Here is a 115,343-nt window from a genome sequence, read left to right as displayed (position 1 = left end):
TGCAGACCGACCGCGCCATCGCGCGCAACGACCTCGTCGGCCGGATCAATGCGTTCGACATGCAGGCGCTGACGCCGGATCTGCCGCGCACGCCGGAGGTGCTGGCCACGCTGTCGCTGCAGATCGACCGGCAGGCGACGCTGATCGCCTGCGATCACCTCTTCGTGGCACTGGTCGCGATCTGCCTTGCCGCCGCCGCGGTGGTGCTGTGCCAGCGTGCGCTGGCGTGAGCCCTGACGGAATCAGCCCTCGATAAAGCGCATCTTGAAGGTACGGCCCTTGATGTTGCCGCGCGACAGGCGCTGGAAGGCCTTGTCGGCGATGCGCCGGTCGAGTGCCACATAGGTCAGGTGATCGAACACATTGATCTTGCCGACGCATTCGCCGTTGATGCCGGCATCGCCGGTCAGCGCGCCGAGCAGGTCACCGGGGCGCAGCTTGTCCTTTTTGCCGCCGGCGATGCACAGCGTCACCATCTGCGGCAGCAGCGGCGCAGCGCTCGTCGGCTCAAGCGTCTCGACGCCGTACCAGCGCACCGGGCCGCCCTGGTAGTCCTCGATCAGCTTGACCCACTTCTTCTCTTGCGGCGACGCCAGACTCAGCGCCAGACCGCGCTCCTTGCCGCGCGCGGTGCGGCCGATCCGGTGGATGTGGATTTCGGTATCGCGCGAGACGTCGACGTTGATCACGTAATCGAGCGTGGTGATGTCCAGCCCGCGTGCCGCGACGTCGGTCGCGACCAGCACAGTGGTGCTGCCATTGGCGAACTGCAGCAGGATTTCGTCGCGATCGCGCTGCTCCAGATCGCCATACAGCGCCAGCGCCGAGAAACCGCGCTCTCGCAGTTCATCGACCAGCTCGCGACAGTGGATCTTGGTATTGCAGAACGCCAGCGCCGACTTGGGCCGGTAATGATCGAGCAGCATCGCCACCGCGGCGTTGCGATCCTCGTGCTCGACCTCGTAGAAGCGCTGCTCGATTTTGCTGGCGTCGTGCAGCGACTCGACCTTGATCTCGACCGGCAGCTTCAAGAGCCGCGCGCAGTCCTTGCGGATGGTGTCCGGGTACGTCGCCGAGAACAGCAAGGTCTGGCGCTTTTTCGGGCAGGCGCTGGCGATGCCCATAATGTCCTCGTAGAAGCCCATGTCGACCATCCGGTCGGCCTCGTCGAGCACCAGCGTGCTGATCGTCGACAGGTCGACCGTGCCGCGGCCGAGGTGATCGCGAATCCGCCCCGGCGTACCGACGACGATGTGCGCGCCGTGTTCGAGCGAGCCGATCTGCGGCCCCATCGGCGTGCCGCCGCACAGCGTGATGATCTTGACGTTGTCGACGTGCCGCGCCAGCCGGCGCAGCTCCTTGGCGACCTGATCGGCCAGTTCGCGCGTCGGGCACAGCACCAGCGCCTGGATGCCGAAAAAGCGCGGGTTCAGCGCATTGAGAATGCCGATGCCGAACGCCGCGGTCTTGCCGCTGCCGGTCTTGGCCTGGGCGATCAGGTCATGGCCGTCGAGGACCACCGGCAGCGCCTGCGCCTGGATCGGCGTCATGTGCTGGTAGCCGAGGCTGTCCAGGTTGGCAAGGAAGGCGTCGGACAGGGCCAAACCCGAAAAAGGTGCTTTATTCACAATGACTTGGCCCCGTATTCAGAAAGGTGCGCAGTGTAGCACCGCCAGCGGCCAGCGTCCCGCCGGCCGCCCCGCTCCCTCCGGCTAGCCGTCGAGCAGGCCGCTGGCGCGCTGGACCCGCCGCGCGATCGCCGCGTCGAACACCTTGCGGTCGCCCACGAGGCTGAACCAGCGGCGCGCGCGGGTGATGCCGGTGTAGACGAGTTCGCGCGTCAGCACCGGGTTCAGCCGGTCGGGCAGCAGCAGCGCCGCATGGGTGAACTCCGACCCCTGCGACTTGTGCACCGTCATCGCGAACACGGTCTCGACCGCCTGCAGCCGGCTCGGCAACACCCAGCGGATGCCGCCGTCGCCGGACGGAAACGCGACCCGGAGCTGCCAGCCGCCGTCATGCGGCAGCGCCAGCGTGATGCCGACGTCGCCGTTCATCAGCTTCAGCCCGTAGTCGTTACTGGTCACCAGCACCGGCCGGCCGAGATACCAGCCCTGATGCGCCGGCAGCAGCCCATCCTCGTGCAGCAGCGCCGCGATGCGCCGGTTCAGCCCCTCGACGCCCCACGGCCCGCGCCGCAGCGCGCACAGAATCTGGAACTGGCCGTGCGCCTTCAGCACCGCGCGCGCCCAGTCGTCGAACACGTCCTGCCCGGCGGTGGCCGGCGGCTGCTCGCGCCTCAGCAGTTCGAGGTAATGCCGGTAGCCGACCGGTTTGTCGTCGCCGGCGAAGCGGGCCAGCGCACCGTCGGCCGCGCCATCGACCACCAGGGGGCGCAGCGCGGTGTTCGCCGGCAAGCGCGCCAGGTCGGCATGGCCTTGCTCCCAGACTCGCCGCACCGTCTTGATGTCGCCATCGTTCACCGCTTCGGCCAACTGGCCGATGCCGCTATCGGCGCTGAAGCGGTGGCTGTGCCTGAGCATCGCCACCGCCTGGTCCAGATCGCCGCCGACCAGATCGAGCAGTTGCGGGTCGATGTCCTCGCCGGTTGCCGCAAACAGCCAGTCGCGCGTTGCCGGCGTGTAGCGGCCCTCGCGCGCGTGCCGGCACAGCTCGCCGAGCACCGCGCCGGCCTCGACCGAGGCGAGCTGGTCCTTGTCGCCGAGCAGGATCAGCCGCGCCGCTGGCGGCAGCGCTGCGAGCACGCTGGCCATCATTTCCAGATCGATCATCGACGCTTCGTCGATCACCAGCACGTCGAGCGCCAGCGGGTTGCCGGCGTGGTGGCGGAAGCGCCGGCTGTCCGGCATCGGCCGCAGGAGCCGGTGCAGCGTCGTCACCTCGGTCGGGATCGCCGCGCGGACGCGCTCGCCATCGGGCAGGCCGGCCAGCGCCAGCTTCTGCACCGCGCCGGCGATCGACTCGTTCAGCCGCGCCGCTGCCTTGCCGGTCGGTGCGGCAAGCCGGATGCGCAAGGCACCGCCGTGTCCGAGCGCCAGATGCTGCAGCAGCGCCAGGAGCTTGACGACCGTCGTCGTCTTGCCGGTGCCGGGGCCGCCGGTGATGATGCTGAATGCGTTGCCGGCCGCCAGCGCGCACGCGAGCTTCTGCCAGTCGCTGCGGTCCCCGGTCTTGGGGAACAGCACGTCGAGCGCGGCGCGCGACGGCGGCAGCGTGGCCCGGAGCCGTTCGCCATCGGCCAGCCGCGCCGTGATCGCATCGCGGACATCGCACTCGTAGCGCCAGTAGCGGCGCAGGTAGAGCCGCGGCCCGGCCAGCACCAGCGGCGTGTTGCCGTCGCCGGCGGCGACCAGCGCCGGGTGCTGCAGCGCCTGCCGCCAGCGCGGCAGGTCGACGCCGGCGAGCACCGCGGCCGGCAGCAGCGCGTCGCTCTCGTCGCCGTCGGGCGGCAAGGACAGCACGAAGCTGCTGTCGGCCAGTGTCGCCTCCAGGTCGAGGCAGACGTGGCCGCGACCGAGCTGGTGGCTGGCGAGCGCCGCGGCGAGGATGGCCAGCGGGTCGGCGTCGGGCGCCTCGCCGGCGAGGAAGGCGGCAAAGGCGTGGTCGAGCGCGCGCAGCCAGCCGCGTTCGGCCCAGGCGGCGAGCAGCGCCAGCATGTCGTTCATCGTCATACGCCCTCCTTTGCGGCGAACAGCAGCTCGAGTTCGTCGATCAGCGCGCGGGACGGCCGCTCGAAGTGCAGCCCCTGCGTCGGCGCCGACGTCCCGCGCAGGAACAGGTAGAGCGCGCCGCCGACGTGGCGGTCGTAGTCGTAATCGGGCAGCCGCGCCTTGAGCAGCCGGTGCAGCGCGAACAGGTAGAGCACGTACTGCAGCTCGTAGCGGTGCGCGAGCACGGCATCGCGCATCGCCGCCGGCGTATAAGCGCCGTCGTCGGGGCCGAGCCAGTTGGATTTGTAATCGGCGACGTAATAGCGCCCGTCGTGCTCGAACACGAGGTCGATATAGCCCTTGAGCATGCCGTTGAGTTTTTTGGGCAGCAGCGCCGGCCGTGGTGCGGCGGCGAGCGTGTGCGCGCGGACCAGCGCATCGAGCCGGCCGCAGTCGGCATCGCTCACCGGGAACCAGAACTCCATTTCCTGCCGGTAGCGGCCGAGCGCAGCCAGCGTGAACGGTGCGGCATCCGGTGGGGCGAAACGCGTGGTCAGCAGCCGTGGCAGCCACTCGGCCAGCGGATCGATCCAGCGGTCCCAGCCGCGCACGGTGCTGCGCCGCGCGATCAGGTCGCGGCGTTCGTCACGGCACTCGTCCGCGCCGGACGCCGCCGACTTGAAGCCGTGCCGCCCCGCCCATTCGAGCAGGCCGTGCAGGAAGCTGCCCGGCCCCGGGCCGCGCGGAAACGCGTGCAGCTCGCCCGTCGGGGTTTGGGCTGCCGGAATGGGCTCGGCATCGTCCGGCGCCGACTCGCGGCCCTGCGCGTAGACGTCCTCGGCCGCCGAGTCGGCCGCTGCGGCGCGCTCGCTCGTCAGCCCCGAATAGCTGGCGATCCACCACGGCGCACGCGGCGCCGGGTCGGGGCGGCGTCGGGGAGCGGGCGCACGCCCGGCGGCGTCGTCGACATAGACCGCCGCGCTCGCCGGCGGCGCCGGCACGACGCCGATCTCGGCGCGGTCGCCCTTGAGCGCCAGCAGCGCCGCCTGCAGGTCGGCCACCGGCTCGCCGCCGGCGAGCAGATAACCGGGCGCACTCTTCTCGAAGTCCTTGAGCGGCGCCAGCCCGATCCAGGTTGCATAGCGCGCGCGCGTCAGCGCAACGTAGAACTTGCGCAAGTCCTCGCCGAGCCGTTCGCGGTCGGCCAGCGCCGCGGCGCCGGCATCGGCACTCAGCGCCAGTTGCAGCTCGCCTTGCGCGTCGTGCCACTTCAGCGGCAGGTCGTCGGACTTGGTCACGCGGAAGGCGCCGGCAAACGGCAGGAAGACCAGCGGATATTCGAGCCCCTTGGACTTGTGGACGGTGACGACCTTGACCAGATCGGCATCGCTATCGAGCCGCAGCTTGCGCGCGTCGCCACCGCCCTGCTCGTCGGCACGCTGTTCGGCCATATGGCGGATCAGCGCGTGCTCGCCATCGAGCTGGACGCTCGCCTGTTGCAGCAGCTCGGCCAGATGGAGCAGGTCGGTCAGCGCGCGCTCGTTGCCGGCAAGCCGCCGCGGCACGCCGAAATCGTGCAGCAGCCGGCGCAGCATCGGCAGCACGCCCTGACGGCGCCAGCACTGCCGGTAGTCGCGGAACTGCAGCACGCGCGCCTCCCACAGCGCCTCGTTCTGGCCCAGCGCGTCGAGGTCGGCCCACGACAGCGCCAGCGACGGCGTCGCCAGCGCCGCGCGCAGCAGCCTGTCGTTCTCGGGTTCGGCGCACGCGGCGAGCCAGCGCTGCAGCTCGTCGGCCTGCGGGCTCTGGAACACCGACTCCTTGTCGGAGAGATAAACGCTGCGCACACGCCGCGCCGCCAGCGCCTGCCGCAGCGCCTGTGCCTCCTTGCCGGTGTTGACGAGCACGGCGATATCGCCGGCCCTCAGCGGCCGGCGCGCCGTCTCCGCCGCATCCGCCGGATCGAAACCGGCGCGCCCCGCCTGCGCCAGAGCCAGCAGCCGGACGATTTCGCTTGCGCACGTCGCCGCCATCGCCTGCGTATAGTCGCCGCGCGACTCGTGCTCGGCGAACCAGCACGTCAGCGCGGCGACGTCTTCGCCGTCGACGACGAAGGCATCGTCGCGCCCCTTGGCGGCGACCTCGGTGAACGGCAGCGTGTCGCGGAACAGGAAGGCACCGGCTTCGTACGGCTCGGCCGCGCCGAAGACGCGGTTGACGGCGGCCACCATCGCCCGCGTCGAGCGGTAGTTGGTCGCCAGCGTGTAGTGCCGGCCGCCGGTCGCACGGCGGGCGCGCAGATAGGTATGGATGTCGGCGCCGCGGAACGCGTAGATCGCCTGCTTCGGGTCGCCGATCAGCACCAGCGCGCGCGACGGGTCGGTGTCGGCAACGCGGTAGATCGTGTCGAATATCCGGTACTGCAGCGGGTCGGTGTCCTGGAACTCGTCGATCAGCGCGACCGGAAACTGGCTGCGGATCAGCTCGGCCAGCCGCGTGCCGTTGGGGCCGGCGAGCGCTGCATCGAGCCGGGTCAGCAGGTCGTTGAAACCCATCTGCGCGCGCTTGCGCTGCGCATCCGCGAAACGGCCGGCGACCCAGTGCGCAGCGTGGCGCAGCAGCTCGGCGCGCGATGCGACCAGCCGGTCGCGCAATGCGATCAATTGTTCGATCGCCTCCAAGGCAGGATGTGCAGGCGGCTCCCCTGCTTTCCACACCTCGGCCAGACGAGACGGAGCAAGCCGGCGCCATTGGCCTTCGCTCTTTTTTTCGTCTACCGGAAAAATCAGAGCCGCCGTATCCCGCCATTCTCGCAACAAGTTCAGCCCTTTGTTGCACGTAGCCTGCCGGCATTTCTGGCCATTGATTTTTTTGGCGGCGTAAGCATCGTCGAAAAACGCCTGCAGCTCGTCGACCCATGCCGCCCACGGTGCCTTGATCTCGGCTAGCCGCTCCGCGGGCAGCGCAATCGCCACCTGTGGCGGTGCGCCGTCGCCGATCGCGGCGACGTGTTCGAGCACGTTGGCCAGATCCTGCTGCAGCGCATCGGGCGTGCGCCAGAAGCCCTGCACGGTCGCCGCCTCGGGCAGCGAGAGCGGGTAGTACCACGTCCGCCAGTAGTCGCGCACGACTTCGGCAAGCAGCTCGCTCTGGTCGGTTTCGAGCGTCTGCGTGAACAGGTTGCCGCTGTCGAACGCATGCTCGGCCAGCATCCGGTGACACCAGCCGTGGATTGTCGACACGGCCGCCTCGTCCATCCATTCGGCCGCGAGCTGCAGCTTGCGCGCGCAGCCGGCCCAGCTGTCCGGCGGATAATCGTCGCGCAGCGCGCGCAGGAAACCGTCGCCGTCGCCGTCGCCGAGAAAGTACGCGGCGGCCTCGGCGAGCCGCGCGCGGATCCGGTCGCGCAGCTCCTTGGTCGCCGCGTCGGTAAAGGTCACGACGAGGATGTCGGGCGGGTTCAGCGCACGGCCGAACGCCGCGTCACCGCCATGCCCGAGCACCAGCCGCACGTAGAGCGCCGCGATCGTGAACGTCTTGCCGGTGCCGGCGCTGGCCTCGATCAGCCGGCTGCCGTGCAGCGGAAAGGTCAGCGCGTCGAGCGCGGTCGGGCTCATGCCTTGTCTCCATCGTCGTCGAGCGCGTCGGACAGCGGCCGCAGCAGCCGGTCCGCCCACAGCGCGAACTCACCGTCGGCCCACAGCGCGTCGAAGCCCGGCCACGCGCGCATCAGGTAGGGGCTGTCGTTCAGTTCGGCGTGGCGGCCGAAACGGGGGTCGTGAAGTTCGTAGCACTCGCGCGCGGCCTTGCCGGCAGCGCCGTCGGTGCCCGTACCGGTGCTGCCGCCGTGGCCGAGCCAGGCAAAGCCGGTCTGCACCGCCAGCGGCAAGGGCCGGGTCATGCCTTCGTTCCATGCGCCAAGCAGCGCCAGCCAGTGCGCGGCGGCTTCGTCCGGGGCCAGCGGCGGCAGCGTGACGGTGGCGTCCTTGGCGACGATGACGCTGGTCATCTCGCCTTCCAGGTGCCCGGCCAGATGCGCGATCCAGAACGGGATCAGCTTGTCGCGGCGGTAATGCCGCTCCTTGATCAGCTTGCCGCTGTCGAGCAGTACCCTGCCGCGCTCGCCCGCCGTATTGCGCCGCAGGCCGGTCAGCCAGTCGGCAACGGCCGGCGTGCCCCGGTCGCGCCCGGCCTCAAAGCCGATCTCTTCGTCGGCAACCTCGTCGGGCCACGCCGCCGACGCTTCGGCGTAGCGTGCGAACAGCCCGTCCATCGGCTCGGCCAGCCTGGCCCGCTCGGTGTCGGCGAAAACCGGCAGCTCGCCGCGCCGGGCGATCCGGTCGAGCCGGTTTGCCAGCGCCGCCTCGCGCGATTCGCCGCGGCGCAGCGCCACAAGCTGCGCCTGGATCAGCTCGTGCTGCAACTGCCAGTTCTGCAACGCGTCGAGCGCGAACGGCTCGTGCTCTTCGCCGGCGCGGTCGGCCTGCTCGAAGTACACGCCAAGGCGCTGGCGGAAAAACGCCTCGACCGGCGCCCTGACGAAGTCGGCCAGCTGTTTCAGTGTCAGCGGTGCCTCTGGCGTCCACGGTGCCAGCGGTGCCTCGGGCTTCCATGCCGGCAGCGCCGCGTGTGCGTCGTCATCCGCCACGCCGCCCTGCCACTCGTACGCATAGCTGAACAGCCGGCCTTCGCCGCTGAAATAGGCGCGGTCGAACGGCTGCAAGCGGTGCTCGACGGTCAGCGCGTCGAGCAGCTCGCCGCCCTCCGTGCGCCAGCCGGCGGCCAGGTGGTCGCGCAACTGGGCGACGAGCACCGACGGCGGCCGTTCGCTGTCGTCGTGGATGCTGCGGCCGACCCAGCCGATGTGCAGCGCATCGCGCGCCGACAGCAGCGCCTCGAGGAACAGGTAGCGGTCGTCCTCGCGACGCGAGCGGTCGCCGGGCCGGTAGTCGCGGGCCATCAGGTCGAAATCCATCGGCACGCGCGTGCGCGGGTAGTCGCCGTCGTTCATCCCGAGCAGGCAGACGTGGCGGAACGGGATCGCGCGCATCGGCATCAGCGTCGCGAACGTCACCGCGCCGGCAAGAAAAGGCTGGTTCAGCCCCGGCTGGTCGAGTTGTGCCAGCCAGTGTTCGCGCACGACCGACGGCGGCAGCGGATCGGCCAGCTTCGCGGCAGCGCATGCGGCCAGCCAGTCCTGCAGCGCCTGGTCGAGCGTCAGCAGCGTAAAGCCGTCGTCGTCGCTCCCGGCGTCGAAGAAGTCGTCGAGCAGTTGCCGCAGCCGTACGCCCCACTCGCTCGGCGTCGCCGGTTCGCGCAAGGTGCGCCAGCCGGCTTCGAGCCGCTCGACCACGCGGACCAGCGGGCCGAGCAGCGCGGCGTCGAGTCCGCCGATTTCGTCCATCGGCTCGATGCCGTCCCAGGCATCGCCGGCGCCGACCGCGTAACCGAACAGCATCCGCCGCAGCCCGAAGTCCCAGCTGTTCTGCGCCAGCCCCGGCGGCAGCTCGAGCTTTTCGCGCTGCTCGGCATGCAGGCCCCAGCGGATGTTCGCGTCGGCGATCCAGCGGTGCAACAGCGGCAACTGGTCCTCGTCGATGCCGAAGCGCCGCCGCACCGCCGGCACGTCGAGCAGGTCGAGCACGTCGCCGACGGCAATCCGCGACTCCGGCAGGTTCAGCAACTGCTCGAGCGCACCGAGCAGCGGGTCGTTCTGCCGCCGGCCGACGTCGGCGAGGCTGAACGGGATATGGCGCGGATCGCCGTGGCCGGGCAGGCCGAACACCGCGCGGATATGCGGCGCATAGCTGTTGATGTCCGGCACCATGACGATGACGTCGCGCGGATTCAGCGTCGGATCGGCAGCGAGTGCGGCAAGCAGCTGATCGTGCAGCACCTCGACCTCGCGCTGCGGGCTGTGCACTACATGGAAGCGGATCGACGCATCGCTGGCGGCGACCACCGGCCAGCGCGCACGGCTTTCCGCCAGCGGGCGCAGGTCGCGGATGTCGTCCTGCAACTGCCTGAGCAAGGTGTCGCCGCCGTGGGGCTCGAACAGGTCGATGCGCTGCTGGATATCGAGAAAGCGCTGCTCGTAACGCTCGCGTTCATCGTGCACGTCGAGCAGGCCGATGTAGTCGCGCCCCTGCTTGCCCCAGGCGGCGAGCAGCGGGTGGGCGTGCAGATGCAGCGCCGCATCGTCGATCTGCCCGGGCATGCCCGCCTTGCGCGCCTGGCGTGCGTGAGTCGCGCGCAACAGGTCCTTGTCGGCGACGATGTCCGCCCAGTAGTGCTCGCACGGGTTGTGGACGCACATCAGCACCTGGGTCCAGCGCGACAGCGTCGACAACACCTCGAGCGACTGCTGCGGCAGCGATGAAATCCCGAACACCAGGAGCCGCTGCGGCAGGCCGGCAGGCCGGCCTGTCGTCGTCTCGGCCTGCGCCAGAAAACGCCGGTGGATGTCGGCCCGGCTCGGTTGCGCCTCGCCGATGTCGGCCAGCAGCGCCCGCCACAGACGCGGCTGCCAGCGCTGCGTTTCGGGCAGGGGCTGCCGCCCCTGGCGGCTGGTTGCCAGCACATCGTCGCCATCGGCCCAGTCCGCCAGCCAGTCGGCGCGGTAAACCTGGTACTGGTCGAACAGATCGGCCAGCCGCTCGGCCAACTGGTGGCGCTTGCGCAGATCGGCATCGCCCGCAAGAAAGCGCGCCAGCGGCACGAACGCGGGCTCGGCGAGCATGGCCGGCAGCAGCCGCATCAGCCGCCAGACGAGCAGCGGCTTGTCGAACGGCGACGTCGGCGGCAGATCGCCGAGCACCGCCCGGTAGGCCTGCCAGAGAAAGCGCGACGGCAGCTGCAGATCGAGCGCAGCGGCGATGCCGCAGCCGCCGTCGCCGGTATCGCGCGCCAGCGCCAGCTTCAGCCACTGGGCAATGCCGTTGCTCTGCACCAGCATGACCTCGTTGTCGAGCGGTGCGAGCGGATAGCGCCGCATCCACGTGACCAGCAGGTCGCGCAGCGCCTCCGGCCGATTGCCGTGAATCACCATCAGGCCAGCGGGCATCACCATCTCGTTCATCTGCGTCATCCCAGGAAGCAAGCACGGCCGCGGAGAGCCGGCCGCCATCCCGGAGTATGCCGCGTAACGCGACCGCTGCGCCCGCCCGGCGCACCAATGCAAAACGCCCGCTCAGGCGGGCGTACAAACGAACAAGGGGCTAGCCTGAGCTAGCCCCTTGATTTTACTGGTCGGAATGGCGGGATTCGAACTCGCGACCCCTTGCACCCCATTCAGACGGGCTGTTACTACTCAGGGGCGCGATTCTACTCGGTTTGGCCTGCCGTACTTCTAATATTTTTCACAGGTCGCCCTCGGCCGGAAGCCGCGCAGATACTGGACCATTTTTTGGATTTTAGAAGCCGATCTCGGGCCTGCTGACGCCGATCACGGCCCCCGATCCAGCAGGCTGAACTTACCCCGCAACCATGAGGCAGGAGGCGTCAGGGCGTACTGTCTAGATGTGAAGGTTCAATAGGTTGTTTCGGGTGTTCACCCGGAGAAGTTCTGCGAGACTGGAAATCGCCAACCCCCCAGTCACAGAACAAGACACCGGATGAACACACATAAGAATGCCCGACTGACGTATCTGCGTCGCCTGGAAATGGTTCAGGACATCACCGAGCATGGTTTGTCGACCGCGGCGGCGGCGGCACGCCATGGCGTAAGCGCGGTCACCACCCGCAAGTGGCTGGGCCGCTATCTGGTCGGCGGCGCGGCTGCCTTGCTCGACAAATCCTCGCGTCCCGAGCGCTCGCCACGTGCCATTGCGCCCAGCGTTGCCCTGACGATCATCGAATTGCGTCGCAAGCTGTTCCTGCAGGCTCGCATCGCAAGCTATATCGGCGTGTCCAAAGCAACCGTCAGTCGCGTGCTGCGACACGCAGGGCTATCGCGGTTAAGCGACCTGCAGCCCGCAGAGCCTGTGCAGCGCTACGAGCGCGAAACGCCCGGCGAACTGCTGCACGTTGACATCAAGAAGCTCGCCCGCTTCGAGCAGGTCGGCCATCGCATCACCGGCGATCGTCGCCAGAACAGCCGAAACAGCGGCTGGGAATATCTGTTCGTGGCGATCGACGACCATAGTCGCATCGCCTTCACCCGACTCTACCCCGACGAGCGCCGCGCCAGCGCCATCGACTTCCTGCGTGCGGCCAACGACTACTTCAAAACGCTGGGCGTACCGCTCCAGCGCCTGATCACCGATAACGGGCCCGCCTTCCGCTCCCATGACTTCGGCCGCGTTTGCGTTGAACTGGGCATTAAGCAGAGGTTCACCCGCGCCTACCGACCGCAAACCAACGGCAAGGCCGAGCGCTTCATCCAGTCCGCGCTGCGCGAATGGGCCTACGGCCAAACCTATCAACACTCGGATGAGCGCGGCGCAGTCCTGAGGTATTGGAATCATTATTACAACTGGCACCGTCCGCATCACGGCATCGGCTGCCACGTGCCCATGTCCCGTCTCTCAGCAACGAAAAACAACGTCTTGACTCTTCACATCTAGCTCATACCCCCGCCCCGACGCCATGCGATTTTTCTTACTAAATAATAGGCTGTGTCTTTCTCGAAATTACAGTTTAATTGACTGATAGTCATGAAGTTTTGATAATCGCGAGCTTCCCCCTACCCGCGATCCGTCCCGATGGACCTCTCCAGCCTGCTCGCGTCATTCGCCGCCGCGTTCAACCAGGACCAGCGCTTGCTGTCGCTGCACTTCGCCGAGGGACGCGGCCCGGTGCCGGAGACGCTGCTGCCGCATGTGCTCGAGGGCGAAGCGGCACTGAGCAAGCCCTACCTTTACACGCTGGAATGTCTGTCGGCCGATGCCGGGCTGGAGCTGAAGTCGCTGCTCGGGTTGGCCGTCGAGGTCGACATCCACACCGCCGACGACAGCGAGCAGGTACTGACCGGCGTCGTGACCAAGGTGAAGTCGCTGGGTTCGGACGGTGGTTTTGCCCGTTATGGCCTGACGATCGAACCGCCACTGGCGTTGCTGCGGCATCGCAGGACCAGCCGGGTGTTCCAGTCGCTTTCGGTTCCCGACATCGTCAAGGCCGTCGTTGCCGAGCACCAGGAACGCAATCCGCTGCTGGCAGCTAGCTTTGCGCTGCAGTTCGACCTGAGCAAGGCCTATCCGCCCCGGTCATATTGCCTGCAGTATCGAGAATCCGATCTCGACTTCGTTCAGCGGCTGCTGGCCGAGGAAGGCATTGCCTATCGCTTTGCCTTTGCCGGCGGTGAAGTTCCGGTCACGACGCTGATCGGCTTCGACGATCCGTACCAGCTCGATGCGGCAGCCCAAGCCAAAGTGCGTTTCCACCGCGCCGATGCGACCGAGGAAGCCGATACAATCACCGGCTGGGATTCGAAGCGCCAGCTCGGCACCAGCAAGGTCAGTCTGGCCAGCTTCGACTACAAGCCGGTCAGCACCTCGACGGCCGACGACGACAGCGCGGTCGACCACGGCGATGGTGGCCGGCAGGCCAGCCAGAGTCTCGAAGACTACGATCCGCAGACGCTGTATTACGGTAGTGACGGTGAGGATTTGGGCCGCTATGCCCAGTTGCGCCAGCAGGCCAACGACAGGCTCAGCAAGCAGTTCAGCGGCGAAGGCACGGTCCGGCAGTTCAACGTCGGCGAATGGTTCCAGCTCGACAACCACCCGGCGCACGACTTCGACGCCCCGGAAGACCGGCAATTCACCATCACCCGCCAACGGGTGCAGGCGCGCAACAACCTGCCGGGCGATCTGGTCAGCCAGCTGTCCAAAGCCGTGCTGGGCAGCCCGGCAGAAACGACCAACCCGGCCAACGACGCGCCGTTCCGCACCGACTTCGACGCCCAGCGCCGCGGCATCCCGCTGACGCCGGACTACCAGCCATACAGCAAACCGACCAGCCGCGGCGTGCAGACTGCCACCGTCGTCGGCCCCCAAGGCGGTTCCGCCGACTCAAACTCGGCCGGCGAAGTCCACACCGACGAGCTCGGCCGCATCAAGGTGCAGTTCCACTGGCAACGGACTCAGGAACACCCCGAGTACGGCGCCAGCCTCGACGACAAGTCCTCCTGCTGGCTGCGCGTTGCCATGCCCTCGGCCGGTGCCGGCTGGGGTCACCAGTTCATTCCCCGGGTCGGTCAGGAAGTACTGGTCGACTTCCTCGAAGGCGACATCGACCGGCCGCTGGTCACCGGCGTCGTCTACAACGGCAGCCACCCGGTGCCGGCCTTCAGCGGTGCCGGCAGCCTGCCGGCCAACAAGACCCTCTCCGGCATCAAGACCAAGGAGCACGGTGGCGGGTCATACGGCGAACTGCTGTTCGACGACACGCAGGGCGAAGTCCGCACCAAGCTCTCCAGCGAGCACGGCAAGACCCAGCTCAACCAGGGCTTCCTGATCCACCCGCGCAGCGACGGCAAGGGCACACCGCGCGGCGAAGGCTTCGAACTCCGCACCGACCGGCACGGCGCGATCCGCGCTGGCCAAGGCCTGCTGATCAGCACCGAAGCCGCCAACGGTGCCGGCGGCAACCAGCTCGATCGCAATCAAGCGCAATCCCAGCTCGACGCCGCGTTCGAACTCGCCAGCAGCCTCGGCGACGTCGCCACCCACCAGCTCGCCGACACCGTCGAAACCGGCCCCGAAACCATCAAGGACAACGCCAAGGCCGGCAAGACCCGGCAAGGCCACCTGCACCACCTGAAGGAAGCCTTGAAGAGCTGGGCCGACGGTACGAACACCGCAAAAGACGGTAAAGGCGACCAAGCCGGCCAGCAGCCGCTGATCGTCGTCAGCGCCCCTGCCGGCCTCGCCCAGACCACCCCGCAAAGCCAGGCCATCACCGCCGGCAGCAACCTCGACCTGATCGCCCAGCGCGATACCCAGCAAACCTCGGGAAGACGCTGGATTCACAACGTCGGCGAGCACATCAGCCTGTTCGTTGCCGGGGCGAAGGATCAGATTGCGCTGAAGCTGATTGCGGCCAAGGGCAAGGTGCAGGTCCAGGCGCAGAGCGACAGCATCGATATCAACGCGGCGAAAGACCTGGCCAAAACCGCCAATCAGAAAATTGTCGTCAACGCCGGTCAGGAAATCCTGCTAACGGCGGGCGGTGCTTATATCCGGCTGAAGGGTGGGAATATCGAGATTCATGCACCGGGCAAGATCGATGTGAAGGGCGCAAGTCACAGCTTTGACGGCCCCACGAATATGAATCTTCCTTTACCTAAGTTCCAGCAGACCTACAGTGCGCGCTATCACCTCTCTGACCAGGTCAGTGGGCTGCCGCTGGTCAATACCGCATACGTGTTGCAGCAAGGCGCTGGCCGAACCATCAGCGGCTTTACCGACAAGGACGGCTGGACCTTACCTGCCATCAGCACGCAACCAGAATCGACTCGGCTTGACGTCTTTGAAGCTAAACCAGTGCCAGCGGAAACGCTGCATCTGGCGGGCGGCGGCACGCTGGACTTGACGCTGGAAATGCGTGACGACAACAGCGAACAGCAAGGATAAGGACCATGGGAACACTAACCCAGAAGCCGGTTGGCAACGGCATGACTCGGCTGGAGGAAGACAAGCAGTACGCGAAGCTGCCTGCACCGAGCAACAAGCTGTACCTCACCCCCAAGGCGGATACCGCAGTCAAGACGCCAAGTGTTCGCACCGGCGTCACCAAAACCGGCAAGCGCATCACGATCAATGCGCGGCAGGCAGTGATGAGCGGGCTGATCATTGCCGACGAATGGCTGCATGAGTTCCTGTGGTACTACAAGGCCGAGGTCAGTTTTGATATGCCTTTTGATGATAAAGGCACACCAAGGCCATTTCTCAGTAGCAGCAGCGGGAAAGACTCCAACCGCCGCCATTCACTGACGCCGTTTCCCAAGGGAATGCGAAAGAACTACCTGCGCCGCCCCGATCTCATCATCGTCAAAAGTAAGGCAGTCCGCTGGCCGGGGCGGGCGACTACCGACCACAATGGTGTCGCCCACGGCGACAATCTGCGTCGAGTGGTCGAGGTCAAGTTTCCGGGGGATAGTTTGCAGAGAGACCAGGAAACTGCGTACAAGCAAATCGCCGGTGGCGCGGACCGCTTTACGGTTTTGCACGTCATCCCGCCGAACGAGAAGCAGCGGCAGCCGCGGACAGTACCCAAATCCGTGCCGGTCCTGGCTCCCAGAGGTGATGGCATTCCTCGCGGCGAGAACCGCCGTGTGCCTATATACGGCCCCACACCTTTGCCTTCTCCTGTGTTTTACGAACCATGGCTTGATGATGCATGGAACATCGCGCACAGCCTCGCGCAGCAAGCAGAAGCGTTGGGAGACAAGGTACGTCAAGGCGCCCACCATCTCTCTCAGCAAGTACATGCACAGTTGCTGCAGCACGCGCCCTGGCTGTTCAGCGCCGGGCATTGGATTCAGAGCAAGTCCGGCCAAGCCTGGCATTTTGTCAACGAACAGGGCCAACGCCTTGCCACCTGGACCGCTGCGCAGCTGAAGGCCGCATGGGCGGAAATCCAGCGCCTTACCGATCTGACGCTGAAGACGTTGCGGCAGATCGACTGGACGCAGGTGCTGATGGATATCGGCAAGGGATTACTTGTGATCGCTGCAGTGATCGCCGGCGTCGTCGTGGTTTTTGTACTAGGCGGTTGGCTAGTAGCCGCGCTGGCTGCTTTGGTGGAAATGGGCGCTGCCGCATGGGCTGCAGTCGCCGTCATGCTGGGTGGCGGCACGCTAGCTGCCGCCTGAATCACGCAACAAGGAATGATGTTTGATGGATGCTCAAGAACAAAAACGCATGATGGCCTACGCCGCGATCGCCAACCGGGCCAACTTTATCGACGGCATCCTGCCGGATGGCCAGACCGTGGCAAGGTTGGGGCTGATTTGTACCGTTTATTTCCGCAACGGTGGTCAGCCCGCCACCGGGCAGAAGGTGCTGGCCTGCTTTGATCAGTTCAATGCCGAGTTTGGCCAACACTTGACGGGGCAATTGCATAGCTATTCAAGCCGCTTTTCGAGTCTGCGCAAAGACAGCATTGCCATTGCACGCAAAAAACTGGAAGCCAACACAGCCGAAGGCATGACGATCGAATGGACGCTGCAAAGCCATAAAAATGGTGAAATCGCGCCGGAATACTGCATCAGCACGCTAACGGCCAATGCAGAAAGTGATCCCTACGGCGTGCTGTCTTACCTCAAAATCAAGCTGCCATGGCAAATGCTGCAGGAAGAGGCCGGCGAACAGCAGTTTTTGGACTGGGTGCGCTATTTGTGCGAAGAGCTGGATATTGAGCACGGCTACGCCGGCTTGGCGTGCGAGCTGCCTTTCGATCGGCACCAATATCAGCCGTATGAATTCCAGATTGCACAGCGTTTCAGCGGACTGATGGTCGATTCTGCCCCGCATCTGGATAAAAGCGAACTGAAAGACGGCATCAAAGGCGTCAACTGGCTGACTCTTCTAGGGCCGAGTTTCATTGAACAAGCGGACGGGGAAACTGAATTGTGCCGGCAATTGGCGCTACCGGATGTCCGCGTGGAAAAAACCGCTAACGGCCGCCTGATTATTCAAGCCGGCCTACTCCCTGACGTCGGTGGACCGGAGCGCGGTCATCCGCCAGCGTATGTCGCGGTCAATCGCGTGCTCAAGCCGATTCGAGTGGTCAATCCAGATCAATTGCATACCTGCATGGACGATGCCGAAGGCTTTACCAAACGGAATACCCTAGAATGGTACGCTCGCTTTGACGACCTGGAAGCTGAGCCGGCAGTCTTGGCTGAGCTAACCGATGCGGAACAGCGTTGCGAGTCCGAGCGGCCATGTCCTCGGTCTGGCTATTGGGCAACACCCGCCAAGGAGGATTCCCGTCGCGCTTTCGAGCGAGGCGAGATCATGCCCGACTTCCCCGGCTCGACCTACGGCGCAACGATCTGGTATTGGGATGAGAATCAGGACTAGCGCCGGTTCTGCTACGTGACAGGCCACCGCACCGCCCATGCAACTCGCCCCATTATTTCTCATCGCTGCGCTTGAACGAGACGGCAAACCGTTTTGGCGCGTGCTACTGAAACGGCAAGGCAAGACCCGCCAGAAGCGCTTCTATCACCACCTGCACGGCGGCGAGGCACCGGCCCTCGCCGCCGCGCAGCAGTGGCGGGCTCAGGTCCTGGCCGAGCACCCGCCGTACAGCAAGCTCGACCAAGTCCGGAAGCATCGGCGCAATAACAGCTCGGGTCGCACCGGCGTGTACCTGCAGACGAGCAAGCGCGTGCGCAATGGCCGGCTGGCCAAGCATCAGGTCTGGCAGGCGCGCACCCCGGAGGGCATCACGCCAATACGCACGCGCAGCTTCGCCGTGCGTAAGTATGGCGATGAACAGGCGTTCCGCTTGGCGGTGGCGGCGCGGGAGAATTTCGAGCAGGAGCTCGCCCTTCCCCGCGACCTAGAACAGCCCGCCGTTTGAACCGGCATCCCAGTTGGCGATCACCAGCTCGCCAAATGCGGCCCGCTCGACACCGTCCTGAGCCCGGCCGACCGAATACTTGAGGTTGAGCCGTTCCATCCAGAAGCCGCAGTAGAACAGCGTGTGCGCCCGGTCGTAGCGGCTCATGACGTCATACCACGAGCCGTGTTCGATGTAGACGCCGGAGAGCCGCAGGTGCGCGGCGCTGAGGTTCTCTTCGATCCGGCACAGGTTGATCGGTGGTGCGGTGGTCGCGGTGCCGAAGCTCTGCCCCTGCACCCGGCCGCCGAAGGCATACTGCTGCAGGTAGTAGAAGCGTGCGGCGCGCTGGATGTCGGTCAGCGTGCGGGTGTCGGTGAGCTGTTGCCATTCGAACACCTTGCGGCTGGTCAGCGCCCATTTGAACTGGCGGACGAACTCTTCGAGGTGGTGCTGCACCACCCGGTACAGGTTCACCAGTTCACCGTTCACGTCGTTGAGCACTTCGGTTCTGGCCGGTACCGGCCGCAGGAAGAACAGCGCGGCACCGCCGGCAAACGGCTCGACATAGCAGTCGTGCGGCGGGAACAGCGCCAAGAGGCGGTCGGCCAGGCGGCGTTTGCCGCCGAGCCAGGGAATGATCGGTCGGGATTGCATTCAAGCTCCATCGGTGGCGCTCGCCGGCGCTCTGGCAATGGGGCTCGCGGCCCTCAAATCGTTGATCGCCCCGCATCGGGGGCATTTGATCTGCAGGTGCAGGTAGTGTCCGCGTGCCAATAATTTACGGCAGTGACCGCAGCGAATTTCGTCCATGGGAGTGAGCCTCTGTTGTAAGCTCCGGCCCGCCACTAGCTAGGCGGCAGATGGCCTCGGCTTGGCTCACGGGTTAGGTGTCGGGTTCCGCCTGTTTGTAGACTTTTTTCTTGAACAATTCCGGCCGCTCTTGCTGCCACATTTTCAGCGATTCAACCGGTGACCGGAAGCCCAGCGCTTTTTGCGGGGTGTGATGGTTGTAGGCGATCCGGTAGTCATTCAACGTGACGGCCAATTCCGCTGCACTGGCAAAGCGGGTCTGTTTCACCAGCTCGCTGATCCGGCCGTTAAAACGCTCGACCATACCGTTCATTTGCGGCGTGCGCGGCGGGATCAGCCGGTGCTCGATCCCCAAGGCTGCACAACGGCGATCAAACACGTGCCGTCCGCTCGGGGTCTTGGCTTTGCTGGTGAAGCGGTCGGTGAACTGGCTGCCATTATCGGTCAGCAGTCTCTCGATCTTTATCGGCGCCGCCTTGTACAGGCGCTGCAGGAAGTCGACGCTGCTGGCTTCGGACTGATCCGGGTAGATGTGCAGGAACACCCAGCGGGTGGCCCGGTCGATCGCGACGAACAGGTAGCTGCGCGAGGTTTCGTCGGGCATCTGCGGCAAGTACTTGATGTCCAAATGGAAGTAGCCCGGTGCGTAGTCCTTGAACCCTTTGGAGGGCGCGGCGGGTTCTTCCGGCTGCAGTTGGGCCTGTAGTGCCTTGAGGTTGCCGACGCCTTCGCGCACCAGCAGCCGGTTGATGCCGGATCGGGTGGCGTTCGGATTGAGGAAGCGCTGGGCCACCGCGACCAGGTCGTCGAGCGGCAGCAGCAAGGTGGTGCGCAGGATCAGCACCAGCGCTTCCTGCGCTGGCGACAGTGTGGTGTGCAGGGTATGCGGCCGGTGCGAACGATCGGTGAATTCGTCGCGCGTTTGCCATTTGCGGATGGTGCCCTTGCCGACGCTGTAGCGCAGCATCAGCTCGCTTTGCGAGAGGCTGGAGTGGCGGATTTCCTCGCGGGTGAGCGGTGTGGTGCGGGCATTGCTGTGCAGGCGGTGGCTCATGACTGGCTCGCATTGACGGACTGGGTGATCAAGGTACGCAAAAGGTCACGCGCTTGGAACAGCGGCCAGCTGCGTTTTGGAAGCCAATCAGACGAAACCCAACACTTAACGCAGTGTCCGGAATGAGTTGACCACTACAGGTGACTTATCGGGCGACGCTAAGATAGAGCTTGTGGAAAGACGTCACCCCTCCTTCACCCCCCATGAATTCCACCGCGAAGCGGTCAGCAACAAAAAAGCCCGCTGATGCGGGCTTATCGATGAGCTACTTTGATGAGCAAAATTAGAAGTTCTTCTAATACGAGCCGGAACGACAAAGGGGTTAGCCGAAGCTAACCCCTTGTCTTTTTTGGTCGGAATGGCGGGATTCGAACTCGCGACCCCTTGCACCCCATGCAAGTGCGCTACCAGGCTGCGCTACATTCCGAGAGCTGGGCAGTATAACGGCTTCGCTCCGACTGCGCTAGATGTGAAGAGTCAAGACGTTGTTTTTCGTTGCTGAGAGACGGGACATGGGCACGTGGCAGCCGATGCCGTGATGCGGACGGTGCCAGTTGTAATAATGATTCCAATACCTCAGGACTGCGCCGCGCTCATCCGAGTGTTGATAGGTTTGGCCGTAGGCCCATTCGCGCAGCGCGGACTGGATGAAGCGCTCGGCCTTGCCGTTGGTTTGCGGTCGGTAGGCGCGGGTGAACCTCTGCTTAATGCCCAGTTCAACGCAAACGCGGCCGAAGTCATGGGAGCGGAAGGCGGGCCCGTTATCGGTGATCAGGCGCTGGAGCGGTACGCCCAGCGTTTTGAAGTAGTCGTTGGCCGCACGCAGGAAGTCGATGGCGCTGGCGCGGCGCTCGTCGGGGTAGAGTCGGGTGAAGGCGATGCGACTATGGTCGTCGATCGCCACGAACAGATATTCCCAGCCGCTGTTTCGGCTGTTCTGGCGACGATCGCCGGTGATGCGATGGCCGACCTGCTCGAAGCGGGCGAGCTTCTTGATGTCGACGTGCAGCAGTTCGCCGGGCGTTTCGCGCTCGTAGCGCTGCACAGGCTCTGCGGGCTGCAGGTCGCTTAACCGCGATAGCCCTGCGTGTCGCAGCACGCGACTGACGGTTGCTTTGGACACGCCGATATAGCTTGCGATGCGAGCCTGCAGGAACAGCTTGCGACGCAATTCGATGATCGTCAGGGCAACGCTGGGCGCAATGGCACGTGGCGAGCGCTCGGGACGCGAGGATTTGTCGAGCAAGGCAGCCGCGCCGCCGACCAGATAGCGGCCCAGCCACTTGCGGGTGGTGACCGCGCTTACGCCATGGCGTGCCGCCGCCGCCGCGGTCGACAAACCATGCTCGGTGATGTCCTGAACCATTTCCAGGCGACGCAGATACGTCAGTCGGGCATTCTTATGTGTGTTCATCCGGTGTCTTGTTCTGTGACTGGGGGGTTGGCGATTTCCAGTCTCGCAGAACTTCTCCGGGTGAACACCCGAAACAACCTATTGAACCTTCACAGCTAGAGCCTGAGCCAATCAAGCAGGTCCTGCAGTTCCTGGCGCACCGATGCCGTGACCTCGCTGCTGCCGGCCGCGCCCTCGCCCAGGTGCGCGAGCTGGTTGCGCGCGCCGCTGATGGTGAAGCCCTGCTCGTACAGGAGCGAGCGGATCCGCCTCACCAGCAGCACTTCGTGATGCTGGTAGTAGCGCCGGTTGCCACGCCGCTTTACCGGCTTGAGCTGGGTGAACTCCTGCTCCCAATAGCGCAGCACGTGCGGCTTGACGCCGCACAGCTCGCTGACTTCGCCGATGGTGAAGTAGCGCTTGGCCGGGATCGGCGGCAACTCATTGGTCGGAACGACGTTGCTGGTGCTTTGCATAGTGGAGTTCGACTAAGCCCTTGAGCTTCTGGCTGGCGTGAAAGGTCACCACCCGGCGGGCGGAAATCGGGATCTCTTCCCCGGTCTTGGGGTTGCGCCCGGGGCGCTGCGGCTTGTCGCGCAGCTGGAAGTTGCCGAAGCCGGACAGCTTCACGACGTCGCCATCGGCCAGAGAAAGGCGGATCTCTTCGAAAAACGCCTCGACCATGTCTTTTGCTTCGCGCTTGTTGAGGCCCACCTTGTCGAACAGCAAGTCGGCAAGGTCGGCCTTGGTCAGCGTCATTGTGGTGGTTCCGTACTGCATTACGCCCTCAACATCGCGCCGCACGTTTCTGCCTTGCGCAGCAGCTGATTCACGGCGGCATCGACCTCTTCATCGGTCAAAGTTTTCCGAGTATCTTGGATCAACACCTTGAAAGCAAGGCTCTTTTTCCCTTCGTCGACGCCCTTGCCACGGTAGACGTCGAACAGCGCAACGTCGGTCACCAGCGGGTTTTTCACGGTCGCGAACGCCGCCTGCAACTGGGCAACCGACACCGCTTCGTCGACGACGAGTGCGAGATCGCGGCGGACCGGCTGGAACTTCGATACCGGCTCGGCCTTGATCCGGCTCACCGACAGCAGCGCGGCAACGTCGAGCTCGAACAGCACCGGTGCCTGGCCGAGTTCGTACGCCTGCACCCACTGCGGGTGCAGCTCGCCGACGACGCCGATCACCACGCCGTCGAGCACCACCTCGGCCGCGCGGCCCGGATGCAGCGCCGGATGGCTGGCGCGGCGGAATTCGGCGATGCGCGGCGCGATCAGCGCCTCGACATCGGCCTTGATGTCGAAGAAATCGACCTTATCCTTGCCGGCGCCCCACTGTTCGGGCGCACGCGCACCCCACGCCAGCGCGGCGATGCGCTCAGGCTGGACGTCGGCGGCAACGCCGTTGAACACCCGCGCGACTTCGAACAGGCGCACGCGCTCCTGCTTGCGGTTCAGGTTGTGCTTCAGGCCGGCGACCAGGCCGCCGATCAGCGTCGAGCGCATCACGCTCATCTGGCTGGCGATCGGGTTGATCAGCTTCACCGGGCTGGTGTTGCCGGCGAAGTCGGCTTCCCACTTTGCCTCGACGAAGGCGTAGTTGATCGCTTCGCGGTAGTCGCGGGCAACCAGCAACTGCTTCAGCGCCATCCTGCCGCGCGCATCGCCCGGCAGCGGCAGCATCGCGAGCTTGGCGTTCGATGCGGCAACCGGCACGTTTTCATAACCGTAAACGCGGGCCACTTCCTCGATCAGGTCTTCCTCGATTTCGATATCGAAGCGGAAGCTCGGCGGCGTCACGGTGATCGCGTCGCCGGACAGCGCGGCCGCCAGGCCGATCCGGCCCAGGATGGCGACGATCTCGTCCGCGCTCAGGCAAACGCCGAGCACCTTGGCGACGCGCGAGACGCGCAGCGTGACCGGCGGGCGGGCCGGCAGTGCGGCGACAGCCTCGGTCGCCGGGCCGGCCTGGCCACCGCAGATGTCCAGAATGAGCTGTGTCGCACGCTCGAGTGCCTCGCGGCAGGCGCCGAAGTCGACGCCGCGCTCGAAGCGGTGCGAGCTGTCCGAGCCGAAACCGAGCCGCCGCGCCTTGCCGGCGATGACCGCTGGGGCGAAGTAAGCCGACTCGAGGAACAGGTCGCGCGTCCCGTCGCCCACCGACGACTCGAGCCCGCCCATGATGCCGGCCAGCGCCAGCGCTTTGCTGTCGTCGGCGATGACGAGCATGTCGGCGTCGAGCGCGATTTCCTTCTCGTTCAGCAGCGTGAGCTTTTCGCCCGGCTTGGCAAAGCGCGCCTGCACGCCGCCGGCGATCTTCGCCAGATCGAAGGCATGCATCGGCTGGCCCAGTTCGAGCAGCACGTAATTGGTCACGTCGACCACGGCCGAGATCGAACGCAGCCCCGAGCGAGCCAGCCGCTGCTTCATCCAGTCCGGCGTCGCGGCCTCGGTGTCGACGTTGCGCAGCACGCGGCCGATGTAGCGCGGGCAGGCATCGGCGGCGTTCAGCGACACGGTGCGTGCGTCGTCGATCGCCGGAGCGACCGCCTGCGGCGCGACCGGCTTCGCTTCGGCGCCGGTCAGCGCGGCGACTTCGCGGGCGATGCCCTTGATCGACAGGCAGTCGGCACGGTTCGGCGTGAGCTTGAGCGTCAGCAGCCGGTCGTCGAGCTGCAGGTAGTCGCGGATCGGCATGCCGACCGGCGCATCGGCCGGCAACAGCAGCAGGCCGTCGACACCATCGGGAATGCCGAGTTCGTCGCCCGAGCACAGCATGCCGGACGATTCGACACCACGGACCTTGGCGCGCTTGATCTTGAAGTCACCGGGCAGGTTCGCACCGATGCGCGCGCACGGCACTTTCTGGCCTGCGGCGACGTTCGGTGCGCCGCAGACGATGGTGATCGGCTCGGCTTCGCCGACGTTGACGCTGCAGACGTTCAGGCGGTCGGCGTCCGGGTGCTTGGCAATCGACAGCACCTCGGCAACGAAAACGTTGTCGAAGGCCGGCGCCGCGGCTTCGTTTTCTTCGACCTCGAGGCCGGCCATCGTCAGCAGGTGGGCCAGCTGCTCGGAATTGAGCCGGGGGTCGACCCAGCTGCGCAGCCATTGTTCGGAAAATTTCATCGCTTGGCTCCAAGGTGCAGCCGTCGCAGCGCGACGACCGCATTCAGGCATGGGAAAGGGAATTCGGGGGTAAGGCGGCTTAGTCGAACTGGCCGAGGAACGACAGGTCGTTCTCGAAGAACAGGCGCAGGTCGTTGACGCCGTAATACAGCATCGCAAAGCGGTCGAGACCGATGCCGAAGGCGAAACCGGTGTACTTTTCCGGGTCGATGCCGACATTCTTCAGCACGTTCGGGTGGACCATGCCGCAACCGCCGACCTCGAGCCAGCCGCGCTCGCCCAGCACGTCGATCTCGGCCGACGGTTCGGTGAACGGAAAGAACGACGGGCGGAAACGCACCTGCAGGTCGTCGCGCTCGAAGAAGCGGCGCAGGAAATCGACGATCACGCTCTTAAGGTCGGCAAACGACACGCCCTCGTCAACCCACAGTCCTTCCATCTGGTGGAACATCGGCGAGTGCGTCGCGTCGGAATCGACCCGGTACACGCGGCCCGGCGCGACGATCTTGATCGGCGGCTGGTTGTTCAGCATGTAGCGGACCTGGATCGGACTGGTGTGCGTGCGCAGCACCAGCGGCTCGCCACCGGCATCGCTCTCGATGTAGAACGTGTCGGCCATCGCCCGTGCCGGATGGTCCTTCGGAATGTTCAGCGCTTCGAAATTGTGGAAATCGTTCTCGATCTCCGGGCCGTCGGCGACGTCGAAGCCGATCGAGCGGAACAGCGCCTCGATGCGCTGCTGGACCAGCGTCACCGGGTGCAGGCCGCCGGACGGCAGGCCGCGACCCGGCAAGCTGACGTCGAGCGCTTCGGCGGCAAGCTGGCGCGCGAGCTTGTCCGCGGCAAGCGCATCGCGACGCGCCTGCAGTGCGGCCTCGAAAGCCTGCTTGGCCTGGTTGACGGTCGCGCCGAAGGTTTTCTTTTCTTCCGGTGGCAAGGCACCGAGCTGGCGCAGCAGCGCGGTGATCGCACCTTCCTTGCCGATGTAACGCGCCTTGGCGTTTTCGAGCTCTTGCGCATCGCTCGTCGCGGCCAGTGCGGCCAGACCTTCCTCGAGAAGGGTTTGTACGTTCGCAACCATGGTCGGGTCCCGGATGGGTCAGGAAAAACGATTCACGAAGGATCGGCGGCAATCACTCGGGAATCGGGTCTCGTTACTGGAAAACCCGCAATGCCGGTCGGCAGCGGGAATAAAAAAGGGAGGCCGGAAAGCCTCCCTTTTCAAGCACTTGCCGATCAGGCAGCGAGGCCAGCCTTGGCTTGCTCGACAAACTTGGCAAAAGCCGGCTTGTCGAACACGGCGAGGTCAGCCAGCACCTTGCGGTCCACTTCGATGCCGGCCTTCTTCAGACCGTTCATGAAGCGGCTGTAGGCCAGACCGCATTCGCGTGCTGCTGCATTGATACGGGTGATCCACAGCTGACGGAACTGACGCTTCCTTTGACGACGGTCACGGTAAGCGTATTGGCCAGCCTTCATAACCGCTTGCTTGGCAATGCGGTATACGTTCTTGCGACGGCCGCGATAGCCCTTCGCCAGATTCAGGATCTTCTTGTGACGAGCGCGGGCGGTTACACCACGTTTAACGCGAGGCATGTTTCTTCTCCTTTAGTTACGCGTAGGGCAACATCGCACGTACGTGGCCCATGTTGGTCGCATCGACCATCGAGGTGCCGCGCAGCTGGCGCTTGTTTTTGGTGGTTTTCTTGGTAAGGATGTGGCGCTTGAACGCGTGGCTGCGCTTGACGCCGCCACCGCCAAGAACCTTGAAGCGCTTCTTGGCGCTGCTCTTGGTCTTCATCTTGGGCATGGGTATGCACTCCAAGTTGTGTTGGATCAGGCAACAGGCGCTCTTTCGAGACTTAAAGCCCGCCACCCCGCTTTTGTTGCGACAGCGATTCCGTTTCCGGAACTCGACGGCGGCTGTCGCCACGCCGTTATTCTGTGTTGCTGGCGCTTACTTCTTCTTCGGCGCGAGCATCATCACCATCTGCCGGCCTTCGAGTCGCGGAAACTGCTCGACGACGGCCAGTTCGCCCAGATCGGCCTCGACGCGCTTGAGCTGCGCCAGACCGATTTCCTGGTGGGCCATTTCACGACCGCGGAAACGCAGCGTGATCTTGGCCTTGTCACCTTCCTCGAGGAAGCGGACCAGATTGCGCAGCTTGACCTGATAATCGTTCTCGTCGGTCCCCGGGCGGAACTTGACTTCCTTGACCTGGATCTGCTTCTGCTTCGCCTTGGCGGCAGCCTTCTTTTTCGACTCTTGGAACTTGAACTTGCCGTAGTCCATCAGGCGGCAAACCGGCGGCTGCGCATTCGGGGCGATTTCGACCAGATCGAGCTCGGCCTCCTCGGCCATAGACATCGCCTGGAACAGGCTCACGATGCCGAGCTGTTCGCCCTCGGCCCCTTGCAGTCGCACTTCGCGGCCGGTGATTTCACCGTTGATCCGCGGTTCTTTGTCTTGCGCAGCTATTGCAGTTCTCCAAATCCGGAAAAAGAAAAACCGTGCGTCTCGGAGGAATCAGCTCAGAGCAGTTCGCCGTTGAAGCGCTCAACCAGCGCTTCCAGCGTCACTTGCCCGAGATCCTCGCCACTGCGGCTGCGCACGGCCACCAAGCCTGCTTCCTTCTCCTTGTCGCCCACGATGAGCTGGTAGGGAAGGCGCTGCAAGCTATGTTCGCGGATTTTATAGGTTATTTTCTCGTTTCTCAAGTCGGCTTCACCGCGGAAGCCGCGCTGAGCCAGCGCCCTGGCGACCGATTCGGCATATTCGCGCTGCGATTCGGAAATATTCATCACGACGAACTGCGTCGGCGCCAGCCAGAACGGGAACGCGCCGGCGTGGTTTTCAATCAGGATACCGATGAAGCGCTCGAGCGAACCGAGTACCGCGCGGTGCAGCATGATCGGCCGGTGCTTGGCGTTGTCCTCGCCGACATACTCGGCGCCGAGGCGCTCCGGCAGGTTCGGATCGATCTGCAGCGTACCGCACTGCCACAGCCGGCCCAGGCAGTCCTTGAGCGTGAATTCGATCTTCGGGCCGTAGAACGCGCCCTCGCCCGGCAGGTAGTCGAATGACAGCCCCTTGGATTCGAGCGCAGCGGCCAGTGCCGCCTCGGCGCGATCCCAGGCCTCTTCGGTGCCGATGCGCTTTTCCGGACGGGTCGACAGCTTGACGAGAATCTCGTCGAAGCCAAAGTCGGCGTAAACCTCCTTCAGGAGGTCGATGAACTTGGCCGCCTCGACCTGCACCTGTTCTTCAGTACAGAAGATGTGCGCATCGTCCTGGACGAAGCCGCGCACACGCATGATGCCGTGCAGCGAACCCGAGGGCTCGTTGCGGTGGCAGGAGCCGAACTCGGCGTAGCGCAGCGGCAGGTCGCGATAGGAACGCAAGCCCTGGTTGAACACCTGGATATGCCCCGGGCAGTTCATCGGCTTGACCGCATAGTCGCGCTTTTCCGACTCGGTCGTGAACATATTGTCGCGGTAGTTGCCCCAATGGCCGGATTTCTCCCACAGCGTCCGGTCCATCACCATCGGCGTGCGGATTTCCTGATAGCCGTGCTGGTTCAGCTTGCGGCGCATGTACTGCTCGATCGACTGCCACAGCGACCAGCCTTTCGGATGCCAGAACACCATGCCCGGCGCCTCGTCCTGCAGGTGGAACAGGTCCAGTGCCTTGCCGATCTTGCGGTGGTCGCGCTTTTCGGCCTCTTCGAGCCGGTGCAGGTAGGCCTCGAGATCTTCCTTCTTGCTCCAGGCGGTGCCGTAGACGCGGGTCAGCATCTCGTTCTTCGAGTCGCCACGCCAGTAGGCGCCGGCGACCTTCATCAGCTTGAACACCTTGAGCTTGCCCGTCGACGGCACGTGCGGGCCACGGCACAGGTCGGTGAACTCGCCTTCGCGATACAGGCTCAGCACCTGGTCGGCTGGAATGCTCTCGATGATCTCGGCCTTGTACGCCTCGCCAATGCTCTTGAAGTAGGCGACCGCCTCGTCACGGCTCAACTCGTAGCGCTCGACCGGCAAATCCTTCTTCGCGAGCTCGGTCATCTTCTTCTCGATCAGCGCCAGATCCTCGGGCGTGAACGGCCGCTTGTAGCTGAAGTCGTAGTAGAAACCGTCGTCGATCACCGGTCCGATCGTCACCTGCGCATCGGGGAAGAGCGCCTTCACCGCATACGCCAGCAAGTGGGCGGTCGAGTGGCGGATGATGTCCAAGCCATCGGCATCGCGATCGGTGACGATGGCCAGCTGCACGTCGCGGTCGATCAGATAGCTGGTGTCGACCAACTGGCCGTCGACCTTGCCGGCCAGCGCTGCACGGGCCAGACCGGCACCGATGCTGGCAGCGACATCGTGCACGCGCAGCGGCGCATCGAACTGGCGTTGGGAACCATCAGGAAGCGTGACGACGGGCATGGTGAGCGCCTTTGAACTGGACCGGAACGGGTCGTTAACGAAAAATGAGGACAAAAAAAAAGTGCGGCCAGGCCGCACTTTTTTCATTCGATCAAATCATTCTGCCAGCACGGCTATCCGCTCAATATTGGATAGTAGTGCGAGTTCGCGACATGATTCAATCTCCAAATTCGTTGGTAGGCACGATTGGACTCGAACCAACGACCCCCACCATGTCAAGGTGGTGCTCTAACCAGCTGAGCTACGTGCCTAACGAAGGACTGCATATTAGCGTTGTGATTGGGGTTCCGCAAGTCTTTCCTGCAGAAATTTCATGACCAAGTCGATAAATCGTTGATTCGGCAAGGTCTTTGCCCCATCCGCTTACAGGCCGGGCTTGCGCCAGAAGAAGCGCCAGACGAAGCCCGGCCAGGCGAGGACCGCGAACATCGCCAGCGTCGTGACGTAGAACGGCCAGTTCTGCGTATGCGGCGTCGCCAGACGCGACTCGAGCAGCCAGGCCACGCCGCCGACCACGAGGTAATACACGGCCCACTCGAGCAGTTGCCAGCCGAAATGCTTGTCGGCCACACGCAGCACGCCGAACAGGCGCCCGGAAACAAAAGGCACATTGGCGGCCAGCGCCGCCAATGTGCCCAGAAGGATCACTTCCAGCATTTACAGGCCGGCGTGCAGCGAGAACTGGATTGCGGCACCCAGCGCCGAGAGCAGGCGCTCGGGCATCAGGCCCAGCACCAGCAGCAGCAGGCAGTTGAGCGACAGCACCAGCTTGGCATCGGTACCGGCGGCCACCGGCGCGGTATCGGTCGGGTCTTCGAAGTACATGACCTTGACGACACGCAGGTAGTAGAACGCGCCGATCACCGACATCAGCACCGCAATCACCGCAAGCCAGACGAGGCCGAGACTGACCAGCGCCTGGATGATCGCGAGCTTGGCGAAGAAGCCGACGAACACCGGGATGCCGGCCATCGAGAACATCACGATCAGCGTCATCGCGGCGAACCACGGGCTGCGCTTGTTCAGGCCGCGGAAGTCGGCGATCTGGTCGGCTTCGAAGCCTTCGCGCGACAGCAGCATGATGATGCCGAAGCCTGCGGCGGCGGTGAGCATGTAGGTCATCGCGTAAAAGAACGCGGCCGCGTAGCCACCGGGCGTCGCCGCCATGATGCCCAGCAGCAGAAAGCCCATGTGCGAGATCGTCGAGTAGGCGAGCATCCGCTTGATGTTGACCTGCGCGATCGCGGTGACGTTGCCGATCACCAGCGACAGCACGGCCAGCACCATCAGCATCGAGCGCCAGTCGAAGGCAAAACCTTCGAGCGCCTGCGCGAGGATGCGCATGATGAAGGCGAAGGCGGCGAGCTTCGGCGCCGAGCCGATCAGTTGCGAGATCAGCGTCGGCGCACCGTCGTAGACGTCCGGCGCCCACATGTGGAACGGTACGGCGCCGAGCTTGAAGCCGATGCCGGTGACGATGAAGACGATACCGAACACGGTCAGCAGGCGGTTTGCTTCGTCGCTGGCGATCTTCTGCGCGATGACGAAGACGTCAAGGCTCTGCGTCGCGCCATAGACCATCGACATGCCGTACAGCAGCAGGCCAGAGGCGAGCGCGCCGAGGATGAAGTACTTCATCGCGGCTTCGGTCGCCCGGCTCGATTCGCGCTGCATGGCCACCAGCGCATACAGCGACAGCGACAGCAGTTCGAGGCCGACATAGAGCACGAGGAAGTTGACGGCCGAGGCCATCACCATCATCCCGAGCAGCGCACACAGCGTCAGCGTGAACAGCTCGCCGCGGAACAGGCCGCGCACCGCCGCGTAACCACGGCCGTAAACGAGCACCAGGATCACGCCGATGACCATGCCGAGCTTGGCGAGCGAGGCCAGCGGGTCGGCAACGAACATGTCGTTGAAGGCAAGTTGCGGCAGGTTCGAATAGCCGGTCACCAGCAGGCAGCCGGTTGCGACCAGCGCGGCCAGCGTCAGCATGTAGCTGATGTGGCGCTTGGCGTCGCTGAGGAAAACATCGATCAGCAGGATGGCGCAGGTCGCACAGAGCAGGAAGATCTCCGGGGTCGCTACGCCAGCGTTGAGACTGGACCAGGTCATGGTATTCATCGGTGACTCTTTATTGGAGCTTGGACTGCGAGACGTGCCAGATCAGGTCGTTGACCGACACATGCATCACGTCGACGAAAGGCTTCGGATACAGGCCCATGCCGAGCACGGCAATGGCGAGCACCGCCAGAACGAGGAATTCGCGCTTGTTCACGTCCTGCAGCTCGGCCACATGATCGTTGGCGACATCGCCGAAGATCACGCGCTTGTACATCCACAGCGTGTAGCCGGCGCCGAAAATCAGCGTCGTCGCGGCCGCGAATGCGTACCAGAAGTTCACCTGCACGGCGCCGAGGATGACCATGAACTCGCCGACGAAGCCCGACGTACCCGGCAGGCCCGAGTTGGCCATCGCGAACAGCATCATGAACGACGCGAAGATCGGCATCTTGTTGGCGACGCCGCCGTAGTCGGCGATCTTGCGGCTGTGCACGCGGTCGTACATCACGCCGATGCAGAAGAACATCGCAGCCGAAACGAAGCCGTGGCTGACCATCTGGACGATGGCACCCTCGACCGCGTACGGGTTCAGTTGCGTGCCGCCGGCGAACATGAAGAAGCCGAGCGTGACGAAACCCATGTGCGAGATCGACGAGTACGCGACCAGCTTCTTCATGTCGGTCTGGACCAGCGCAACGAGGCCGATGTAGACCACCGCGATCAGCGAGAACACGATGAAGACCCAGGCGTATTCGCGCGAGGCATCCGGTGCGATCGGCAATGCGAACCGCAGGAAGCCGTAGGCACCGAGTTTCAGCGTAATCGCGGCCAGCACCATCGAGCCGCCGGTCGGCGCCTCGACGTGGGCATCCGGCAACCAGGTGTGCACAGGCCACATCGGCACCTTGACCGCGAAGGCGAAGAAGAACGCGATCAGCAGCAGCAGTTGCGCGCCCATGCCCAGCGGCAGGCGCTGGTAGTCGGCGATGACGAAGCTGCCGCCGGACTGGTTGTACAGGTAGACGAAGGCAACCAGTGTCAGCAGCGAACCGAGCAGCGTGTACAGGAAGAACTTGACCGAGGCGTAGATCCGGTTCGGGCCGCCCCAGACGCCGATCACCAGGTACATCGGAATCAGCATCGCTTCGAAGAACACGTAGAACAGGATCGCATCGGTCGCCGCGAAGGCGCCGTTGATCAGGCCCGACATGATCAGGAACGCGGCCATGTACTGCCCGACGCGGCTCTGGATCACCTGCCAGCCAGCGATCACGACCATCAGGGTCGTGAAGCTGTTGAGGATGACGAACAGCACCGACAGCCCGTCGACACCGAGCGCGTAGTTGATGTTGAACGTCGAGATCCACGGCGTCGATTCGACGAACTGCATGCCGCCGTTCAGCGTGTCGAAACCGGTGTAGAGCGGCACCGACACCAGGAAGCCGGCCAGTGCACCGAGGACGGCAAGCCAGCGCGCGGCGTTGGCATTGCGGTCTCCCCCGGTAGCGAGCACGACGAGGCCGGCGACGATCGGCACCCAGATCGTCAGGCTCAGAAGATTACCCGTCATAGTTTACCTACTTGTTATCAATTCAAACCGAGCTTACTGGCTGACCAGCACGCCACCGAGCCACCAGGTCATCAGCACCAGCGCGCCGAGAATCATCGCGAACGCATAGTGGTAGATGTAACCGGTCTGCAGACGGCGAGTGACCCTGGAGAAGAAGCCGACCACCTTGGCCGTACCGTTGACCATCAGGCCGTCGATCAGCAGCACGTCGCCGACCTTCCAGAACACCGTACCGAGCACGCGGCCGAAGGCGGCGAAGCCGTTGATGTACAGGTGGTCCATGTAGTACTTCTCTTCGAGCAGCTTGCGCACGCCGATCGCGGTGAAGAAGCGGTCGATCGCGGCCGGAATCGCCGGCACCATCATGTAGAACACGTACGGCAGCACCACGCCGGCAATCGCCAGCCACAGCACCGGCGTCTGCAGCGCGTGCAGCGCCATGGCGATCGGGCCGTGGAACGCTTCCTTGAGCCCTGCCATCGCCGGGTGCGCTTCGTGGTCGACGAAGATCACGCCGTCGAAGAAGTTGCCGTACAGCATCGGCTCGATCGCGAAGTAGCCGATCAGCACCGACGGAATCGCCAGCAGCACCAGCGGCAGCGTCACGACCCACGGCGACTCGTGCGGCTTGTCGTGCGGACCCAGACCGTGGTGATGGTCGGCGGTTGCTTCTTCGTCATCGTGGTCGTCATGGTGCTGGTGCGCGTCGTGGTTCTGCATCCAGCGCTCCTTGCCGTGGAACACGAGGAAGTACATCCGGAACGAGTAGAACGCGGTGATGAACACGCCGGCGAGGACGGCGAAATAGGCGAAGCCAGCCCCTGGCAGGTGCGACTCGGCAACGGCCTCGATGATCGAGTCCTTCGAGTAGAAGCCCGAGAACAGCGGCGTACCGATCAGCGCCAGCGAGCCCAGCAGCGAGGTGATCCAGGTGATCGGCATGTACTTGCGCAGGCCGCCCATGTTGCGGATGTCCTGGTCGTGGTGCATGCCCATGATCACCGAACCCGCGCCGAGGAACAGCAGCGCCTTGAAGAAGGCGTGCGTCATCAGGTGGAACACGGCAACCGAGTACGCCGATGCGCCGAGCGCCACGGTCATGTAGCCGAGCTGCGACAGCGTCGAGTACGCGACGACGCGCTTGATGTCGTTCTGGATGATGCCGAGGAAACCCATGAACAGCGCGGTGATCGCACCGATCACGAGGATGAAGCTCAGGGCGGTATCGGACAGCTCGAACATCGGCGACATGCGCGCGACCATGAAGATGCCCGCGGTGACCATCGTCGCCGCGTGGATCAGCGCCGAAATCGGCGTCGGGCCTTCCATCGAATCGGGCAGCCACACGTGCAGCGGGAACTGCGCCGACTTGCCCATCGCACCGACGAACAGCAGGATGCAGGTCACCGTCAGCAGCGACCACGTCGCCCCCGGGAACAGCGTCACGGTGGCGTCCTTCAGTGCCGGCGCTTGCGCGAACACCGCGGCGTAGTCGAGCGTGCCGAAGTAGGCGAGCACGAGGCCGATGCCGAGCAGGAAGCCGAAGTCGCCGACGCGGTTGACCAGGAAGGCCTTGAGGTTGGCGAAGGTCGCGGTCGGGCGCTTGAACCAGAAGCCGATCAGCAGGTACGACACCAGGCCCACCGCTTCCCAGCCGAAGAACAGCTGGACGAAGTTGTTGGCCATCACCAGCATCAGCATCGAGAAGGTGAACAGCGAGATATAGCTGAAGAAGCGGTTGTAGCCCGGGTCTTCCTGCATGTAGCCGATGGTATAGAGGTGCACCATCAGCGATACGAAGGTCACCACGCACATCATCATCGCGGTCAGGCTGTCGACGAGGAAGCCGACGTTGAACTCAACGCCGTTGACCGTCAGCCAGGTGTAGACCGTCCCGTTGAACGGCTGCACGCCGTCCAGCACGATGCCTTTCAGCACGAAGGCCGAGAGCAGGAACGACACCGCAACCCCGCCGATCGTCACGCAGTGTGCGGCGCGGCGACTGATCGCCCAGCCGAAGAGACCTGCCACCAGCGCGCCGAACAGCGGCGCGAGCGGAATCAGCAGGTAGATCGTTTTCATGTCCATTGGCAATACCTGTTATGTCGATCTTGTTATCGGGTCAGCCCTTGAGGCTATCGAGGTCTTCGACGTCGATCGAGCGCAGGCTGCGGAACAGCACGACGAGGATCGCGAGGCCGATGGCCGATTCGGCCGCCGCCACGGTCAGGATGAAGAAGACGAAGACCTGGCCCGCGGCGTCACCGAGGAACTGCGAGAAGGCGATGAAGTTCATGTTCACCGCCAGCAGCATCAGCTCGATCGCCATCAGCAATACGATCAGGTTCTTGCGGTTCATGAAGATGCCGAATACGGAAATCGCAAACAGGATTGCCGCCAGCACAAGGTAATGGGTGAGTGTGATCACGTTTGAATCCTCTCCTGCCGCTCAGGCCTGACCGTCGTCGGCCTTGGGGGCCTCGACGCTCGGACGTTCTTCGGCCGGCATCGAAACGATCTTCAGGCGATCGTCGCGCTTGACCTGCACCTGCTTGGCCGGGTTCTGGTACTTGGTCGACTTGCGCTTTCTGAGCGTCAGCGCGATCGCGGCGATCATGCCGACGAGCAGCAGCACCGCGGCAAGCTGGAACGGCAGGAAGTACTCGGTGTAGATCAACTGGCCGAGCACCTTGGCGTTGTTGTAGCCGGCAGGCTGGTCGACGAGCGCAGCGCCTTCGATCTGCGCGGCGCGGTGCGTCAGGATCAGCACCATCTCGACGGCCATCACCACCGCAACGGTGCCGGCGACCGGCACGTACTTCCAGAAGCCGCGGCGCAGCTCCTCGAAGTTGATGTCGAGCATCATCACGACGAACAGGAACAGCACCATCACCGCGCCGACGTAGACGACGATCAGCGACACCGCGAGGAACTCGGCGCGCATCAGCATCCACAGCACGGCGCCGTTGAAGAACGACAGCACCAGATACAGCGCCGCGTGCACCGGGTTCTTGGCGGTGATCACCCGCAAGCCTGCAAACAGCAGGATCGCGGCGAACACATAGAAAATCACTTCGGTCATAGCGTATCGGCCCTGTTAACGGTATTTGGCGTCTGCCGCCTTGTTGGCGGCAATCTGCGCTTCGTACTTGTCACCGACCGCCAGCAGCATCGGCTTGGTGTAGTACAGGTCGCCGCGCTTCTCGCCGTGATACTCGAGGATGTGCGTTTCGACGATCGCATCGACCGGACAGGCTTCCTCGCAGAAACCGCAGAAGATGCACTTGGTCAGGTCGATGTCGTAACGCGTGGTGCGACGGGTCTTGTCGTCCTCGCGCGCCTCCGATTCGATCGTGATCGCCATCGCCGGGCAGACCGCTTCGCACAGCTTGCAGGCGATGCAGCGCTCTTCGCCGTTGGCATAGCGACGCTGGGCGTGCAGACCGCGGAAACGCGGACTCATCGGCGTCTTTTCCTCGGGGAACTGCACGGTGATCTTGCGCTGGAAGAAGTGCCGGCCGGTGAGCATCAGCCCCTTGACCAGTTCGACCAGCAGGAAGGTCTTGAAGAAATGAGCAATTTTTTCCATGTCTATCCCCTGCTTACTGCCACAGCGACAGCGGGGTTTGCATCCACGCGCCGACCACTACGATCCAGACCAGCGTCACCGGGATGAACACCTTCCAGCCCAGGCGCATCAACTGGTCGTAGCGATAGCGCGGGAACGTGGCACGGAACCACAGGAAGAGGAACATCATGAAGAAGACCTTGAGCACCCACCACAGGAAGGACGGCGCGCCGAGGATCGGCCAGCTTTCCGGGAACGGCGACAGCCAGCCGCCGAGGAACATCACCGACGCCATCGCGGCGATCAGCCACATGTTCGCGTACTCGGCAAGGAAGAACAGCGCGAAGCTCATGCCCGAGTACTCGACCATGTGACCGGCAACGATTTCCGATTCGCCTTCGACCACGTCGAACGGCGCGCGGTTGGTTTCGGCGACACCCGAGATGAAGTAGACGACGAACAGCGGCAACAGCGGGATCAGGTTCCACGACAGGATCGAGCCACCGCCGATACCGTGCCCCTGCTGGTTGACGATCTCGGTGAGGTTGAGCGAACCCGACACCATGATCACGCCGATCAGCGCGAAGCCCATCGCCAGTTCGTACGACACCACCTGCGCGGCGGCACGCAGGCCGCCGAGGAAGGCGTACTTCGAGTTCGACGCCCAGCCGGCGATGATCACGCCGTAGATGCCCATCGAGGTGATCGCCATCACGTACAGCAGGCCGACGTTGACGTCGGCGACGACGAAGCCCGGGTAAAACGGCACGACCGCCCAGGCGGCCAGCGCCGGCACCAGCACCATGACCGGCGCCAGGAAGTACAGCCCCTTGCTGGCGGCCGACGGCGTGATGATTTCCTTCAGCAGCAGCTTCACGCCGTCGGCGATCGGTTGCAGCAGACCGAGGGGACCGACCCGGTTCGGACCGATCCGGATCTGCATGTAGCCGATGACCTTGCGCTCGGCGTACGTGGCGTAGGCGACCGCGCCCATCAGCGGCGCGACGATGCAGAGGATCTTTGCCAGCGTCCAGAGGAAAAATGCGAGGCTTTCGTTGAGGCCCAGCGTGGTTTGCAGAAATTCCATGCCCGTCCCCTTATGCCTTGGCCACTTCGATTGCACCCGAACCGAGCGCCAGCGTCACGCGGCCGAACGGCACGCGCACGACCTGGTCAAGCAGGCCCGTATCCTCGGTCACGGCCAGCGTCACCACCGCCCCGCCCTGCTGGATGCGGGCGTTGCCGCCGGCGACCAGGCCGAGCACGGCCAGCGTAGCCGCATTGGCACGCAGCTGTACGGCCGATTCGGCATCGACGGTCGCCTGCAGGCTTTCGGCACGACGGACCAGCGCATCGGTTTCATACAGCGGCACTTCGGCCAGACGGACCAGACCGGCAGCAGCCTGCGCCTTGACCGCGACGGACTTGGCCGGCGCGTTGTCGAGCACCTTGGCGATATCGCCGTTCAGCACGTCGGCACGCACGGCTTCCGAGCTGTCGTAGTCGAAACCGTTCAGGCCGAGGATGTTGCCGAGCACGCGCAGCACCTTCCACGCCGGACGGGTTTCGCCGAGCGGACGGACGACGCCGTTGAAGCTCTGCGGCTTGCCTTCCATGTTGACGAAGGTGCCCGAGGTTTCCGAGAACGGCGACACCGGCAGCATCACGTCGGCGTAGTCGCGCGCTTCGTCGGCGAACGACGTCATCGCAACGACAAACTCGGCGCCGGCGAACGCCGCCTTGGCGCCGCTCCTCAGGTCGGCCAGCTCGCTGTGCAGCAGCACGTAGGCCTTCTTGCCTGCGGCGATCAGATCCTTGTTCGTCGCAAAACCGACGATGTCGGCACCGACGCTGTTGGCACCGTCACGCAGCAGGCCCAGCGTCGCACCGGCGACATCGGCCAGCGCGGCGGCGGCGGCGTGCAGTTCGGCAGCGCGTTCGTGCTGCAGCGCGATGTTGCCGAGCACCAGCGACTTCTTCTCGCCGGCGACGATCAGCTCGGCCAGCGCACGCGCTTCGCCCGAAACCTCGACGCCAGCCAGATCGATGTCGGCCGGCACGGTCTTGCCGGTGATTTCGGCCGCAGCCTTCAGCACCGCCAGCACGCCTTCGACCAGCTGGTCCGGGCGCACGACCAGCTTGCCGGCCACCTTGGTCAGCAGTTCGTCGTCATGCGGGTTGATCAGCGCGAGCTTCAGGCCCTTCTTCACCGACTGGCGCAGACGTTGTGCCAGCAGCGGCTGTTCCTTGCGCAGCGTCGAGCCGATCAGCAGCAGCGATTCGCTCGCGGCGAGGTCGACAATGCTCTGGCCGAGCCAGCCGGCCGCCCTGGTCTCGAAGCGCGCGTCGCCGAGGCGGGTGCGGGCTTCGAGGTTGCGGATGTCCAGACCGGCCAGCGATTTGCGCAGCAGGTAGAGCTCTTCGAGCGTGCTGTTCGGCGAGGCGATCGCGGCGACGCTGTCGGCGCCGTGGCTGGCGGTGATGCCCTTGAGCTTGGTCGCAACCAGCTCGAGCGCTTCCTGCCAGCCGACGACCTTCCACTCACCGCCGTCCTTGACCATTGGCTGGGTCAGGCGCGCACCGCTGTTCAGCGCTTCGTAGCTGAAACGGTCGCGGTCCGACAGCCAGCATTCGTTGATCGCTTCGTTCTCGAGCGGCAGAACGCGCATCACCTTGTTGTTCTTCACCTGAACCACGAGGTTGGCGCCAAGGCCGTCATGCGCGCCGACACTCTTGCGACGCGACAGCTCCCACGTCCGGGCGCTGTAGCGGAACGGCTTGCTGGTGAGCGCGCCGACCGGGCACAGGTCGATGACGTTGCCGGAGATTTCCGAGTTCACGGTCTTGCCGATGAAGCTCATCACCTCGGTGTGCTCGCCACGACCCGGCATGCCAAGTTCCTGGTAGCCGGCGATCTCTTCGGTAAAACGCACGCAGCGGCTGCAGTGGATGCAGCGCGTCATGTCGGTCGAGATCAGCGGACCGAGGTTCTTGTTGGCAACGACGCGCTTTTCTTCCTCGTAGCGCGAACCCGACTGACCGTAACCCACGGCCAGATCCTGCAACTGGCATTCGCCGCCCTGATCGCAGATCGGGCAGTCGAGCGGGTGGTTGATCAGCAGGAATTCCATCACCCCTTTCTGGGCCTTCACGGCCATATCGGAGTGGGTATAGACCTTCATCCCGTCGGTAACGGGGGTAGCACAGGCGGGCAGCGGTTTCGGCGCTTTCTCGACCTGGACCAGGCACATCCGGCAGTTCGCGGCAATCGACAGCTTCTTGTGGTAGCAGAAGTGCGGGATATGCACGCCAATCGAATTGGCGGCGTCCATCACGGTGCTTCCAGTGGGGACTGTCAGTTTCTTACCGTCGATTTCAATTTCCAGCATGATCGACTCGATTCAATGGCAAATTTTTAACCAAACCCAATCAGAAGCCTGGAACCAGGCACTGCTTGTGTTCGATGTGGTGTTCGAATTCGCTGCGGAAATGCTTGAGCATCCCCTGCACCGGCATCACCGCTGCGTCGCCGAGCGCGCAGATCGTCCGGCCGGCGATGTTGCCGCCGACCGAGAGCAGCAGATCGAGGTCTTCGGGACGACCGAGACCCTGTTCGATCCGGTGCACGACGCGGTACAGCCAGCCGGTGCCTTCACGGCACGGCGTGCACTGGCCGCACGACTCTTCGAAATAGAAGTACGACAGCCGCTCGAGCGCCTTGACCATGCAGGTGCTCTCGTCCATGACGATGACCGCACCCGAACCGAGCATCGATCCCGCCTTGGAGATCGAATCGTAATCCATCGTGCACTGCATCATGATGTCGGCCGGCAGCACCGGCGACGACGAGCCGCCCGGAATCACCGCCTTGAGCTTCTTGCCGTCGCGCATGCCGCCGCACATTTCCAGCAGTTCGCTGAACGGCGTGCCGAGCGGAATCTCGTAGTTGCCCGGGCGGTTCACGTGGCCCGACACCGAGAACAGCTTGGTGCCGCCGTTGTTCGGCTTGCCGAGTTCAAGGAACTTCTGCCCGCCTTCACGGATGATGTACGGCACCGACGCGAAGGTTTCGGTGTTGTTGATCGTCGTCGGCTTGCCATAGAGGCCGAAGCTCGCCGGGAACGGCGGCTTGAAGCGCGGCTGACCCTTCTTGCCTTCGAGCGATTCGAGCAGCGCGGTTTCTTCGCCACAGATGTAGGCGCCGTAACCGTGGTGGCCGTGCAGCTGGAAGCAGAAACCGGTGCCGAGGATGTTGTCGCCGAGGAAGCCGGCGGCGCGCGCCTCTTCCAGTGCGGCTTCGAAACGCTCGTACGCTTCGAACACTTCACCGTGGATGTAGTTGTAACCGACGGTGATGCCCATCGCGAAACCGCCGATGATCATGCCTTCGATCAGCGCATGCGGATTGTCGACGATGATGTCGAGGTCCTTGAAGGTACCCGGCTCGCCTTCGTCGGTGTTGCAGACGAGGTATTTCTGGCCCGGGAAGCTGCGCGGCATGAACGACCACTTCAGCCCGGTCGGGAAGCCCGCACCGCCGCGGCCACGCAGGCCCGACGTCTTCATTTCGGCGATGATCTCGTCCTGCGTCATGCCGGTCGAGAGGATCTTCTTCAGTGCGGCGTAACCGCCGCGCGCCATGTAGGCTTCGATGCCCCAGTGCTTCGGATCGTCGAAATCGACGCCCTCGAACACGACGCCTTTCACATAAACGGTCATCTTATTCGAGCTCCGCCAGTTTCTTGTCGATCGCGTCCGGCGTCATGTGGTTGCACATGCTGTGGTTGTTCACCAGCAGGACCGGTGCGTAGCCGCAAGCGCCCATGCACTCGCCTTCCTTGAGCGTGAACTTGCCGTCGGCGGTGGTTTCGTTGAAACCGATGCCGAGCTTCTGCTTCAGGTAGTCGGCCGCCTGGTAGCCGCCCGACAAGGCACAGGGCAGGTTGGTACAGACGGTGATCTTGTGACGGCCGACCGGCTTCATGTCGAACATGTTGTAGAACGTCGCGACTTCCATCGCGGCGATCGGCGGCACGCCGACATAGTCGGCGACGACGGCGATCAGCTCGTTCGACAGCCAGCGGTGCTCGACCTGGGCGATGCGCAGCGCGCTCATCAGCGCCGAGCGGCGCTGGTCGGCCGGATACTTGGCCAGCTCGCGATCGATCTGCGCCTGCGACTGTGCACTCAGCGTAGGTGTGCTGGTAACCATTAGCGGTCAATCTCCCCGAATACGATGTCCTGCGTACCGATGATGGCGACGACGTCGGACAGCATGTGGCCGCGCGCCATTTCGTCGAGCGCGGCCAGATGGGCAAAGCCCGGCGCGCGGATTTTCAGCCGGTACGGCTTGTTGGCGCCGTCGGACACCATGTAGATGCCGAACTCGCCCTTCGGGTGCTCGATGGCGGCGTACGCCTCGCCTTCGGGCACGTGCATGCCTTCGGTGAACAGCTTGAAGTGGTGGATCAGATCCTCCATGTTCGTCTTCATGCTGTCACGCGACGGCGGTGCAACCTTGTTGTTGTCGGTGATGACCGGGCCCGGATTCTCCCGCAGCCACTTCACGCACTGCTTGATGATGCGGTTCGACTGGCGCATTTCTTCGATGCGGACCAGATAGCGGTCGTAACAGTCGCCGTTGACGCCGACCGGGATATCGAAGTCGAGCTTGTCGTAGACCTCGTACGGCTGCTTCTTGCGCAGGTCCCAGGCCACGCCCGAGCCACGCAGCATCGGGCCGGTCAGGCCCAGCGCCATCGCGCGTTCCGGCGACAGCACGCCGATGCCGACGGTCCGCTGTTTCCAGATCCGGTTGTCGGTCAGCAGGGTCTCGTACTCGTCGACATAGGTCGGGAACCGGTTGGTGAAGTCCTCGATGAAATCGAGCATCGAACCCTGACGGTTCTCGTTGAGCTTCTTGATCGCCGCGGCGTTGCGCACCTTCGACGCCTGGTATTGCGGCATCGAATCCGGCAGATCGCGATACACGCCACCCGGACGGTAGTAGGCCGCGTGCATCCGCGCACCCGACACCGCCTCGTAGACGTCCATCAGGTCTTCGCGCTCGCGGAACGCGTAGAGGAAGATCGTCATCGCGCCGCAGTCGAGGCCGTGCGCACCGATCCACATCAGGTGGTTCAGGATGCGGGTGATCTCGTCGAACATCACGCGGATGTACTGCGCGCGCACCGGCACGTCGAGCTGCAGCAGCTTCTCGATCGCCATGCAGTAGGCGTGCTCGTTGGACATCATCGACACGTAATCGAGACGGTCCATGTACGGCAGCGACTGGATGTAGGTCTTGGACTCGGCCAGTTTCTCGGTCGCGCGGTGCAGCAGGCCGATATGCGGGTCGGCACGCTCGACGACTTCGCCGTCGAGTTCGAGCACGAGGCGCAGCACGCCGTGCGCGGCCGGATGTTGCGGGCCGAAGTTGAGGGTGTAGTTACGGATTTCAGACGCCACCGTAGTTCTCCTCGCGAATGATGCGCGGGGTGATTTCGCGCGGATCGATGGTGACGGGCTGGTAGATCACGCGACCTTGTTCCGGGTCGTAACGCATTTCGACGTAGCCCGAGGTCGGGAAGTCCTTGCGGAACGGGTGACCGACAAAACCGTAGTCGGTCAGGATGCGGCGCAGGTCCGGGTGGCCTTCGAAAACGATGCCGTACAGGTCGAACGCTTCGCGCTCGAACCAGTTGTTGCCCGGCCAGATCTCGACCGAGGTCGGCACGATCGGGAAATCGTCATCCAGCGCGAACATGCGCAAGCGCAGGCGCTGGTTGTTGGCATAGGAATTGAGGTGGTAGACCGCGGCAAAGCGCGAGCCCTCCCACACGCCGTCTTTGTAGGTGCTGTAGTCGACGCCGCAGACGTCGACACAGGCTTCGAAACGCAGCTCGTCGTGATCGCGCAGCAGCGTGGCGGCGGCGACGAAGTCGGCCGGCTTGATCTCGATCGTCACTTCGTCGAGCACGCACTTGATGCCGGTGAGCTTGTCGCCGAGCACGCGCTCGAGGCTTTCCATCAGGGTATTCAGCTTGGCCATGTCAGCTCCGCGCGATCGTGTTGGTGCGCTTGATCTTGTTCTGCAGCTGGATCAGGCCGTACAGCAGCGCCTCGGCGGTCGGCGGACAGCCCGGCACGTAGACGTCGACCGGCACGATGCGGTCACAACCGCGAACGACCGAGTACGAATAGTGGTAGTAACCGCCACCGTTGGCACACGAGCCCATCGACAGCACCCAGCGCGGCTCGGGCATCTGGTCGTAGACGCGGCGCAGCGCCGGCGCCATCTTGTTGCACAGCGTGCCGGCGACGATCATCAGGTCGGACTGGCGCGGCGACGGACGGAACACGATGCCGAAACGGTCGAGGTCATAGCGCGCCGCACCGGCGTGCATCATCTCGACCGCACAACAGGCGAGCCCGAAGGTCATCGGCCACAGCGAGCCGGTACGGGTCCAGTTGACGACGGTATCGACCGTGGTCGTCAGGAACCCTTTTTCCAGATTTTGCGCTTCCATCAAATCACTCCCACTCCAGCGCACCCTTCATCCACTCGTAGACGAAGCCGACGACGAGGATGGCCAGGAAAATCATCATCGAGAAGAAGCCGAAGCTGCCGATGTCCTTGAGCACCAGCGCCCAGGGAACCAGGAAGGCCACTTCCAGATCGAAAAGGATGAACAGGATCGCGACGAGGTAGTAGCGGACGTCGAACTGCATGCGGGCGTCTTCGAACGCATCGAAGCCGCACTCGTAAGGCAGGAGCTTCTCGGCATCGGGTTTGTTGGTCCCCAGCACTTTGCCGACCCCCCACCCCAGACACAGCGGGGCGACACCGACCAGCAGGCCGACGATCAGGAACAGCAAAATGGGGAAGTAATTCTCTAGCATGCGAATCCCCGCTTTTTTCTGAAACGATTTTGATGAAAGACAACCCGGGCACGATGACACCGGGTTTACTGTTACCACGCTCGAAAAAAAACCGGGTTGCCCCGGTTTCTTCAAAAAATGATGGTGCCGACAGTGAGACTCGAACTCACACAGCCGCAGCCACTACCCCCTCAAGATAGCGTGTCTACCAATTTCACCATGTCGGCCAATCACAAGGAACAAGCTGTCGCGGGCGCGGACGCTTATTCCGGAATCTTGTTCTGCGTGGATTGAGCAGGCTGGCTGGCCACCGGCTTGACGCCGCTCATCACGCCAAGCGAATCCTTGTTGGCGGACGGGGTCATGACCAGCACCAGCGCGAGGCAGGAAGCAAAGAAGACAGTGGCGCACACGGCCGTGCTGCGGCTGAGGAAGTTGGCGGAGCCCGACGAGCCGAACAGGCTGCCTGCCGAACCGCTACCGAAGGCCGCACCCATGTCGGCCCCCTTGCCATGCTGCATCAGCACGAGAACGATCACCGCAATCGCGGAGAGCGCGTTCACGATCAGCACCAGAGTCTTGATAAGTTCCATATTTGCTCTATTAACGCGGCGAAAATTGTAGCGCCGCAGTGTGAATTTTGCAATCAGCCAGCGATACGACAGATCTCGAGAAACTCGCTCGCCGACAGCGCCGCCCCACCTACGAGCACGCCGTCGACCCCGTCGACTGCCAGCACCTGCGCCGTATTCGACGCCTTGACACTTCCCCCGTACAACACCCGGGTACGCACATCGAGCGTCTGCTTGATGAACGCGTGCATTTCTGCGATCTGCTCCGGCGTGGCAATCACGCCGGTCCCGACCGCCCACGACGGCTCGTAAGCCACCGCATAGAGGCTGGTCGGCACGCCGGCCAGCACCTGCAATTCCTCGGCAATCACCTGATGGGCAATGCCGCTTTCGCGCTGCTCGGCAGTTTCGCCGACGCAGTATACCGGCAACAGGCCGGCATCGAGCGTCGCCCTGACCTTGCGCGCGGCGGTTTCACTCGTCTCGCCGAAATAACGGCGCCGCTCCGAATGCCCGACGATCACCAGCTCGCAACCGACATCGGCCAGCATCGCCGCCGACACCTCGCCGGTATAGGCGCCAATGTGGAACTCGCACACATCCTGCGCGCCGACCTGCACGGCGGTGTCCTTCAGCAAGGTCTTGGCCAGCCCGAGATACGGGTAAGCGACACAGACCGAAACGTTGGCCCCGAGCTCGGCCCGCGACACCTCGGACAGAACCGAGCGGATCTGCCCGATGCTGCCGTGCATCTTCCAGTTGCCGATGACTTGCTTCCTGGCCATACGCGTCGCAGCACCCGCCGGAAAAGCCCTCGATTCTAAGCTCATGCCCTACCCCCGTCAAACCACCTCAGTTGCCGAAAAATGCCGCCTGTCGCGGCGCATGCGACCTGCCGGCACCGATGCGACCGACTTGTAATATTTCGGAAACATGGGCGCTCTACGATGCATCCCGTCAACCGATCCACCCAACCAAAAATCTTCAGGAGATTCGATCATGACGTTTGGGCGCAAATTGCTCGTCGGCTTCGGCATCGCAGCAGGTCTGTTCACGGCGTATGCTAGCGCCGCCGACATCACCGGCGCCGGTGCGACTTTCCCGTACCCGCTGTACGCGAAATGGGCCGAACAGTACAAGAGCAAGACCGGCGTCGGTATGAACTACCAGTCGATCGGTTCGGGCGGCGGCATCAAACAGATTCAGGCCAAGACCGTCGACTTCGGCGCCTCGGACAAACCGCTGAAGGCCGAAGAGCTCGACAAGGCCGGCCTGGTGCAGTTTCCGACCGTGATGGGCGGCGTCGTGCCGGTCGTCAACATCGAAGGCGTCAAGGGCGGCGAACTCAAGCTGTCCCCGGCCGTACTCGCCGACCTGTTTCTCGGCAAGATCAAGAAGTGGAACGACCCGGCAATCGCCAAGCTGAACCCGGGCGTGAAGCTGCCGGATCAGGGCGTGACCATCGTTCACCGCGCTGACGGCTCCGGCACCACCTGGATCTTCACCAACTACCTGAGCAAGGTTTCGGCCGAGTGGAAGGACAAGGTCGGCAACGACGCGTCGGTCCAGTGGCCGGCCGGTGTCGGCGGCAAGGGCAACGAAGGCGTCGCCCAGTACGTCCAGCGCATCAAGGGCGCGATCGGCTATGTCGAGTACGCGTATGCCAAGCAGAACAAGATGGGCTACACCCAGCTGCAGAACAAGGCCGGTGCCTTCGTTCAGCCGGACGACGTGACCTTCAAGGCCGCCGCTGCCAGCGCCGACTGGAAGGGTACGCCGGGCTTCGGCGTGGTGCTGACCGACCAGGCCGGCAAGGATTCGTGGCCGATCACCGGCGCGACCTTCATCCTGATGCAGAAGAAGCAGGACAAGCCGGTCAACGGCGTCGAAGTGCTGAAGTTCTTCGACTGGGCATACAAGGACGGCGACAAGATGTCGGCCGACATGGACTACGTGCCGATGCCGGCTTCGGTCAAGGACGTGATCCGCGGCTCGTGGAAGCAGATCTCCGACGCCGGCAACGCGCCGATCTGGAAGTAAGCAGCAAGCGGTGGTGCGCGGGATTCGTTTAGAATGCCGCCGCTACCGAAAAGCGACAGGAGCCCGCGTGGCTCCTGTTGCATTGATTGGAACCGGAGACGTTCATGACGCCCCAAGAGTTACGGCTGAAGCGGCAAGCGCTGCAGGACACGATATTTCGCGGCTCGACCCGCTTTTTTGCCTTTCTGGTGCTGGCCCTGCTGGCCGCCATCATCCTTTCGCTGATCCACGGCGCCTGGCCGAGCATCAAGGCCTTCGGCGTCACGTTCATCACCGGCAGCGACTGGAATCCGGTGACCGAACAGTTCGGCGGCTGGAACTCGATCAAGGGTACGTTGCTGTCGTCGTTCATCGCCCTGCTGATCGGCGTGCCGGTCAGCTTCGGCATCGCGATCTTCCTGACCGAACTCTCGCCGACCTGGTTGCGCCGGCCGCTCGGCATCGCGATCGAACTGCTTGCCGGCGTGCCGTCGATCATCTTCGGCATGTGGGGCCTGTTCATTTTTGCACCGTGGTTTGCCGACAACATCCAGCCGTGGCTGACCGAGCACACCGCCGGCATTCCGATGATCGGCTGGCTGTTCCAGGGGCCGCCGATGGGCATCGGCATGTTTACCGCCGGGCTGATCCTGTCGGTCATGGTGATTCCGTACATCGCATCGGTGATGCGTGACGTGTTCGAGGTCGTGCCGCCGATGCTCAAGGAATCGGCCTACGGCCTCGGCAGCACGACGTGGGAAGTCGTCTGGAACGTCGTCCTCCCCTATACCCGCCATGGCGTGATCGGCGGCATCATGCTCGGCCTTGGCCGCGCGCTCGGCGAGACAATGGCCGTCACCTTCGTGATCGGCAACTCGCACAAGGCGATCGGGTCGCTGTTCGATCCGGGCACGTCGATTGCCGCGACGCTGGCCAACGAATTCACCGAGGCCACCGGCGAGCTGCACACCGCCTCGCTGATCAACCTCGGCCTGCTGCTGTTCCTGATCACCTTCGTCGTCCTCGTGCTCTCCAAGCTGATGCTGTTGCGGCTGCAGAAGGGCGACGGCGCAAACACCTGACACCGCGGGAAACAATCGACATGAACCTCTATTTCCGCCGCCGGCTGGTCAACAAGCTGAGCCTGACGCTGTCGCTGGGCGCAATGGCCTTCGGCCTGTTCTGGCTGCTCTGGATTCTCTACACGCTGTTCAGCAACGGCCTCCCCGGCCTGGCACCGCTGCTGTTCACCCAAACCACCCCGGCACCGGGCAGCGCCGGCGGCCTTGCCAACGCCATCGTCGGCAGTCTGGCGATGTCGGCGGTCGGCGTCGCGATCGGCACGCCGATCGGCATCCTCGCCGGCACCTATCTCGCCGAGTTCGGCGAACGCGGCTGGCTGGCCCCCTCGACCCGCTTCATCAACGACATCCTGCTGTCGGCGCCGTCGATCGTCATCGGCCTGTTCATCTACGACGTCTATGTCGCGCAGGTCGGCCACTTCTCCGGCTGGGCCGGCGCCTTCGCGCTGTCGCTGCTGGTCATCCCGGTCGTCGTCCGGACGACCGAGAACATGCTGCGCCTCGTGCCCAACACCATGCGCGAAGCCGCGTATGCACTCGGCGCCCCGCAATGGAAGATGGTGCTGCAGATCAGCCTGCGCGCGGCCAAGGCCGGCGTCGTCACCGGCATCCTGCTGGCGGTGGCGCGCATCGTCGGCGAAACCGCACCGCTGTTGTTCACCGCGCTGAACAACCAGTTCTACTCGAACATGAACCAGCCGATGGCCAACCTGCCGGTGGTGATCTTCCAGTTCGCAATGAGCCCGTACGAAGACTGGCACACGCTGGCCTGGGCCGGCGCACTGCTGATCGGCCTGTTCGTGCTTTCGCTCAACATCATCGCGCGCATCCTCGTCCGCCCGGCGAAGTCGCACTGATCGCACCCGCATAGAGATCCGACCATGACTCAATCCCTGACCCCGAAGCTGGCCGTCAAGAACCTCAACTTCTACTACGGCAATTTCCATGCGCTGAAGGACATCAACCTCGACATCCGCGAAGGCAAGGTCACCGCCTTCATCGGCCCGTCGGGCTGCGGCAAGTCGACGCTGCTGCGCACTTTCAACCGCATGTACGGGCTGTACCCGAAGCTGCGCGCCGAAGGCGAGATCGTGATGAACGGCCGCAATATTCTCGACAGCGGCGTCGATCTGAACATGCTGCGCGCCAAGGTCGGCATGGTGTTCCAGAAGCCGACCCCGTTCCCGATGTCGATCTACGACAACATCGCTTTCGGCGTGAAGCTGTACGAGAGCCTGAGCAAGTCCGAGATGGACGATCGCGTCGAATGGGCGCTGCAGAAGGCCGCACTGTGGAAGGAAGTACAGGACAAGCTCAAGCAGTCGGGCCTGGGCCTGTCGGGCGGCCAGCAGCAGCGGCTGTGCATCGCCCGCGCCGTCGCGGTCAAGCCCGAGGTGCTGCTGCTCGACGAACCGACGTCGGCGCTCGACCCGATCTCGACCGCGCACATCGAGGAGCTGGTGCACGAACTCAAGCAGGACTACACGATCGCCATCGTCACCCACAATATGCAGCAGGCCGCACGCGTCTCGGACTACACCGCCTACATGTACCTCGGCGAGCTGATCGAGGTCGGCGAAACCGACAGCATCTTCACCACGCCGAAGAAAAAAGCGACCGAAGACTACATCACCGGCAAGTTCGGCTAACCATCCTCATTAGGTGGCTGCGTCTTCGCATTTTGTCCCCGTTCGATGCTCCGGAACCCCGCAAGGGGGCTACCTTCGGGGCGTCCTCATGGACCTCACGTCCATTCCGGTTCCTCCGCTTCGGGCGGGAACAAACTGCTTTGGCTCGCTCACCGACTGAGACCGGTTCCGAGTACTGACAGCCCCAAAAAAGCCACGGCATGCCGTGGCTTTTTTTGTCGGTTGACCCGGATCACTCTTCGGCAGCGGCTTCGGCCACGACCGCCGCAGCGATGCGTTCGGCCCATTCCGACGCGACCGCCGCTTCGACGTGTTCGACCATCACCCGGATCAGCGGCTCGGTGCCCGATGCGCGCAACAGCACCCGGCCGTCCTTGCCCATTGCGGCCTCGGCCTTGGCGACAGCCGCCCTGATCGCCGCCGACGCGCTGTGGTCGAAGCCCTTGGCAATCCGCACGTTCTTCAGCACCTGGCTGGAAAGCGTCAGTTCGGCACGGATCGAAGCCAGCGGCCTGCCCTGCTCGATCAGCGCCTCGAGTACCTGCAGCGCCGAGACGATGCCGTCGCCGGTCGAGTGCCGGTCAAGGCTCAGCAAGTGGCCGGAACCCTCGCCACCGAGCAGCCAGCCGTGCTCGGCGAGCTGCTCGAGCACATAACGGTCGCCGACCTTGGCGCGCACGAACGGAATGCCGCGTTCTTCCAGCGCGTTCTCGACGCCGAGATTGGTCATCAGCGTACCGACCACGCCGCCGCCGAGCGTACCGCGGTCCTGGCGGTAACGTGCCAGCACGTACAGCAGCATGTCGCCGTCGATGACCGAACCGTCGCCGTCGATCATGATCAGCCGGTCGCCATCACCGTCGAGCGCAATGCCGTAGTCGGCGCCTTCGGCCAGCACCTTCTTGCGGATCGCTTCGACGTGGGTTGCACCGACCTCCTCGTTGATGTTGTAGCCGTTCGGCTTGTCGCCGATCGTGATCACTTCGGCACCGAGCTCGTGGAACACGAACGGCGCCACCTGATAGGTCGCGCCGTGCGCGCAGTCGACGACCAGCTTCAGGCCGCGCAGATCGAACTCGTTCGGGAAGGTCGACTTGCAGAACTCGACATAGCGGCCGACGGCATCGCCGACGCGCTTGGCCTTGCCCAGCGCCTTGGGACCGACGCAGGGCTGGATTTCGTCGATCGCCGCCTCGATCGCCAGTTCGACGTCATCGGGCAGCTTCTTGCCCCCGGCGCCGAAGAACTTGATCCCGTTGTCGTAGTACGGATTGTGTGACGCGGAAATCACCACGCCGGCCGACAACCGCAGCGCACGCGTCAGGTAGGCGACGCCGGGCGTCGGCAGCGGACCGGTCAGGTAGACGTCGACGCCGGCGGCGTTGAGCCCCGCCTGCAGCGCCGCCTCGAGCATGTAGCCCGAGACGCGCGTGTCCTTGCCGATCAGCACGGCGGCATGGTCGCCGGTCTGGCGCTTTTCGGCCGCGGCGAGCACCTTGCCGGCCGCGTAACCGAGCTTCATCGCGAAATCGGGGGTGATCGGGTATTCGCCGACCAGGCCGCGAACACCGTCGGTGCCGAAGTATTTTCTAGCCATTGGGGTTTCTCTTTGTGATGTTGTTGGAGTGCCCGGTGCGATGCCGGTGCGCCACGATTATTGCAGCGCAAAATGAAGGGAGTTCGGCGTCATTTTAGGGCGCGCCAGACCCTGATCGCATCCACTGTTTCCCTGACGTCGTGGACGCGGATCACCGCTGCACCGGCCTGCGCAGCGAGCAGGGCCGCAGCAACGCTGGCGCTGACGCGCTCGGACGGCACGCTGCGGCCGGTAATGGTTCCGAGCATTGTCTTGCGCGACACGCCGACGAGCAGCGGCGCACCCAGCCGCGCGGCCTGCCCGGCCAGCGAGCGGAACAGCGCGACATTGTGCTCGAAGGCCTTGCCGAAACCGAAACCCGGGTCGAGCAGCAACCGCTGCGCATCGATCCCGGCCGCGAGCGCGGCGTCGCGACGTCCGGCCAGATACGCCTCGACCTCGGAAGCCACGTCGTCGTAATGCGGTGCGGCCTGCATGCTCTGCGGCTCGCCCTGCTTGTGCATCAGGCACACCGCCGCCTGCGACCGCGCGACAAGCTCAAGCGCGCCGTCGGCCTCGAGCGCGGCAATGTCATTGACGAGATCGACACCGGCGTCGAGCGCCGCGCGCATCACCGCGGCCTTGCAGGTGTCGATCGACAGCGGCACGTTCAGGCTCTGCAGCGCCTGCAGCACCGGCACCACGCGCCGCACCTCCTCGTCGTCGGGAACGCGCACCGCACCGGGACGGGTCGACTCGCCGCCGATGTCGAGGATGTCGGCGCCGTCATCGACCAGCCGCTCGGCCTGCGCAACGGCCTTGGCGACCGAGTCGTAGCGGCCGCCGTCGGAGAACGAATCGGGCGTCACGTTGACGATGCCCATGACGAGCGGTCGGTCGAGGGCCAGCCGGAAACGGCCGCAGTGCAGTTCGGACATTGGGTTCTCCGCAGACGAAAAAAGGCGGTGCCGCGGCACCGCCTTTACTTGGATCGAGCCGACGATCAGCTCTCGGCGGCCGGCGTCGTCGTCGCCGCCGGTGCGTCGCCGCTCGGCTTGTCGTCCGACGGCAGCGACAGCTTCGGTGCCGGCGGATTCTTCGGCGGACGCGGCTCGATGCCGGCCATGATGTCGTTGATCTGCTCGGCGTCGATGGTTTCCCACTCGAGCAAGGCCTTGGTCATTGCCTCGACCTTGTCGCGGTTCTCGTCGAGCAGACGGCGCGCCAGCGCGTACTGTTCGTCGATGATCCTGCGGATTTCGCCGTCGACCTGCTGCATCGTCGTTTCCGACAGGTTCTTGTGCGTCGTGACCGAGCGGCCGAGGAAAACCTCGCCCTCGTTCTCGCCGTACACCATCGGGCCGAGACGATCGCTCATGCCGTAGCGGGTGACCATGTCTCGCGCCATCTGCGTCGCACGCTCGAAGTCGTTGCTCGCGCCGGTCGTCATCTGGTTCATGAACAGCTCTTCGGCAATCCGGCCACCGAACAGGATCGCGATCCGGTCGAGCAGGTAACCGCGGTCGTAGGCGTAGCGGTCCTCTTCCGGCAGCTGCATCGTCACGCCCAGCGCACGGCCGCGCGGAATGATCGTGACCTTGTGCACCGGATCGGACTTCGGCAGCAGCTTGGCTACGACCGCATGGCCGGACTCGTGGTAGGCGGTGTTCTTTTTCTCGTCCTCGCTCATCGCCATATTGCGGCGCTCGGCGCCCATCATGATCTTGTCCTTGGCCGACTCGAAGTCGTCCATGTCGACCAGGCGCTTGCTGCGGCGCGCGGCGAACAGCGCCGCTTCGTTGACGAGGTTGGCGAGGTCGGCACCGGAGAAGCCCGGCGTGCCGCGTGCCAGCACCGACGCATCGACGTCGTTGGCGATCGGCACCTTGCGCATGTGCACGCCGAGGATCTGTTCGCGGCCGCGGATGTCCGGCAGCGGCACGACGACCTGACGGTCGAAGCGGCCCGGACGCAGCAGCGCCGGGTCGAGCACGTCCGGACGGTTGGTCGCGGCGATGACGATGATGCCCGAGTTGCCCTCGAAGCCGTCCATCTCGACCAGCATCTGGTTCAGCGTCTGCTCGCGCTCGTCGTTGCCGCCGCCGAGACCGGCGCCACGCTGGCGGCCGACCGCGTCGATTTCGTCGATGAAGATGATGCACGGTGCATTCTTCTTGGCGTTCTCGAACATGTCGCGAACGCGGGCTGCGCCGACGCCGACGAACATCTCGACGAAGTCCGAACCCGAGATCGAGAAGAACGGCACCTTGGCCTCGCCGGCGATCGCCTTGGCGAGCAGGGTCTTGCCGGTACCCGGCGAGCCGACCATCAGGATGCCGCGCGGCATGCGGCCGCCGAGGCTCTGGTACTTGCTCGGGTCGCGCAGGTAGTCGACGATTTCGGCCACGTCCTGCTTGGCTTCGTCGCAACCGGCAACGTCGGCGAACGTCACCGCATTGGTGCCTTCGTCGAGCATGCGGGCGCGGCTCTTGCCGAAGCTGAACGCCCCGCCCTTGCCGCCGCCCTGCATCTGCCGCATGAAGAAGATCCACACGCCGATCAGCAGCAGCATCGGGAACCAGTTGATGAAGATGCTCATCAGCAGGCTCGGCTCTTCCTCGGCCTTGGCGGCAAACTTGACGTCGTGCTTGATCAAGGTGTCGACGAGGCGGAAATCGAACGGCGCCAGTGTCGAGAACTTGCTGCCGTCGGTGCGCTGGCCGCGGATCCACTGGCCGCGCAGCGGATTGCCCTCGATCTCGATCGACGCGATGCGGTTGCCCTCGACGTCGGCCATGAATTGCGAGTACGCAATCTGGTTCGACGTTTCCTGCCGCTTGGTGAATTGGTTGAAGACCGTCATCAGCACGAGACCGATGATCAGCCAGATGGCGATGTTCTTGCCGAGATTGTTCACGGCCTTACTCCTTGCTGCATGCGCGCCGGTTCGACGATGTCATTGCGGATTCTACTCCGCTCAGGCTTTCTTCTGCTTGCCAAGTAGGTACATTTCCGTGCTGCGGTCCCGCGACGCCTTGGGTTTGCGGGTAAGGACCTGGGTGAAAGTGGAGCGCATTTCGGCCATGTACTCGTTATAGCCATAGCCCTGAAATACCTTGACCAGGAAATCGCCGCCAGGTTTCAGGTGATCCTGGACAAATTGCAGCGCCAGCTCGCAAAGATGCATCGAGCGGGCCTGGTCGGTGACTGCATTGCCTGTGATATTGGGGGCGATATCGCAGATCACAAGATCCACCTGTCGCCCGCCGAGCAAGGCCAAGTACTGCTCGAGTACCGCGTCGTCGCGAAAGTCGCCCTGGATGAACTCGACGCCGGGAATGAACGCCATCTCGAGCAGGTCGAGCGCGAACACGCGCCCGTTGCCGCCGACGAGTTTCGCCGCGACCTGCGACCAGCTGCCCGGCGCGGCGCCAAGGTCGGCGATCCACATGCCGGGCCTGATCAGGCGGTCCTTGTCGTTGATCTCGATGAGCTTGTACGCCGCGCGGGCGCGGTAGCCGTCCTTCTGGGCCTGGTGAACGTAGTGATCGTTCACATGTTCCTTCAGCCATGCGTTACTGGTCTTGCTACGTGCCATCGGGTAAACTTGCCTGTTTAATCAAGGAATTGAAGCATGGAACTCACTGCGGATCAACGCCGCCACCTGCGCGGCCTCGCGCATCACCTGAATCCGGTGGTGATGATCGGCAACCAGGGCCTGACCGACGCGGTGCTGCGCGAAATCGCCGTCAACCTCGACGCGCACGAGCTGATCAAGATCCGCGTCCTCGGTGACGACCGCGCCCTGCGCGACGAATTCCTGCAGACGATCTGCAAAGAGCTCGGCGCATCGGCCGTCCAGCACATCGGCAAGCTGCTGCTGATTTATCGGGCGACGGCCAGCAACGGCGACAAACCAAAAATCGCACTGCCGAAAGCGAAGAAAAAAGCCTGAGCCTCCGGGTTCCAATGCAAAGGGCCGGCATGCAAGCCGGCCTTTTTTGCTGCGAGCTAGCCTAGCGCGAATCACCCTGCCAGATGTAGACAAGGCCGAACAGCGCCTGCACCAGATAGATCAGGCTCGAGATCGTGTGCCACTGCGCCAGCCCGCCACCAAACATGCCCGTTGCGGCACTGCTGACGCCGGTCTTGACCGCGGCGATCAGCGGAAACAGCGCGAACTGGTTGACCAGGGTGCATACCAGCATGCCGATCACCAGCCACAGCCGGCCGGTACGGAATGCGCCGAGGCCGTCGGCCCACAGCCAGTAGATGAACAGGTAAACACCCGCGACCATGCCGACCCAGCCGATCGCGCTGAACAACCGGCCGGCGACCATGCCGGCGACCGGCGTCTCGAGCAATCTGAACAGTGTCGGCGCGACGATGACGCCGATGACCCAGATCCCGCCGATCCACAAGGTGGTGAGGATGTTACGGATGCCGCTACCCAGATTCATGATACCCATCTACGCGTTCAGACCGCCGGCATTGTCGCCGAAATCGGCGCGATCGGCGAGTACTTGGAGTGGCCCGCAAACCCGGCGAAACGGGTGCCGCCAAGGCGCGCGAAACGTTCCAAGGGGGTTCCCTTCGCTCGCAATGCAAGTCGGCGCAGCCGGCAGGGTTTTGTCAGCCGCCCTTACAGGTACTGGACGTCGAGGACTTCGTATTCGCGGATGCCGCCCGGCGCGACGACCTCGGCGACATCGCCGGCATACTTGCCGATCAGTGCGCGCGCGATCGGGCTCGATACCGAGATCTTGCCGTCCTTGAGGTCGGCCTCGTCGTCGCCGACGATCTGGTAGGTGACCTGCTTGCCGCCTTCGAGGTCTTCGAGCGCGATCGTTGCGCCGAATACCACACGGCCCTCGGCCGAGTTCGCCAGATCCTTCGGATCGATGACCTGCGCGTTCGACAGCTTGCCCTCGAGCTCGGCGATCCGGCCTTCGACGAAGCCCTGCTTTTCCTTGGCGGCTTCGTATTCGGCGTTCTCGGACAGGTCGCCCTGCGCGCGCGCCTCGGCGATCGCCTGGATCACGGCGGGACGTTCGACACTCTTGAGGCGCTGCAGCTCGGACTTGAGCTTTTCCGCACCGACGACGGTCAGCGGGACTTTGATCATGATGCTCTTCTCCACGGCGCGTCTCGTTCGCGCCCAACAAAACAAAGGGCCAAGCTGGGCTTGGCCGCGATACAAATGCAGAGCCGCCGTCACGAATGACGGCGGCCGATTCGCTTTACGTTATCAGGCTTTCAGCGACTGGTGCAAGCCCTGCACGTCGTAGACGCGCATTTCCTTGAGATCGCGCAGGCCGATGCATGCGGCGCGCGCGCCGGCGATCGTCGTGTACACCGGCAGCTTGGCCTTCAGCGCTTCGTGACGGATCGAGTAGCTGTCCTGGATCGCCTGGCGACGCTCGTCGACGGTGTTGAAGATCATCGCGATCTCGCCGTTGACGATCATGTCGACGACGTGCGGACGGCCTTCGGTCACCTTGTTCACCGCGGTCACCTCGAGGCCGGCCTCGACCAGCGACGCCGCCGTACCCTTGGTCGCGACCAGCTTGAAGCCGATCTGCGACAGGGCCCTGGCGCATTCGATGGCCACCGCCTTGTCGGCATCGCGCACCGAGATGAACACCTTGCCCGAACTCGGCAGCACGACGCCGGCGGCGAGTTGCGACTTGACGAAGGCTTCGGCGAAGGTGTCGCCGACGCCCATCACTTCGCCAGTCGACTTCATTTCCGGACTGAGGATAGTGTCGACGCCCGGGAACTTGGCGAACGGGAACACCGCCTCCTTGACCGAGTAGTACGGCGGGATCACTTCCCTGGTGACGCCCTGGCTCGCCAGCGACTGGCCGGCCATGCAGCGCGCCGCGACCTTGGCGACCGAGATGCCGGTGGCCTTGGAAACGTACGGCACGGTGCGCGATGCACGCGGGTTCACTTCGAGCACGAACACCACCGCATCGTCACCGCGGCCCTGGATCGCGAACTGCACGTTCATCAGGCCGATGACGTTCAGTGCCTTGGCCATTGCGACGGTCTGGCGGCGCAGTTCGTCCTGCAGTTCGGCGCTGAGGCTGTACGGCGGCAGCGAGCACGCCGAGTCGCCCGAGTGCACGCCGGCCTGCTCGATGTGCTCCATGATCCCGGCGACCAGCACGGCCTCGCCATCGCAGATCGCGTCGACGTCGACTTCGATCGCGTCGTTGAGGAAGCGGTCGAGCAGCACCGGGCTGTCGTTCGACACCTTGACCGCCTCGCGCATGTAGCGCGCCAGGTCTTCCTCGCTGTGGACGATCTGCATCGCGCGGCCGCCGAGCACGTAGGACGGACGGACCACCAGCGGGTAGCCGAGTTCGCGCGCCAGATGCAGCGCGTCCTGCTCGGTGCGGGCGGTCGCGTTCGGCGGCTGGCGCAGGCCGAGATCCTTCAGCAGTTGCTGGAAGCGCTCACGGTCTTCGGCCGCGTCGATCATGTCCGGGCTGGTGCCGATGATGGGTACGCCGTTGGCTTCGAGCGCGCGCGCCAGCTTCAGCGGCGTCTGGCCGCCGTACTGGACGATGACGCCAACCGGCTTCTCGACCGCGACGATCTCGAGCACGTCCTCGAGTGTCAGCGATTCGAAGTACAGCCGGTCCGAGGTGTCATAGTCGGTCGACACGGTTTCCGGGTTGCAGTTGACCATGATGGTCTCGTAGCCGTCTTCGCGCAGCGCGAGTGCGGCGTGGACGCAGCAATAGTCGAACTCGATGCCCTGGCCGATCCGGTTCGGGCCACCGCCGAGCACCATGATCTTCCTGGCGCTGGTCGGCAGCGATTCGCACTCATCCTCGTAGGTCGAGTACATGTAGGCGGTATCGGTCGCGAACTCGGCCGCGCAGGTGTCGACGCGCTTGTAGACCGGGCGGATGCCAAGACCGTGACGGTGACGACGCACGGCGTTCTGGTCGCAGCCGAGCAGCGCGCCCAGACGGCGATCCGAGAAGCCCTTGCGTTTCAGTTTGCGCAGCTCGGTGTACTCGAGGCTGTCGACACTGCGGCCGCGCAGGCCGTTTTCGAGCAGGACGATTTCTTCGATCTGGGCGAGGAACCACGGGTCGATCTTCGACAGGTTGAAGACTTCCTGCTGGTTCAGGCCGATGCGGAACGCGTCGGCGACGTACCACAGCCGCTCCGGGCCCGGCGCGGCGAGTTCGGACTCGATGGCCTGGCGGTCGGTGGTGACTTCGTCGAAGCCCGACATGCCGGTTTCAAGGCCGCGCAGCGCCTTCTGCAGCGATTCCTGCAGCGTGCGGCCGATGGCCATGACTTCGCCGACCGACTTCATCTGCGTGGTCAGGCGGCTGTTGGCCTGCGGGAATTTCTCGAACGCAAAACGCGGCACCTTGGTGACGACGTAGTCGATCGACGGTTCGAACGACGCCGGGGTCTTGCCGCCGGTGATTTCGTTCTTCAGCTCGTCGAGCGTGTAGCCGACGGCGAGCTTGGCGGCGATCTTGGCGATCGGGAAACCGGTCGCCTTCGACGCCAGCGCCGACGAGCGCGACACGCGCGGGTTCATTTCGATGACGATCAGCCGGCCGTCCTGCGGATTGACCGAGAACTGCACGTTCGAGCCACCGGTGTCGACGCCGATCTCGCGCAGCACCGCCAGCGAGGCGTTGCGCATGATCTGGTATTCCTTGTCGGTCAGCGTCTGCGCCGGCGCGACGGTGATCGAGTCGCCGGTGTGCACGCCCATCGGGTCGAGGTTCTCGATCGAGCAGACGATGATGCAGTTGTCGGCGCGGTCGCGCACGACTTCCATCTCGTATTCCTTCCAGCCGAGCAGCGACTCTTCGATCAAGAGCTCCTTGGTCGGCGAAAGGTCGAGGCCGCGGGTGCAGATCTCGATGAATTCCTGGATGTTGTAGGCGATGCCGCCGCCCGAACCGCCCATGGTGAACGACGGACGGATGATCGCCGGGAAGCCGACGTTGGCCTGCGCGGCCAGCGCTTCTTCCAGCGTGTGGGCGATGGCCGACTTGGCCGAACCGAGGCCGATCTTGTCCATCGCCGCCTTGAACTTCTGGCGGTCTTCGGCCTTGTCGATCGCTTCCGGCGTCGCGCCGATCAGCTCGACGTCGTACTTGTCGAGCACGCCGTTGCGCCACAGGTCCAGCGCGCAGTTCAGCGCGGTCTGGCCGCCCATGGTCGGCAGGATCGCGTCCGGGTTTTCCTTGGCGATGATCTTCTCGACCACCTGCCAGGTGATCGGCTCGATGTAGGTGACGTCGGCCATGTTCGGGTCGGTCATGATCGTCGCCGGATTGCTATTGACGAGGATGACCTTGTAACCCTCTTCACGCAGCGCCTTGCACGCCTGTGCGCCCGAGTAGTCGAACTCGCACGCCTGGCCGATGACGATCGGGCCGGCGCCGATGATGAGGATGCTCTTGATGTCTGTACGTTTTGGCATTGCGGTCTACCTGATCCTTACTTGCGTTCGGCCATCAGCGCGATGAACTTGTCGAAGAGATACGCCACGTCGTGCGGGCCCGGGCTGGCTTCCGGGTGGCCCTGGAACGAGAACGCCGGCTTGTCGGTCAGCGCGATGCCCTGCACGGTGCCGTCGAACAGCGAACGGTGGGTGATGCGCACATTGGCCGGCAGGCTGGTTTCGTCGACCTGGAAGCCGTGGTTCTGGCTGGTGATCATCACCCGGCCGGTATCGAGGTCCTGCACGGGATGGTTGCCGCCGTGGTGGCCGAACTTCATCTTGCTGGTCGCACCGCCGGTCGCCAGACCGAGCAACTGGTGGCCAAGGCAGATGCCGAACACCGGGGTCTCGGTCTTGAGGAAGGCGCGGATCGCCTCGATCGCGTAATCGCACGGCTCCGGATCGCCGGGGCCGTTGGAGAGGAAGATGCCGTCCGGATTCAGCGCCAGCACCTCGGCGGCCGGCGTCTGCGCCGGTACCACGGTCAGCTGGCAGCCGCGCTCGGCGAGCATGCGCAGGATGTTCTGCTTGACGCCGAAGTCGTAGGCGACGACGTGGAACTTCGGGTTCGACTGCACGGTGTAGCCGACGCCGAGCTTCCACTCGGCCGTGTTCCACTCGTACTTCTCGGCAGCAGAAACGACCTTGGCCAGATCCTGGCCGGCCATCGAGCCGAACGAGATCGCCTTTTCTACCGCTGCCTTGGCATCGATGTTGTCGCCGGTGACGATACAGCCGGGCTGGGCGCCCTTTTCGCGCAGGATGCGGGTCAGCTTGCGGGTATCGATATCGGCAATGGCGACGACGCCATGCTTGACGAGATACTCGTCCAGGCTCATCGAGGCGCGGAAGTTCGAATGCAGCAGCGGCAGATCGCGGATGATCAGGCCCGAGGCGAACACGGCACGGCTTTCGGCGTCTTCCGGGTTCACACCGTAGTTGCCGATGTGCGGGTAGGTCAGCGTGACGATCTGCTTGTTGTACGACGGGTCGGTCAGGATTTCCTGATAACCGGTGATCGAGGTATTGAAGACGACCTCGCCGATGGTTTCACCATCGGCGCCGATCGAAATACCATGAAACAGCGTGCCGTCGGCGAGCGCGAGAAGGGCGGGTTTGGACACTGGCGGCTCCTGGGCATTGCGCCCACAAGATGGGGATTTCCGGCGCTACACGTACAAAAACGGGACAGGTGGCCCCGTCCCGTTTCGCGTGTGCAAAATTGTTGAAATTTTACCTTGAATCGCCTAACGCTTCAAGGTTCACCGCTGGGCGCCGCAACGTCCACCCGGCGGATTCGTCATTGTCATCAGGGACTTGGCCGCTGTTTCGGCGTCCGGGCACCGGTGCCGGCAAGCTTGGCGGCAATCGCCGCACCGAAGGAAAACTGCGGTTTCGACGACTCGAAACGCTCGGCAGCCTCGCGTTTGGCCACGGCATCGCGCGTTCGCGCCCAGATCGCCCGCCAGTCGCCGTCGCGGCCGAGCGCGTCGTACAGCGCCTTGCCAAAGTAGGTGAAGTCGTTCTCGTCGGCGCAGCCGAACGAGGTCCGGTCGGACGCTGCGGCGGTCATCACCAGCGACTCCGGCCTTGCCAGTGCGGGGACGAAACCGCCCGAATAGCACGCCGAGACGATCACGATACGCCAGCGGATCTTCGCCCCGGCCAGCGCGTCGGCCAGCCATTGCGGCGTCACGCCGGGCAGCTCGAGCGGCGGGTTGGCGAGCGCAAACTCGTGGTCGCGACTGCCGTGCGAGGTCAGGTAGAGCAGCAGCACGTCCTCGTCGCGATTCATCCGTTCGCCGATCGCACCGAGCGCCGCGGCGATGCTGGTTTGCGTCGCGATCGGCAGCACGCCGGTCACGCTGTCGTGATTGGCCAGCAGGATGGAGCGGCCGCGCGTGCCGAGGCGTGCGTCGAAACGGTCGCGCATCGACGTCGCCTCGCGCACGAACACCCCCTGCCCGGCATCGCCGCCGATGACGAGCGCGTAGTTTTCGACCACGCCGGGCTTGCCGGGTGCGATTGCGGCAAGCGCATCGCCAAGCCGGCCGGCCTCCGAATAGAGCGTCGCGCCATCGGCGAGCTTCGGCGTGGGCGGTGGCACGGATGCCGCTGCCTCGGCCTCGGGCAGCCAGAACTGCTCCGTGTCGGCAAAGTAGTAGCGCTGGCCGAGCAGGCAGGCCGCCAGCAAGGCCGCGGCGGCCATCCTCTTGCGGGTCCAGCCGCCGCGCGGGCGGACCACGGCATGCACCAGCGCCAGCACCAGCCACACCGGCCAGATTGCGAACACCGCCCAGCCGAAACGGTAGGCCAGCGACGGCCTGAGCCAGTGCATCGCGCCGGACCAGGCCAGCAGGAACAGCAGGCTCAGCCAGAGGCCGATCCCGAAGAACAGCGTCGCCATCTGCCACGCCAGCGCACCGCGCCGTTCGATTGCTGCGCCGATGACGAACAGCAGCAGGCCGACCGTCGCCCAGCCGGGCAGTGCATCCGGGTTGAATACACCTCCCCCGGCCAGCCAGTAGCCGCCCGCGATGTCGATCGCCAGCGCCACGGCGGTCGCAAGCAGCAGGCCGCCGGACGACCAGTGGCGCCGGGCCTGCGGCGGGCAGAACGCCAGCGCGCGCAGCGACAGCCACAGTGGCGCCGCCGCCGCGACGGTCGCGCCACGAACGCCGCGGACGGAAGCCGGCACGCTCAGAGCAGTTGCTCGATGCGACCGGCGATATCCTCCGGCGACGTCGTCGGCGCGAAGCGCTCGATCACCTGCCCTTCGCGATCGATCAGGAACTTGGTGAAGTTCCACTTGATCGCCTCGGTGCCGAGGATGCCCGGCTCGGCCTTCTTCAGGAACTGGTAGAGCGGGTGCGCACCGTCGCCGTTGACGTCGATCTTTGCGAACATCGGGAAACCGACGCCGTAGCCGGTCGAGCAGAAGCCGGCGATCTCGGCCGCGTCGCCGGGCTCCTGGCTGCCGAACTGGTTGCAGGGAAAGCCCAGCACGGCGAAACCGCGATCCCGAAAGCGCTCGTACAGCGCCTGCAGCCCGGCGTACTGCGGCGTGAAGCCGCACTTGCTCGCGACGTTGACGACCAGCAGCACCTGGCCACGGTAGTCGGCCAGCGGCTGCGGGCTGCCCGCGAGGCTGTCCGGCGTGAAATCGTAGATCGAGCTCATGGTGATTCCTTGGCGTGGCAGGTTGGGAGACAATCCATCCAATGTACACGATCGGCGCGCGTGATCGCGATGCCGGATCCGGGAGCCCCACCATGCTGTTCAACCCGTCGCGCGACGAAGCCCGGCGCTTCTTCATCCAGAGCTGGCAGAAGCACCAGGCCGGCGCACCGCTGGCCGACCTCGAGAAGATCGTCGTCTCGGTGCTGTTGCGGCACCCCGAATACCACCGCTACCTGAGCGACGACTACCTCGACCGCGACTGGCCGCCCGAAGTCGGCGAGACCAACCCCTTCCTGCACCTGTCGATGCATCTGGCAATCGAGGAGCAGCTGTCGATCGACCAGCCGGTCGGCGTCAAGGCGCAGTACGCGGCGCTGTGTGCCGCCTGTGGCGACGAACACTCGGCGCAGCACCAGATGATGGACGGACTCGGCGAGATGATCTGGCACGCCCAGCGCAACCAGGCCGCACCCGATCCGGCGATCTACCTCGACATCCTGCGCACCAAGGTCCGCCAGTTCAACAGCAAAGGCTGAGTCAGAGCCGCGGCGGTGCCGACGCGTCGAGCTTGCTCGGCTCGCCCTTCCTGTCGCCGCGGCCGTCCAGCGCCATCACGTCGCGCAGCCGCGCGTCGATCTCCGACTGCAGGTAGAAATCGTTGCCGGGGCTGCGTTGCGCCAGCTGCAGTTGCTCGATCGCCGGACCGTACTCGAGGATGCGCACATAGTATTCGGCCTGCGCCTTGTGCTGGCGCTGCGCCTGCCCCATCGCCGCGTAGACCTTCGATTCGCGCTGGTACAGATTGGCGTCGCTGGCGTAGAGCTCCTGCGCCGAGTGGATGCGCGCCAGCGCCTCGTCGTAGCGGCCGGCGCCGGCCAGCGCGTCGATCTCGCCGTAGATCAGCCCCCTGCTCGACGGGAAGTGCACCGCGGCATCGTGGAAGGCCGTCACCGCCAGATCGTACTTCTGCTGCGACAGGCGGATCTGCCCGGCCAGATAGTCGAGCGCCGGATGCGGCTTGGCGTAGGCGGCCCGCGCGTCGGCCAGCGTCTTCCACGCCGCGTCGAATGCCCCGTCGCGCGATTGCGCCAGCGCATAGCCGTAGAGCTGCATCGCCAGGTTCGCGTAGCGCTTCTGTTCGATGGTCGTCCGGTAGAAGCCCACCGCCTCCTTGCTGCCCATCTGCAGCACGCGCAGCTTTTCGCGCACGAAGCGGTAATCGGCCGTGTCCGGATACTGCCGGTAGCTGCCGCCCTTGAGCCGCGCCTCGGCATCGGCGATCCGCTTGTAGGTGACCGGGTGGGTGCGCAGGAACTCGGGCGCACCGCCCTCGACCAGCCGGTTTTCCTTCTGCAGACGCTGGAAGAACAGCGGCATCGCCGCCGGGTCGAAACCGGATTTCTGCAAGGTCTGCATGCCGATCCGGTCGGCCTCCTGCTCGAACGCGTAGGTGAAATCGAGCTGACGCTGGATCGCGTAGCCCTGGCTGCCGACGACCGCCGCCATGCCCGCCCCGCTGTTGCCGGATTTCGCCGCCAGGATCGCCAGCCCGAGCGCGCCGAGCAGCATCCACGGCGTCATCTTCTGCGAATCGACCAGCCGGGCGATGTGGTGCTGGGTGACGTGGGCGATTTCATGCGCCATCACGCTGGCCAGCTCGGATTCGCCCTGCGTCGCCGCCAGCAGGCCGCTGTGGATCACGACAAAACCGCCCGGCATCGCGAAGGCGTTGACGGTCTTGTCGAGCAGTACATAGAAGTTGAACGACACGCCGGTCTCGCCGGTCGCGTCGACCAGCTTGCCGCCGATCCGGCGGATGTATTCGTTGACCTCCGGGTCGTCGACGAGCACGCCGCTGCGGCGGATCTCGCGGATCGCGCCCTCGCCCAGCTCGCGCTCCTGCGTCGGCGACATGCCCTCGCGCGACGCCGCGCCGAGGTCGGGCAGTTCGCTGTAGCTGATGTCGGCCAGGCTGGCCGGCGAGGCCAGGCACAGCATCAGGGCGGCGATCAGCGAACGGTTGAACCGGCGGACGGGCAAGGCGACTCCAGCGTCAGGTGCCCGCGGCGGCGCGGGCGAGGGGAACAAGGGCAAGATAGCGCAGCAGCTTGCCCGCGATCAGCCACGGCAATATCTGCTTCCATGGCCAGCGCAGCCAGCCGGCGGCGGCGCACAGCGCGTCGCCGACCACCGGCACCCAGCTCAGCGCCAGCGACAGCGGCCCCCAGCGCGCCAGCCAGGCGGTGCGCGGCGACAGTTCCTTGCGCGGCAGGCGCCGGCCCATCCAGACCGTCACCACGCCGCCGAGCGTATTGCCCAGCGTCGCGACGGCGACAGCGATTAGCCATTGCTGCGGCGCTTGATACAGATAGGCTGCCAGCGCCAGTTCGGAGTTCCCCGGCAAAAGTGTCGCCGACAGGAAGGCCGAAGCAAACAGGCCCGGCAACCACAAGGCGTCAGCCAAACGAGAACGGCTCGCCGGCGTGCAGCGCGATCGCGGCGGCCAGATCGGCGAAGAACTCGCCGTCGCCGCGGGTATTGGTCCAGCGCTGACCGTCGTGCCGGTAGTGATAGCCGCCGCTCTTCGCGGCGATCCACACTTCCTGGTTGAACACATGCCGGTTGACGATGACCTTGCTGCCGTCCTCGAACTCGAGTTCGAGCACGTTGCCTGTGCGCAATGCATCGACGTCGAAATCGACGTCGTCGAGTGCCGTTTCGATGCGGCTGAAAATGCGGTCGGTTTCGGCGAGGAATTCGGATTCGGTCATGGCAGGTCGCGCAGGCTAAGTCGGTTAAGATAGCGATTTTGCCACCAAAGCACTCCATGCGCGCACTCGCCCCGCTCCTCGTCCTGATGCTCGCCGCCTGCGGCTTCAAGGGCCCGCTCTACCTGCCGCCGCCGGGCTGGAAGCCGCCGGAAACCCGCGCCGAGATGAACAAGCGCAAGGCTGCCGAAGCCAGCGCCGCCGCCGCCGAGAAAGCCGCTGCCTCCGCACCGGCCGCCGAAGCGGCTAGCGCGCCGGCTGCGCAGTAATCACTCGGCCGTACGCTTGTTGCGGCGGAAATCCCACGGCGGCTCGGCACCGGGCTGCTGCCACAGGCCGAGGCGGCCGTCGCGTGCCGCCTGCTGCGCCGCCGTGTAGGCGTCGAAATCGCCACGCGGCTGCTTGTCCGCGTAGCGCGTGTAATGCCAGGCCAGCCCGGCCTTCACCTGCGCGTGGTTGATGTCCTCGCCGTCGAGCCGCACCAGCGCGACACCGCGCCGGTAGCGGTCGACATCGACCACCTCGGCGTCCACCGTCCTGCGGTAGACCCGGTCCGACAGGTGCTGCTTGGCCGCGTTGCCGTACGGCTGGGCCTTTTCGGGCGCATCGATGAAGGCCAGCCGCAAGCGGTACTCGCGCCGGTCGGCGTCGAGCAGCGTGATCGTATCGCCGTCGGCGATACCGACGACGGTCCCTTGCAGCGACTGCCCCGCCGCCAGCACGCCCGGGGCCGCCCTGCCCTCGTTCCACCATGCCCACGCCGCGATCGCCAGCACCAGCAGCGCACCGATTCGCGCCGGCCACGAGCGCGCGGTGAACAGCGTCGTCAGCGCGCGGACTTCCTTCTGCCCCATCCGTCTCGCCATTATTTCTTCCGCCACGCGCGCCAGAGGATGCGCGGCCAGTCGCCCTTGCCGAGCACCGGCCGCCGGCGGAACACGTCGTAGCCGCAGGCATCGAGCTTGTCGAGCACCGTCGCGGCACCGAGCACCGTCAGGCGCAGCTCGAAACCGACGCGGCCCGGCAGCGCATTCGCCAGCGGCGCACCGGCCTTGAGCATCCGGCGCGTCCGGTCGACCTGGAAGCGCATCAGCCGCTGCCACGCCACGTCGACGCGGCCCTCGGCGATCTGCGCCTCGGTCACGCCGAAGCGCGCCAGTTCGTCCTGCGGCAGGTAGACGCGATCCTTGGCCCAGTCGATCGCGACGTCCTGCCAGAAATTGACCAGTTGCAAGGCAGTGCAGATGCCGTCGGACATCGCCAGGTGGCGCGGATTCACGGCGCCGAAAATGTGCAGCAGGATGCGCCCAACCGGATTGGCCGAACGCCGGCAGTACTGGACCAGCTCGCCGAAGTCGGCGTAACGGCTTTGGGTGACGTCTTGGCGGAACGCCGACAGCAGGTCTTCGCACAGTGACACCGGCACGCCGTAGTCGCGGACGACCGTCGCCAGCGCCCGGTAGCGCGCGGTTTCGGCATCCTCGCCAGCCTCGATCCGCGCGAGCTCGGCGCTGCACTCGCCCAGCGCGGCCAGGCGTTCGGCCGGCGTGGCGTCGCCCTCGTCGGCCAGGTCGTCGGCATGACGGGCGAAGTGGTAGACGGCGGCCACCGGCTTGCGGAAGCGCCGTGGCAGCAGGATCGAGGCAACCGGAAAATTCTCGTAATGTTCGACCGATTGCTGCGGGGTTACGCTCATCATGAATACTGAATCCAGACTGACAAATGCCGTGATTTTGACGTGCTATAGTCAGCGAGTGGGTTTGACCCACCTGACCAATTCAAGGGAGATAGCAATGAAAAAATGGTTCGCCGCTTTCGTCGGCATGTTCCTGCTCTGCGCCTCGGTTTTCGCGGCCGTCGATCTTAACACCGCCAACCAGCAGCAACTCGAAGGCCTGACCGGCATCGGCCCGAGCAAGGCCCAGGCCATCATCGACTACCGCAACAAGAACGGCGCGTTCAAGGCGCCCGAAGACATCATGAAGGTCCCGGGCATCAAGGAAGGCACGTACAACAAGATCAAGGGCGAGATCAGCGTCGGCGGCAAGGTCGCGGCGCCGACAGCGGCCAAGGCAAGCAAGGCCAGCGCACCGGCCGCCAAGGACAGCAAGGCCAAGGCCAGCGCGCCGGCGAAGAAGTAAGCCCGGTTCCTGCCAGCAGAAACGGCGCCCAGGGGCGCCGTTTTTCATCGGTGGAGGCGATTCAGCTCTCGCCGCCGGCCTCGCCGGCGATCTCGGCGATCGGTACCGCCTTGAGCTGTGCGGCGAGCTCGACCGCCGACCTGACCCGCAGCTTGGCATAGATGCGGGCGCGATGGACCTCGACGGTCTTGATGCTGATGTTGAGCGCGTCGGCGATCTGCTTGTTGAGCTTGCCGGCCAGCAGCTCGCGCAATACCTCGCGCTCGCGCGGCGTCAGGCTCGCCAGCCGCTCCGACAGCGTCTGCCGCGTTTCCCAGTTGCTGCGCGCGGTCGTGTCGTTCTGCAGGTATTCCTCGACCTTGGCGAGCAGCACCTTGTGGTCGTACGGTTTCTCGAGAAAGTCGCTGGCACCGCCCTTGACCGCCGAAACCGCCATCGGCACGTCGCCGTGGCCGGTGAGGAAGATCACCGGCGGCAGATAGGGTGCCCCCTGCAGCTCGGCAAACAGCTCGAGCCCGGTCATGCCGGTCATCCGGACGTCGATGACCAGGCAGGCGTAGTCGGCCACCTGCGCTTCGGCAAGGAAGTGCTCGGCCGACTCGAAGCCCGCGCAGGGCCACTCGCGGGTTTCAAACAGCAGTGACAGCGCATCGCGCACGGCGATGTCGTCGTCGATGATGGCAATCGGCCGCATCAGGCTTTCTCCTCGTTGATTTCTGTCTTGGTCTCGGTCAGCGGCAGCCTGCATACGAAGCGGCAGCCGCCTTCCGGCGGGTTTTCTACCCGCAGATGCCCGCGGTGCTGTTCCATCACCGAACGGCAAATATTGAGCCCCATGCCCATGCCGTCGGGCTTGGTACTGAAAAACGGCTGGAACAGGCTGCCCGGATTGCTGAACCCGCTGCCCTGATCGGTAATGCTGACCTCGAGGCCGCCGTCGAACTCGCGCGCCTTCACATTCAGCATACGCGGCGCCGGCGGCAGTGCGGCCATTGCCTCGATGCCGTTCTTCATCAGGTTGAACAATACCTGCTCGAGCATCACGCCGTCGCCGCGGAAACCGGGCAGGCCGTCGGGGACATCGACGCCGATCTGCACCTGCGCCTTGCGCGCCAGCGGCGCGAGCAGCTCCATCGGCACCTTGAGCAGTGCGTCGATCCGGCATTCCTCTTCGCGCGGCGCCCGCTTGGCGACGAAGTTGCGGATGCCGCGGATGATCTGCCCCGCCCGGGCGGCCTGGTCGCCGATCTTGCCGAGCGTCTCGCGCGCTCTCGAGAGTGCCGGCGGCTCGATCTGCAGCAGGCTGTCGCCGGCGGCGGCATAACCGGCAATGGCCGCCAGCGGCTGGTTGAGTTCGTGCGCCAGACTCGACGCCATTTCGCCCATGCTGACGAGCCGCGCCGTGTGCTGCAGCCGCTCGTCGCGCAGGCGCGCCTCCTCGGCCGCGTGGCGGCGTTCGGTGATGTCGGAAGCGATCTCGAGCCAGACCAGCCGGCCGTCGACCCAGTCGATCGCCCGGCGCTGCAGGGCGAACCAGCGGCCGCTTGCGGCATCGAGGTACTCCTCGACCGTGGCCTCGCGCGGCGGCCATGCGCCGAGCGGCACCAGGCAGCACTCGGCATCGGCGTGCAGCGGGAAGCGGCGGGTATGGTCGCGGTTCCGGTACAACAGTGCGCCGGTCCGTGCATCGGTCACCGATACCGACGCATCGAGCCCCTCGAGCACCGTGCGGAGCTGCATTCGCGACGTCGCCAGCGCTTCGCGCTCGCGGCGGATTTCGGTCGTGTCGTACAGCGACGCCATCCAGCCGCGATGTTCGCCGCGCCCGTCGACGAGCCTTGATGCGTACAGGCGCACGTCGAAGCGCTCGCCGTCGCGACGCATGAAGCGCAGTTGCACGCCGCCGGTCGGCGCATTGCCCATCCGGATCGCCTGAAAGGCGCTGGCACAATGCGACAGCCGCTCGGGCGGCCAGAACGGCAATGGCGGCATCAGCCCGACGAGTTCGTCGGCCCGCCAGCCGACGAGCTGGCAGAAACCCGGATTCACGTAGATCAGTTCGCCGTCACGCCCGATCGCCAGCAGGCCGGTCGTCAGCGAATCCTCCATCGCCGCGCGAAAGCCGATCTCGTCGCGCAGCGCCTCCTCGGCACGCTGGCGTTCGGCCATGCGCTGCTTCATCTGCGTCAGCGCCCAGACCAGCATCGCCAGCAGCAACAGCACACTGGCGATCAGCAAGGCGATCTGCCGGCTGGCCGGACTCGATTCGCCGCGGATGCTCGCCCGCAGTTTCAGGCCGTTGCCGGGCGGGTCGAACGCGACTTCCTTGCTCAGCCGGTCCGGCGCCGCGACATAGTCGGCCGGCAGCAGCGCCTGCCCGGACCGGTCGATCAGCGCCAGGTCGTAGCGCTGGACCATCCACCACGGCACCTGCAACTGCATCAGCTGTGGCAGCGCGTAGCTCGCCAGCACCGCGCCCTCGTAGACGGTGCTGCGGAAGTACGGCACGACCAGCACGACCTGCGGGGTGCTGCGGTAGATCACCGACGAATACGTCGGGCGCCCGAGCGACGCCGCGCCATCGAGCGCGTCGATCAGGTCGGGGTCGTTGAGCGGCGTCAGGCTGTTGGGACGGGCGCTGTATACCGGCAGGCCGCCGAGCCGCTTGCCCTCGCGGCTGATGTACTCGATCGCGACGATTTCCGGATTGGCCTTCATCAGCGCGTCGGCACGCGCGGCGAAATCGGCCGGGCGGATCGCGCCGGCGGCAAGGCTGTACGCGAGGTTCTCGATGACGTTCTGGTTGGTCTGCAGGTGCAGCCGGATCGCCTGCTCCTGCCACAGCAGATCCTGGGCCAGCGTGCTGGCGCGGCTGTGGCGGACCTGCCGCGCATCGTACGCCGCGTAGCCGAGCAGCACGACCAGCGTCAGGCCGATCGCCAGATAGGCAAGAAGCCACGGCCACTGGCCGCGGTAGCGTTGGAAAAGGATGGACATCACGCCCAAGCATAGCGTGCCGGCCGCGCCGCCCCCATAGGGCCAAACCCACAGCGCATATAAAAACAACGGCGCCCTGGGGCGCCGTTGCATCGGACGTGAAGCCGGATCAGTTGCGGTTGTTGCCCGAGAACGCCATCAGGATGTTCAGCAGGCTGATGAACAGGTTGTAGATGTTCAGGTAGAGCTGCAGCGTGGCGGTCACGTAGTTGGTTTCGCCGCCGTTCACGATACGGCTGGTGTCGACGAGGATGAACGCCGAGAAGATCAGCACCGCCACCGCCGAAATCGCCAGCGACAACGCCGGGATCTGGAAGAACAGGTTGCCGAGCGAGGCCAGGATCAGCATGACGACGCCGATCATCAGGAACTTGCCCATGAAGCTGAAATCCTTCTTCGTCACCGTCGCGATCGCCGACAGCGTGAAGAAGATCGCAGCGGTGCCGACTGCGGCGGTGCCGATCATCTGCGCGCCGTTGGAGAAGCGCAGCGCGACCTGGAGGATCTGCGACAGCCACAGGCCCATGAAACCGGTGTACGCCAGCAGCAGCACCACGCCCATACCGCTGTTCTTGGTTTTTTCGATCGCGAAGAACGCACCGAAGCTGACGCCAAGGAACAGGATCACGCCCATCATCGGCGACATCGCGAACTGCATCGAAATGCCCAGCAGCGCGCCGGCGGCGGTCGGCAGCATCGACAGCGCCAACAGGAAATAGGTATTGCGCAGGACTCGGTTACGCTCAACGGCGAGCGATTCGCCGCCGTAACGGGCGGTGTTGAGTTGCATTGTGGTCTCTCCGGAGATGGTCATGTGCGGGCACTCCCGCAACGATAAGATGGACGCCGCAGCAAAAAGTTTCAAGTGCTGCGCGCGGCATTGTACGCCGGCTGGCAGGGCAGCGGCTGCGCCAGTGCATCCGCCAGCGCCGCCGGCTGCCAGCGCGGTGCGCCGTCGCGGTCGACGAGCTTGGCGCGCACGCCTTCGCGAAAGTCGCCATGACGCAGGCAAAAGTGTGCGGTTTCGGTTTCCAGTGCCAGCAGCGCGTCGTCGTCGATCTCGCGTGCGCGTTCGGCCAGTCGCCAGATCAGCGCGGCCGACGTCGGCGAACCGGCCGCGTACTGCGCACAGCCGCGCGCCAGCCAGCCCTCGTCCCCGGCATTGCGGTGCAGTCGTGCATCGATATCGTCGAGCCGGTCGCCGCCGACCAGGCCTTCGACATGGTGGCGTTCGTGCGACCAGTGTGGCGCCGGCACCGGCGTCGGATGGCGGCGAGCGAATCCGGCGAGCCAGTCGTCCAGCATGTCGTCGTCGTGGCGACGCTCGCCCAGCCAGTGCAGCGCCGCCAGCGCCTTGTCGAGCTCTGCGCGTGCGCCGGCGTCGGCAAGGCCGTGCGCCGCACCGCTGGCCAGCGCATCGGCGGCGTTGATCCGGCTGCCGGTCAGCGCAAGGAAGCGTCCGAGTCCGTCGGGCAGCGCATGCAGCCAGCGGCTGGCACCGACGTCCGGGAACAGGCCGATCGAGACCTCGGGCATCGCCAGTTGCGCGTCGGCCGTCAACAGCCGGTGGCTCGCCGACGAGTACAGCCCCCAGCCGCCGCCCATGATCGCGCCGAATCCCCAGGCGATCACCGGCTTCGGGAAATGGCGGATACGGTGGCACAGCAGGTATTCGTGCGTGAAGAAGCGGTCGCCGCGGTCGAGATGGCCGGGCGTGACCATCGCGTCGTACAGCGCGCGGATGTCGCCGCCGGCGCAGAAGGCACGCTGGCCGGACGCCGAGACCAGCACGGCGACGACCTCGGGATCGGCCTGCCATGCGTCGAGCTGCGCAAGCATCGCGTCGACCATCGCCAGCGTCTGCGCGTTGAGCCGGGCCGGCGCGTCGAGCGTCAGCGTGCCGACCAGCGCGCCGTTGCCGGCGCGGATACTGCCAAAGCGGACCATGCCTCTATCCCTGGAAACGACAACGGCAGCTTACGCTGCCGTCATGCCCTGCCGTATCGGGAAAGTCCGCAACCCGCCATTTGAAGCCGCTGGCAAAACCCGGCACAGCGGTGCTGGCAAGGCGTACAAAGCGCCGACAGTACAAGTGGTACGGCAAGCAAGTACAACGCAGCCAGCAGGGTTTTGTCAGCGGCGCTCAGGACGGCGTGCCGACGCCGTGCTTGCGACCCAGATAGCGCAGGATCGCCTTCGGTTCGTCGATGAAGCGCCGGCCGTTGGCACTCAGGACCGGCAGATCGGCGTCAAACGTGCTGTCGGCGCCGAGCACCAACACCGGGCAGCCCTGATGCGCTTCACCCAGCAGCGGCACCAGTTCGGGCCGCGGCCGGCTGAAGCCGATGCGCTTGATCGCGAAAAGCCCGGCGAGCTGCGGGTAGTAGGCGAGGAAGCCTTCGACGGTCGCGCAGTCGGCGCAGAAGTGCGGCCCATGGCCGTCGACGTCGTAACCCGGGGTCAGCAGGTAGAGCGTGTCCGTCACGCGGTGCCGCCGACGGTCAGGCCGCCGTCGACACGCAGCGTCGGCTGGCCGACACCGACCGGCACGCTCTGGCCTTCCTTGCCGCAGGTGCCGACGCCCGGGTCGAGCGCCATGTCGTTGCCGATCATCGACACGCGGGTGAGCACGTCCGGGCCGTTGCCGATCAGGGTCGCGCCCTTGACCGGATACAGCAGCTTGCCGTCCTCGACGTACCACGCTTCGGCGGCCGAAAACACGAACTTGCCGCTGGTGATGTCGACCTGACCGCCGCCGAAATTGGCCGCGTACAGCCCGCGCTTGACCGACGCAAGAATCTCGCCCGGGTCCTTGTCGCCGCCGAGCATGATGGTGTTGGTCATCCGCGGCATCGGCAGGTGGGCATAGCTTTCGCGCCGGCCGTTGCCGGTCAGCGGCATGCCCATCAGCCGTGCGTTCAGGCTGTCCTGCATATAGCCCTTGAGGATGCCGTCCTCGATCAGCACGGTGCGATTGGTCGGATTGCCTTCGTCGTCGACGTTGAGCGAGCCGCGGCGATCGGGAATCGTGCCGTCGTCGATCACGGTGATGCCGGCGCTGGCGACGCGCTGGCCGATCTTGCCCGAAAACGCGCTCGAGCCCTTGCGGTTGAAGTCGCCTTCGAGGCCGTGGCCGATCGCCTCGTGCAGCAGGATGCCGGGCCAGCCGTTGCCAAGCACCACGGTCATCTCGCCGGCCGGCGCCGGCCGGGCGTCGAGGTTCAGCAAGGCCTGGTCGACGGCCTTCTTCGCGTAGTCGGCAAGCACATCGTCACTGAAATACGCATAGTCGAAACGGCCGCCGCCGCCGGCGCCGCCCTGCTCGCGCCGGCCGTCCTGCTCGACGATGACCTGCAGGCTCAGCCGCACCAGCGGGCGCACGTCGGCGGCGCGATGGCCGTCGTGGCGCGCGACGAAAATCACTTCGTACTCGGATGCGAGGCTCGCCATCACCTGGACGACGCGCGGGTCGAGCGCTCGCGCGATCCGTTCAAGCTGCTCGAGCAGGGCGACCTTGGCCGCTTCGTTCAGGCTGGCAAGCGGGTCGACCGGCCGGTACAGCGCGTGTCCGGGCACCGGCAGGTGGCGGACCGCGACGCCGTTGCCGCCCTGACGGCCGATCGCGCGCGTCGCGCCGGCGGCGTCGAGCAAGGGCTGCAGGCCGATGTCGTCCGAATAGGCGAAGGCGGTCTTCTCGCCCGAGATCGCCCGCACGCCGACGCCCTGGTCGATGTGGAAACTGCCGGACTTGACGATGCCCTCGTCCAGGCTCCATGCCTCGGCGCGACTGTACTGGAAGTAGAGGTCGGCATAATCGAGGTCGTGGTGCATCAGCGCACCGAACACCTGGTCGAGCCGCTTGTCGTCGAGGCCGAACGGCGTGAGCAGCATGCTGTGGGCGGTCTGGAGCGCGGTCATGGGCTTCACCTGCGAAAAAGGGCTCAAGCATCCGTCAAGCGCCGTTGCAAAGCAAGGCGACGATGCCACTTGCCGTTTGGCCTTCGGACGGCGCCGGGGTTCCCGCCGCCGGCAGCATGGCACGGCCGATGCCGCAGTTTTCCGCCGTGCGCAGCTCAACGATCGCGTGAACCGGAGACTCGCCGCAGCCGCAAGCACGGCAGCACAGCCGGCGGACGGCCCGTGCTACAGCCGGCGGTGGGTCAGCGCCGGCAAGACCTTGCGCACGCGCTCGAGCTGGCTGGCCTTGAGTTCGGCACTGGCCAGGCCGGCGCCGGTCTCGCGGCACGCGAGCACCTGGCCCCACGGATCGACGATCAGGCTGTGCCCCCAGGTCTCGCGCCCGGTCGAGTGGACGCCGCCCTGGCCGGCGGCGACGATGAAGCACTGGTTCTCGATCGCCCGCGCCCGCAGCAGCGTTTCCCAGTGCGCACGGCCGGTCGTTGCGGTGAACGCCGCCGGCAGCACCCAGATGTCGACCTCGCCGACGGTACGGAACAGCTCGGGAAAGCGCAGGTCGTAGCAGACGGCAACACCGAGCCGGCCGAACGGCGTGTCGATCACCAGCGGCGTGTCGCCGGCCTCGATCGTGTCGGCCTCGGCGTAATGCTCGCTGCCGTTGTCGAAGCCGAACAGGTGGATCTTGTCGTAGCGGCCGACGCAGATGCCGGCCGGGTCGAATACCAGGCTGGCATTGCGGATGCGTCTGGCGCCCGGCGCCGCCAGCGGCACCGTGCCGCCGACGAGCCAGATGCCGTGGCGTTCGGCCTGGTCGGCGAGGAAGTCCTGGATCAGCCCGTTGCCGAACGCTTCGACGATGGCGAGCTTGTCGGTATCGCGCTGCCCCATGATCGCGAAGTACTCGGGCAGCACCGCCAGCGTGGCGCCGTCGCCCGCCGCCCGTTCGATCAGTCCGGCGGCGGTCCTGAGGTTGTCGGCGACATCCGGGGTCGAAACCATCTGGATCGCCGCTGCGGTCGTGGTGTTCATCGTCGCATCCCCTGTTCGACATTGTGCAAACGATCAACGGGGCTTTGCTGCGCCCGCTGGATCTGCGGGTCGCTCATCGTGCCGCTGATATCGTATTCATAGGCAACCAGTTGACCGAGTGGGTCTTTGAGTGCGCGTTGTAGCAAAAATGCCGCAACGCCGATGACCGGATTGATGATGCCGGTTGCGATCGCGACGGTGTCGCCGATCACCGGCACGATCCGCACCCGCAGATTCTGCGTGCCGGCGACGAAGTTCGCGTTGCCGCGGAACAGCACCTGCGCGGCCGGGCCGGCGATCACCAGGTCGTCGGTCCGGGCGATGCCCTTGTCGATCTGCGCCTTGCCGGTGATCGCGTCGAATTCGAAGCCGCTCGAGAACACGTCGCGGAAATCGAGCTGCACCCGGCGCGACAGCGCCTGCAGGCTCAGCACCGACAGAAAGCGCGCGACGCCCGGGTCGATCTTGGCGAACTGGCCGGCGCCGACGTCGAGCGACATCGTCCCGCGCATCGTATTGAGGTCCGGCGGAAACAGCGGCCCGTTCCAGCCGAGCTCGCCGCTGAACTTCGCCGGCGCGCGCTTGACCGTGTCCGGATACCCAAGCCGGCCGAGCAGGTTGCCGGCGCTCGGCGTGCTCGCCTCGATCCGGCCGCTGACGTGCTCGCCCTGGCGCCAGCCGCCGGTCATCGTCAGGTTCAGGTCCGGATTGACGAGTTCGACCTTGTCGAGCCGCCATTCATCGCCCTGCTGGGTCGCCGCGACGCTCATCCGGCCCAGTTGCAGCGACTTGTAGCGCAGATCGGCGACGGCGATATCGAGCGACGGCAAGGGGCGCGCACCGGTCGCGGCCGGCGTCGGGGCTGCGGGGACGGCGCCGGCCGCATCGGCCTGCTTCAGGGGCAGGGCCATCCGGGCCATCCGGGCGCTGAGCTTGCCGCTGCCGCGGTCATCCCAGGCGAGCTTGCCGGCAAGTTCGCGCGCATCGACCTCGCCCTGCCAGTTGCGGCCATCGCCGGCAAACCGGAGCTTGACCGCGTTGAGCTGGCGCCCCCAGCCCGAGACACTGCCGAAGGCCAGGTCGCCGGACAGCGTCAGCGGATCGGCGCCGCCGGCATTCGACGGCACCGCTCTGGCCCACGCCTGCGCGTCGATCGCCGGCCAGCCGCCGCCGACAACGAAGCCCGGCCGCTGCGGCGCCGGTGCGGTGGCGCTGCCGAGCATCAACTGGCCGCTGGCCGGCCCCTTGTCGGGCAGGCGCAGCGCCGCCGCCAGCAGATTGCCGTAGCCGAAGTCGATGCGGCTGCCTGTCTTGTCGCCGGCCAGTTGCAGCCGCAGCGGCCGCGTTTCGCCGAGCCGCTTGCCGAGCGGTGCCGGCAGGTCGAGCGCGGCCTGCGCAAGTGGCGATTGCAATGTCAACGCATAGCCGGCGTCGCTCAGTTCGAGCTGGCCGCTGTACGCCGCCGCGCCCTTGATGTGCGGCGCCAGCGCGAACGGGTAGCGGCGCATCACCTCGGCGAGCTGGACCTGGCCGGCCAGTTGCAGCCTCAGTTTGCCGTCGCTGCCGGTCGTGCCGGACATCGTCGCGCCGCCGCCGAGCACCTGGGCGCTGGCGTCGCGCAGCGCGAAGCGGTGCTCGGTAAAGCCGAGCTCGCCCGAAGCGCGCGCCAGCGTCGGCACGCCGCCGCCGAAATCGAGCCGGTTCTCGCGAAAGCGGTAGCGGCCGTCGACCTTGGTCGCGTCGGGGTTGTCGAGCGGCACGCCGAGCTTGAGCGCCAGCCGTCCGTCGCCGTCGGCCTTGAGTCCGTCGACGTAGGCGCCGGTCTGCGCGTGCAGCGGGCTTTGCCGCAGGAAGTCGACAAAGGCCGTCGTCGTGCCTTCGGCGGCGCCGTCGATCTCGAGCAGCGGCGAATGCGCCAGGTCGGCGATCGCCACGTGTACCGGCGCCAGCGTCGCCCCCATGATCCGGGCGCCGCGGTCGGCGCGGATATCCATCCGGTTGCCGTGGAAATCGAGCACGCCGTCGATACCGGTGATCGGCGGCCAGCCGTCGGCAAAATCGAGCGTCACGCCGCGCGCGAGCGCGGTGATCTGGAAGCGCCCGCCCTTGTCGTCCGGATATGGGAACCCGGCCAGCGGCCCGCGCACGGTGACCTTGCCGTCGAGCCCCTCGCCGGCTTTCAGCGCCCGCTTGAGCCAGACCAGCGTCTCGGCGCCGGCCTCGCGCGGCAGGTAGGCATAGGCTCGTGACGCGGTCAGCCGGCCGATGCGCCCGCTCAGGTCGAGCTCGTCGTCGTCGCCGTAGCGGTAAGCCCCCTTGAGGTCGAATTCGACATCGCGGTTCGCCAGCGTCAGCTTCGACGCCTTGAAACGCCAGTCGCTGCCCTGCCGTGTCCAGTCGACGTTGATCGCGGCCTTGTCGAAGATCAGCGGTTCGACAAGCTGGTCCCACTCGACGCCGAGCTTGTTGCTGGTCAGCTGCAGTGCGCCGCGGCCCTGATCGAACTGCAGCCAGACGTCGGCACCCGAGATACCCGGCACGTCGCCCAGGCCGGCCAGCTTGGCGCCGGACAGCGCCATCCGGCCCGCGTACTCGGTCGGTGCGCCGCCGCTGCCGGTCCAGCTCAGCTCGCCGTCCTTGAGCAGGCCGCCCAGTTGCAGCGTGCCCAGCCGCTCGGCCCACGACGACGGCAACGCCGGCAGATAGGCGGCCAGCGTATCGAGCCGCCAGCCGCGTGCGCTGATCCGGTGCTCCTGCCCCGTTTCGCGGTAGCCGAGCGTGCAGTTGCTGCACAGCAGGCCGTCCTGCCGCTCGGCACGGGCGATGGTGAAGTCGACGCGGCGCAGCCGGGCGTTGTGTTCGAATGCGACCTTGCCGTCGAACATCGCCAGCGTGACCGGCTTGCCGTCGATCTGCGTCGCCCAGTCCCGGCCGTTCAGGTCCAGTTGTGCGGCGCCGACCCGGCCCTTGGCAAAATCGAACGACAGCCGCCCGCCGGCGTGGCCGGCGAGCATGGTCAACGGCCGCTGTGCCGGCGGAATCTGCGCCCAGACCTGCGCCAGGTCCGCGCGCTCGAGCACGATATCGAACGAACCGCGCCAGTCGGCGAACTCGGCCAGCCTGTCACCGCTGAACCGGCTTTCCAGCGTCAGCGGTGCGGCCATCGCCGCAGGCGGCGTCAGCGACAGTTTGACGCGATGCCGACCCAGCCAGTTCGTCAATGTGAACGCGACATTGGAAAAGTGCTGCGGCCCGGCCTCGGTCAGCGCATCGTCCCAGACCAGCTCACCGCCTAGCACGCTGACCTCGCCCTGCTCGAGCAACCAGTCGACGAAACGGTTGCCGCCGCCGTCGTGGCGGGTGTGCAGCGCCAGCGCGCCCAGATGCAGCCGGCCGGCGGCATCGCGCGACAGGGCGACCTGCGGTGCCTGCAGCCGCAGGCTCTTGAAATGGAGTTGGCCGACGAACAGCGACCACCAGGTCAGGTCGACGTCGAGCCGGTCGAGCTTGAGCGCGGCCGCACCCGACGCATCGAGCACGCTGACGCCGTCCATCGTCAGCCGCGGCCGCCCGCCGCGCCAGCCGCCCTCGATGTGCTTGAGTTGCAGGGGCATGCCGCTGGCCGACGACAGCATGGCGACGATCTGTGGCCGGAATTCATCGAGTCGCGGCACCAGGTAGAACTGCCAGACCGCCGCGACCAGCAGCAGCAGCGCGCCGATCACCGCCGCCAGCCACAGCAGCAGCCGGCCGTGCCACTGGGCCAGCCGGTACAACAGGTGCGCGGCGCGGCGCGGCAGCGACGCGCTCATCGCGCCGGGCCAGAACAGGAGGTGGACCGGCAGCGCAAAGCGGGCGAAAGGCGACGAAAATCAACAAACATGGGAGTGCCGGAAAGCCCGGGGCGGGCCGATTGTGCTAGCGTAAACGGTCGTCGATTCTACCGCGAACAGACCCGCCCCATGAGCAGTGAAACTGTGACTCCGACCACACTGGCCCCCGCACTGGCGCACAGCCGCTATCTGCAACGGCTGTTCACCCGCCACCCCGAGCTGGCCGCCGAAACCGCCGCCCACCTGTACCAGCCGTTCACGCGCGCCGAGATGTCGCTGCGGCTGCTCGGCGACGTCGGCGACGACGCTGCGTTCAAGCGCCGGCTGCGCCGCTTGCGGCAGGCGGTGATGGCAAGGCTGATCTCCCGCGAGCTCGAAGGCCTCGCCGATCTCGACGAAGCGGTCCACACGGTCTCGGACCTCGCCGAGCTCGCGGTCCAGCATGCGCTGGCCTTCGTCACGCGCAACGAGACCCGCCCGGGGCAGCCGATCGGCGAGGACAGCGGCGAGGTGCAGGAACTGATCGTCGTCGGCATGGGCAAGCTCGGCGGGCGCGAGCTCAACGTCTCGAGCGATATCGACCTGATCTTCGTCTATCCCGAGGACGGCAATACCGACGGCGACGTCAGCCTGACCAACCACGAGTACTTTGCCCGCATCGGCAAGAAGCTGATCCAACTGATCGACGAGGCGACCGAGGACGGCCTCGTTTTCCGCGTCGACATGCGGCTGCGGCCTTTCGGCGATTCCGGGCCGCTGGTGTGCTCGTTTGCCGCGCTCGAGAACTACCTGATCACCCAGGGCCGCGAGTGGGAACGCTATGCATGGATCAAGGGCCGCGCGCTGACCGGCGACGGCGAGGCACTGATGCAGCTGATCCGCCCCTTCGTCTACCGCAAATACCTCGACTACGGCGCCTACCAGTCGATGCGCGAGCTGCACAGCCAGATCCGCCGCGAGGTGCAGCGGCGCGACCGGATCGACAACATCAAGCTCGGCCCGGGCGGGATTCGCGAGATCGAGTTCATCGGCCAGGTCTTCCAGCTGATCCGCGGCGGCCGCAACAAGGCGCTGACGCAGCGCGAAACCCGCGGCACGCTCGCCGAACTCGGCCACCAGGGGCTGCTCGCACCGGAAACCGTCGCCGAGCTGCAAGCGGCCTACGCCTTCCTGCGCAATGTCGAACACCGGCTGATGTACATCGACGATGCCCAGACGCAGACGCTGCCAGCGAACGACGACGACCGTGCCCGAATCGCCACCAGCATGGGCTATGCCGACTGGCCGGCGTTCTGCACGGCGCTGGCCAGCCACCGCGAACGCGTCACGCTGCAGTTCGAGCAGATCTTCGGCCTGCCGCAGGAAGCGACCGGCGGCGCCGACGACGGCGCGTGGCAGCAGGCACGCGACGGCGAACAGGCGCCCGATGCACTCGCCGCCAAGGGCTACCGCGACGCCGTCGAGATGGCACGCAAGCTTGCCGCCTTCGCCGGCGGCAACCGCTACCAGCAGATGCCCGACCGCTGCCGCCAGCGCGTCGACCACATCCTGCCTGCGCTGATCGGCGTCGCTGCCGGCTATCCGAATCCGGACGACACGCTCTCGCGGCTACTGGGGCTGCTCGAAGCAATCGGCCGGCGCGAATCGTATCTGGCGCTGCTCGCCGAACACCCGCAGACGCTGAACCGGCTCGCCGAACTTTACAGCGCCAGCCCCTGGGTCTCGGAATACCTGACCCGCCACCCGATCCTGCTCGACGAGCTGCTCGACGCCCGGCTGCTGTACCAGGCGCCGGACTGGGTGCGGCTGGGCAAGATACTGCGGCAGGAGATCGCCGAGCTCGGCGACGATACCGAGGCGAAGATGGACTGCCTGCGGCATTTCCAGCATACCCAGGTGTTCCGCATCGTCGCGCAGGACCTGTCCGGCTCGCTGCCGCTGGAACACGTATCCGACCACCTGTCGGCGCTCGCCGACCTGATCCTCGCGGTGACGATCGCCGAGGTCTGGCGCGAGCTGCCCAAGCGGCACTGCGACGTTCCGCGCTTCGCCGCCATCGGCTACGGCAAGCTCGGCGGCAAGGAGCTGGGCTACGGCTCGGACCTCGACCTCGTCTACCTGTATGACGACCCGCATCCGGACGCACCGGAAAACTACGCCAGGCTCGCCAAGAAGATCGTCACCTGGCTGACGACACTGACGTCGGCCGGCACGCTCTACGACATCGACCTGCGGCTGCGGCCGAACGGCACGTCCGGCCTGCTGGTATCGAGCGTCGAGGCCTTCGCCGAATACCAGCGAAAATCGGCGTGGGTATGGGAACACCAGGCACTGACCCGGGCGCGCTTCGTCTGCGGTGAAACGACGATCGGCGTTGCGTTCGAAGCGACGAGGAGCGACATCCTGCGCGGCGAGCGCGACCTCGCCCCGCTGCGCGACGAAGTCGTGCGGATGCGGGAGCGGATGCTCGAAACGCATCCGGCCAAGATTGATGACGTCAAGCATTGCCGCGGCGGCATCGTCGACATCGAGTTCATTGTCCAGTACCTGGTCCTCGCCCACGCGCACCGCCACCCGGATCTGACCGGCAACCTCGGCAATATCGCGCTGCTCGGCTTCGCCGCACGCGACGGGCTGATCGACACCGGGCTGGCCGCTCAGGCGCAAACCGCCTACCGCGAGCTCCGGCGACTGCAGCACGCGAGCCGGCTCAACGGCACCGCGCCGAGCGCGGCGACGCTGGCGACGCTCGCCGATGCGCTGGCCGCGGTCCGCGCGCTGTGGACCGGGCTGTTCGCCCCCGCACAATGAACAAACCGGGCCTTGGCCCGGTTGTTGTTCACCCTGTTCACCCCTCGCCGGGGAAGGCGAAATACTGGACCGCGGCGAGTCCGCGTGACAGGTAGCCGCCCAGCCAGCTCGCTTCGAGCTTGACGTGCTGGATCAGCGCGACGACGTGGCGCGGGTCGGTATTGGTCGCGAACCACAGCTCCTTGCGCCAGACGCAGCCATCGTCGCCGACGACCTCGATGCCCGGCGTCAGTTCGTCGCGCGACCTGCCGCGCCGGGCATAACCGATCGCGGCCAGCAGCTTGCCGAACTCGTCGTGGGTCTGGTCGACCTCGATGACGAAGGCCGCCATCCCCGGCGAGAGCTGCTGCATGTTGACGTAGGCCTGGGTGTCCAGACTGGCGCGGCGGCTGATTTCGGCAATGCATGCCGGGCACGGGAAGGCGACCCGGATTAGGAAGGCTTCGTGCTGCTCGAAGGCGTGTGCCAGCGGTTGCAGGGTATGACCACAGCGGTAAGTCACATGACTATTCAACCGGTCCATTTTCCGCACCAAACCAACAAATAAGTAAGATTTTGTTAATTTACCGGAAAATGCCGGCAAAAGAAAAGGCGCCCCGACGGGCGCCTTTTCGACTGTTGCACGATACGGAACGGATTACGCCGTTTGCACCGGGTTGCGCAGCCGGATGTGCAGCTCGCGCAGCTGCTTCTCGTCGACCGCGTTCGGCGCGTTCGTCAGCAGGCACTGGGCACGCTGGGTCTTCGGGAAGGCGATCACGTCGCGGATCGACTCGGCGCCGGTCATCAGCGTGACCAGACGGTCGAGGCCGAAGGCCAGGCCGCCGTGCGGCGGTGCGCCGAACTTGAGGTTGTCGAGCAGGAAGCCGAACTTGTTCTGCGCTTCTTCCTCGCCGATGCCGAGCGCGTCGAACACCGTCGACTGCACGTCGGCCTGGTGGATACGCACCGAACCGCCGCCCATTTCCCAGCCGTTCAGCACCATGTCGTAGGCACGCGCCTTGCAGGCACCCGGATCGGTCTTCAGCAGCTCGAGGTGCTCGGCCTTCGGCGAGGTGAACGGGTGGTGGCAGGCGTTCCAGCGCTTGCCGTCTTCGTCGTACTCGAACATCGGGAAGTCGACGACCCACAGCGGCTTCCATTCCTTCTTGAAGTAGCCACCGGCCTCGCCCTTCTCGTGACCGATCTTGATGCGCAGAGCGCCGATCGCCTCGTCGACGACCTTGCGCTTGTCGGCGCCGAAGAAAATGATGTCGCCGTTCTGCGCGCCGGTGCGCTCGATGATCGCCTTCAGCGCGTCGTTGCTGAGGAACTTGACGATCGGCGCCTGCAGGCCCGAGTTGTCCGGGTCGTTGCTGATGTTGGCAACATCGTTGACCTTGATGTAGGCCAGGCCCTTGGCACCGTAGATGCCGACGAACTGCGTGTACGCGTCGATTTCCGAACGGCTGAACGTCGCGCCGCCCGGGATGCGCAGGCCGACGACGCGGCCATTATCCATGTCGGCGGCGCCGCGGAAGACCTTGAACTCCTCGGTCTTCATCACGTCGGTCAGTTCGGTGAACTTGAGGTCGACACGCAGGTCCGGCTTGTCCGAACCGTAGTAGAACATCGCGTCGTCGAACTGCATGCGCGGGAACTCGCCGAGGTCGACGCCGATCGCTTCCTTGAAGACGTGGCGGGCCATTTCCTCGGTGATGCCCATGATCTCGGCCTCGTTCAGGAACGAGGTCTCGATATCGATCTGGGTGAATTCGGGCTGACGGTCGGCGCGCAGGTCCTCGTCGCGGAAGCACTTGGTGATCTGGTAGTAGCGGTCGAAGCCGGCGACCATCAAGAGCTGCTTGAACAGCTGCGGCGATTGCGGCAGCGCGAAGAACTGGCCGTCGTGCACGCGGCTCGGCACGAGGTAGTCGCGCGCCCCCTCGGGGGTCGAGCGCGTCAGCATCGGGGTTTCGATGTCGATGAAGCCCTTGCTGTCGAGGAAGTTGCGCACCAGCAGCGCCACCTTGTAGCGCAGGCGCAGGTTCTTCTGCATCGCCGGGCGGCGCAGGTCGATCACGCGGTTCTGCAACCGGACGTTCTCCGACAGGTTTTCATCGTCGATCTGGAACGGCGGCGTGTCGGCCTTGTTGAGGATCACGATGTCCTTGGCCAGCACTTCGATCTGGCCCGAGATCATCTTGGCATTGGTCGTGCCTTCCGGACGGTTGCGGACAAGACCGGTGATCTGCAGCACGTATTCGCTGCGCGACGAGTCGGCGAGCTTGAACGCTTCGGGGGTATCCGGGTCGATCACGACCTGGACGATGCCTTCGCGGTCGCGCAGGTCGATGAAGATCACGCCGCCGTGGTCGCGACGACGGTGGGCCCAGCCCTGGAGCACGACGGTCTGGCCAAGGTAACGCTGGTCGATCAAGCCGCAGTAATCGGTACGCATTGAAGTCTAGTCCTTGATGGTATTGAGTCAGGCCACAGGCTGGGCTGCGGCGGTCGGCGCGGCGACGGGCTTGCCGTTCGGGGAAACCACGCCGAGGGAAATCACATACTTGAGCGCTTCGTCGACGCTCATGTCGAGTTCGTGCACGGCGGATTTCTGCGCCATGAACAGGAAGCCCGACGTCGGGTTCGGCGTTGTCGGCACGAAGACCGAGATCATTTCGTGGCCGAGCTTGTCGGCGATTTCGCCGCCGACCTGGCTGGTCACGAAGCCGACCGCCCAGGTGCCCTGGTGCGGAAACTGCACCAGCACCGCGGTCCGGAACGCCTGGCCGGAATCGGAGAACAGCGTGTCCGACACCTGCTTCACGCTCGAATAGATCGAACGGACAATGGGAATGCGGTTGAGCACCCATTCGCCGAGCAGCAGCAGTTGCCGGCCGATGATGTTGTGGGCGATCAGGCCGGTGATCAGCACCACCACCGCGGTCAGCACCACGCCAAAGCCCGGGATCGCGTGCTTGTCGGCCAGCCACGGCAGGTCGTTGGACAGCCGCTGCAGCAGCCAGTAGTCGGGGCGCATCGGCGTCGGCAACAGCTCGCCGATCTGATCCATCGTGCCGATGATCAGTTGCAGCACCCAGATGGTGATCGCCAGCGGCACCCAGATCAGCACGCCGGTCAGCAGGTATTTTTTCAGGCTGGCCATCATGTCCGTATCAGTGGGCGTGGCCACAGTTGCCCGAACCGCAGGCGCCGCCGGACGGTGCCGGGCCGTTCTTGAAATCGGTCACGTAATAGCCCGAGCCCTTGAGCTGGAAACCGGCAGCGGTGACCTGTTTCTGGTAAGTCCGGGCGTGGCAGCTCGGGCATTGCTCGAGCGGCGCATCGGCCATTTTCTGCATGTGTTCGCCGTCGTGACCGCAGGACGAGCAGCGGTAAGCATAAATCGGCATGTTCAGCCCTCCGCAAACAAACCGGAGAGTATACCGCAAGCGCCGGCGCACTGGCGGGCGGGCGCCCTGCCTGCGGCATCAAAGGCCCGGCGGCGCCGGTGCCCCGCCGCTCAGACCTCGACCCATTGCCGCAGCAGGTTGTGGTAGACGTTGGTCAGGCCGACCGCGGCCGCATCCTCGCCATGACGGTTGCGGATGTCGCGGATATTGGTGTCGAGGTCGAACAGAAGGCCGCGCTGCGCGTCGTCGCGCACCATGCTCTGCACCCAGAAGAACGCGACCATGCGCGCGCCGCGCGTCACCGGCTCGACCCGGTGCAGGCTGGTCGACGGATAGAGGATCAGGTCGCCGGCGGCGAGCTTGACCGCGTGCAGGCCGTAGGTGTCCTCGATCACCAGATCGCCGCCGTCGTACTCGTCGGGGTCGGTGAAGAACAGCGTCGCCGACAGGTCGGTACGGACCCACTCGCCGGTGCCGGGCATCGTCCGGACCGCGTTGTCGACGTGGTTGCCGAAGTGCATTCCGCCTTCGTGGTAGTTGAACTGCGGCGGCACGACCTTCTTCGGCAGCGCGGCCGAGAAGAACACGCCGTTCTGCTCGAGCGCCCGCAGGATCACATTGGCGACGTCCTGCGACACCGGGTCTTCGGTCGGCAGTTGCAGGTTGCGCTTGACCTGTGCCGACTGCGTGCCCGAGGTGATGCGGCCGTCGACCCAGCCGGCACCGGCCAGCCGTTCGCGGCACGCCAGCGCGGTTTCGCGGTCGAGGACGTTCGGGATGTGCAGCAGCATGATGATTCCTTGAATGAAAAACCGCCGCACCCTTGCGAGCGCGGCGGCGATGGTCACGATTATATCAACCGCAGACCTTTCACATTAAAAGCGGTAGGTACCGCTCAGATGCGCATAGCGGGTGTTGCCCGGCACGATGTGACCGCCGTAGACGCTGTCGTAGTAGGTCTTGTCGAACAGGTTGTAGACGTTCAGCTGCACGCTGTAGTCGCGGTAGTTCCACTCGACCATCGCGTCCCAGCGCACATAGCTCGGCACCACGGTGGTGTTGAGGTTGTTGGCGTAGCGCTCGCCGATCGCGTTGGCGCCGAAACCGGCCTTCCAGAACGTGTCGATCTGGTAGGTCGTCCACAGGCTTGCGGTGTAGTCCGGCGTGTTCAGCGGCGTCTTGCCCTTCTCGGCCGCAATCGCGGTTTCGGTGATCTCGGCGTCCATCCATGCCCAGCCGGCGAACACGTTCCACTTTTCGGTGATCCGGCCGGCGACTTCGACTTCGAGGCCGTCGGTCGTGCGCTTGCCCGACAGCACATAGCGGTCGCTGACCAGCGGGTCGGTGTTGCGCTCGTTGTACTTCTCGGTGCGGAACAGCGCGGTGCGCAGGCTCAGGTCGCCTTCGAACAGCTCCCACTTGGCGCCGAGTTCGTAGTTGCGGTTGGACTCCGGCGGCGTGTTGGCGCCCTTCGGATCGAGCGAGTACGCCTCGGCCGACGGGTTGAACGAGGTGCCGTACGACACGTAGTACGACTGGATCGCGTCCGGCTGGTAGATCAGGCCGGTACGCCAGCTCCACTCGCTGTCGGTGCGCTTGACGTTGGTCGTCGTCTTGGTCGCGAAGGTCTTGGTGTCGTAGTCGGCGTCGAGGTAGTCCCAGCGTGCGCCGATCAGGAACTTCCATTGCGGCGTCAGCGCAATGAAGTCCTGCAGGTAGACGGCGACGTTGTTCGAATCGAACTGCACGTTGGTCGTGTAGTTCTTGATCGGTGCCGGCATGGCCGGGTGGTTGTTCGGGTTGCCGACGGTCGCCGGCGGCGGTGCCACGACGTTACCCCAGCGGGTGGTTTCCGACGTTTCGCGCGTCAGCTCGAGGCCGGCGAGCACCTGGTGGCGGATCGTGCCGGTATCGAAGTTGAACGTCGCGTCGGTGACGTTGGTCAGGATCTCGTCGAGCCCTTCACGACCGCCGTTGCGCGAGCGCGTGACCAGCGAGTTGTCGGTGACGTTGGCGGCGGTCACGCCGCTGCCCATGCGCGGCGGGCTCGGCCAGATCTCGCGCCAGTAGCGGCCGTAACGGGTGTTGTTGGTAACCTTGATGTCCGGCGTGAACTGGTGCGAGACCTTGGCGCTGACGACGTCGGTCTTGGTGTCCTCGTAGTCCCACTCGGGCAGGCCGTAGTAGGTCTTCGGGTCGACCGGCAGCGGCCGGCCGATGCCGTCGGTGCCGCGCAGGTACGGCACGCCGTAGTCGGGGATGTTGTTTTCCTGCATGTGGAAGTACGAGAACGTGACTTCGGTCGGCTCGCCGATGCCGAAAGTCACCGACGGCGCCACGCCCCAGCGCTTGGCTTCGCCGCCGTCGCGGGTCGATTCGCTGTCCTGGCCCATCAGGTTGATGCGCAGGCCGGCGGTGTCGCTCAGGCCCTTGTTGATGTCGCCCTCGAAGCGGTAGTAATCCTCGGTACCGATGCCCAGCGTCACCGAGCTGGCGTCGCTCTGGAACGGCGTCTTGCTGACCTGGTTGATCACGCCGCCGGTCGAGCCGCGGCCGTAGATCATCGACGACGGGCCGCGCAGCACTTCGACGCGGTCGATGTTGAAGGTGTCGCGGTTGTACTGGCCGGTGTCGCGGATATTGTCGAGGAAGAGGTCGGTTGTCGCGGAGAAGCCGCGCAGCGAGATCGCATCGCCCGAGCGGCCGTTTTCGCCGGCGGTGAACGTCACGCCGGCGACGTTGCGCAGCGCGTCCTTCAGGTTGTTCGCGCCCTGGTCGTTCATGATTTCGCGCGTCACGCTGGTCGTCGACTGCGGGATGTCGCGCGCGGCCTGCGCGGTGCGGCCGACGGTGGTGACCGGCGCGTTGTAGGTGTCGGCGGTGCCCTTCGGGTCGCCCTTGCGATCGGCGGTGACCTGCACCGTCGACAGCGTCGTGTCTGCGGCCTGCGCCATGCCGGCCGCGCCGACGACCGATGCGAACGCGGCCGCGACCGGAACCTTGGCAAGATGCCGGACCGGGCTCTTGCTGCGGTTGATTTCCCTCATTTCGTATTGCCCCACTGGTATTGATTTATGGTTTTGGTGATGTCGTGACCGGTACGAGAGCGCCGGCCAGCCCGCTTTCAGGACAACGTCCTGCCGTGCGGGCAAAGCAAAGCCCCGCCCATGCGGACGGGGCTTTGCGGGTACGGTGATCAGTTGTTGAGCTTGAACTCGATCGGCACCAGCACGGTGCCGACGACGGCGTCATTGCCCTTCTTGGCCGGAACGAACTTCCAGCGGTTCTTGATGGTGTTTCTCGCGACTGCGTCGAGCCGCGGGAAGCCGCTCGACTTGGCGACTTCGACCGAGATCGGCAGGCCGTTCTCGCCGACCTTCACCCGCAGCGTCACCACCCCCTCCTCGCCGAGCGCGCGCGATTGCGGCGGATACGGCGGCTCGGGATTGGCCAGATAGTTGGCATGGAACGACGGCGCGGTCTCGCTGACCGGTGCTGCAGCGGCGGCGGGCGCCGTGGCCTTTTCGGGCGCCGCCGGTACGGCCGGTGCCGCGGGTTCGGCCGCTTTCGCCGCTTCCGGCTCGGCCGGGCGGCTGTCGTGCAGCGCCTTGTCGCTGGTCGTCGTCTTGGCGACCGGCTTGGGTGCGGGCTTGGCCTGCTGCTTGACCGGCTCGGACTTGGGCTTGACCGGCCGGGGCTTGGGCTGCGGCTGCGGCGCGGCCTGCGGCGCGGCTTCGGGCGCCGGCTCGCTCAGCGTCGCGAACATCAGCGACGGCTGGATGATCTGCGGCGGCGTCGTCGCGACGAAGCTGCTGACGACAAGGTAGAGCGCCAGCAGATGCACGCCGGCCACGCCGACCAGCACCGGGCTGGCGCGCCAGCTGAAATCGTTATTGAGAACCATTCGCGCATGATATTGAGAAAAGCTATCATTTTCAAGATCAACCGCGGCAGACTTACACCCCCGGCGCAACGGAGCCAAGAAGCCCGCGATGGCGATTTCGCCCGTCGTTTCGGCTTTCCGACCCGTTCCCGTCTCAATTTCGGCTCGTTTGTGCCGATAAGGGAGGGCAGCGCGCCGTTGCCCAACCAGTAAGGAAAGCCACCATGAATATCGGACAGAGGCTGATCGCCCTGATCATCGCCGCCATCGCCGCGCTCGTCATCGTCGGCGTTGCCGGCACCGTCGTCCTCAGGCAGATCGAAACCAGCGTCGCCCTGCTCGTCGACGATGCGTTCGACGGCCTGAACAAGGGCAACGACATCAACAACAACTACAAGATCGAGCAGATCCTCGTCGCGCAGTACATTGTCGAGCAGAACCCGGACGCCCGTGCAAAGCTCGCCGACGAAATCGGCAAGCGCCGTGCGGCGATCGACCAGATCAACGCCGAATACGAAAAGGTCCACAGCGACAGCGAGGACCGGCAACGCTTCGCCGAATTCAAGACCACGCTGCAATCGTTCCACACGATCTACGACGACATCCTCGCCAAGTCCAGGGCCGGCGACACCGCCGACGCGCAGGCGCAGATCGCCCATCAGGGCCGCGATGCCGCGATCGCGACCGAGAAGGCGCTGGCCGCGATCCACGCGCACAACCAGCACGAGGCCAGGGTGCAGCAGGACGCGATCCTCGCCAGCGAGGCCACCGCCCGCAACGTGATGATCGGCACCATCGCCGTCGCCGCGATCGCACTCGCCATTTTCGGCGCCCTGCTCTACCGCTCGATCCGCCAGCCGCTGCTGGCGATGCAGCAGACCGTGGGCGAGATCGAGGCCAGCCTCGACTTCACCCGCCGCGTGCCGGTGCGCGGCAATGACGAGATCGCCCAGACCGTCACCGCCTTCAACCGCCTGCTCGACCGCACCCGCCAGAGCCTGAAGGACATGTCGGGCCATATCCGCACCATCGGCGGCGCCACCGGCGAGGTGTCGCGCGCGGCCAGCAGCATGTCGCAGAACGCCGGCAGCACCAGCGAAGCGGCCTCGAGCATGGCGGCGACGGTCGAGGAAGTCACCGTCAGCATCGGCCATATCGCCGACCGCGCGTCCGAGGCCGACCAGATTTCGCGCGAATCGGGCCGCCAGGCCGGCACCGGCGCGCAGGTGATCGACGCCAGCGTCACGCGCATCGACGCGATCTCGGGCACCGTGCGCGAAGCGGCCGGCGAGATCGACGCGCTGAAGGAAAAGAGCGCCGACATCAACGCCGTCGTCGGCGTGATCAAGGACATCGCCGACCAGACCAACCTCCTGGCGCTGAATGCGGCGATCGAAGCGGCGCGCGCCGGCGAAACCGGCCGCGGCTTTGCCGTCGTCGCCGACGAGGTGCGCAAGCTCGCCGAACGCACCGCGGTGTCGACGCGCGAGATCTCGAGCACCGTCGCCGCGATCCAGCAGGGTGCGCTGGCCGCGGTCGAACGGATGAGCGCCGTGGTCACCGAGGTCGAAGGCGCCGTCGCACAGGCGCGCGAAGCCGGCACGGCGATCGGCGCGATCCGCAGCGGCTCGAGCGCGGTGGTCGAACACGTCGCCGACATCAGCGGCGCGATCCGCGAGCAGAGCGCCGCAAGCAACAATATCGCCCAACTGGTCGAGCGGATTGCACAGATGTCCGAAGCGAGCAGCAGCGCCGCGCAGCAGACCGCCAGCTCGGCGCGCGAACTCGACCGGCTGGCCGGGGAGATGAACCGTGAAGTCGAACGTTATCGTCTGTGACGACGGCCGGCCGCGCTGCGGCTGGCTGTCGACCGACCCGCTCTATATCGCCTACCACGACGACGAGTGGGGCGTGCCCTGCCATGACGAGCGCACGCTGTTCGAGATGCTCTGCCTCGAGGGCATGCAGGCCGGGCTGTCGTGGCTGACGGTGCTGAAGAAGCGCGACGGCTACCGCCGCGCTTTCTGCAATTTCGACGCCGCAGCGATCGCCGCGTTCACGCCGGACGATGTCGAGCGGCTGGTGCTCGATGCGGGCATCATCCGCCATCGCGGCAAGATCGAGGCCATCATCGGCAACGCCCGGGTGCTGCTGGACCTGCACGCGCAAGGCGAGACGCTGGCCCGCATCGTCTGGGACGTCGTCGGCGGCCGCACCAAGGTCAACGCGCCGGCCGCGCTGGCCGAGGTGCGGGCAAGCACGATGGAGTCGGACCTGCTGTCGAAGCGGCTGAAGAAACTCGGTTTCCGCTTCGTCGGCAGCACGACCTGCTATGCGTTCATGCAGGCCTGCGGCCTGGTCGACGACCATGTGCAGGGCTGCTGCAAGGCATCGCCGCGCTGACCGCGCCTAGCGCGGATAGGCGTGGAAGCCGTCGAAGTCGCCCTTGCCGACCGCTACCCCACGGCTGCGCAGGATCGCGTATGCGGTCGTGAGGTGGAAGAAGAAGTTCGGCAGCGCGTACTGGCACAGGAAATCGGCGGCCGGCAGCACGACCGTCGCCTGCCCGGCGCCGTCCTCGATCACCCGGCCGGCGTCGAACTCGTCCGGCGCCAGCGATTCGACCAGCGCCTTGGCGTGTGCGATCCGCGCCAGCAATCCTTCAACGCTCTGCGGCATTTCCCCCAGGTCCGGCACCGGTTTGCCGGCGAGCGGAAAACACGCACGCGGCGCGAAGTTTGCGGCTATCGCGACCTGCGAGCGGAACGGGTGCATGTCGGGAGCCAGGCGCGCGTCGAGCAGCGCCGGATCGACGCCGGCGACGATGGCGGCCAGCCGGTCGAGATAGCGGACGAAGACGGGTACCGAGGCTTGATGGAGGCTTAGGGGCATGGGCATTCCGGATGCGGCGGGTTCAGCGGCGCCGACGCGCGAACAGCCACACGTAGATCGCGACATTGACCAGCACGACGATGCCGGCCAGCAGCGATTGTACATCCCGCGTCAGCCCGGCCGGGTAGATCAGCGGCAGCAGGTAATGCTCGATAAAGCTCCCGCTGTAGCCGACCTGGCCGGCGCGCGCGCGCAGCGCGTTCTCGAGCGGGGTCAGCGGGCAGATGCGGCCGGTCAGTTCGACGAAGAAGCCCCAGGCCGCGGCCGGCAGATGGACCAGCGGCGCCCAGCGCCAGCGCAAGGCGAACAGCCCGCCGAACAGCGCGAACACGATGAACGCCAGATGGATCAGCAGTACGGCGTCGGCCAGAAGGCGGAACAGCATGGGTGCGGCAAGCTCCTGGCGAGCGGATCAGCTATCAGGATAGGCGCGGCATCGGCCGCTGCCCGGCCCACTGCGCCGATCCGGCAGCACGCCGGTCTCGCCCGCGGTCAGTGGGTGGGGCCGGCCGGCACCAGCATCGCCAGCAGGTCGCGGTTCAGGCCCTCGTGCGCCCAGCGGTAGTACTGGTGGTGCAGCTTGCAGTGCTCGAGCGCGTCGCCGAGATTGCCCTGTGCCTCGTTGATTCTGGCGAGCTGGGCATGGATGTCCATCAGCGTGTGCGCGATACCCATGGCTTCGCCGATCTCGCGCGCGGCATGCAGCGCGGCCAGCGCGCCGCGGCCGTCGTGCAGCCGTGCGCGCAGCCTGCCCAGCTGCAGCAGCGCGAACGCACGGACCCAGTGGTTGTTGGCGCCGTCGGCCAGCGCCAGCGCGATCTCGAGTCCGCGTCCGGCCTCGCGCAGCCGGTTGCCCGCCTGCGCGACGATGGCGGCATAGACCTGCCATTCGGCCTCGAACGGCCTGCCCGGCGTTGCCGCGATCAGCCGCGCCGCGTCGGCGAGCGTCGCCGCCATCTCGTCGTAACGGCCCAGCGCATTGAGGCTGGCGACGACATTGAGCGCCACCATCGCCTGCAGCCGGCTGTCGCCGGCGGCATTGGCCGCGCTCAGCGCCGAGGCGTTGTAGCCCAGCGCCGCGTCGGCGCCACCGAGGGCCTGGCAGACGCGCCCGAGGCCGAGCAGCGCCTCGCTCGTCGCCAGCGCGTCGTTTGCAGCCAGCGGCAGCGCCAGCTGCCACGCCTGCAGCGCGGCGGCGTAATCGGCATGGGCGTAGTGGATGGCTGCGGCGCCAAGCTGCAAGCGGCAGCGCAGGACGGTATCGCCGCTGCCGAGCAGGCCGTCGGCCTCGGCGTAGGCGTTCAGCGCCGACTGCGGCTGCCACAGCGCCTCGAGGCAGCGGCCACGTTCGATCAGCCGCGCCGCGTGCAGCTGCGGCGCCTCGGGCCGCGTCAGCAGCCGGTCGATCTCGGCGAGCTGCCGCCCCGGTTGCAGATACCACGCGGCGGATTCGGCGGCGAAGGACATGGCGGCATTCCGGTCAGGAGAAACGGCCACTATAGGGACGGCGCCCGCCCGCGTCACCGGCCCAAGCCGTGCGCCTGTCCGGCCGATCCGGCCGTACGGAAGATACCGCGCCGTCTTGAAAAAAAGGCGGGTCGACGACCCGCCCAAGAGAGGACGAAGCGATGCGGATCAGCGCCAGAGGCCGAGTCCGTCGATGGCCGAGACGAGCTTGGCCGAAATGGCCTGATGGTCGCGGACCGACGGGTGCCAGCCGCAACCGAGACTGTCGAGGCCGTCGTAGTAGAAGTAGCTGATCTTCTGGTCGCCGCCAGCCTTGGCTTCGGCAACGACTTCCTGCGCGACTTCCTGCAGCTTGTTGTCCGGCCAGAGGTAGGTGGCGCTGACGATCACGTGCACGTTGCCGTACTGGCCGCGCAGCTTGTCGATGAAGCCGCGGTAAGCCGACTTGTAGGCGGTGCGCAGCGTTTCCGGCGTGTAGGCCTCGCCGGCGCCGACCGCGGTCGAGAAGTCGTTGATGCCGAGGCCGACGACGACGAGCTGCGGCTTCCAGTTGCCCGGATTGGTCCAGACGTTGCCGGCGACACCGGTCAGCGCGCGGTCGTAGAAGGTCCGGTAATTGACGCTGGCGATATTGCCGCCGTAGTTGCGCACCATGCCGAGCCCCGAGTAACCGTTGATCTGGTAGGCCGCGCCGTAGTGCCTGGCGGTCAGCGCGCCGAACGAGACGTCGGCGTTCGAGAAACCGGCGACCTCTTCCTCGGTGCAGTCCTTGCGGCCCGATTCGGCGCCCAGACCGGCCGTATACGAATCACCGATGAACTCGATCTGACGGGTCGGCGAGGCGGGTGGCGCCAGCAACTGCCCGCCCGGAGCGGCAACCAGGCCACCGAAACTTCCGGGCGTGTTGACCGGCGGAACCGCATCGGGCGATCCGGTGAGTTCGCCGCGCAAGGACACGCGCACGCTGTGCTCGCCGTTGGCCAGCCCACTGATCCAGTAGGTGGTCTTGCCCGGCTTGACGACCTTGGCCCTGGGCTGGCCGTCGATCTCGACGTTGTACTGGCCGAAAGCATCGTCGAACACGAGGCCGACCCCGGTGCCGCGGAAGCGGCCTTCGAAGTAGACGCCCGGCCAGCTGTACGACACGCGATCCGGCGCGTCGGCCTGGACCCGGCCGCCGACATTGAGCTGCGCCGCCACCGGCTGCGGTTCGGCCGGGCAGGCGCCGAGCGACTTCCACACATCCCACTGGCCGGAGCGGGCCGGGTTCTCGCCCTGCGTCCACCAGCGCGCCTCGAAGCGCTTTGCGTCATGGCTGACGCGCTGGCCGCCGGTATACACCTTGCTCTTGTCCCACGCCGGCTCGCAGGCCGATTCGGCCCAGGCGGCCGCGCTGCTGCCGATCAGGCCGGCGACCACACACAACATCAGTTTCATGCTTGTCTCCTCGTTGTTGTCGGGCGCACGTCGATAGCAATAGCGAAAATCGATCACAAAATTTCGATTGTCGATGACTAATAGGCAATACCAATCGCGTACCGGCGGCGCTTGAATCCGCTTGAAATCGGATCAAACCGGCAGAGCGGACAATACCGTTTCTGCCGACCGGGAAAATCTATAGTTAAAAACTATCGCAGTCAAACCACATGGCAAGCGCGGCAAAAACTGCGACAGTGCGCGGGTACGGTGACAACGGGGCGGCCGTTTCCGCAGCCCTCATTGATCCGGCCCGCCCGGATTGCGGGGCGGGCACGGAACGGCTATCCAGTACAAGCTGGCCAGGCGTGCCCAACGCAGCAGCGCTGCCGCCAGCAGGATTTGCCCGCGACGGGAAGTACCGGGCAGTAGCCGCTTTCAACCGAAGGACACGCGATGGACCGCCTTGCCGCCGACACCCTGCTGTCTGCCCGCCTTGATGCCGTAATCGACGGCGCGATCGACGACAAACGCATCGTCGGCACCGTGGTGCTGGTCGCGCGCGGCGGCGAAACGCTGTACCGGCGCGCGGCCGGCTTTGCCGATCGCGAAAGCGGGCTGGCCATGCAGGGCGACGCGCTGTTCCGGCTGGCATCGCTGACCAAGCCGGTCGTCAGCACCGCGGCGCTGGCGCTGGTCGAGCGGGGCCGGCTGTCGCTGCATGCGCCGCTGGGCGACGTGATGCCCGAGTTCAGCCCGCGCCTGCCAAGCGGCGCGCCGGCAACGGTGACCGTCCACCACCTGCTGACGCACACCGCCGGCTTCAGCTACGGTTTCTTCGAGGCCGCCGACGGCCCCTACCACCGCGCCGGGATCTCGGACGGGCTCGATGCGCCCGGCCTCGGCATGGCCGAGCAGCTGCGGCGCATCGCCGGCGTGCCGCTGCTGTTTGCGCCCGGCAGCCGCTGGCGCTATTCGGTCGGCACCGACGTGCTCGGCGCGGTCATCGCCCGCGTGACCGGACAAACGCTGCCCGATGCCGTCGCCACGCTGGTGACCGGGCCGCTGGGGATGGACGACACCGCTTTTGCGGTGCGCGACCACGCGCGGCTGGCAACGCCGTACGCCGACGGCAGCCCCGGATCGCCGCCGGTGCGGATGGACGGGCACACGATCGTGCCCTTCATCGACCCCGCGCTGGCCGGCATCTCGTTTGCACCGGATCGGGTCTTCGACCCGGCGTCGTTTCCGTCCGGCGGTGGCGGCATGGTCGGCAGCGCGGACGACTTCCTGCGCTTTCTCGAAAGCCTGCGCACCGACCGCAGCGTGATCTCGCCGGCGATGTCGCAGGCGCTGCGCAGCAACCAGACCGGCTCGCTGCTCATCGACACCCGCGGCCCTGGCTGGGGTTTCGGCTATGGCGGTTCGGTACTGCTCGACCCGGCTGCGGCGGCCAGCCCGCAATCGCCGGGAACGTGGCAATGGGGCGGTGCCTACGGCCACGGCTGGTTCGTCGACCCGGTCGAGCGGCTCACGGTGATCGCGCTGACCAATACCGCGGTCGAAGGCCTGAACGGCCGTTTCGGCATCGACCTCCGCAACGCCGTCTACGCCGGCTGATCCGGTCCGGCCAGCAGCGGCGGAATCCGCACCAGCAGCTCGTCGATCACCAGCCTCACCTTGTACGGCAGGTAGCGCGAAGCGGCCCGGACGATGTGCATGGGGAACGGCGTCGACCGGGTATCGGGCAGCACGTGGACCAGCGTGCCGGCGCGCAGGTGCTCGTCGGCCAGCCAGTACGGCAGCCGGGTCAGCCCGACGCCGGCAATCGCCGCCTCGGCCATCGCCTCGATGTCGTCGAAGCGCAGCCGCGGCCGGACCGGGCCGACCGTTTCGTTCCCCGCCGCATCGACGAAGCGCCATTGCGAACCGCGCGGATCGCGGCCGTAAACGATGCCGTCGTGAGCGGCGAGATCGGCCAGCGTCTGCGGCGTGCCGTGCGCGGCCAGGTAGGACGGCGCGGCACAGACGATCACGTGCTGAACGCCGAGATAGCGGCCGACCAGCGCCGTGCTGTCGGGCAATGCACCGCTGCGCACCGCCAGATCGAAGCCTTCTTCGATCAGGTCGCTGACGCGGTCGCTGAACGCGACGTCGAGTTCGAGCTTCGGATAACGCTGCGCCATCTCCAGCAGCACCGGCGCAACGCAGCGGCGGCCGAACAGCGACGGCAGCGTGAGCCGCAGGCGCCCCGCCGGTTCGCGCCGTCCGCGCTCGAGTTCGTCCTCGGCCGCCTCGAGCTCGCCCAGTGCGGCGAGGCAGCGCTCGTAAAAGAGCTGGCCGTCGTCGGTCAGGCTCTGGCTGCGCGTGGTGCGCTGGAACAACCGCGCGCCGATCCGCGCCTCGAGCCGGGCAATGCTCTTGCCGACGGCCGAGCGCGACAGATTCATCCGCTGCGCCGCGGCGCTGAAGCTGCCGGCCTCGACCGCGCAGACAAAAGCCGCCACGCCGGTCAGTCGATCAAATCCCGCCATCGCCATTGATTCCATATAGTCGCCAATAAGGTGAATATATGCCGCAACTGCAGATCAGTCATCGCCAATATGCTTCAGTCATCGCCACGGTGGCGCAGGAGAAACGACATGAAGCAATGGCAAATGAACGGTGTGGGTCTGGATCAACTGGCACTGGTCGAGACCGACATTCCGCAGCCCGGCCCCGGCGAGGTGCTGGTCAGGGTTGCAGCGGTGTCGCTCAACTATCGCGACAAGATGGTGATCGAGACCGGCATGGGTTATCCGCTCTCGTTCCCGCTGGTACCGGGCTCGGACATGGCCGGCAGCGTGGTCGCCACCGGCGACGGCGTAACCCGGGTGCAGGCCGGACAGCGCGTGATCAGCACCTTCTGGACGCACTGGATCGACGGCAAGGCGCCGACGCTGCCCGGCGCCGCCCTCGGCGGCCCGGCGCAGGGGACGCTGGCGCAGTACGTCGTGCTGCCGCAGGACCAACTGGTCGCCGCGCCGCAGACGCTGTCCGACCTCGAGGCCAGCACGCTGACCTGCGCCGCCTTGACCGCATGGTATGCACTGGTCGAGGAAGGCGGGCTGCGCGCCGGCCAGACCGTACTCGTGCAGGGCACCGGCGGCGTGGCGCTGTTCGGCGCGCAGATCGCGCTGGCGCACGGCGCCACGGTGGTCGCCACCTCAAGCAGCGAAGCCAAGCTCGACAAGGTCCGCGAACTGGGCGTGCAGCACGGCGTGCTGCGCGGCGAGGGCTGGACACAGCGCGTGCTCGACGCCACCGGCGGGCGCGGCGTCGACCAGCTGATCGCGCTCGGCGGCAGCGACCTCGGCGACGCGCTCGACGTGCTGGCGCCGGGTGGACGCGCGTCGGTGATTGGCCTTCTGGGCGGACCGCAGTTCAGCGGCTCGGTCGTGCCCTTCCTGCAACGGCGGCTGACGATCCAGGGCATCGGCGTCGGCCACCGCCGCGCGCTCGAGGACCTCGTCCGCGCGATCGACGCCAACGGCATCAAGCCGGTGATCGACACCGTCTACGGCATCGAGGATCTGCCGGCGGCGCTGGCCCATGTCGGCCGCGGCGCGTTCGGGAAGGTCGTCGTCCGCCTCGACCGCTGAAACGATCCCGTCAGGCGGCTGCGCCTGTTTCCTCCGTCCGATGCTCCGCCCCCGCAAGGGGGCTTCCTTCGGGGCGTCCTCATGGATGTCCATTCGCTGCGCTTCGGGCGGTGGCAGGCTCGTCCGCCTACTGGGACTGCTTTTGCAGCGCTATTTGCAGTTGCATCGAATCAGCCCGGTGCGCGCGCCGCGTCGCTGCCGCCGAGCGCCTGGTAGAGCTTCATCCGGTTGTCGAGCTGGGCGCGCCGGTTCTGCGCCAGCTCGTCGTCGGCATTGCGCCGCGCGCGCTGCTGGTCGAGCCAGTCCTTCACGCCGGTCTGACCGGCACGGTAGCGCGCTTCGGCGATCGTCTCGGCCTTCAGCGACTGCGTGTACGCACGCTGCAAGGCCTCGCCCTTCACCGCCAGTTGCCGGCCGGCCGACAGCGTGTCGTCGACGTCGGCCAGCGCCTTGTACAGCGTCTGGCGGAAGCCGACGACGGCCTCGTCGTATTCGGTCTTCGAGATGTCGACCCTGAGCTGCATCGTGTTCCACTGGACGAAAGGCAGCAGCAACCCGGCGCCGAGCGTGCCGACCGGATTGCTCAGGAGGTCGGTGAGCTTGGGGTCGGCACTGCCGAGCGAACCGGTCAGCGTCAGCTTCGGATAGAAATCGGCCCGGGTCGCGTCGACATTGGCCAGATTGCGCTTCAGCCGCCATTCGGCCGCGGCCAGATCGGGGCGACGCGACAGCACCTCGGCCGGGACGCCGGCCGCGACCGGCGGCAGCGCGGCCCCGGGCAAGCGGGCCAGCTCGGGCTCGCGGTGCTGCGGTGACTGGTCGAACAGGATGGACAGCGCGTTGCGCGTCGCGTCGCGCTGCTGGACGAGATCGGTGCGCAAGGCTTCCTGCGCCGCGACGTTGATCTGCGCCTGCGCCTCGTCGAGCCCGCCGACCGCGCCGGCGCGGTGCTGGATGCGCACCAGCTCGAACGCGCGCCGCGCGTCGACCAGGCTGGCATCGGCGTTGGCAAGGCGCTGGTTCAGCTCGGCAAGCTGCCAGTAGAGCTGCGCCGTCGTCCCGACCAGCGCCAGCGCGGCGCTCTGCCGGTCGAGCTCGGTCGCCTCGGCTTCCCACGCCGCGGCGTCGCGCACGCGCGCCAGCCGGCCCCACAGGTCGACCTCGTAGCTCAGGTCGATGCTGGCGTTGTAGCCGCGCTCCGACGGCCCGCCGTGCTTGACGTCCTTTTTCGCGCTGCCGGCAGCACCGACGGTCACGTCCGGCGTCAGGCTGGTATCGGCGAGCCCGGCCTGCAGCCGCGCCCGCTGGACGCGGATCGCCGCGGCGGCCAGGTCGTTGTTGCGCGCCAGCGCACGTTCGATCAGCGCATCGAGCTGCGGGTCGCCGAACGCTCGCCACCAGTGCTCGCCGGTCGCGACCGGCGTCGCCCCCTGCCCCTGCCAGTTCGCCGGCATGTCGAGCTTGGGGCGCTGGTAATCGGTCCTGAGCAGACTGCCGCAGCCGGTCAGCGACAGGACCAGTGCCAGCATCGTGGGTCGGATCAGTTTCATCGTTGTCCTTGTCATCTTGTAAAGCGGCTGACATAACGCTGCTGGCAAGGCGCGCGAAGCGCAGACCGTACCAAGTAGTACGGCAGGCGAGCGCAACGCCGCCAGCTTTGTCAGTCGCGCCTATTCGCGTGCCAGCGCTTCGATCGGATCCAGCCTTGCCGCATTGCGCGCCGGCAGGAAGCCGAAGCCGACACCGATCAGCGTCGAGCACACGCAGGCGGCGACGATCGACATCACCGAGAACTTCATCGTCATCGCCGTCACGACCAGCGAGAACAGCGCGCCGATGCCGTACGACAGCGCGACGCCGATCAGCCCGCCGATCAGGCAGACGAGCACCGCCTCGATCAGGAACTGCTGCATGATGTCGCCCTGCCGCGCGCCGACGGCCATGCGGATGCCGATCTCGCGGGTCCGCTCGGTCACCGACACGAGCATGATGTTCATCACGCCGATGCCGCCGACGACGAGCGCGATCACCGCGATCGCCGACACCAGCAAGGTCAGCGTCGCCGTGGTCTTCTCGACGGTCTTGATAATGCTGTCGCTCGAGAAGGTGAAGAAGTCCTTGCTGCCGTGGCGCTGCGTCAACAGCTTGGTCACGCTCTGCTCGGCCAGATCGTTCGGCATGCCGTCGCGCACCCGGACGGTGATGCTGCCGAAATGGCGCTGCCCCATCAGCCGGCCCTGCGCCGTCGTGTACGGCACCCAGACGTTGAGGTTCGAGTCGTTGCCGTACGGGCTTTCCTTCTTCGCCGCGACCGCGATGATGCGGGCCGGCAGCCCGCCGAGCAGGATCACCTCGCCGACCGGGTTCTCGTCGTGCGGAAACAGCTTCTTGCGCGTCTTGTCGTCGATGACGACGACCTGCGCCTGCCGGGTCACCTCGGCGGCGCCGAACACCGCGCCGTGCGCCATCGTCATGCCGCGGACGCGGAAGTACTGCTCGCCGACGCCGGCGACCAGCGCATTGGCCTTGATGTTGCCGAAGCGGAGCATCTGCGTCGTCGATACCTCGGGCGTGACGCTGTCGACATAGAACTGCGACGCCAGCGCGCGCACGTCGCCGGGCAGCAGCGTGCGGATGCTCGCCGCCTTGTCGTCGCCCCAGTCCTTGCCCGGGTAGACGTCGATCGTATTGGTGCCGATGGTGTTGATGTCGTCGACGACCTTCTGCCGCGCGCCCTGGCCGAGCGCGACGACCGACACCACCGAAGTGATGCCGATGATGATGCCGAGCATCGTCAGCAGCGTGCGCATCCGGTGCGACGCCATCGCGATCCACGCCATCTTGAACGCCTCGCCGAAACGCCCCCAGTTCGCGTGCAGCAGGTTGCGGGCGATGTGCCGGCCCGGTTTTTCGAGCTTGACCGGCGCCGCATCGCCGGGCTGCGGATTGGCGCGGTCGGCGATGATCTCGCCGTCGCGGATCTCGATGATCCGGCCGGCGTTGTTCGCCACCTGCATGTCGTGGGTGACGATGATCACCGTATGGCCGCGCTGGTGCAGCTCGCGCAGGATCGCCATCACCTCGGCACCACTGTGGCTATCGAGCGCCCCGGTCGGCTCGTCGGCGAGGATCACGTCGCCGCCGTTCATCAGCGCGCGGGCAATACTGACGCGCTGCTGCTGGCCGCCCGAAAGCTGGCCGGGCCTGTGGCCGCAGCGGTCGGCGAGGCCGAGCCGCGACAGCAGCCCGCGCGCACGCTCGCGCCGGAAGCCCTTTTCGGTGCTCGCGTAGACCGCCGGGATCTCGACGTTCTCCTCGGCGCTCAGGTGCGGCAGCAGGTGATAGCGCTGGAAGATGAAGCCGAAGTATTCGCGCCGCAGCGTCGCCAGATCATCGCCGGCGAGTTCGCGCGTCTCGCGTCCGGCGATCTTGTAGCTGCCGCTCGAGGGCTTGTCGAGGCAGCCGAGGATGTTCATCAGCGTCGACTTGCCCGAACCGGACTGCCCGACGATCGCGACCATCTCGCCGGCATGGATCGTCAGGTTGACGTCGCGGAGCACGGTGACTTCGGTATCGCCGGCCGGAAAGCGGCGTTCGAGCCCGCTCAGGACCAGCAGCGCTTCGTTCATGCTGGCACCCATGATCAGAAGATCGGTTCGCTGGGCTTGTCGGCGGCCAGCTGTGCCGGATCGCCGACGATGACCTTGTCGCCTTCCTTGAGGCCGTCGATCACCTGCGCGTTGACATTGTCGTTGAGGCCGATGCGCACCTTGCGCTCCTGCGGCTGGTCGTTCTCGAGCACGCGCACCGCGTAGCGGCCGTCCTTCTCCTGCTTGCCGAGCGCGGCGACCGGCAGCGCCAGCACCTGCTTGGCCTCACCCTGGACGATCGACACCTGCGCGGTCATCGACGTCTTCAGCACGTGGTTCGGGTTCGGCACGTCGAAGAGTCCGTTGTAGTAGACCGCGGTCGTCGTCGTGGCCGCCGTGGCCGTGCTGTCGGCGCTGATCGACTCGGGGGCCGGCTCGATTGCACGCAGCGTGCCGTAGAAGCGCTTGCCTGGCGCGCCGAGAATGGTGAAGTAGACCTGCTGGCCCGGCTTGACGCGGACGACGTCGGCCTCGGACACCTGCGCCTTGACCGTCATCGTGTCGAGGTTGGCCATGATCAGCAGCGTCGGTGCGCTCTGCGCCGACACGACGGTCTGGCCCTCCTGGGTGACGACCGAGATGATCTCGCCATCCATCGGCGCACTGATCCGCGTATAGCCGAGGTTGGCCTTGGCGGTGTCGACGTCGACCGTCGCCTGACGGATCTGCGCCGCCAGCGCGACGAGTTCGGCGCGGGTGGAATCGACCTGCGCCTGCGCGGTCTCGAGGTCGGCGCGCGAGCTGGCGTCGCTGGCCAGCATCGTCTTCTGCCGTTTCAGCGCCAGCTCGAACTGGACCAGCTGCGCGGCCTTGGCGCGCCGGTCGGCCTCGGCCCGCGCCAGTCCGGCCTCGGCCTTTTTCAGTTCGTTCTGCTGCAGCACCGGGTCGATCTCGGCGAGCAGCTGGCCCTTGCTGACGCGGTCGCCAAGCTTGACCTTGAGCGACTTGAGCTGGCCGTTGACCTGCGCACCGATGCTGACCTGCTTGACCGGCTTGAGCGTGCCGCTGGCGAGCACCGATTCCTCGAGGTCCATCCGCGCGACCGGCGCGGTCAGGTAGTTCGGCTTGGCGGCCGGAAACAGGAAGTGGCCGATCAGCCAGACGATCGGAATGAGGAGCGCAATGGCGATCAGCCAGCGCAGCGGGCGTTTTTTCATGCGGGACGATCCGGGCAGGTACACGGGGAAGACCGCCTCAGTCTATGCGCGGCGCTATTGCAACATGCGCGCCATTTGTAATGACTTGTTGGCAATAATCACGGCTGGGCGAGCTGCGGCGCCACGTCGCCATCCCAGCCGCCGCCGATCGCCTTGACGAGCAGCACGCTGGCGGACAACTGCCGGCCGACGAGCTGCAGCGCGGTCTTCTCGCTGGCGTAGCGCGTGGCCTGGGCGCTGGCGACGTTGAGGTAATCGACCGTGCCGGCCGTGTACTGGTTCAGCGCCAGCCGCTCGGCCTCGCGCGCCGCCTCGACGGCGTCGTTCTGCGCGTCGACCTCCTTGGCCAGCAGGTCGATCGCGGCGAGGTTGTCCTCGACCTCCTGCAGCCCGCCGAGCACCGTCTGCCGGTAGGCGGCGACCGAGGCATCGTAGGCGGCAACGGCCTGGTCGCTGCGCGCCGAACGCGCGCCGGCGTCGAAGATCGTCTCGGCCACCGTCGCCCCGAGCGCCCAGACCCGGCCCGGCGCGTTGAACCAGTCCGACAGGCTGGCGCTCTGCAGCCCGCCGGTGGCGCTGAGCACCAGCGACGGGAAGAACGCCGCCTTCGCGACGCCGACCTGCGCATTGGCCGAGGCGACGGCGCGCTCGGCGCTGGCGACGTCGGGACGGCGCTCGAGCAGTTGCGACGGCACGCCGGCCGGGATCAGCGGCAGCGCGACCTGCCAGCCCGGATCGGCTTTCAGCGAGAATTGCGCCGGCGCCTTGCCGACGAGGATCGCGATCGCGTGCTCGAGCTGCCGGCGGCTCAGTTCGAGGTCGATCGCCTGTGCCTCGGCGCTCTTGAGCTGGCTTTGTGCCTGCGCGACGTCGGCCCTGGTGACGATGCCTGCGGCGTACTTGTTCTGCGTCAGCTTCAGCGAACGCGCATAGGCGGCGACGGTGTCGTCGGCGAGGCGCTTCTGTGCATCAAGAATCCGCAGCTGCAAATAGTCCTGCACCAGCTCGGCCTGCGCCGACAGCCGCGCCGCGGCCAGATCGGCCGCGCTGGCCTCGGTGTTCGCGTCCGACGATTCGACCTGCCGGCGGATCCCGCCCCAGATGTCGGGCTCCCAGCTCGCATCGAGCGACAGCGCCTGGCTGTTCTGGATCTGCGTGGCCTTGGTGTCCTTGTCGACCGAACCGTTACGGCCGGCGTTATAGCTCAGCCCCAGCGTCGGGAAGAACGCCGAGCGCGCTTCCTGCGCGCTCGCCCTCGCTTGCCGGTAGCGCGCCACTGCGGCCACGACGTTCTGGTTCGACACGTCGACCTGTGCCGCCAGATCGTTCAGCAGCGGATCGTTGTAGATCGTCCACCATGCGCCGCGCGGCAGGTGGTCGGCCGGGCTGGCGACGGTCCAGCCTTCGGGGACTTCGCGGAATGCATCGGCGGCGGCCGTCGCGGTCGCGGCGGAGCCGGGGCGCTGGTAGTCGGGGCCGACGGCGCAGCCGGTCAGCGCGGCAGCAAGGATCAGGGGAAGGATGCGGATGCGGAACATGGGTCAGGCCTCCTTGCGCCGGTGATAGCGCGCCGCCCACTGGCGGCCGCCCCACAGGCGCAAGCGATCGAGGTAAAGGTAGACGACCGGGGTCGTGTAGAGCGTCAGCAGCTGGCTCATCACCAGCCCGCCGACGATGGCGATGCCGAGTGGCTGGCGCAGCTCGGCACCGTCGCCGTGGCCGATCATCAGCGGCAGCGCGCCAAAGAGCGCGGCCATCGTCGTCATCAGGATCGGCCGGAAGCGCAGCAGGCACGCCTTGTAGATCGCGTCGCGCGAACTCAGCCCCTCGCTGCGTTCGGCGTCGAGTGCGAAGTCGATCATCATGATCGCGTTCTTCTTGACGATGCCGATCAGGAGCAGCACGCCGACCAGCGCGATCAGGCTGAAGTCGGTCTTGAACGCCATCAGCGCCAGCAGCGCGCCGATGCCGGCCGACGGCAAGGTCGAGAGGATGGTCAGCGGGTGGATCAGGCTCTCGTAGAGGATGCCGAGCACGATGTAGACGGCGATGATCGCGGCCAGGATCAGCAGCGGCTGGTTGCTGACCGAGCTCTGGAAGGCCTTGGCGGTGCCGGCGAAGCTGCCCTGCACACTGGTCGGCACGCCCAGCCGCGCCATCTCGGTCTTGATCGCGTCGGTTGCCTGCGACAGCGACACGCCGGGTGCAAGGTTGAACGAGATCGTCGTCGCGGCGAACTGGCCCTGGTGGTTGACCGACAGCGGCGTGAACGCCGGCGCCCAGTGCGCGAAAGCCGAGAGCGGAATCTGCGTGCCATCCGGGCCGATCACGAACAGCTTGTGCAGCGCCTCCGGGCTTTGCGCGTACTGCGGCGCGACCTCCATCACCACGTGGTACTGGTTCAGCGTCGAATAGATGTTCGACACCTGCCGCTGGCCGAAGGCGTTGTTCAGCACATTGTCGATGTCATTGGCGGTCAGCCCCAGCCGCGACGCGGCGTCGCGATCGACCTCGATCGCGGTCTCGACGCCGCGATCCTGCTGGTCGGTATTGACGTCGGCGAGCAGCGGCATGCCGACCAGCGCCGCGCGGATCTTCGGCTCCCACGCGCGCAAGGTCTGCAGGTCGTCGCCCTGCAGGGTGAACTGGTAAGCCGCGTTGCCCTGCCGGCCGCCGATGCGGATGTCCTGGTCGGGCACCATGAAAAGCCGCGCGCCGGGCACGTGCGAGAGCTTGCCGCGCAGCCGGGCGATCACCTGCTGCGCCGACTCGCTGCGCTCGGACAAGGGCTTGAGCGAGATGAACATCGACCCGCTGTTGGTGCCGCCGCGGCCGCCGGTGAACGCCGTCACCGTCGCCACCGCCGGGTCGGCGCGGACGATGTCGATGAAAGCCTGCATCTTCAGCTTCATCGCCTGGAACGAAATGCTCTGGTCAGCCTGGATGAAGCCCGAGACGCGGCCGATGTCCTGCTCGGGGAAAAAGCCCTTCGGAATCGTCTTGTACAGGTGGACGTTGAAGATCACCGTGACGATCAGGATCAGCACCGTCAGCAGCGAGTGCCTGAGCGCCCACGACAGCGATGTCGCGTAGCCGCGCTGCAGCCGCTCGAACACCGCCGAGAACGCGGCGATCAGCCGGTTGGGCTTGCGCTTGTGGTCGTCGGCGCGCAGCAGCCGGGCGCACATCATCGGCGTCATCGACAGCGAGACGACCATCGAGATCAGGATCGCCACCGACAGCGTCACCGCGAACTCCTGGAACAGCCGGCCCGGCAGCCCGCCCATCAGCAGCAGCGGAATGAACACCGCAACGAGCGAGATGCTCATCGACAGCACGGTGAAGCCGACCTCGCGCGCGCCCTGCAGCGCGGCGGCGAACGGTTCGATCCCGTCCTCGATGTGCCGCGCGACGTTCTCGAGCACGACGATCGCGTCGTCGACGACGAAGCCGGTCGCGATGATCAGCGCCATCAGCGAGAGGTTGTTGAGCGAAAAGCCGAGCAAATACATCGCCGCCAGGCTGCCGATCAGCGACACCGGGACGACAACGCACGGGATCAGCGTCGCCCGGGCGTTGCCGATGAACAGGTAGACGACGAGGATCACCAGCGCGACGGCGATCAGCAGCGTGTTTTCGACCTCGGCCAGCGAGGCGCGGATCGTCGGCGAGCGGTCCATCTGCACCGAGAGGTCGACCGCGCCGGGCAGCGACGCGCGCAGCATCGGCAGCTCGGCGCGGATCCGGTCGACGGTGTCGATGATGTTCGCGCCCGGCGCGCGGGTGATGATCAGGAGCACCGACGGCTTGCCGTTGGCCGAGCCGGCGTTGCGGCTGTTCTCGACCGCGTCGCGCACATTGGCGACATCGGCCAGCCGCACGCCGGCGCCGGTCTGGCTGTTGTAGGAGACGATCAGCGGCATGTAGTCGGCGGCCTTTTTGGCCTGATCGTTGGCCTCGATCTGCCAGCGCCGCTCGCCGTCCTCGACCGAGCCCTTGGGCCGGTTGACGTTGGCCTGGTTGATCGCCGTGCGCACTGCATCGAGCGACACGCCCTGGTGCGCCAGCGCATCCGGGTTCAGCTCGACCCGCACCGCCGGCAGCGAGCTGCCGCCGACGTTGACGTCGCCGACGCCGCCGATCTGCAGCAGCTTCTGCGCGATCACCGTCGACGCGTAGTCGTACATCTGGCCCTGGCTCATCGTCGGCGACGTCAGCGCCATGATCATGATCGGCGCGTCGGACGGGTTGACCTTGCGATAGCTCGGATTGCTCGGCAGGCTGGTTGGCAGCAGCGCCTTGGCCGCGTTGATCGCCGCCTGCACGTCGCGCGCGGCGCCGTTGATGTCGCGGTCGAGGTCGAACTGCAAGGTCACGCGGGTGCTGCCGAGCGAGCTCGACGACGTCATCTCGGTCACGCCGGCGATGCGGCCGAACGCGCGCTCGAGCGGTGTCGCCACCGTCGCCGCCATCGTTTCCGGGCTGGCGCCGGGCAGGTTGGCCGACACCGAGATCGTCGGATAATCGACCTGCGGCAGCGGCGCAACCGGCAGCAGCTTGTAGCCGATCAGCCCCGCCAGCACGATGCCGAGCATCAGCAGCGTTGTCGCCACCGGCCGGTTGATGAAGAGTTTCGAGAGATTCATGCGTCGGCCGTCTCGGCCTTTCCGCGCTTGACGCGCCGCGCCAGCCGGTCGAACGCGAGGTAGATCACCGGCGTGGTGAACAAGGTCAGCACCTGGCTGAAGATCAGCCCGCCGACCATCGCCACACCGAGCGGGTGCCGCAGTTCGGCGCCGACGCCGGTGCCGAGCATCAGCGGCAGCGCGCCGAGGAGCGCGGCCATCGTCGTCATCAGGATCGGCCGGAAGCGCAGCAGCGCCGCCTGGTAGATCGCCTCGCGCGGCGGCAGCCCCTGCTCGCGTTCGGCGTCGAGTGCGAAGTCGATCATCATGATCGCGTTCTTCTTGACGATGCCGATCAAGAGCACGATGCCGATGATCGCGATCACGCTCAGATCGTTACCCGATGCCATCAGCGCCAGGAGCGCGCCGACACCGGCCGACGGCAGCGTCGAGAGGATGGTCACCGGGTGGATATAGCTCTCGTACAGCACGCCGAGCACGATGTACATCGTCACGATCGCGGCGAGGATCAGCCACAGCTGGTTGTCGAGCGCCGCCTGGAACGCCAGCGCCGCCCCCTGGAACTGCGTCTGCACCGCGACCGGCACGCCGATCTCGGTCTCGGCGGCCTTGATCGCCTCGACCGCGTGGCCGAGCGATGCCCCCGGCGCGAGGTTGAACGAGATCGTCACCGCCGGAAACTGGCCGAGGTGGTTGATCACCAGCGATCCGTAGCGCTCGGACACCTGCGCGATGCTCGCCAGCGGCACCTGCGTGCCGCTGCTCGACGTCAGGTACAGGTCGGCAAGCGACGCGGGGCCACGCTGCATGCCGGGCTCGGCCTCGAGCACCACGCGGTACTGATTGGACTGGGTGAAGATCGTCGACACCAGCCGCTGGCCGTAGGCGTTGTACAGCGCGCTGTCGATCGCCTGCACGGTAATGCCGAGCCGGGCCGCGGCGTCACGGTCGATGTCGACATGGGTGACGAGGCCGCGGTCCTGCAGGTCGCTGGTCACGTCGGCGAGCGACGGCTCGCGGTTCAGCCGGTCGACGAGCTTGCGCGTCCATTCGGACAGCAGCGCCGGGTCGGACGCCTCGAGCGTGAACTGGTACTGGGTGCGGCTGACACGGTCCTCGATCGTCAGGTCCTGCACCGGCTGCATGAACAGCCGGATGCCTTCGACGTGGGCGAGCCGCTCGTTCAGCCGGGCGATGATCGCCGGCGCACGGTCGTCCCGGTCTTCGAGCGGCTTCAGGTTGATCTGCATCCGGCCGCTGTTGAGCGTCGCATTGGTGCCGTCGACGCCGATGAACGACGACAGGCTCTCGACGTCCGGGTCTTCGAGCACGATCTTCGCCAGCGCCTGCTGGCGCTCGGCCATCGCCGCGAACGACACCGACTGCGGCGCCTCGGTGATGCCCTGGATCACGCCGGTGTCCTGCTGCGGGAAGAAGCCCTTGGGAATCCACACGTACAGCAGGCCGGTGAGCACCAGCGTGCCGACCGCCACCCACAGCGTCGCCACCTGATGTTCGAGCACCCACGTCAGCTTCTTGCCGTAGTAGGCGATCATCCGGTCGAAGAAGGCGCCGGCAGCATGATAGAAGCGGCCCTGCTTTTCCTCGGGAACATGTTTCAGCAACTTCGCGCACATCATCGGCGTCAGCGTCAGCGAAACGATCATCGAGATCACGATCGACACCGACAGCGTGATCGCGAATTCGCGGAACAGCCGACCGACGACGTCGCCCATGAACAGCAGCGGAATCAGCACCGCGATCAAGGAGAGCGTCAGCGAGATGATCGTGAAGCCGATCTCGCCGGCGCCCTTGAGTGCGGCCTCGAGCGGCGGGTCGCCCTGCTCGATGTAGCGGGCGATGTTCTCGATCATCACGATCGCATCGTCGACGACGAAGCCGGTCGCGATCGTCAGCGCCATCAGGCTGAGGTTGTTGATCGAGAAACCGGCCAGATGCATCACCGCGAACGTGCCGATCAGCGACAGCGGCACGGCGATGCCCGGAATCAGCGTCGCCGACACATTGCGCAGGAACAGGAAGATCACCGCGACGACGAGGAAGATCGCCAGCAGCAGCTCGTGCTGGACGTCCTTGACCGACGCACGGATCGTCGTCGTCCGGTCGGTGAGGATCTTGACCTCGAGCGCACCGGGCAGCGCCGCCTGCAGTTGCGGCAGCAGGGTCTTGATCCGGTCGACGGTCTGGATCACGTTGGCGCCGGGCTGGCGCTGGACGTTGATCACCAGCGCGGCGCGATCATCGGCCCACGCGGCAAGCTTGTCGTTCTCGGCGCCGTCGACAACGTCGGCCACGTCGCCGAGCCGGATCGGCGCGCCGTTCCTGTAGGCGATGACCAGGTTGCGGTATTCGCCGGGCGACGACAGCTGGTCGTTGGCCGAGATCGTCGACGCCTTGTTCGGGCCGTCGAAATTGCCCTTGGCGCCGTTGACGTTGGCATTGCCGATCGCCGTGCGGATCGTGTCGAGGTCGAGCCCGAGCGCGGCGATCGCGCGCGGATTGGCCTGCACGCGCACCGCCGGGCGCATGCCGCCGGAGACGCTGACCAGGCCGACGCCGGGCAACTGCGAGATCTTCGCCGCGACGCGGGTGTCGATCAGGTCCTGCACCTTCGTCAGCGGCATGCTCTTCGACATCACCGCAAGGGTCAGCACCGGCACGTCGGCCGGGTTGACCTTGTTGTAGACCGGCGGGTTCGGCAGGTCGGACGGCAGCAGGTTGCTCGCGGCATTGATCGCCGCCTGCACTTCCTGCTCGGCGATGTCGAGGCCGAGCTCGAGGCCGAACTGCAAGGTAATGACCGACGCGCCGCCCGAGCTTTGCGAGCTCATCTGCTTGAGCCCCGGCATCTGGCCGAACTGGCGCTCCAGCGGCGCGGTGATCGATGACGTCGTCACGTCCGGGCTCGCACCCGGGTACAGCGTGACGACCTGGATCGTCGGATAGTCGACCTCGGGCAAGGCCGAAATCGGCAGCACCCGGTAGGCGACGAGGCCGGCGAGCAGGATCGCGACCATCAGGAGCGAGGTCGCGACCGGGCGGAGGATGAACAGGCGGGACAGATTCATGCCCAGCCTCCCATACGGCTGGCGACACCGCCATCGTCAATACAGGCCCGCACTCGTTGAGCTAGGGTTTGCCCTCCTTTCGCCCATCGCCGAGGGCGTGGAGCGAGACAAACGGCATCACCGTTTGGCTCACGACCAACCGAGGCGTGGCCAAAGCTTGGCAGCTTTGCTGCCCAGCGACGCCCGCGCCCTATGGGTGGCAGCCCGGAGGGCCGCAGGCGAGGGGTCGCCTTTCTTTGCCCACTTTCTTTGGCGAAGCAAAGAAAGTGGGTCCCCGTCGCGGACTGCGACTGTAAACCACGTACCGAAGGCACTGAAAACCAGCTCCTAAGCGCACCCTTCTTGCCGATCATTGTTCGGCCTTCGCACGACGGCCCTGCGGGCGCGAAGCGGTAGCACTGGCGTTTCGCTTCGCCGGATCGACAACCTCGACCGCAGCACCATCGCGCAGCCGGTCGGCACCGTCGGTGACGACCTTGTCGCCCGGCGAAACGCCCTCGGTGATGACGACGCGCTCGCCCTGCGTCGGGCCGGTCTTGACGACCTGCTGCCTGACCTTACCGTCGGCACCGACGACCCAGACGAAACTGCCCTGACTGCCGTGCTGTATGGCCGCGCTCGGTGCGATCGCGACATTGTCGAGGTCGGCGACCTTGATCCGCGCGTTGACGAACTGGTTCGGGAACAGCATGCCGTCGTCGTTAGCGAACTCGGCCTTGAGCTTGACGGTGCCGGTCGTCGTATCGATCTGGTTGTCGACGGTAACCAGCTTGCCGGTGGCGATGGCCCTGGCCATGCCGCGATCCCACGCTTCGACCGGCAGCGGCTGGCCGGCGTTGAGCGGCGCCAGCACCTGCGGCAGTTGCGCCTCGGGCAGCGTGAACAGCACGTTGATCGGCGTCACCGTGGTGATCACGACCAGGCCGTTGGTATCGGACGATTTGACCAGATTGCCCGGATCGACCTGGCGCAGGCCGACGCGGCCGGCGACCGGCGCGGTGACGCGCGAGTAGGTCAGGTTGAGGCGGGCCGCATCGATCGCGCCCTGATCGGCCTTGACCGCACCCTCGTACTGGCCGACCAGCGCGAGCTGCGCGTCGACCTGCTGCCTGGCGATCGATTCCTGCTTCAGCAGTTGCTGGTAGCGCGCCAGATCGGCGCGGGCGTTCGCCAGTTGCGCCATGTCCTTGGCCATCTGGCCTTCGGCCTGCGTCAGCGCGACCTGGAACGGCCGCGGGTCGATCTCGGCGAGCAACTGCCCCTGCTTGACGACCTGCCCCTCGTTGAAGTGCAGCTTCATCAACTGGCCGTCGACCTGGCTGCGCACGATCACGGTATTCGCCGCGGTGACGGTGCCAAGCCCGGACAGGATCACCGGCATCCCGCCCTTGACCACCGGCTGCGCCTGCACCGGCTGCGGGCCGGTCATCGCCATGCCCGCCCGCCCGCCCGGCTTCTGCGTCGGCGCCTCGCGACTCAGCAGCCAGCCGCCGCCGGCAAGCACGACGATGATGGCGGCGATCCACCAGCGGCGGTGTGGCGAGCGGTTTTCGGGAGCGGTGTTGGACATGGAAAGACCCGTAAGCAAATCGGCTAGTTTAAACGCGGGACGGGCCGTCGGGCGACGGCCCTGGCTACATCGAGAATGACAACGCTTACTTGGCGGCGTCAGCCTGCGCAGCCGGGCAGGCACCACGCGGGCCGTGCATGCCCTTGTGGTTCATGCCCGGGCCGAAGCGGCCGGTCATCATGTCGAGCGTCTTGTTCTGTTCGGGCGTCAGCGATCTGGACAGCGTTTCGGTCGCGTCGGCCAGTTGCAGCATCCGCCTAGCGTGCTCCTGCATCATCGCGGCGCGCTGGCGCAGTTGTTCGGCAGCGGCGACGCCGTTCTGCCGGGCCGGTGGCGGCGTGAAGGTGGCGCGAACGCTCCTGGCATAGGTATCCCACGCGCCCTGCTGGGCCGGGGTGATCTTCAGCCTCTCGGCCATCCGGCCGAGCCGGGCGTCGCTCATCTGCTGCCACTGCTCGGGGCTCATGCGCTGGTGATGGCCCCAGCCGCGTGCGGCGTCCGGTGCGCTGGCGTCCGGCGCGGCCATCGCGGTGGCGGCGGTGCCGAGCAGCAGCACGGCGACAAGGCCGGAGACGAGGCTGGCGGTGATCGGGCGATTGCGTTTCATGTTCGGTTTCTCCTTCGTTGAGAGCGGGACCATTACACCGCGGCGATGTGAACCGTATTTGCACGCAAAGGCGCTTTTTGTAAACGGCATGTAAAACCCGGTAAACACGCCGCCACAAGCACCCCTGGCCCGTGCGCGGGCGTTATCCTTGGGTTGAACCGGACTTTGAAGGCTTGACCATGCACGCCAAATCGCTGCTCGTCGTCGACGACGACGCCGACCTGCGCACCCTGCTCTCGGGCTATCTGGGCGAACAGGGCTTTGACGTCACCGAAGCCGGCGACGGCCGCGCCATGGCCGCGGCGCTCGCCGCCCGCGCCTTCGACCTCGTCATCCTCGACCTGATGCTGCCCGGCGACGACGGCCTGACGCTGTGCCGCAACCTGCGCGCCGAATCGTCGGTGCCGATCCTGATGCTGACCGCCCGCGGCGACGAGCTCGACCGGATCATCGGCCTCGAGATGGGCGCCGACGACTACCTGCCCAAGCCGTTCAACCCGCGCGAGCTGCTGGCGCGGATCAAGAGCATCCTGCGCCGCGCGCACGAACGCGGCGGTGACGAGAAAACCGTGCGCGAGCTTGCGTTCGCCGGCTGGACGCTCGATCTGGGCGCCCGCCACCTGGTCGGCAGAGACGGCGTCGTCACCCCGCTGTCGAACGGCGAGTTCAGGCTGCTGTCGGCGCTGGCCGAGCATGCCAACCGCGTGCTGTCGCGCGACCAGCTGATGGACGTGCTCGCCGGGCGCGAATCCGGGCCGTTCGACCGGACGATCGACGTGATGATCAGCCGGCTGCGCCGCCGCCTCGGCGACGATGCGCGCGAACCGGTGCTGATCAAGACGGTACGCAGCGAAGGCTATGTCCTCGCGACCACGGTGGAGCACCGCGCATGAAGCGGTGGTGGCGCGGCCCCAGGACCCTGCTCGGGCAACTCGTGCTGGCACTGATGATCGGCCTGATCGTCGCCAACCTTGCCGGCATGTGGCTGGTGATGCAGGACCGGCTGCGTTACACGCGCTTCATCCGCGGCGAGTATGCGGCGCAGCGGATCGCCGACATCGTCTCGGTGCTGAACGAAACCCCGGCCGGCGAGCGTGGCCGGCTGGTCAGGGTGCTCGACGCCCCGCCGACCCACCTGACGCTGTCCGAGCCCTGGAAAACCGCCGCCGGCACGCCGGGCGACGATGCCGAGGCCTTCGCCGGCGTGCTGCGCGAAAAGCTCTCGACACCGTTCCAGGTGCTCTCGCTCAAGAGCGCGCCATTCGACCACCACCGGCGGCCGCGTGCGACCGACCGCGTGGACCGCATGGACCGTGGCGGCCCGCCCAGACCGATGCCGCTGGTATTCGTGCAGACGCAGGCACGGCTCGGCGACGGCGCGGTGGCGACATTCAGCTTCGCCATTCCGCAATCGAGCCGGCAGGACCCGTACCGGCTGCTCGGCTGGCTGCTGCTGGTCGGCGCCGCCGTCAGCGTGCTGTCGTTCTGGGCGGTGCGCCGGCTGACCCGGCCGCTGGCGATGTTCGCCGCCGCCGCCGCCGGTCTGGCCAAAAACCTCGACCAGCCGCCGCTGCAGGAGACCGGCCCGCAGGAAGTCGCCGACGCGGCACGCGCGTTCAACGCGATGCAGCGCGAGCTGAAACGCTATCTGGAAACCCGGGCGCAGACGCTCGCCGGCGTCTCGCACGACCTGCGGCTGCCGATCACCCGGATACGGCTGCGGCTGGAAAAACTTGCCGATCCGAAGCTCAAGGGCGATATCGAGCACGACCTG

97 protein-coding genes and 3 tRNA genes (2 of these 100 only partly in view) are annotated in these 115,343 nt (G+C 65.9%); 21 read left to right on the top strand and 79 right to left on the bottom strand.

What is annotated here, in order from left to right; all coding sequences use genetic code 11:
• A protein-coding gene (locus BJP62_RS15935; protein ID WP_070531197.1) for an MFS transporter crosses the window boundary here: on the top strand, window positions 1–230 show its end. The gene continues 1,291 nt to the left of window position 1, outside the view; only the last 230 of its 1,521 coding nucleotides appear in the window; the start codon falls outside the window, past its left edge; its stop codon occupies window positions 228–230.
• A gap of 12 nt (window positions 231–242) precedes the next feature.
• Here BJP62_RS15935 and dbpA read toward each other — a convergent pair whose 3' ends face one another.
• The 4 genes from dbpA to recC form a co-directional block, all read right to left on the bottom strand.
• The gene (gene dbpA, locus BJP62_RS15930) at window positions 243–1,628 is read right to left on the bottom strand and encodes an ATP-dependent RNA helicase DbpA (protein ID WP_070531195.1); all 1,386 of its coding nucleotides are present in this window, start codon (window positions 1,626–1,628) and stop codon (window positions 243–245) included.
• 84 nt (window positions 1,629–1,712) lie between these two features.
• Window positions 1,713–3,692 (bottom strand): exodeoxyribonuclease V subunit alpha, encoded by a 1,980-nt coding sequence (gene recD / locus BJP62_RS15925; protein WP_070531194.1) that lies wholly within the window; start codon window positions 3,690–3,692, stop codon window positions 1,713–1,715.
• The gene (recB, locus tag BJP62_RS15920) at window positions 3,689–7,288 is read right to left on the bottom strand and encodes an exodeoxyribonuclease V subunit beta (RefSeq protein WP_070531192.1); all 3,600 of its coding nucleotides are present in this window, start codon (window positions 7,286–7,288) and stop codon (window positions 3,689–3,691) included. The genes recD and recB overlap by 4 nt, the downstream gene beginning before the upstream one ends.
• Complete coding sequence (gene recC, locus BJP62_RS15915; RefSeq protein ID WP_145927233.1) at window positions 7,285–10,749, bottom strand: exodeoxyribonuclease V subunit gamma; 3,465 nt, start codon at window positions 10,747–10,749, stop codon at window positions 7,285–7,287. The genes recB and recC overlap by 4 nt, the downstream gene beginning before the upstream one ends.
• A 535-nt stretch (window positions 10,750–11,284) precedes the next feature.
• Here recC and BJP62_RS15910 point away from each other — a divergent pair.
• The 5 genes from BJP62_RS15910 (at window position 11,285) to BJP62_RS15890 (ending at window position 18,203) form a co-directional block, all read left to right on the top strand.
• Window positions 11,285–12,235, top strand: coding sequence for an IS481 family transposase (locus BJP62_RS15910; protein ID WP_070529791.1), 951 nt, complete (start codon window positions 11,285–11,287; stop codon window positions 12,233–12,235).
• Window positions 12,236–12,373: 138 nt separating this feature from the next.
• A complete protein-coding gene (locus BJP62_RS15905) occupies window positions 12,374–15,244 on the top strand; it encodes a type VI secretion system Vgr family protein (RefSeq protein WP_070531188.1) in 2,871 nt (956 codons plus the stop codon).
• A 5-nt stretch (window positions 15,245–15,249) separates the two neighbouring features.
• Window positions 15,250–16,485, top strand: coding sequence for a VRR-NUC domain-containing protein (locus tag BJP62_RS15900; protein WP_070531186.1), 1,236 nt, complete (start codon window positions 15,250–15,252; stop codon window positions 16,483–16,485).
• A gap of 25 nt (window positions 16,486–16,510) precedes the next feature.
• A complete protein-coding gene (locus BJP62_RS15895; protein WP_083300965.1) occupies window positions 16,511–17,698 on the top strand; it encodes a type VI immunity family protein in 1,188 nt (395 codons plus the stop codon).
• Window positions 17,699–17,735: 37 nt separating this feature from the next.
• The gene (locus BJP62_RS15890; RefSeq protein ID WP_083300964.1) at window positions 17,736–18,203 is read left to right on the top strand and encodes an AP2 domain-containing protein; all 468 of its coding nucleotides are present in this window, start codon (window positions 17,736–17,738) and stop codon (window positions 18,201–18,203) included.
• Here the strand turns inward: BJP62_RS15890 and BJP62_RS15885 are convergent.
• The 32 genes from BJP62_RS15885 to tpiA all read right to left on the bottom strand — a co-directional run bounded on the left by BJP62_RS15885 (window position 18,183) and on the right by tpiA (window position 45,447).
• Window positions 18,183–18,839: a DNA adenine methylase gene (locus BJP62_RS15885; protein WP_070531182.1), complete on the bottom strand. Its 657-nt coding sequence runs from the start codon at window positions 18,837–18,839 to the stop codon at window positions 18,183–18,185. The two genes, BJP62_RS15890 and BJP62_RS15885, sit on opposite strands and share 21 nt — an antisense overlap.
• The gene (locus BJP62_RS18165; RefSeq protein ID WP_083300963.1) at window positions 18,840–18,995 is read right to left on the bottom strand and encodes a Com family DNA-binding transcriptional regulator; all 156 of its coding nucleotides are present in this window, start codon (window positions 18,993–18,995) and stop codon (window positions 18,840–18,842) included.
• A gap of 73 nt (window positions 18,996–19,068) precedes the next feature.
• Window positions 19,069–20,049 (bottom strand): IS481 family transposase, encoded by a 981-nt coding sequence (locus BJP62_RS15880; RefSeq protein WP_070531180.1) that lies wholly within the window; start codon window positions 20,047–20,049, stop codon window positions 19,069–19,071.
• 350 nt (window positions 20,050–20,399) lie between these two features.
• Window positions 20,400–20,476 (bottom strand) — tRNA-Pro (locus BJP62_RS15875).
• A 36-nt stretch (window positions 20,477–20,512) separates the two neighbouring features.
• Window positions 20,513–21,463, bottom strand: a complete 951-nt coding sequence (locus tag BJP62_RS15870; protein WP_070529791.1) for an IS481 family transposase — start codon at window positions 21,461–21,463, stop codon at window positions 20,513–20,515.
• Between the two features lie 95 nt (window positions 21,464–21,558).
• Window positions 21,559–21,918: a MerR family transcriptional regulator gene (locus BJP62_RS15865; protein ID WP_070531178.1), complete on the bottom strand. Its 360-nt coding sequence runs from the start codon at window positions 21,916–21,918 to the stop codon at window positions 21,559–21,561.
• The gene (locus tag BJP62_RS15860) at window positions 21,884–22,201 is read right to left on the bottom strand and encodes an integration host factor subunit alpha (RefSeq protein WP_070531176.1); all 318 of its coding nucleotides are present in this window, start codon (window positions 22,199–22,201) and stop codon (window positions 21,884–21,886) included. Before BJP62_RS15860 ends, BJP62_RS15865 begins: the two co-directional genes overlap by 35 nt.
• 20 nt (window positions 22,202–22,221) lie before the next feature.
• Window positions 22,222–24,576, bottom strand: coding sequence for a phenylalanine--tRNA ligase subunit beta (gene pheT, locus BJP62_RS15855; RefSeq protein ID WP_070531174.1), 2,355 nt, complete (start codon window positions 24,574–24,576; stop codon window positions 22,222–22,224).
• A 79-nt stretch (window positions 24,577–24,655) separates the two neighbouring features.
• Complete coding sequence (pheS, locus tag BJP62_RS15850) at window positions 24,656–25,657, bottom strand: phenylalanine--tRNA ligase subunit alpha (protein WP_070531171.1); 1,002 nt, start codon at window positions 25,655–25,657, stop codon at window positions 24,656–24,658.
• Window positions 25,658–25,812: 155 nt separating this feature from the next.
• Window positions 25,813–26,172: a 50S ribosomal protein L20 gene (rplT, locus tag BJP62_RS15845; protein WP_070531169.1), complete on the bottom strand. Its 360-nt coding sequence runs from the start codon at window positions 26,170–26,172 to the stop codon at window positions 25,813–25,815.
• Between the two features lie 16 nt (window positions 26,173–26,188).
• The gene (gene rpmI, locus BJP62_RS15840; RefSeq protein WP_018748785.1) at window positions 26,189–26,386 is read right to left on the bottom strand and encodes a 50S ribosomal protein L35; all 198 of its coding nucleotides are present in this window, start codon (window positions 26,384–26,386) and stop codon (window positions 26,189–26,191) included.
• Window positions 26,387–26,533: 147 nt separating this feature from the next.
• Window positions 26,534–27,055, bottom strand: coding sequence for a translation initiation factor IF-3 (gene infC / locus BJP62_RS15835; RefSeq protein WP_145927232.1), 522 nt, complete (start codon window positions 27,053–27,055; stop codon window positions 26,534–26,536).
• Window positions 27,056–27,108: 53 nt separating this feature from the next.
• Entirely contained in the window at window positions 27,109–29,007 is a 1,899-nt protein-coding gene (gene thrS, locus BJP62_RS15830; RefSeq protein WP_070531167.1) for a threonine--tRNA ligase, read from the bottom strand.
• Between the two features lie 174 nt (window positions 29,008–29,181).
• Window positions 29,182–29,258, bottom strand: a tRNA-Val gene (locus BJP62_RS15825).
• A gap of 112 nt (window positions 29,259–29,370) precedes the next feature.
• The gene (locus BJP62_RS15820) at window positions 29,371–29,664 is read right to left on the bottom strand and encodes a DUF2818 family protein (RefSeq protein WP_070531165.1); all 294 of its coding nucleotides are present in this window, start codon (window positions 29,662–29,664) and stop codon (window positions 29,371–29,373) included.
• Window positions 29,665–31,122 (bottom strand): NADH-quinone oxidoreductase subunit NuoN, encoded by a 1,458-nt coding sequence (nuoN, locus tag BJP62_RS15815; RefSeq protein WP_070532833.1) that lies wholly within the window; start codon window positions 31,120–31,122, stop codon window positions 29,665–29,667. It abuts the gene before it with no gap.
• A 19-nt stretch (window positions 31,123–31,141) separates the two neighbouring features.
• On the bottom strand, window positions 31,142–32,641 hold the full coding sequence (locus tag BJP62_RS15810) for an NADH-quinone oxidoreductase subunit M (protein WP_070531164.1): 1,500 nt from the start codon (window positions 32,639–32,641) through the stop codon (window positions 31,142–31,144).
• Window positions 32,642–32,674: 33 nt separating this feature from the next.
• Window positions 32,675–34,729, bottom strand: coding sequence for an NADH-quinone oxidoreductase subunit L (nuoL, locus tag BJP62_RS15805; protein WP_070531160.1), 2,055 nt, complete (start codon window positions 34,727–34,729; stop codon window positions 32,675–32,677).
• 34 nt (window positions 34,730–34,763) lie between these two features.
• Window positions 34,764–35,069, bottom strand: coding sequence for an NADH-quinone oxidoreductase subunit NuoK (gene nuoK / locus BJP62_RS15800; RefSeq protein WP_070531159.1), 306 nt, complete (start codon window positions 35,067–35,069; stop codon window positions 34,764–34,766).
• Window positions 35,070–35,090: 21 nt separating this feature from the next.
• On the bottom strand, window positions 35,091–35,723 hold the full coding sequence (locus BJP62_RS15795) for an NADH-quinone oxidoreductase subunit J (RefSeq protein ID WP_070531157.1): 633 nt from the start codon (window positions 35,721–35,723) through the stop codon (window positions 35,091–35,093).
• 15 nt (window positions 35,724–35,738) lie between these two features.
• Window positions 35,739–36,230, bottom strand: coding sequence for an NADH-quinone oxidoreductase subunit NuoI (gene nuoI, locus BJP62_RS15790; RefSeq protein WP_070531155.1), 492 nt, complete (start codon window positions 36,228–36,230; stop codon window positions 35,739–35,741).
• Between the two features lie 13 nt (window positions 36,231–36,243).
• A complete protein-coding gene (nuoH, locus tag BJP62_RS15785) occupies window positions 36,244–37,296 on the bottom strand; it encodes an NADH-quinone oxidoreductase subunit NuoH (protein WP_070531153.1) in 1,053 nt (350 codons plus the stop codon).
• A gap of 10 nt (window positions 37,297–37,306) precedes the next feature.
• Complete coding sequence (gene nuoG / locus BJP62_RS15780) at window positions 37,307–39,598, bottom strand: NADH-quinone oxidoreductase subunit NuoG (protein WP_070531151.1); 2,292 nt, start codon at window positions 39,596–39,598, stop codon at window positions 37,307–37,309.
• A gap of 40 nt (window positions 39,599–39,638) precedes the next feature.
• The gene (gene nuoF / locus BJP62_RS15775; RefSeq protein WP_070531142.1) at window positions 39,639–40,928 is read right to left on the bottom strand and encodes an NADH-quinone oxidoreductase subunit NuoF; all 1,290 of its coding nucleotides are present in this window, start codon (window positions 40,926–40,928) and stop codon (window positions 39,639–39,641) included.
• Window position 40,929: 1 nt separating this feature from the next.
• Window positions 40,930–41,421: an NADH-quinone oxidoreductase subunit NuoE gene (gene nuoE / locus BJP62_RS15770; protein ID WP_070531140.1), complete on the bottom strand. Its 492-nt coding sequence runs from the start codon at window positions 41,419–41,421 to the stop codon at window positions 40,930–40,932.
• Complete coding sequence (locus BJP62_RS15765) at window positions 41,421–42,677, bottom strand: NADH-quinone oxidoreductase subunit D (RefSeq protein WP_070531138.1); 1,257 nt, start codon at window positions 42,675–42,677, stop codon at window positions 41,421–41,423. Before BJP62_RS15765 ends, nuoE begins: the two co-directional genes overlap by 1 nt.
• On the bottom strand, window positions 42,667–43,260 hold the full coding sequence (locus BJP62_RS15760) for an NADH-quinone oxidoreductase subunit C (RefSeq protein ID WP_070531136.1): 594 nt from the start codon (window positions 43,258–43,260) through the stop codon (window positions 42,667–42,669). Before BJP62_RS15760 ends, BJP62_RS15765 begins: the two co-directional genes overlap by 11 nt.
• Before the next feature lies 1 nt (window position 43,261).
• Entirely contained in the window at window positions 43,262–43,738 is a 477-nt protein-coding gene (locus BJP62_RS15755; protein ID WP_070531134.1) for an NADH-quinone oxidoreductase subunit B family protein, read from the bottom strand.
• Window positions 43,739–43,742: 4 nt separating this feature from the next.
• Complete coding sequence (locus BJP62_RS15750; RefSeq protein WP_070531132.1) at window positions 43,743–44,111, bottom strand: NADH-quinone oxidoreductase subunit A; 369 nt, start codon at window positions 44,109–44,111, stop codon at window positions 43,743–43,745.
• Window positions 44,112–44,232: 121 nt separating this feature from the next.
• A tRNA-Leu gene (locus BJP62_RS15745) sits at window positions 44,233–44,317 on the bottom strand.
• A 36-nt stretch (window positions 44,318–44,353) separates the two neighbouring features.
• On the bottom strand, window positions 44,354–44,683 hold the full coding sequence (gene secG / locus BJP62_RS15740; RefSeq protein ID WP_070531127.1) for a preprotein translocase subunit SecG: 330 nt from the start codon (window positions 44,681–44,683) through the stop codon (window positions 44,354–44,356).
• A 53-nt stretch (window positions 44,684–44,736) separates the two neighbouring features.
• Window positions 44,737–45,447, bottom strand: coding sequence for a triose-phosphate isomerase (gene tpiA, locus BJP62_RS15735; protein WP_070531113.1), 711 nt, complete (start codon window positions 45,445–45,447; stop codon window positions 44,737–44,739).
• A gap of 214 nt (window positions 45,448–45,661) precedes the next feature.
• Here tpiA and pstS point away from each other — a divergent pair, with 214 nt between their 5' ends.
• The 4 genes from pstS (at window position 45,662) to pstB (ending at window position 49,412) form a co-directional block, all read left to right on the top strand.
• Window positions 45,662–46,702, top strand: coding sequence for a phosphate ABC transporter substrate-binding protein PstS (gene pstS, locus BJP62_RS15730; protein WP_070531111.1), 1,041 nt, complete (start codon window positions 45,662–45,664; stop codon window positions 46,700–46,702).
• 104 nt (window positions 46,703–46,806) lie between these two features.
• Entirely contained in the window at window positions 46,807–47,763 is a 957-nt protein-coding gene (gene pstC / locus BJP62_RS15725) for a phosphate ABC transporter permease subunit PstC (RefSeq protein ID WP_070532830.1), read from the top strand.
• A 20-nt stretch (window positions 47,764–47,783) separates the two neighbouring features.
• Complete coding sequence (pstA, locus tag BJP62_RS15720; RefSeq protein ID WP_083300961.1) at window positions 47,784–48,620, top strand: phosphate ABC transporter permease PstA; 837 nt, start codon at window positions 47,784–47,786, stop codon at window positions 48,618–48,620.
• A 24-nt stretch (window positions 48,621–48,644) separates the two neighbouring features.
• On the top strand, window positions 48,645–49,412 hold the full coding sequence (gene pstB / locus BJP62_RS15715; protein ID WP_070531109.1) for a phosphate ABC transporter ATP-binding protein PstB: 768 nt from the start codon (window positions 48,645–48,647) through the stop codon (window positions 49,410–49,412).
• 232 nt (window positions 49,413–49,644) lie between these two features.
• On the opposite strand, the gene glmM is transcribed toward pstB, so the two are convergent.
• The 4 genes from glmM to BJP62_RS15695 form a co-directional block, all read right to left on the bottom strand.
• A complete protein-coding gene (gene glmM / locus BJP62_RS15710; RefSeq protein ID WP_070531108.1) occupies window positions 49,645–51,009 on the bottom strand; it encodes a phosphoglucosamine mutase in 1,365 nt (454 codons plus the stop codon).
• Window positions 51,010–51,098: 89 nt separating this feature from the next.
• Window positions 51,099–51,926: a dihydropteroate synthase gene (gene folP / locus BJP62_RS15705; RefSeq protein WP_070531106.1), complete on the bottom strand. Its 828-nt coding sequence runs from the start codon at window positions 51,924–51,926 to the stop codon at window positions 51,099–51,101.
• A 65-nt stretch (window positions 51,927–51,991) separates the two neighbouring features.
• Window positions 51,992–53,905, bottom strand: a complete 1,914-nt coding sequence (gene ftsH / locus BJP62_RS15700; protein ID WP_070531105.1) for an ATP-dependent zinc metalloprotease FtsH — start codon at window positions 53,903–53,905, stop codon at window positions 51,992–51,994.
• Window positions 53,906–53,965: 60 nt separating this feature from the next.
• Window positions 53,966–54,586, bottom strand: coding sequence for an RlmE family RNA methyltransferase (locus tag BJP62_RS15695; protein WP_070531103.1), 621 nt, complete (start codon window positions 54,584–54,586; stop codon window positions 53,966–53,968).
• Between the two features lie 36 nt (window positions 54,587–54,622).
• On the opposite strand from BJP62_RS15695, the gene yhbY reads away from it, so the two are divergent.
• Window positions 54,623–54,943: a ribosome assembly RNA-binding protein YhbY gene (gene yhbY / locus BJP62_RS15690; RefSeq protein WP_070531101.1), complete on the top strand. Its 321-nt coding sequence runs from the start codon at window positions 54,623–54,625 to the stop codon at window positions 54,941–54,943.
• A 61-nt stretch (window positions 54,944–55,004) separates the two neighbouring features.
• Here yhbY and BJP62_RS15685 read toward each other — a convergent pair whose 3' ends face one another.
• From BJP62_RS15685 to BJP62_RS15660, 6 genes are all read right to left on the bottom strand, one after another.
• Window positions 55,005–55,448 carry a DUF4149 domain-containing protein gene (locus BJP62_RS15685; protein ID WP_070532824.1) on the bottom strand — a complete coding sequence of 148 codons (444 nt, stop codon included), beginning with the start codon at window positions 55,446–55,448 and terminating at the stop codon, window positions 55,005–55,007.
• Window positions 55,449–55,630: 182 nt separating this feature from the next.
• Entirely contained in the window at window positions 55,631–56,113 is a 483-nt protein-coding gene (gene greA, locus BJP62_RS15680; protein ID WP_205700915.1) for a transcription elongation factor GreA, read from the bottom strand.
• A gap of 123 nt (window positions 56,114–56,236) precedes the next feature.
• A complete protein-coding gene (gene carB / locus BJP62_RS15675) occupies window positions 56,237–59,458 on the bottom strand; it encodes a carbamoyl-phosphate synthase large subunit (protein ID WP_070531100.1) in 3,222 nt (1,073 codons plus the stop codon).
• A 17-nt stretch (window positions 59,459–59,475) separates the two neighbouring features.
• A complete protein-coding gene (carA, locus tag BJP62_RS15670; protein ID WP_070531098.1) occupies window positions 59,476–60,603 on the bottom strand; it encodes a glutamine-hydrolyzing carbamoyl-phosphate synthase small subunit in 1,128 nt (375 codons plus the stop codon).
• Window positions 60,604–60,788: 185 nt separating this feature from the next.
• On the bottom strand, window positions 60,789–62,177 hold the full coding sequence (locus BJP62_RS15665; RefSeq protein WP_070531096.1) for a C13 family peptidase: 1,389 nt from the start codon (window positions 62,175–62,177) through the stop codon (window positions 60,789–60,791).
• A gap of 2 nt (window positions 62,178–62,179) precedes the next feature.
• On the bottom strand, window positions 62,180–62,659 hold the full coding sequence (locus BJP62_RS15660; protein ID WP_070531094.1) for a glutathione peroxidase: 480 nt from the start codon (window positions 62,657–62,659) through the stop codon (window positions 62,180–62,182).
• 92 nt (window positions 62,660–62,751) lie between these two features.
• On the opposite strand from BJP62_RS15660, the gene BJP62_RS15655 reads away from it, so the two are divergent.
• Complete coding sequence (locus tag BJP62_RS15655; RefSeq protein WP_205700914.1) at window positions 62,752–63,195, top strand: DUF1841 family protein; 444 nt, start codon at window positions 62,752–62,754, stop codon at window positions 63,193–63,195.
• Window position 63,196: 1 nt separating this feature from the next.
• On the opposite strand, the gene BJP62_RS15650 is transcribed toward BJP62_RS15655, so the two are convergent.
• The 3 genes from BJP62_RS15650 to cyaY are packed head-to-tail and all read right to left on the bottom strand — an operon-like array spanning window position 63,197 to window position 65,430.
• Window positions 63,197–64,699: a M48 family metalloprotease gene (locus BJP62_RS15650; protein ID WP_083300960.1), complete on the bottom strand. Its 1,503-nt coding sequence runs from the start codon at window positions 64,697–64,699 to the stop codon at window positions 63,197–63,199.
• Window positions 64,700–64,712: 13 nt separating this feature from the next.
• Entirely contained in the window at window positions 64,713–65,123 is a 411-nt protein-coding gene (locus BJP62_RS15645; protein ID WP_070531093.1) for a YqaA family protein, read from the bottom strand.
• Window positions 65,116–65,430: an iron donor protein CyaY gene (gene cyaY / locus BJP62_RS15640; RefSeq protein WP_070531090.1), complete on the bottom strand. Its 315-nt coding sequence runs from the start codon at window positions 65,428–65,430 to the stop codon at window positions 65,116–65,118. Before cyaY ends, BJP62_RS15645 begins: the two co-directional genes overlap by 8 nt.
• Window positions 65,431–65,486: 56 nt before the next feature.
• On the opposite strand from cyaY, the gene BJP62_RS15635 reads away from it, so the two are divergent.
• Window positions 65,487–65,696 (top strand): lipoprotein, encoded by a 210-nt coding sequence (locus tag BJP62_RS15635; RefSeq protein ID WP_070531088.1) that lies wholly within the window; start codon window positions 65,487–65,489, stop codon window positions 65,694–65,696.
• On the opposite strand, the gene BJP62_RS15630 is transcribed toward BJP62_RS15635, so the two are convergent.
• Together BJP62_RS15630 and hpnC are read right to left on the bottom strand one after the other, a co-directional pair.
• Window positions 65,697–66,293, bottom strand: a complete 597-nt coding sequence (locus BJP62_RS15630) for a thermonuclease family protein (RefSeq protein WP_236943617.1) — start codon at window positions 66,291–66,293, stop codon at window positions 65,697–65,699.
• A complete protein-coding gene (gene hpnC / locus BJP62_RS15625) occupies window positions 66,293–67,126 on the bottom strand; it encodes a squalene synthase HpnC (RefSeq protein WP_205700913.1) in 834 nt (277 codons plus the stop codon). Before hpnC ends, BJP62_RS15630 begins: the two co-directional genes overlap by 1 nt.
• A 94-nt stretch (window positions 67,127–67,220) precedes the next feature.
• Here hpnC and BJP62_RS15620 point away from each other — a divergent pair, with 94 nt between their 5' ends.
• Window positions 67,221–67,568: a ComEA family DNA-binding protein gene (locus tag BJP62_RS15620; protein ID WP_070531086.1), complete on the top strand. Its 348-nt coding sequence runs from the start codon at window positions 67,221–67,223 to the stop codon at window positions 67,566–67,568.
• Window positions 67,569–67,629: 61 nt separating this feature from the next.
• On the opposite strand, the gene BJP62_RS15615 is transcribed toward BJP62_RS15620, so the two are convergent.
• The 8 genes from BJP62_RS15615 to BJP62_RS15580 all read right to left on the bottom strand — a co-directional run bounded on the left by BJP62_RS15615 (window position 67,630) and on the right by BJP62_RS15580 (window position 79,324).
• Window positions 67,630–68,262: a response regulator transcription factor gene (locus tag BJP62_RS15615; protein ID WP_070531084.1), complete on the bottom strand. Its 633-nt coding sequence runs from the start codon at window positions 68,260–68,262 to the stop codon at window positions 67,630–67,632.
• A complete protein-coding gene (locus BJP62_RS15610; RefSeq protein WP_070531082.1) occupies window positions 68,262–70,565 on the bottom strand; it encodes a PAS domain S-box protein in 2,304 nt (767 codons plus the stop codon). Before BJP62_RS15610 ends, BJP62_RS15615 begins: the two co-directional genes overlap by 1 nt.
• A 109-nt stretch (window positions 70,566–70,674) precedes the next feature.
• On the bottom strand, window positions 70,675–71,355 hold the full coding sequence (locus BJP62_RS15605; RefSeq protein ID WP_070531081.1) for a Bax inhibitor-1/YccA family protein: 681 nt from the start codon (window positions 71,353–71,355) through the stop codon (window positions 70,675–70,677).
• Between the two features lie 71 nt (window positions 71,356–71,426).
• A complete protein-coding gene (locus BJP62_RS15600; protein ID WP_070531079.1) occupies window positions 71,427–72,512 on the bottom strand; it encodes an enoyl-CoA hydratase/isomerase family protein in 1,086 nt (361 codons plus the stop codon).
• A 196-nt stretch (window positions 72,513–72,708) separates the two neighbouring features.
• Complete coding sequence (locus BJP62_RS15595; RefSeq protein WP_070531078.1) at window positions 72,709–73,050, bottom strand: DUF3088 family protein; 342 nt, start codon at window positions 73,048–73,050, stop codon at window positions 72,709–72,711.
• Window positions 73,047–74,483 carry a metalloprotease TldD gene (gene tldD, locus BJP62_RS15590; protein WP_070531076.1) on the bottom strand — a complete coding sequence of 479 codons (1,437 nt, stop codon included), beginning with the start codon at window positions 74,481–74,483 and terminating at the stop codon, window positions 73,047–73,049. The genes BJP62_RS15595 and tldD overlap by 4 nt, the downstream gene beginning before the upstream one ends.
• Window positions 74,484–74,708: 225 nt before the next feature.
• Window positions 74,709–75,512: a carbon-nitrogen hydrolase family protein gene (locus BJP62_RS15585; RefSeq protein WP_070531074.1), complete on the bottom strand. Its 804-nt coding sequence runs from the start codon at window positions 75,510–75,512 to the stop codon at window positions 74,709–74,711.
• Entirely contained in the window at window positions 75,509–79,324 is a 3,816-nt protein-coding gene (locus BJP62_RS15580; RefSeq protein WP_070531072.1) for a YhdP family protein, read from the bottom strand. Before BJP62_RS15580 ends, BJP62_RS15585 begins: the two co-directional genes overlap by 4 nt.
• 150 nt (window positions 79,325–79,474) lie before the next feature.
• Here BJP62_RS15580 and glnE point away from each other — a divergent pair, with 150 nt between their 5' ends.
• Entirely contained in the window at window positions 79,475–82,156 is a 2,682-nt protein-coding gene (gene glnE, locus BJP62_RS15575; protein ID WP_070531070.1) for a bifunctional [glutamate--ammonia ligase]-adenylyl-L-tyrosine phosphorylase/[glutamate--ammonia-ligase] adenylyltransferase, read from the top strand.
• A gap of 37 nt (window positions 82,157–82,193) precedes the next feature.
• Here glnE and BJP62_RS15570 read toward each other — a convergent pair whose 3' ends face one another.
• The 7 genes from BJP62_RS15570 to BJP62_RS15540 all read right to left on the bottom strand — a co-directional run bounded on the left by BJP62_RS15570 (window position 82,194) and on the right by BJP62_RS15540 (window position 89,455).
• Window positions 82,194–82,658, bottom strand: a complete 465-nt coding sequence (locus BJP62_RS15570; protein WP_070531069.1) for a hypothetical protein — start codon at window positions 82,656–82,658, stop codon at window positions 82,194–82,196.
• Between the two features lie 135 nt (window positions 82,659–82,793).
• Entirely contained in the window at window positions 82,794–84,596 is a 1,803-nt protein-coding gene (gene aspS, locus BJP62_RS15565; protein WP_070531067.1) for an aspartate--tRNA ligase, read from the bottom strand.
• A gap of 27 nt (window positions 84,597–84,623) precedes the next feature.
• Window positions 84,624–85,304 carry a DUF502 domain-containing protein gene (locus tag BJP62_RS15560; RefSeq protein ID WP_205701033.1) on the bottom strand — a complete coding sequence of 227 codons (681 nt, stop codon included), beginning with the start codon at window positions 85,302–85,304 and terminating at the stop codon, window positions 84,624–84,626.
• 10 nt (window positions 85,305–85,314) lie between these two features.
• Window positions 85,315–85,551: an FmdB family zinc ribbon protein gene (locus tag BJP62_RS15555; protein WP_070531066.1), complete on the bottom strand. Its 237-nt coding sequence runs from the start codon at window positions 85,549–85,551 to the stop codon at window positions 85,315–85,317.
• Between the two features lie 110 nt (window positions 85,552–85,661).
• Entirely contained in the window at window positions 85,662–86,342 is a 681-nt protein-coding gene (locus tag BJP62_RS15550) for a Fe2+-dependent dioxygenase (RefSeq protein WP_070531064.1), read from the bottom strand.
• Window positions 86,343–86,426: 84 nt separating this feature from the next.
• Window positions 86,427–88,598 carry a TonB-dependent siderophore receptor gene (locus BJP62_RS15545; protein WP_070531062.1) on the bottom strand — a complete coding sequence of 724 codons (2,172 nt, stop codon included), beginning with the start codon at window positions 88,596–88,598 and terminating at the stop codon, window positions 86,427–86,429.
• A 149-nt stretch (window positions 88,599–88,747) separates the two neighbouring features.
• Complete coding sequence (locus BJP62_RS15540; RefSeq protein ID WP_070531061.1) at window positions 88,748–89,455, bottom strand: energy transducer TonB; 708 nt, start codon at window positions 89,453–89,455, stop codon at window positions 88,748–88,750.
• Window positions 89,456–89,658: 203 nt separating this feature from the next.
• Between BJP62_RS15540 and BJP62_RS15535 the strand changes: the two genes are divergently transcribed.
• The gene (locus tag BJP62_RS15535) at window positions 89,659–91,272 is read left to right on the top strand and encodes a methyl-accepting chemotaxis protein (RefSeq protein WP_070531059.1); all 1,614 of its coding nucleotides are present in this window, start codon (window positions 89,659–89,661) and stop codon (window positions 91,270–91,272) included.
• The gene (locus BJP62_RS15530; protein ID WP_236943616.1) at window positions 91,247–91,837 is read left to right on the top strand and encodes a DNA-3-methyladenine glycosylase I; all 591 of its coding nucleotides are present in this window, start codon (window positions 91,247–91,249) and stop codon (window positions 91,835–91,837) included. Before BJP62_RS15535 ends, BJP62_RS15530 begins: the two co-directional genes overlap by 26 nt.
• A 6-nt stretch (window positions 91,838–91,843) precedes the next feature.
• Here the strand turns inward: BJP62_RS15530 and BJP62_RS15525 are convergent, their stop codons facing one another.
• The 4 genes from BJP62_RS15525 to BJP62_RS15510 all read right to left on the bottom strand — a co-directional run bounded on the left by BJP62_RS15525 (window position 91,844) and on the right by BJP62_RS15510 (window position 95,230).
• A complete protein-coding gene (locus tag BJP62_RS15525; RefSeq protein ID WP_145927231.1) occupies window positions 91,844–92,326 on the bottom strand; it encodes a DUF1993 family protein in 483 nt (160 codons plus the stop codon).
• A gap of 22 nt (window positions 92,327–92,348) precedes the next feature.
• A complete protein-coding gene (locus BJP62_RS15520; protein WP_070531055.1) occupies window positions 92,349–92,711 on the bottom strand; it encodes a DUF2784 domain-containing protein in 363 nt (120 codons plus the stop codon).
• Window positions 92,712–92,818: 107 nt separating this feature from the next.
• Complete coding sequence (locus BJP62_RS15515) at window positions 92,819–93,793, bottom strand: hypothetical protein (RefSeq protein WP_070531053.1); 975 nt, start codon at window positions 93,791–93,793, stop codon at window positions 92,819–92,821.
• Between the two features lie 168 nt (window positions 93,794–93,961).
• Window positions 93,962–95,230: a GDSL-type esterase/lipase family protein gene (locus BJP62_RS15510; RefSeq protein WP_205700912.1), complete on the bottom strand. Its 1,269-nt coding sequence runs from the start codon at window positions 95,228–95,230 to the stop codon at window positions 93,962–93,964.
• A gap of 435 nt (window positions 95,231–95,665) precedes the next feature.
• Between BJP62_RS15510 and BJP62_RS15505 the strand changes: the two genes are divergently transcribed.
• Entirely contained in the window at window positions 95,666–96,829 is a 1,164-nt protein-coding gene (locus tag BJP62_RS15505) for a serine hydrolase (protein WP_070531052.1), read from the top strand.
• Here the strand turns inward: BJP62_RS15505 and BJP62_RS15500 are convergent.
• The gene (locus BJP62_RS15500; RefSeq protein ID WP_145927230.1) at window positions 96,817–97,743 is read right to left on the bottom strand and encodes a LysR family transcriptional regulator; all 927 of its coding nucleotides are present in this window, start codon (window positions 97,741–97,743) and stop codon (window positions 96,817–96,819) included. The genes BJP62_RS15505 and BJP62_RS15500 overlap by 13 nt on opposite strands.
• A gap of 108 nt (window positions 97,744–97,851) precedes the next feature.
• Here BJP62_RS15500 and BJP62_RS15495 point away from each other — a divergent pair, with 108 nt between their 5' ends.
• Window positions 97,852–98,850, top strand: a complete 999-nt coding sequence (locus BJP62_RS15495; protein WP_070531048.1) for an NAD(P)-dependent alcohol dehydrogenase — start codon at window positions 97,852–97,854, stop codon at window positions 98,848–98,850.
• A gap of 170 nt (window positions 98,851–99,020) precedes the next feature.
• Here BJP62_RS15495 and BJP62_RS15490 read toward each other — a convergent pair whose 3' ends face one another.
• The 8 genes from BJP62_RS15490 to BJP62_RS15455 all read right to left on the bottom strand — a co-directional run bounded on the left by BJP62_RS15490 (window position 99,021) and on the right by BJP62_RS15455 (window position 113,569).
• Complete coding sequence (locus BJP62_RS15490; RefSeq protein WP_236943615.1) at window positions 99,021–100,400, bottom strand: efflux transporter outer membrane subunit; 1,380 nt, start codon at window positions 100,398–100,400, stop codon at window positions 99,021–99,023.
• A 120-nt stretch (window positions 100,401–100,520) separates the two neighbouring features.
• A complete protein-coding gene (locus tag BJP62_RS15485; protein ID WP_070532799.1) occupies window positions 100,521–102,479 on the bottom strand; it encodes a MacB family efflux pump subunit in 1,959 nt (652 codons plus the stop codon).
• A gap of 14 nt (window positions 102,480–102,493) precedes the next feature.
• A complete protein-coding gene (gene macA / locus BJP62_RS15480; protein ID WP_070531045.1) occupies window positions 102,494–103,657 on the bottom strand; it encodes a macrolide transporter subunit MacA in 1,164 nt (387 codons plus the stop codon).
• A 98-nt stretch (window positions 103,658–103,755) separates the two neighbouring features.
• Window positions 103,756–105,195 carry an efflux transporter outer membrane subunit gene (locus BJP62_RS15475; RefSeq protein ID WP_070531043.1) on the bottom strand — a complete coding sequence of 480 codons (1,440 nt, stop codon included), beginning with the start codon at window positions 105,193–105,195 and terminating at the stop codon, window positions 103,756–103,758.
• Window positions 105,196–105,198: 3 nt separating this feature from the next.
• The gene (locus BJP62_RS15470) at window positions 105,199–108,303 is read right to left on the bottom strand and encodes a multidrug efflux RND transporter permease subunit (protein WP_070531041.1); all 3,105 of its coding nucleotides are present in this window, start codon (window positions 108,301–108,303) and stop codon (window positions 105,199–105,201) included.
• Window positions 108,300–111,392: an MdtB/MuxB family multidrug efflux RND transporter permease subunit gene (locus tag BJP62_RS15465; RefSeq protein WP_070531039.1), complete on the bottom strand. Its 3,093-nt coding sequence runs from the start codon at window positions 111,390–111,392 to the stop codon at window positions 108,300–108,302. The genes BJP62_RS15470 and BJP62_RS15465 overlap by 4 nt, the downstream gene beginning before the upstream one ends.
• A gap of 349 nt (window positions 111,393–111,741) precedes the next feature.
• A complete protein-coding gene (locus BJP62_RS15460; RefSeq protein WP_070531037.1) occupies window positions 111,742–112,962 on the bottom strand; it encodes an MdtA/MuxA family multidrug efflux RND transporter periplasmic adaptor subunit in 1,221 nt (406 codons plus the stop codon).
• 85 nt (window positions 112,963–113,047) lie between these two features.
• Window positions 113,048–113,569: a Spy/CpxP family protein refolding chaperone gene (locus tag BJP62_RS15455; protein ID WP_070531035.1), complete on the bottom strand. Its 522-nt coding sequence runs from the start codon at window positions 113,567–113,569 to the stop codon at window positions 113,048–113,050.
• Between the two features lie 179 nt (window positions 113,570–113,748).
• Here BJP62_RS15455 and BJP62_RS15450 point away from each other — a divergent pair, with 179 nt between their 5' ends.
• Complete coding sequence (locus tag BJP62_RS15450) at window positions 113,749–114,462, top strand: response regulator (RefSeq protein WP_070531033.1); 714 nt, start codon at window positions 113,749–113,751, stop codon at window positions 114,460–114,462.
• Window positions 114,459–115,343 carry the 5' portion of an ATP-binding protein gene (locus BJP62_RS15445; RefSeq protein WP_070531031.1) on the top strand. 501 nt of this gene lie beyond the right edge of the window, so the window shows 885 of its 1,386 coding nt (coding positions 1–885); its start codon is at window positions 114,459–114,461; its stop codon lies off the right edge, out of view. The genes BJP62_RS15450 and BJP62_RS15445 overlap by 4 nt, the downstream gene beginning before the upstream one ends.

It is taken from the genome of Jeongeupia sp. USM3, assembly GCF_001808185.1.
Lineage (GTDB): Bacteria > Pseudomonadota > Gammaproteobacteria > Burkholderiales > Chitinibacteraceae > Jeongeupia.
This window is presented reverse-complemented; position numbering and strand designations above follow the sequence as displayed.

What these genes read in the sequence shown, in the direction of transcription:
- recD (WP_070531194.1), bottom strand. Translation starts at nt 3,692, where the DNA reads ATGACGATGAACGACATGCTGGCGCTGCTCGCCGCCTGGGCCGAACGC.
- recB (WP_070531192.1), bottom strand. Translation starts at nt 7,288, where the DNA reads ATGAGCCCGACCGCGCTCGACGCGCTGACCTTTCCGCTGCACGGCAGC.
- recC (WP_145927233.1), bottom strand. Translation starts at nt 10,749, where the DNA reads ATGAACGAGATGGTGATGCCCGCTGGCCTGATGGTGATTCACGGCAAT.
- BJP62_RS15910 (WP_070529791.1), top strand. Translation starts at nt 11,285, where the DNA reads ATGAACACACATAAGAATGCCCGACTGACGTATCTGCGTCGCCTGGAA.
- BJP62_RS15905 (WP_070531188.1), top strand. Translation starts at nt 12,374, where the DNA reads ATGGACCTCTCCAGCCTGCTCGCGTCATTCGCCGCCGCGTTCAACCAG.
- BJP62_RS15900 (WP_070531186.1), top strand. Translation starts at nt 15,250, where the DNA reads ATGGGAACACTAACCCAGAAGCCGGTTGGCAACGGCATGACTCGGCTG.
- BJP62_RS15895 (WP_083300965.1), top strand. Translation starts at nt 16,511, where the DNA reads ATGGATGCTCAAGAACAAAAACGCATGATGGCCTACGCCGCGATCGCC.
- BJP62_RS15890 (WP_083300964.1), top strand. Translation starts at nt 17,736, where the DNA reads ATGCAACTCGCCCCATTATTTCTCATCGCTGCGCTTGAACGAGACGGC.
- BJP62_RS15885 (WP_070531182.1), bottom strand. Translation starts at nt 18,839, where the DNA reads ATGCAATCCCGACCGATCATTCCCTGGCTCGGCGGCAAACGCCGCCTG.
- BJP62_RS18165 (WP_083300963.1), bottom strand. Translation starts at nt 18,995, where the DNA reads ATGGACGAAATTCGCTGCGGTCACTGCCGTAAATTATTGGCACGCGGA.
- BJP62_RS15880 (WP_070531180.1), bottom strand. Translation starts at nt 20,049, where the DNA reads ATGAGCCACCGCCTGCACAGCAATGCCCGCACCACACCGCTCACCCGC.
- BJP62_RS15870 (WP_070529791.1), bottom strand. Translation starts at nt 21,463, where the DNA reads ATGAACACACATAAGAATGCCCGACTGACGTATCTGCGTCGCCTGGAA.
- BJP62_RS15865 (WP_070531178.1), bottom strand. Translation starts at nt 21,918, where the DNA reads ATGCAAAGCACCAGCAACGTCGTTCCGACCAATGAGTTGCCGCCGATC.
- BJP62_RS15860 (WP_070531176.1), bottom strand. Translation starts at nt 22,201, where the DNA reads ATGACGCTGACCAAGGCCGACCTTGCCGACTTGCTGTTCGACAAGGTG.
- pheT (WP_070531174.1), bottom strand. Translation starts at nt 24,576, where the DNA reads ATGAAATTTTCCGAACAATGGCTGCGCAGCTGGGTCGACCCCCGGCTC.
- pheS (WP_070531171.1), bottom strand. Translation starts at nt 25,657, where the DNA reads ATGGTTGCGAACGTACAAACCCTTCTCGAGGAAGGTCTGGCCGCACTG.
- rplT (WP_070531169.1), bottom strand. Translation starts at nt 26,172, where the DNA reads ATGCCTCGCGTTAAACGTGGTGTAACCGCCCGCGCTCGTCACAAGAAG.
- rpmI (WP_018748785.1), bottom strand. Translation starts at nt 26,386, where the DNA reads ATGCCCAAGATGAAGACCAAGAGCAGCGCCAAGAAGCGCTTCAAGGTT.
- thrS (WP_070531167.1), bottom strand. Translation starts at nt 29,007, where the DNA reads ATGCCCGTCGTCACGCTTCCTGATGGTTCCCAACGCCAGTTCGATGCG.
- BJP62_RS15820 (WP_070531165.1), bottom strand. Translation starts at nt 29,664, where the DNA reads ATGCTGGAAGTGATCCTTCTGGGCACATTGGCGGCGCTGGCCGCCAAT.
- nuoN (WP_070532833.1), bottom strand. Translation starts at nt 31,122, where the DNA reads ATGACCTGGTCCAGTCTCAACGCTGGCGTAGCGACCCCGGAGATCTTC.
- BJP62_RS15810 (WP_070531164.1), bottom strand. Translation starts at nt 32,641, where the DNA reads ATGACGGGTAATCTTCTGAGCCTGACGATCTGGGTGCCGATCGTCGCC.
- nuoL (WP_070531160.1), bottom strand. Translation starts at nt 34,729, where the DNA reads ATGGACATGAAAACGATCTACCTGCTGATTCCGCTCGCGCCGCTGTTC.
- BJP62_RS15795 (WP_070531157.1), bottom strand. Translation starts at nt 35,723, where the DNA reads ATGACCGAAGTGATTTTCTATGTGTTCGCCGCGATCCTGCTGTTTGCA.
- nuoI (WP_070531155.1), bottom strand. Translation starts at nt 36,230, where the DNA reads ATGGAAAAAATTGCTCATTTCTTCAAGACCTTCCTGCTGGTCGAACTG.
- nuoH (WP_070531153.1), bottom strand. Translation starts at nt 37,296, where the DNA reads ATGGAATTTCTGCAAACCACGCTGGGCCTCAACGAAAGCCTCGCATTT.
- nuoG (WP_070531151.1), bottom strand. Translation starts at nt 39,598, where the DNA reads ATGCTGGAAATTGAAATCGACGGTAAGAAACTGACAGTCCCCACTGGA.
- nuoF (WP_070531142.1), bottom strand. Translation starts at nt 40,928, where the DNA reads ATGACCGTTTATGTGAAAGGCGTCGTGTTCGAGGGCGTCGATTTCGAC.
- nuoE (WP_070531140.1), bottom strand. Translation starts at nt 41,421, where the DNA reads ATGGTTACCAGCACACCTACGCTGAGTGCACAGTCGCAGGCGCAGATC.
- BJP62_RS15760 (WP_070531136.1), bottom strand. Translation starts at nt 43,260, where the DNA reads ATGGCCAAGCTGAATACCCTGATGGAAAGCCTCGAGCGCGTGCTCGGC.
- BJP62_RS15755 (WP_070531134.1), bottom strand. Translation starts at nt 43,738, where the DNA reads ATGGAAGCGCAAAATCTGGAAAAAGGGTTCCTGACGACCACGGTCGAT.
- BJP62_RS15750 (WP_070531132.1), bottom strand. Translation starts at nt 44,111, where the DNA reads ATGCTAGAGAATTACTTCCCCATTTTGCTGTTCCTGATCGTCGGCCTG.
- secG (WP_070531127.1), bottom strand. Translation starts at nt 44,683, where the DNA reads ATGGAACTTATCAAGACTCTGGTGCTGATCGTGAACGCGCTCTCCGCG.
- tpiA (WP_070531113.1), bottom strand. Translation starts at nt 45,447, where the DNA reads ATGGCCAGGAAGCAAGTCATCGGCAACTGGAAGATGCACGGCAGCATC.
- pstS (WP_070531111.1), top strand. Translation starts at nt 45,662, where the DNA reads ATGACGTTTGGGCGCAAATTGCTCGTCGGCTTCGGCATCGCAGCAGGT.
- pstC (WP_070532830.1), top strand. Translation starts at nt 46,807, where the DNA reads ATGACGCCCCAAGAGTTACGGCTGAAGCGGCAAGCGCTGCAGGACACG.
- pstA (WP_083300961.1), top strand. Translation starts at nt 47,784, where the DNA reads ATGAACCTCTATTTCCGCCGCCGGCTGGTCAACAAGCTGAGCCTGACG.
- pstB (WP_070531109.1), top strand. Translation starts at nt 48,645, where the DNA reads ATGACTCAATCCCTGACCCCGAAGCTGGCCGTCAAGAACCTCAACTTC.
- glmM (WP_070531108.1), bottom strand. Translation starts at nt 51,009, where the DNA reads ATGGCTAGAAAATACTTCGGCACCGACGGTGTTCGCGGCCTGGTCGGC.
- folP (WP_070531106.1), bottom strand. Translation starts at nt 51,926, where the DNA reads ATGTCCGAACTGCACTGCGGCCGTTTCCGGCTGGCCCTCGACCGACCG.
- BJP62_RS15695 (WP_070531103.1), bottom strand. Translation starts at nt 54,586, where the DNA reads ATGGCACGTAGCAAGACCAGTAACGCATGGCTGAAGGAACATGTGAAC.
- yhbY (WP_070531101.1), top strand. Translation starts at nt 54,623, where the DNA reads ATGGAACTCACTGCGGATCAACGCCGCCACCTGCGCGGCCTCGCGCAT.
- BJP62_RS15685 (WP_070532824.1), bottom strand. Translation starts at nt 55,448, where the DNA reads ATGAATCTGGGTAGCGGCATCCGTAACATCCTCACCACCTTGTGGATC.
- greA (WP_205700915.1), bottom strand. Translation starts at nt 56,113, where the DNA reads ATGATCAAAGTCCCGCTGACCGTCGTCGGTGCGGAAAAGCTCAAGTCC.
- carB (WP_070531100.1), bottom strand. Translation starts at nt 59,458, where the DNA reads ATGCCAAAACGTACAGACATCAAGAGCATCCTCATCATCGGCGCCGGC.
- BJP62_RS15660 (WP_070531094.1), bottom strand. Translation starts at nt 62,659, where the DNA reads ATGAGCTCGATCTACGATTTCACGCCGGACAGCCTCGCGGGCAGCCCG.
- BJP62_RS15655 (WP_205700914.1), top strand. Translation starts at nt 62,752, where the DNA reads ATGCTGTTCAACCCGTCGCGCGACGAAGCCCGGCGCTTCTTCATCCAG.
- cyaY (WP_070531090.1), bottom strand. Translation starts at nt 65,430, where the DNA reads ATGACCGAATCCGAATTCCTCGCCGAAACCGACCGCATTTTCAGCCGC.
- BJP62_RS15635 (WP_070531088.1), top strand. Translation starts at nt 65,487, where the DNA reads ATGCGCGCACTCGCCCCGCTCCTCGTCCTGATGCTCGCCGCCTGCGGC.
- BJP62_RS15630 (WP_236943617.1), bottom strand. Translation starts at nt 66,293, where the DNA reads ATGGCGAGACGGATGGGGCAGAAGGAAGTCCGCGCGCTGACGACGCTG.
- hpnC (WP_205700913.1), bottom strand. Translation starts at nt 67,126, where the DNA reads ATGATGAGCGTAACCCCGCAGCAATCGGTCGAACATTACGAGAATTTT.
- BJP62_RS15620 (WP_070531086.1), top strand. Translation starts at nt 67,221, where the DNA reads ATGAAAAAATGGTTCGCCGCTTTCGTCGGCATGTTCCTGCTCTGCGCC.
- BJP62_RS15615 (WP_070531084.1), bottom strand. Translation starts at nt 68,262, where the DNA reads ATGCGGCCGATTGCCATCATCGACGACGACATCGCCGTGCGCGATGCG.
- BJP62_RS15610 (WP_070531082.1), bottom strand. Translation starts at nt 70,565, where the DNA reads ATGTCCATCCTTTTCCAACGCTACCGCGGCCAGTGGCCGTGGCTTCTT.
- BJP62_RS15605 (WP_070531081.1), bottom strand. Translation starts at nt 71,355, where the DNA reads ATGCAACTCAACACCGCCCGTTACGGCGGCGAATCGCTCGCCGTTGAG.
- BJP62_RS15600 (WP_070531079.1), bottom strand. Translation starts at nt 72,512, where the DNA reads ATGGTCCGCTTTGGCAGTATCCGCGCCGGCAACGGCGCGCTGGTCGGC.
- tldD (WP_070531076.1), bottom strand. Translation starts at nt 74,483, where the DNA reads ATGACCGCGCTCCAGACCGCCCACAGCATGCTGCTCACGCCGTTCGGC.
- BJP62_RS15585 (WP_070531074.1), bottom strand. Translation starts at nt 75,512, where the DNA reads ATGAACACCACGACCGCAGCGGCGATCCAGATGGTTTCGACCCCGGAT.
- BJP62_RS15580 (WP_070531072.1), bottom strand. Translation starts at nt 79,324, where the DNA reads ATGAGCGCGTCGCTGCCGCGCCGCGCCGCGCACCTGTTGTACCGGCTG.
- glnE (WP_070531070.1), top strand. Translation starts at nt 79,475, where the DNA reads ATGAGCAGTGAAACTGTGACTCCGACCACACTGGCCCCCGCACTGGCG.
- aspS (WP_070531067.1), bottom strand. Translation starts at nt 84,596, where the DNA reads ATGCGTACCGATTACTGCGGCTTGATCGACCAGCGTTACCTTGGCCAG.
- BJP62_RS15560 (WP_205701033.1), bottom strand. Translation starts at nt 85,304, where the DNA reads ATGGCCAGCCTGAAAAAATACCTGCTGACCGGCGTGCTGATCTGGGTG.
- BJP62_RS15555 (WP_070531066.1), bottom strand. Translation starts at nt 85,551, where the DNA reads ATGCCGATTTATGCTTACCGCTGCTCGTCCTGCGGTCACGACGGCGAA.
- BJP62_RS15550 (WP_070531064.1), bottom strand. Translation starts at nt 86,342, where the DNA reads ATGCTGCTGCACATCCCGAACGTCCTCGACCGCGAAACCGCGCTGGCG.
- BJP62_RS15545 (WP_070531062.1), bottom strand. Translation starts at nt 88,598, where the DNA reads ATGAGGGAAATCAACCGCAGCAAGAGCCCGGTCCGGCATCTTGCCAAG.
- BJP62_RS15540 (WP_070531061.1), bottom strand. Translation starts at nt 89,455, where the DNA reads ATGGTTCTCAATAACGATTTCAGCTGGCGCGCCAGCCCGGTGCTGGTC.
- BJP62_RS15535 (WP_070531059.1), top strand. Translation starts at nt 89,659, where the DNA reads ATGAATATCGGACAGAGGCTGATCGCCCTGATCATCGCCGCCATCGCC.
- BJP62_RS15525 (WP_145927231.1), bottom strand. Translation starts at nt 92,326, where the DNA reads ATGCCCCTAAGCCTCCATCAAGCCTCGGTACCCGTCTTCGTCCGCTAT.
- BJP62_RS15520 (WP_070531055.1), bottom strand. Translation starts at nt 92,711, where the DNA reads ATGCTGTTCCGCCTTCTGGCCGACGCCGTACTGCTGATCCATCTGGCG.
- BJP62_RS15515 (WP_070531053.1), bottom strand. Translation starts at nt 93,793, where the DNA reads ATGTCCTTCGCCGCCGAATCCGCCGCGTGGTATCTGCAACCGGGGCGG.
- BJP62_RS15510 (WP_205700912.1), bottom strand. Translation starts at nt 95,230, where the DNA reads ATGAAACTGATGTTGTGTGTGGTCGCCGGCCTGATCGGCAGCAGCGCG.
- BJP62_RS15505 (WP_070531052.1), top strand. Translation starts at nt 95,666, where the DNA reads ATGGACCGCCTTGCCGCCGACACCCTGCTGTCTGCCCGCCTTGATGCC.
- BJP62_RS15500 (WP_145927230.1), bottom strand. Translation starts at nt 97,743, where the DNA reads ATGGCGGGATTTGATCGACTGACCGGCGTGGCGGCTTTTGTCTGCGCG.
- BJP62_RS15495 (WP_070531048.1), top strand. Translation starts at nt 97,852, where the DNA reads ATGAAGCAATGGCAAATGAACGGTGTGGGTCTGGATCAACTGGCACTG.
- BJP62_RS15490 (WP_236943615.1), bottom strand. Translation starts at nt 100,400, where the DNA reads ATGAAACTGATCCGACCCACGATGCTGGCACTGGTCCTGTCGCTGACC.
- BJP62_RS15485 (WP_070532799.1), bottom strand. Translation starts at nt 102,479, where the DNA reads ATGAACGAAGCGCTGCTGGTCCTGAGCGGGCTCGAACGCCGCTTTCCG.
- macA (WP_070531045.1), bottom strand. Translation starts at nt 103,657, where the DNA reads ATGAAAAAACGCCCGCTGCGCTGGCTGATCGCCATTGCGCTCCTCATT.
- BJP62_RS15475 (WP_070531043.1), bottom strand. Translation starts at nt 105,195, where the DNA reads ATGTTCCGCATCCGCATCCTTCCCCTGATCCTTGCTGCCGCGCTGACC.
- BJP62_RS15470 (WP_070531041.1), bottom strand. Translation starts at nt 108,303, where the DNA reads ATGAATCTCTCGAAACTCTTCATCAACCGGCCGGTGGCGACAACGCTG.
- BJP62_RS15465 (WP_070531039.1), bottom strand. Translation starts at nt 111,392, where the DNA reads ATGAATCTGTCCCGCCTGTTCATCCTCCGCCCGGTCGCGACCTCGCTC.
- BJP62_RS15460 (WP_070531037.1), bottom strand. Translation starts at nt 112,962, where the DNA reads ATGTCCAACACCGCTCCCGAAAACCGCTCGCCACACCGCCGCTGGTGG.
- BJP62_RS15455 (WP_070531035.1), bottom strand. Translation starts at nt 113,569, where the DNA reads ATGAAACGCAATCGCCCGATCACCGCCAGCCTCGTCTCCGGCCTTGTC.
- BJP62_RS15450 (WP_070531033.1), top strand. Translation starts at nt 113,749, where the DNA reads ATGCACGCCAAATCGCTGCTCGTCGTCGACGACGACGCCGACCTGCGC.